Source organism: Pseudomonas sp. B1-22 (assembly GCF_050474425.1).
Taxonomy (GTDB): domain Bacteria; phylum Pseudomonadota; class Gammaproteobacteria; order Pseudomonadales; family Pseudomonadaceae; genus Pseudomonas.
Genome location: NZ_JBCHVH010000006.1, coordinates 279,999 through 391,983 on the forward strand (window position 1 = coordinate 279,999; position 111,985 = coordinate 391,983).

Consider the following 111,985-nt stretch of genomic DNA (forward strand, 5'->3'; position numbering starts at 1 on the left):
AGGATTAATCCATGGCGGAAAAAGCATTGAAGACCAGTGTCTTTACCTGGGAAGGCACTGATCGCAAGGGCGGGAAGATCAAGGGGGAGCTCTCGGGGACCAGCATGGCGCTGGTCAAGGCCCAGTTGCGCAAGCAAGGCATCAACCCCATCAAGGTGCGCAAGAAAGGGATGTCGCTGCTGAGCCAGGGCAAGAAGATCAAGCCCATGGACATCGCCCTGTTCACCCGGCAGATGGCAACCATGATGAGCTCAGGTGTACCGCTGCTGCAGTCCTTCGACATCATCGGGGAGGGTTTCGATAACCCGAACATGCGCAAGCTGGTGGAGGAGATAAAACAGGAAGTCGCCGCAGGTAACAGCCTGGCCAACTCCCTGCGCAAGAAGCCCCTGTACTTCGACGATCTGTACTGCAACCTGGTGGACGCCGGCGAACAAGCTGGTGCCCTGGAAACGCTGCTCGACCGCGTAGCGACCTACAAGGAAAAGACCGAGTCGCTCAAGGCCAAGATCAAGAAGGCCATGACCTACCCCATCGCGGTCATTATCGTCGCGGTCATCGTGTCGGCCATTCTGCTGATCAAGGTAGTGCCGCAGTTCCAATCCGTCTTCGCCAACTTCGGCGCGGAACTCCCAGCATTCACCCGCTTCGTCATTTCCATTTCGGAAATGCTGCAGCAATGGTGGTTCATCGTTCTGATCGCCATGTTCGCCAGCGCCTTTGCATTCAGAGAAGCCTACCGGCGCTCGGAGAAATTCCGGGACAGACTCGATCGCCTGGTGCTGAAACTGCCCATTGTCGGCGACATTCTCTACAAGTCATCGGTTGCGCGTTATGCCCGTACGCTCTCCACCACCTTCGCCGCGGGCGTTCCCCTGGTGGAGGCCCTGGACTCGGTATCCGGAGCGACCGGCAACGTGGTGTTCCGCAACGCGGTCAATAGGATCAAGCAGGATGTCTCCTCCGGTACGCAGCTGAACTTCTCTATGCGTACCACTGGCGTCTTCCCGAGCATGGCCATCCAGATGGCCGCCATCGGCGAGGAGTCCGGCTCGCTGGACGCCATGCTCGACAAGGTCGCCAGCTACTACGAGGAAGAAGTCGACAACGCCGTCGATAACCTCACCACCCTGATGGAACCGATGATCATGGCCGTTCTGGGTGTGCTGGTCGGCGGTCTGATCATCGCCATGTACCTGCCGATCTTCCAACTGGGCAACGTCGTATAAGCCACATGTCAGTCCTCAACTTCCTGGCCAGCACCCCGCTGGCCTTTGTTTTGTGCGCGCTCGTCCTCGGCCTTCTGATCGGCAGCTTCCTCAACGTGGTCATCCACCGCCTGCCGCGGATGATGCAGAGGGACTGGCAACGTGAGGCGCGCGAAGCACTGGAGCTGCCCACAGGCGAGCCGCAGCCCACCTACAACCTGATCCTGCCGAACTCCCAGTGCCCGCACTGCGGCCATGAGATCAAGGCCTGGGAAAACATTCCCGTGGTGAGCTTCCTGGCGTTGGGCGGCAAGTGCTCGTCCTGCAAGGCGCCGATCAGCAAGCGCTATCCACTGATCGAGCTGGCCTGTGGCGCGCTCTCGGCTTTCATCGCCTGGCACTACGGTTTCGGCTGGCAGGCCGGCGCCATGCTGCTGCTCAGCTGGGGGCTGCTGGCGATGAGCATGATCGACGTCGATCACCAGCTGCTGCCGGATGCGCTGGTGTTGCCGCTGCTCTGGCTCGGGCTGATCGTCAACCACTTCGGGCTGTTCACCAACCTGGGCGATGCGCTCTGGGGCGCGGTGTTCGGCTACCTGAGCCTGTGGTCGGTGTACTGGCTGTTCAAGCTACTTACCGGCAAGGAAGGCATGGGCTACGGTGACTTCAAGCTGCTGGCCATGCTCGGCGCCTGGGGTGGCTGGCAAGTACTGCCGCTGACCATCCTGTTGTCGTCCCTGGTGGGGGCTGTGCTGGGCGTCATCACCCTGCGCCTGCGCAAGGCCGAGACCAGTACGCCGATTCCCTTTGGCCCCTATCTGGCCATTGCCGGCTGGATTGCGCTGTTCTGGGGTGATCAAATAACCGCGACTTACCTGCAGTTCGCCGGTTTCCGTTAGCCCTCTCCCGCGCCGAGTCCGTTCGGCGCCCCTGACGGCCGCCGGGCCGGCTAGAAGGAGAACCATGAAACCCTGGATTCTGGGCCTGACCGGCGGTATCGGCAGCGGCAAGAGCGCCGCCGCCGAACACTTTGCCGCACAAGGCGTGCATATGGTGGACGCCGATCATGCCGCGCGCTGGGTGGTCGAACCGGGCCGCCCTGCCCTCGCCAAGATCGTCGACCGCTTCGGCGATGCGGTGTTGCTGCCGGACGGCCAACTCAATCGCGCAGCGCTGCGCGAGCGCATCTTCAAGTCGGAAGAGGAACGGCGCTGGCTGGAGCAACTGCTGCACCCGCTGATCGGCGAGGAAATCGCCGCGAACCTCGCGCGCGCCGAATCGCCGTACGCCATCCTGGTCTCGCCACTGCTGGTGGAGTCCGGGCAACACCGCATGACCCAGCGCGTGCTGGTGGTGGATACCCCGGAACACCTGCAGCTGGAACGCACCATGCGTCGGGACAAGGTGTCCGAAGAACAGGTCCGCGCGATCCTCAAGGCTCAGGCCGTACGCGAAGACCGACTCAAGTACGCGGACGACGTACTGCTCAACGATGGCGACCTCGCGCACCTGCACCAGCAGGTCGAGCGCCTGCATCAGTTCTATCTCGGCCTGCGTGGAGGACAACCATGAGCCAACCTATGACCGTGGAATGCCCCACTTGCGGCGCCCCCGTGGAGTGGAGCGCAAAAAGCGAATTCCGCCCCTTCTGCTCGCACCGCTGCAAGCTGATCGACCTCGGCGCCTGGGCCGCCGAAGAGCACGCCATCCCTGGCGATAACCTGGAAGACGAGCTGTTTTCCGGCGACCTGGAAAAGCCGCGCGGACACTGAAGCAGAAATAGAAACCGCCTTAATGGGCAGTTTTTTATGCTCGGTATCGCCATCCAGTGTAGGGGCGAGCTTGCTCGCGAACCGCCCAAGCGCGGGTATCGCCGGGAAAAGCGTTCGCGAGCAAGCTCGCTCCTACAGAAAAGAAAAGGCCCGCATCTGCGGGCCTTTTTCATTCAGGGTCGCATGAAGCTGTAGTCGCGCTCTTCATCCAGATTGTCAGCGAGGAAGTGCAACTCGTGCCCCAGGTCCTCCTCGGTGCGAACCTGGGCGTTGGCCCGCACCACCGCACTGAGCAGCGCACGCACCGTCAGTTGCGGGTCCTGTCCCGCCGCCTCAGCCTCGATCAGCAATTCCTGAAGACGCTGCTCTGCCCAGCTATGAATGCTCATCGGCAATCTCCTCGCGAATGGGGGCCAAGCTTCCCCGATCGTAGGACCGTTCCGAACTGACCTGGATCAACCGACGGAGGCGATGCGCCTGGCCGATGTTCGAACATCAGCGCGACTCATCGTCATCCTTCCAGGGCGCCTGCAGGTAGCGCGTGCGATTGAAGGTCTCCAGCCAGTCCGGATAGAACACCACCAGCCCGGTGACAATGGTGCCGTTGATGAAGGCTTCCGGGAACATGATCAGCCACAGGTAGCCGATGAAGTCCTCGATCCACGGCGGCATGGGGAAGAGGCCGTCCATCCATAGCAGCCCCAGGCCGAGCATCAGGCTGCACAGGGCCGCCAGCGCGGCGGGAAAGAACCCCGAGCAGAAGATGTAGACGAACAGGTTCCGTGGCTGCCGGCGCTCGACGAAGATGGCCGCAAGCTCGGTGATCAGCACCGGAATCAGCACCAGCAGGATGCCGTTGATGCCGATGGCGACCCAGTCCTGCCGGCCGATCACGCACAGGCCGATCTGCCCCACCAGCCCGACGATGATCGCCAGCGGCCAGTCCAGCAGCAGGGTCACGGCGGTCATGCCGATGAAGTGGAAGGACACCCCCGAAGCGAAATCCCGGCGCACCAGCCAGAGCAGGAACAGCCCGAGCATGGTGCCGAACACCAGGTGCTGGCGGCGGAAGTCGCTGATCAGCTCCAGCCAGGGTGCCCGCCAGGCGGCCCAGGCCACCATGGGCAGATAGACCGCCCAGCCCAGTTCCAGGGTCTCTTCGGACAGCAGCTGTGCGGCAATCACGGTGTACCGCGCTCCAGGGCCTGACGCAGCGCCTCGGCCTTATCGAAACGGCGGGTGTCGACCACCCTGCCCTGCTCCAGTTGCAGCCAGGTAACGCCCTCCGGCTGGGCGCCGAAGCGGTTGGCGATGCGCGCGTCGCGGTCGAGCAGCACGCGGTAGCTGTAGTCGCGCATGGCGGGCACGGCGAACATCGCCGAAATCGGCGCCGGCATGCGGCTGATGTCCGCGACGAACACCGCATGCCGGGCCTCGAGGTAGCCGGCGGGACGGCCTTCGAGTGCGGCCTTGACCAGCTTGCTGCCGGCCATGTCACGGGCGATCAGCACCACCCGCAGCTCGGCGTTGGCCGTGTAGGGCTTGTCGAACTGGTCCAGCAAGGTCCAGCCGCTTGCCAGTCCGGCGTCCTGCGCAAGCACCATGCCCGAGAGCAGCAGGAGCAGCAGTCCGCTCAGCAATCGTTTCACGCTCAACCTCCCACGGAATAAACCTGTAGATCCTCACGCCGCCCCCACCCGGACTGGGCCTCCCAGAATGCCAGAGCCTCGGGGGCATCGCGGAGCACGAAGACATGGGACTTGCCGATCCCCTCGCGCGCCAGCCGGGCCAGCGCCTCGTCGAGCAGCGCCCGCGCCAACCCTCGCCCACGGAAAGCCTCATCGACGACCAGATGCTGCAGATAGCCCCGGCGTCCGTCATGCCCGGCGAGCAGGCTGCCGATGACCTGGCCGCCATCCTCCAGTACCAGGCTCAGGCCGGGATTGCGCCGCAGGTAGGCGGTGAAAGGCTCGTAGTCGTCATCACGGCGCAACTGGATGCCTGGAGTGCGCTGCCACAGGGCGCGCAGGGCGGCGTGATCGTCGGGAACGGCAGTGCGCAGCAGCATCGCGACCTCGGTGTCAGGGCTCGCGACAGTCTACACCGCGCATCCCTTCCGCCGCCCTGTCGATTCAGCAACGCCCGGGCGTTGCGCAGCAACTATGCTGAAGGCATGAATGAGTCCGACTACCTGCGCCTGCTGACCCGCCAGGCGGAACAAGCCAACGACTTCCTCTCCAACGGCCGCAAGTGGGAGCGGGAATGCTGGGCCTGCCAGCGCCTGCTGCAGGCGCTGAAGGTTCCCTACCGCCAGGAAGACTTCATCGCGCCGGCGCAGCAGCCCCCGGACGTGCTGTTTCGCGATGCCAGCTTCGAGGTGTTCTTCGTGCTCGACCAGGGCCGCCGGCTCAACGAGGAATGGAAGGAGGAGCTACTGCGCCGGCGCATGGCCCAGAGCATCAACCAGCTGATCCGCCGCGAGCAGCGCCCGCGACGGATTCCCTGCGCGGACCTGCAGGCGCGCCTCGCGCCGACGCTGCGCAAGAAGGCGCACAACTACAGCGAACGCGGCATCGACCTGCGCGACCTGGACCTGCTCGCCTTCGTCAGCCTCAAGCGCGAGACGGCGGACTTCAACACCCCTTTTCCGCCCCCAACGGAATACCTGCGCCAGGGCTGGCGCTCGCTGTCCATCGTCGGCCCCACCTTCGCCCGCGTGCTGTTCGCCCACACCGATGCGCCGGACTTCCTGCGCGGCAGCCTCGGCCGCACCGTGCTGTTCGACATGGGCGTGGGCCTCTGAAGGCACGCCCACTCGCCCTTTGCACGTTGAGGGCCTGCCCGCGCCCTACTAGAATGCTCGGCATTACAAACGGAGGCCGCCCATGCCCAGTCGCTTGAGCCCCGAAGACCAGCAGAAGGTCGATCAGTACCTCAGCTCTCCCGTCCACCAGGTCGAACGCGCGCCGTTCAAACCCTGGCTGATGATGGGAGCCTTGCTCGCTGTGGTCATCGGCCTGGGCCTGCTGAGCCGCCTCCTGGCCTACCTTGCGTGAGCGCCGTGCCGCCACGGGCCGATACAGGATTCCTTAAGCTATGAGAATGCAACATGTCCCATCGTATCGTGATCGTCGGCGGCGGCGCCGGCGGGCTGGAGCTCGCGACCCGTCTCGGCCGCACCCTGGGTAAAAAGGGCAAGGCGCGCATTACGCTCGTCGACGCCAACCTCACCCACATCTGGAAACCCCTGCTGCACGAAGTCGCCGCCGGCTCGCTCAACTCTTCCGAGGATGAGCTGAACTACGTCGCCCAGGCGAAATGGAACCACTTCGAATTCCAGCTCGGCCGCCTTATTGGGCTGGACCGCGCCGGCAAGCGCATCCAGCTCGCCGCCACGCTCGACGAGCAAGGCGCGGAGCTGGTGCCGGCACGCAGCCTGGAGTACGACAGTCTGGTCCTGGCCATCGGCAGCACCACCAATGACTTCGGTACCCAGGGCGCCGCGGACCACTGCATCTTCCTGGATACCCGCGAGCAGGCCGAGCGCTTCCACAAGCTGCTGCTGACCCACTACCTGCGCGCCCACGCTGGGCAGGACAAGGATGACCAGATCAGCGTCGCCATCGTTGGCGCCGGGGCCACCGGGGTCGAGCTGTCGGCCGAGTTGCACCACGCCGCACAGGAGCTGGCGGCCTATGGTCTGACCGGTATCCAGCCGCAGAACATGCGCATCACCCTGATCGAAGCCGGCCCGCGTGTGCTGCCGGCGCTGCCCGAGCGCATCAGCCGCCCGGTGCACCAGACGCTGGAGAAACTCGGCGTGCGTGTGCTCACCGGCTCTGCCGTGCAGGAGGTGACAGCGGATGGTCTGCGCACCGCGATCGGCGAGTTCATTCCGGCGAGCCTGAAGGTCTGGGCGGCGGGTATTCGTGCGCCGAGCCTGCTCAAGGAAATCGACGGACTGGAGACCAACCGTATCAATCAGCTGGTAGTCCGCTCGACCCTGCAGACCACGCGCGACGACAACATCTTCGCCTTCGGCGACTGCGCCGCCTGCCCGATGGGCGATGGCAGCGAGCGCATGGTGCCGCCGCGCGCCCAGGCGGCGCACCAGCAGGCTTCGCTGCTGGCCAAGGGGCTGGTGGCGCGCCTGGAGGGCAAGCCGCTGCCGGAGTACCGCTACACCGACTACGGCTCGCTGATCTCGCTGTCGCGCTTCAGCGCGGTGGGCAACCTGATGGGTAACCTGATGGGCAGCGTGAAGCTGGAAGGCTGGCTGGCGCGGATGTTCTACGTGTCGCTGTACCGCATGCACCAGATGGCGTTGTACGGACCGTTCCGCACGGCGCTGCTGATGATCGCGGACCGCATCGGGCGCAGTACCGAGCCGCGCTTGAAGCTGCATTGATCGGATAGCGATCGCGGACGGAGTCCGCTCCTACGCGCGAGGCGAACACGGTGCCTCACCTGCAGGAGCGGATCTTATCCGCGAAATCCAACACCGATTTGCCCCGTTCCACCTGGGAACACCGATGGCCGTTCATACGGCCATCGCGGACAAGGTCCGCTCCTGTGGGATGGGTTGGCGTCATCCTGTAGGAGCGGGCCATGCCCGCGATTCGCGCGCATGGCGCGCTCCTACAAATGCAGCGGTGCCAGGACAAACACCGGGCACAAAAAAACCGCCCCGAAGGGCGGTTTTTTTCGTTGCAACCAGGCAGCCTTACAGCGCCGCCAGCATCGACTGGGCCGGGATGGCCTGGAAGTCGATGGACATCATCAGGCTCAGCACGCTGATCGCGATGATGGAGAAGGCGAACAGTTGGCGGGCCCAGCGGCGGTCGTCCTCGGCACTGAAGCCTTTCACCGCGATGAACAGCCACCATGCGCTGACGGCCAGCGCCACCACGAGGTAACCGTAGCCGGCGAAGCCGGTGACGGTCAGCAGCAAGGTCGCCAGGCCGAAAGCCAGCACGTAGTAGAGGATCTGCTTCTTGGTCGCTTCGATGCCCCGCTCCACCGGCAGCACGGGAATCCCGGCGGCGCGGTAGTCGTTCAGGCGGAAGATCGCGATGGCATAGCTGTGCGGCATCTGCCAGAGGCAGAAGATCAGCAGCAGCACCGCCGCGCCCATGTCGAACTGACCGCTGGCGGCGCAGTAGCCCACCACCGGCGGCATGGCTCCGGAGAGACTGCCGACCAGCGTGCCATAGACCGAGCTGCGCTTGAGCCAAAGGCTGTAGAGCACGACGTAGACGAAGAAGCCGAATGCGGCGAGCAGGGTCGCCTGCACGTTGGTCTTCCACGCCAGCAGGCCGAAGCCCGCCACGCCCAGCACCAGGCCATGGGCCAGGGCCGCCGTGAGCGAGATCTGCCCGGTCACGGTGACACGGCTGCGGGTACGCTCCATGAAGCGGTCGATGTCGCGGTCGATGCAGTTGTTGAACACACAACCACTGGCAACGACCAGAGACAGGCCGATCACGGTAGCCAGCAGCAGCATCGGGTCAACGCTGCCGCGGGCGGCGAGGAAGTATCCCCCCGCCACCGCGATCAGGTTGCCGAAGATGATGCCCGGCTTGGCGACCAGCAGATAACGCTTGAATTTCACGGCATCGGCCCTCAGGGCATCGGCATCATCAGGGTGTCTGCGGTGTAGATGATCCACAGCGACAGACCGACCACCAGCAGGATGATGATGGCGGTGAAGATGAATGCCATGACGTTCCAGCGGCCTTCGGAGCTGAAGTTCATGTGCAGGAAGCAGATCAGGTGCACGACGACTTGGACCAGACCCAGGATCACCATGGTCAGCAGGGTGGCGTGACGCGAGAAGCCACCGTCGATGACCATGTAGAACGGGATCGCGGTCAGGATCACCGAGAGCACGAAGCCGATGGCGTACGAACCCAGGCTGCCGTGACCGGCGCCATGGTTGTCGTGGCCGGCGCCGTGGGAGCCGTGATGATGTGCAGCAGCGGTCATTACAGAGCCCCCATCAGGTAGACGACGGTGAAGACGCAGATCCAGACGATGTCCAGGAAGTGCCAGAACAGGCTCAGGCACATCATGCGGGTGTTGTTCTGCGCGGTCAGGCCACGGGTGCCGATCTGCGCCATCAGCACCAGCATCCACAGCAGGCCTGCGGATACGTGCAGGCCGTGCATGCCGACCAGGGTGAAGAAGGACGACAGGAAGGCGCTGCGGCTCGGGCCGAAGCCTTCGACGATCAGGTGATGGAACTCATTGAGTTCCATACCGATGAACGCGGCGCCGCAGAGGAAGGTCACGCCCAGCCAGGCGATGGCCTTGCCCTTGGCGCCCTTGTGCGCGGCCAGCATGGCCAGGCCGTAGGTGCAGGAGGAGATCAGCAGGATCGCGGTTTCGACGGCCACGTAGGGCAGTTCGAAGATGTCCTTGCCGCTCGGGCCGCCGGCCGTGTGGTTGACCAGCACGGCGTAGGTGGCGAAGACGCTCGCGAACAGGATGCAGTCGGTCATCAGGTACAGCCAGAAGCCGAATACCGCCATGCCGCCGCTGTCGTGGGCGTGATCGTGGTCATGCGCCGCTTCGTGCGTATCGACCAGGTGTTGATTCAGTACTGCCGTAGACATCGCTTATACCTGCGCAGTGGCGAGTTTCTGGAAGTTGGCGTTTTCGATGCGCTCGATCTCATCCGGCTGGACGTAGTAGTCCAGGTCGGTGACGTAGCTGCGCACGATGACCGAGGCGATCATGCCGACGAAGCCGACACCCACCAGCCACCAGATGTGCCAGATGGCGGCGAAGCCGAAGATGAAGGCGAACAGCGCGATGGAGAAACCAGCGGCGGTGTTCTTCGGCATGTGGATCGGGGCATAGGCCGGCAGGCGGCGGTACGCGGTACCGGTCTGCTTCATGTCGTGGAACGCGTCGATGTCGTTCACGTGCGGCAGCTCGGCGAAGTTGTAGTACGGCGGCGGCGAGGAAGTGGACCACTCCAGGGTACGGCCGCCCCACGGGTCGCCGGTCACGTCGGCCAGGGCCTTGCGGTTCTTGATCGAGACGAACAGCTGGATCAGCTGGCAGGCGATGCCCAGGAAGATCAGCACGGCACCGAAGAACGCAACCACCAGGTACGGCTTCCACATCGGGTTGTCGTAGTGGTTCAGGCGACGGGTCATGCCCATGAAGCCGAGGATGTACAGCGGCATGAAGGCCATGTAGAAGCCGACCAGCCAGCACCAGAAGGAACGCTTGCCCCACTTCTCGTCCAGGGTGAAGCCGAAGGCTTTCGGGAACCAGAAGACAAAGCCGGCCAGGTAGCCGAACACCGCACCACCGATGATGGTGTTGTGGAAGTGAGCGATCAGGAACAGGCTGTTGTGCAGCAGGTAGTCAGCACCCGGAATGGCCAGCAGAACGCCGGTCATGCCACCGATGGTGAAGGTGACGATGAAGCCCAGGGTCCACAGGATCGGGGTGTTGAAGCGCAGGCGGCCACGGTAGATGGTGAACAGCCAGTTGAACAGCTTCACCCCGGTCGGGATGGAGATCAGCATGGTCGCAACGCCGAAGAAGCCGTTGACGTCGCCGCCCGAACCCATGGTGAAGAAGTGGTGCAGCCACACGGTGAAGCCGAGGAAGGTGATCGCGGCGCTCGCCCACACCATCGAGGTGTAGCCGAACATGCGCTTGCCGGCGAAGGTCGCGGTGACTTCGGAGAAGATACCGAAGGCCGGCAGGATCAGGATGTACACCTCAGGATGGCCCCAGGCCCAGAAGAGGTTGATGTACATCATGGCGTTGCCGCCCAGCTCGTTGGTGAAGAAGTGCATGTCGAAGTAACGGTCCAGCGACAGCAGGCCCAGGGCCGCGGTCAGGATCGGGAACGACGCAACGATCAGGATGTTGGCGAAGGTGCAGGTCCAGGTGAAGATCGGCATCTGCATCAGCTTCATGCCGGGGGTACGCATCTTGAACACGGTCACCAGGAAGTTGATACCCGTGAGCAAGGTACCCATACCCGATATCTGTAGCGCCCAGATGTAGTAGTCCACACCCACGCCCGGGCTGTAGGCCAGCTCGGACAGCGGCGGGTAGGCGACCCAGCCGGTACGGGCGAATTCGCCCAGGCCCAGCGAGACGTTCACCAGCATGGCGCTGACGACCAGCAGCCAGAAGCTCAGCGAGTTCAGGAAGGGGAACGCCACGTCGCGCGCGCCGATCTGCAGCGGCACGGCCAGGTTCATCAGGCCGGTCATGAAGGGCATGGCCATGAAGATGATCATGATCACGCCGTGGGCGGTGAAGATCTGGTCGTAGTGTTCCGGCGGCAGGTAGCCGTGGTTGGCGCCTTCAGCCAGCGCGAGCTGGCCGCGCATCATGATGGCGTCGGCGAAGCCGCGCAGCAGCATGACCAGGGCGACGATGATGTACATCACGCCGATCTTCTTGTGGTCGATGGACGTCAGCCACTCGGTCCACAGGTAGGTCCACTTGCGGTAGTAGGTGATCGCGCCGAACACGCCGAGGCCCAACAGGGCGACGACGGCCAGCGTGATGACGATGATCGGCTCGTGATACGGCACGGCCGACAGAGTCAGTTTCCCGAACATCTGTGCTTACTCCTGGCTCGGATTCATTTGCATGCCCGGCATGTTGCTCATGTCGTGGCCCGCCATGGCGGTCTCGTCATGGGCAGCGTCGCCGTGCTCGCCGTTGGCCTGCTCTTCTTTGAGCTTGTGGGCCTTGGCCATCTCGTGGCCGGCGTGTTCCCACTTGTTCAGCACGCTGGAGAACAGCTCGGGGCTGACGGTGGAGAAGTAGGTCGCGGGGACGTTTTCGGTCGGCTTCACCAGCTCCGGGTACTGATCCAGGTTGAGGGTCTGCGGCGAGGCCTTGACCTTCGCAACCCACTCCTGGAAGCCCTGCTCGGAGGTGGAGATGGCCTTGAACTTCATGCCCGAGAAGCCGCCGCCGCTGTAGTTCGCGGAGATGCCGTCGAACACGCCTTCTTCGTTGGCGATCAGGTGCAGCTTGGTCATCATTCCGGCCATGGAGTAGATCTGGCTACCCAGTTGCGGAATGAAGAAGGAGTTCATCACCGAATCCGAGGTGATCTGGAAGTTCACCGGGGTGTCTTTCGGGAAAGCGATTTCGTTGACGGTGGCGATACCCTGTTCCGGGTAGATGAACAGCCACTTCCAGTCCAGCGAGATGGCCTGGATGGTCACCGGCTTGACCTCGGAGTCCAGCGGACGATACGGGTCCAGCTTGTGGGTGCTCTCCCAGGTGATCCAGCCGAGCGCGGCGATGATCAGGCAGGGAACCAGCCATACCACCAGCTCGATCTTGGTCGAGTGGGACCAGTCCGGCATGTAGGTGGCCTTGGTGTTCGAAGCCCGGTATTTCCAGGCGAACGCGAAGGTCATCAGGATGACCGGCACCACCACGATCAGCATCAGCAGGGTTGCCGTGATGATCAGGGACTTCTCGTCGGCGCCGACCTGCCCTTTCGGGTCGAACAGCGCCATGTTGCAACCACCGAGCATCAGCATCGGCAGCCACGCAAGTCTCTTCAAAATTCCTGTGTACTGCTCTTTTTTCATCTTGCGGCCTTAGTGGATGAAAATCGCTTCACCGCCCATGAGCCTTCGCCACACACGCTCGACGACTCGTTACCCGCGACTTTTCCAAGCCGCCTGCCAGGGCTGTCATGGGTTCACGAACGCGGCCGCAAGGATTCCGGGCAAAGGGAAGTCGCCCGGTCTTCGCGATGCGAAACCGATTTCGTCAGCTGATTCGTTCCGTGATTATTCAGCGTGTGGTGTCTGGACTGGCGGCTCGTTAGAGCACGCGCGTCGCACACCGGATGCACGAGCGGATTGCCCGACTCGTCTTATGACAGGAGCCCACCGATGGCAGCCCCCTGTTGTTATGCCGCTGCACCGAAGGGTGAGCACTGGCCATGATCTACGTCAGTGCGACTCAGCGATTTGGGGGTAGGAAATGGACGGCGCGTATTACAAAGCATTTCAGAAATGCCTTTCAAGGCCCCGGCCTTTCATTTTTAACAAGATATTTTCTCAGTCTGAGAAACAGTCTCAGCCCGAATTGCTCAGAAAACGAACAATTCACCTGCATTGCGCAGGTGATTTTCGGCCTTTCAAGCCCTCACTCGCTCCTCCCATGAAAATGTGTCAGATCCATGAAGCATGCGACTTTCAGCGGCTCGACGAAGCCCTCGAAAAGACCGTTGAAGCGTCGGGCAAAACGCTTGCCATGATGCCGATCAAGAGTCTTTTCGAAACCCGGGAGCCCACCCTGCGCACGCTGCGACACATCGACGCATAGCAGCATTTGCAAGCGGTAAAGTGGTTCAAATCGTGACGGTCGTGCCAGGATCTGCAGGCAGAAACGGGGGCACTTCAAGCACTTGGACTACGGCGAAGAATGAGGGAGGATCAGGATTGTTGCGGGCAAAGAAAAAGCCCGCTGCCTCATTGAGGCCAGCGGGCTTTTTTGTGGCTCCCGAAGGTGCCAAATATGGTGGGTCGTGTAGGATTCGAACCTACGACCAATTGGTTAAAAGCCAACTGCTCTACCGACTGAGCTAACGACCCAAATTTTGGTCGGGGTAGAGAGATTCGAACTCCCGACATCCTGCTCCCAAAGCAGGCGCGCTACCGGACTGCGCTATACCCCGCTTGGAAGTTGGCTCCGCGACCTGGACTCGAACCAGGGACCCAATGATTAACAGTCATTTGCTCTACCGACTGAGCTATCGCGGAACGACGAGCCTTCCAATCTCCTCTACTGATCTTCCGGCTTCACCGGAATCCCGTATCAGAGGCGCGCCATTTTACGTATATCGAAACGGCTGTCAACACTCTGATCCAAAAAGTTTTTCTCTGCTTTGCATGGAGGCAGGCGCATTGCTATATCTGCATGAATAACAGGTGTGATCACCACGGGTGTAACGGGCCGGTCACGGACAGGAAGAGCATGAGCACCAAGGACACCCCTCCACCCTCGTCGATCGCCAATCGCGTCATCCAGCCGCGGTTCGGCGAGTTGATGCAAGCCTGTCGGCAAATGGCGATGAACCGCCTGGCCGAATTGCTCGGCAACGTCTTTTCCCAGATCGACGACACACTGTTCGAATGCGCCGAGAAGGCCGAGAACAATCAGGTCCAGGCTCTGTTCTTCGACGCCATGCGGCATATCCGCAAGGAGCGGCCGGCGCTGGAGCGCTTCTACCACCAGCGGATCGCACAGGGGCTGAGCGATTTCCTCGAAGGCAAGTTGCCGGCGGACAACCCCTATGACGAGCTGGACGCTGATCGGCTGACGCTGATCGAACACGATGAATATGAAGAGACCCTGCTCATCATCAATATGGTGAACCAGGTGAAGGCGCAGTGCGTTCAGCCTCTGTTCGCGCTGGGCCAGCGCCTGGCGCTGCTCAACAACGGCAGCAGGATCGGCGAGGACCGCAATCCCTTCGGTCCCCAGGCCATCGCCCGGGCCTACAGCGAGACACTGGCGCAGGCCGCCTTTCCCCTGCGCGTCAAAACCATCCTTTATGTGCTGTTCGATCAACAGGTGATGCAGCACCTGGCACCGCTCTACGATCAGCTCAACCAGCGCCTGATCGACGCCGGCATCCTGCCGAACCTCAAGTACCAGGCGCCCGAAAAGCCCCCCGCCCCGAAACCACGCCCCACCCCGCCCGAGCAGGGCGACGCGGCCCCCGACGGCGCCGCGCCCTTGCAGCCTCACCATTACAAGGCCAGCGACCTGCCGGAGCTCCCGCCCAGCGACCGCACCGCGTTGTTCGGCGGCCTTGCGGTCCTGCTGGCCGAGCTCCGCCGACGCGGCAACAAGGCAACGCTGTTCGGCAACAGCCACAGCATCGTCAGCTTCGGCCCTCCCACCGAGGCCGCCACCACGACCTACAGCGCCAGCGAGCTGCTCGAAGCGCTGAATCGTCTGCAGCGCGAGTCGGCCCAGGAACTGGCCCAGCGCATGCGCCAGCCACAGCCGGTGGACGCCCTGAAGGCTGATCTGCAGCGCGAGCTGGAGGCTGGCGCCGAACGTCCCGGTACGACCCGCCTGACCGATCAGGAAGCCGATGTCATCGACCTGGTGGGCATGGTCTTCGACTTCATCCTCGACGACGAAAACCTGCCCGACAGTTGCAAGACCACCCTCTCCCACCTGCACACGCCTTATCTGAAGGTCGCCCTGCAGGACAAGCAATTGTTTACCCAGCACCACCATCCGGCGCGCAAGCTGCTCAACGCCATGGCCCAGGCCGGGGTGATCTATGGCGGGGAAGATGAGGAGCGCAGCCTGCTGGCAAAGATGCACTGGGTCGTGGAGCGCGTGATCCAGGACTTCGTCGGCGACCTCGGCCTGTTCGATGCGCTGCTCGGCGAGTTCAATGAATTCGTTGCCAACCTGCGGCAGAAGGTGGAGCTGCGCGAACGCCGCGCCATGGAGGCGGCGCGCGGCCGCGACCGCCTGCTGGCTGCGCGCGAGCAGGCACTGGCAGCCATTGCCTCGATCACCGGGGGCCGCGACCTGCCGCCGCTGGTGCGCAACTTCCTCGAATTGAGCTGGTGCGACGCGCTGACCTTCATTTCACTGCGCGCTGGCGAACACAGCGACGAGTGGAAGCGCGCCTGCAAGGTGGGAGAGCAACTGGCCTGGAGCGTCACCCCGCTGGATGAGGCGGGGCGCGAGCATCTGCAGGCGCTGCGCCTGGGCATGCTGGACGAGCTGCGCAAGGGGCTGGAGCTGCTCGGTGGCTACCATGAGGATGGCATCCATCGCCTGCTGCAGGATCTGGTCGCCTGCCAGTACGCGATCCAGTCCCAGCAGCCGCAGGTCGCAGCGCAGTTCAAGCAGGATCTGCCGGAAAGCCCTCTGGGCGTCATGCTCGGCGCGGAAGTCCACAACCTCGACCGCAACGCCGGCGAGCCGCTGTCCGAGCGCGCGCGCGAATTGATCAAGGAACTGGCGCAGGTGGAGTTCGGCACCTGGTTCGAATTCAGCGATGTCACGCCGGTCCGCCGGCTCAAGCTGTCGTGGTTCAGCCCGACCACGCGCAACTATATGTTCGTCGATCACACCGGGCAGCGCGTCGCCGTCAAACCGTTAGTGCAGTTGGCGCGGGACATGGAGGCGGGCAAGGTTCGCCTGGCCCCGACGGATTACACCATTCCCCTGATGGATCGCGCGCTGAATACGGTCTACCGGGTCCTGCAACGCATCACCGGGCGCCCCCCGGCACAGAACTGAGGAGCACTCGATGAGCGAGCGTCGCCAGCACGACCGGCACCAGACCGGGCTGACCGTGGAGGTCTTCGACCGCCACTCCGGGCGCAGCCTCGGACGTCTCGCCGACCTGTCCAGCGAGGGTTTCATGCTCTGCGGCGTGGACGTACCGAACGTCGATTCGGTCTGGGCCTGCCGGCTGATCCCGCAGCCGCCGCTGGATGGGATCGGGGAGATCCAGCTGGGCGCCGACTGCCTGTGGAGCCGTGGCGGCAACGACGGGCAACTGGGCTGGGCGGGTTTCCACATCATCGACATCGCCGAGGACCAGGCCGAGGTGCTGGAGCGCCTGCTCAGCCTGCTGGCCGAGGCCCGCGAAAACCGCTGAGCCGACGCTGGAAGGTTCGCGAGCAAGCTCGCTCCTACAGGTCAGCCCCTACGCCCCGGTTTCAGGGAAGCGACAAGTCACCGTTCGTAGGAGCGAGCTTGCTCGCGAACAGCTCCTGAATACAGACATGAAAAAGCCCCGCAATGCGGGGCTTTTTCATGGACCTGTGGATCAGGAGAAGACGATCTCGTCGTTCTCCACCTTGGCGTGGATCTTCGCGCCCGGCAGGAACTTGCCCGCCAGGATCAGTTGCGCCAGCGGGTTCTCGATCCAGCGCTGGATCGCACGCTTGAGCGGGCGGGCACCATAGACCGGATCGAAGCCGACCGCGATCAGCTTGTCCATGGCCTCGTTGCTCAGCTCCAGGCTCAGCTCGCGCTCCGCCAGGCGCTTGCGCAGGCGGCCCATCTGGATCTGGGCGATGCCGGCGATCTGCTCGCGGGCCAGCGGTTCGAAGACCACCACTTCGTCGATCCGGTTGATGAACTCCGGCCGGAAGTGCGCATTGACGGCATCCATCACCGCCGCACGCTGGGCCTCACGGTCGCCGACCAGCTCCTGGATCTGCGCCGAACCGAGGTTCGAGGTCATCACGATCACGGTGTTGCGGAAGTCCACGGTGCGCCCGTGGCTGTCGGTCAGGCGGCCGTCTTCGAGCACCTGCAGCAGGACGTTGAAGACATCCGGGTGGGCTTTCTCCACCTCGTCCATCAGTACCACGGAGTACGGCTTGCGACGCACGGCCTCGGTCAGGTAGCCACCCTCTTCATAGCCGACGTAGCCCGGAGGCGCGCCGATCAGGCGAGCCACGGAGTGCTTCTCCATGAACTCGGACATGTCGATGCGCACCAGCGCTTCCTCGGTGTCGAAGAGGAACTCGGCCAGGGCCTTGCACAGCTCGGTCTTGCCCACCCCGGTCGGGCCGAGGAAGAGGAAGGAGCCGCTCGGGCGATTCGGGTCGGCGAGGCCCGCGCGGGAGCGGCGCACGGCGTTGGCCACGGCCACTACGGCTTCGTTCTGGCCAATGACGCGCTTGTGCAGCTCTTCTTCCATGCGCAGCAGCTTCTCGCGCTCGCCTTCGAGCATCTTGGACACCGGGATGCCAGTCCACTTGGACACGACCTCGGCGATTTCCTCGTCGGTCACCTTGTTGCGCAGCAACTGGTTCTCGGTCTTGCCGTGCTGGTCGACCATCTGCAGACTGCGTTCCAGGTCCGGAATGGTCTGGTACTGGATGCGCGCCATGGTTTCCAGGTCGCCCTTGCGCCGGGCCGCTTCCATTTCCTGCTTGGCCTGCTCGATCTTCTGCTGGATCTGCGCGGAGCCCTGGACTTCGGCTTTCTCCGATTTCCAGATTTCCTCCAGATCGGCGTACTCGCGTTCGAGCTTGGCGATGTCTTCTTCCAGCTTGGCGAGGCGCTTCTTGGTGGCCTCGTCGTCTTCCTTCTTCAGCGCTTCGCGCTCGATCTTCAGCTGGATCAGGCGGCGATCCAGACGATCAAGCTCCTCCGGCTTGGAGTCGATCTCCATGCGGATGCGGCTGGCGGCTTCGTCGATCAGGTCGATGGCCTTGTCCGGCAGCTGGCGGTCGGTGATGTAGCGGTGGCTGAGCTTGGCCGCGGCGATGATCGCGCCGTCGGTGATGGTGACACCGTGGTGCACCTCGTAGCGCTCTTTCAGGCCACGCAGGATGGCGATGGTGTCTTCCTCGCTCGGCTCGTCCACCAGCACCTTCTGGAAGCGGCGCTCCAGGGCGGCGTCCTTCTCGATGTACTGGCGGTATTCGTCCAGGGTGGTGGCACCCACGCAGTGCAGTTCGCCACGGGCCAGGGCCGGCTTGAGCATGTTGCCGGCATCCATGGCGCCCTCGGCCTTGCCGGCGCCAACCATGGTGTGCAGTTCGTCGATGAACAGGATGATCCGGCCTTCCTGCTTGGACAGTTCATTGAGGACGGCTTTCAGGCGCTCCTCGAACTCGCCGCGGAACTTGGCGCCGGCGATCAGCGCGCCCATGTCCAGCGCCAGCAGGCGCTTGTCCTTCAGGCCGTCGGGTACTTCGCCGTTGACGATACGCTGGGCCAGGCCCTCAACGATGGCGGTCTTGCCCACGCCGGGCTCGCCGATCAGCACGGGGTTGTTCTTGGTGCGGCGCTGCAGGACCTGGATGGTCCGGCGGATTTCGTCGTCACGGCCGATCACCGGGTCGAGCTTGCCGTCCTCGGCGCGCTTGGTCATGTCGACGGTGTACTTGTCCAGCGCCTGGCGCGACTCCTCGGCGTTCGGGTCATTGACCGCTTCGCCGCCGCGCAGGTTGGCCACGGCGTTTTCCAGGGCTTTCTTGGACACGCCCTGGCTGCCCAGCAGCTTGCCGAGCTTGGTGCTGTCGTCCATGGCGGCGAGCAGCACCAGTTCGCTGGAGATGAACTGGTCGCCCTTCTGCTGGGCCAGACGGTCGGCCTGGTTGAGCAGGCGCGCCAGGTCCTGCGACAGGTTCACGTCGCCAGTGGGGCTCTGGATTTTCGGCAGCGCGTCCATCTCTTTATTGAGAGCCGTACGCAGGGCCGGGATATCGAAGCCGACCTGCATCAGCAGGGGCTTGATCGAACCACCCTGCTGCTCCAGCAGGGCGGAGATCAGGTGCACCGGCTCGATGGCCGGGTGGTCATGTCCAACGGCCAGGGACTGGGCATCGGAGAGGGCAAGCTGGAGCTTGCTGGTCAAACGGTCGATTCGCATGGGGGTCGTCCTTCCTTCTCTATAGCGGGCCGGAGCGATGAGTGCCCCTGGTCACGACAAAGCCCGCCGGGATGCCAGATAGATAAGGACGATTTTGGCCGGTTCAAGCCATTTGGCCATGACACCCGTCAGATGATGCTGTCGAAATGAGCGTAGGAGCGGACTCTGTCCGCGATAGCCTCTGTCGCGAGGCGGACCTATCGCGGACGAAGTCCGCTCCTACGAATAAGGCGTCAGGCCAGCCAGACCAGGCTGGCCAGGCGGCCGGTGCGGGAGCTGCGGCGGTAGGAATAGAAGCGCTCGGTATCGGTGAAGGTGCACAGCCCGCCACCGTAGACCGCCGTCACGCCCTTGGCGGCGAGGCGGATGCGCGCCAGCTCATAGATGTCGGCCATGAACTTGCCGGCATTGGCGCTGGGTACAAACGCGCGCGCAGCCTCGGCGTGATCCGCCAGGAAGGCTTCGCGCACTTCCGGACCGACTTCGAAGGCCCGCGGGCCGATGGACGGGCCAAGCCAGACCAGCAGCTCGCCCGGTGCAACACCCATGGCGTCCACGGTTGCCTCCAGCACGCCACCGGCCAGCCCGCGCCAGCCGGCGTGGGCAGCGGCAACGCGGGTACCGGCGCGGTCGCAGAACAGGGCGGGCAGGCAGTCAGCCGTCATGATGGTGCAGGCGACGCCGGGCGTCTTGCTCCAGCTGGCGTCAGCGGTGGCGACGACGGACGGATCGGCTTCGACCACATCGATGCCATGTACCTGGCTCAGCCAGGCAGGCTGGCAACCCAGCTCGGCGGTCAGGCGCCGACGGTTCTCGGCGACCGCCGCCGGCTCGTCGCCAACATGGTCGCCCAGGTTGAAGCTGTCGAAAGGTTCCGCGCTGACGCCGCCAGCCCGCGTGGTCACGCAGGCGCGGACGTTCGCCGGCGCAGGCCAGTCGGGCGTCAGCCAGGGGTTCATACGAAGGACTCGTTATCCTGCCGCAGCAGGCTCAGCAGCCAGGTGAAGTCATCCGGCAACGGCGACTCCCACTTCATGCGCACGTTGGTGGCCGGGTGGTCCAGCTCCAGGAAGCGCGCATGCAGGGCCTGGCGCGGGAAGTCGCGCAGGGACTCGATCAGGGTCGGGCTGGCACCCGGCGGAATGCGGAAACGCCCGCCGTAGGTGGGGTCGCCCACCAGCGGATGGCCGATATGCGTCATATGCACGCGGATCTGGTGGGTTCGGCCGGTTTCCAGCTTCACCCGCACGTGCGTGTGGGCGCGGAAGCGATCGAGCACACGGTAATGGCTGACGGCGACCTTGCCGGCATCCACCACGGCCATCTTCTGCCGCTGTACACCGTGACGGCCGATCGGCGCATCGACGGTGCCGCCGGCGACGATCACGCCAGTAACGATGGCCTCGTAGATCCGACTGACGGTACGGGCCTGCAGCTGCGCGACCAGGTTGGTGTGGGCTTCGAGGGTCTTGGCCACCACCATCAGACCGGTGGTGTCCTTGTCCAGGCGGTGCACGATGCCTGCGCGCGGCACATTGGCCAGGTGCGGCACATGGTGCAGCAGCGCGTTGAGCAGGGTGCCGTCCTGATGGCCGGCGGCGGGGTGAACCACCAGGCCGGTCGGCTTGTCGATGACCAGGATGTGGTCATCTTCATAGACGATGTCCAGCTCGATGTCCTGGGCCTTCCACTCGCCCTGGGCTTCCAGCTCCACCTGAAGTTCCAGGCGCGAGCCGGCGTGAACGGTGTCACGCGGGCGCAGCACGCTGCCGTCGACGGTCAGGCGACCGTCCTTGATCCAGCCGGCCAGGCGCGAGCGGGAATGATCGGAGAAGAGCTGTGCGGCGACCTGGTCGAGACGCTGACCACCGAGGTCGAACGGCACTTCTGCCGCGAGTTGGATGATATCGGACATGGCGGGACACGAAGGGCGCGCGGCCTTTTGGTTCGGCTGCACGCTGTGGTTAAATACGGGGCCTTTGTCCCAGGGTAACCCCCTGGGGCGCCAATCATAACAGACGGTTGCGGCCGCGACAGCCGACCGTCCAGGGACGCAAGCCGCCATGCAAGTGAAACACCTGCTGCTGATCGCCACCCTCGCCTTCGTTACCGCCTGTTCTTCCAAGGGCGACAAGGTGGATGAGAACCTGAGCGAAAGCCAGCTGTACCAGCAGGCACAGCACGATCTTGACACCAAGAGCTACACCAACGCCGTATCCAAGCTGAAGGCGCTGGAGTCCCGCTATCCGTTCGGTCGCTATGCGGAACAGGCCCAGTTGGAACTGATCTACGCCAACTACAAGAACATGGAGCCTGAAGCGGCGCGTTCCGCCGCCGAGCGCTTCATCCGCCTGCACCCGCAGCATCCCAACGTCGATTACGCCTACTACCTCAAGGGCCTGGCCTCCTTCGACCAGGACCGTGGCCTGCTGGCGCGCTTCCTGCCGCTGGACATGACCAAGCGCGACCCGGGCGCTGCCCGTGACTCCTTCAACGAGTTCGCCCAGCTGGTCAGCCGCTTCCCGAACAGCCGTTACGCACCGGACGCCAAGGCGCGCATGATCTACCTGCGCAACCTGCTGGCCGCCTACGAAGTGCACGTCGGCCACTACTACCTCAAGCGCCAGGCCTATGTCGCCGCCGCCAACCGTGGCCGCTACGTGGTGGAAAACTTCCAGGAAACCCCGGCCGTCGGCGATGGCCTGGCGATCATGGTCGAGGCCTACCAGCGCCTGGGCATGAACGACCTGGCCGACACCAGCCTGGAAACCCTGAAGCTGAACTACCCGGACAACCCGAGCCTGAAGGACGGGCAGTTCGTTCCGCGTGAAGACGAGGCCGACAACCGCTCCTGGCTGGCCAAGGCGACCCTGGGCCTGATCGAGACCAACGACGCCCCGCCGCACATGGAAACCCAGGCGAGCAAGGACGTCATCAAGCAGTACGAAGACGCCGAGCAGCAGATTCCGGCGGAGCTCAAGCCGGAGAACCAGTCGGACGTGCAGGAAGAACAGCACGAGTCCGAAGGCAACGCTGGCGGCAGCGACCGCTCCTGGTTCAGCTACATGACCTTCGGCATCTTCGACTAAGTAACGCGGATGCGATGAACAAGGGAGGCTTCGGCCTCCCTTTTTCGTGGGTGATCGTCCGTCGGCGCGGACCACGTCTCTGTGCGCGACCGCACGCCTTGGATACACTGCGGCTCTCTATGGAATAAGGGAACGCCATGACCCGCCTGCTGTTCTGGATTCTACTGTTCGCACTCGGCTGGTGGCTGTGGCGCAAGGCCACCCGCCCTGCCCGCCCCAGCGCACCGGAACCCCGCGAGGAGCAGACCGTGCCCATGGTGCGCTGTGCCCAGTGCGGGGTGCACGTCCCGCGCGGCAATGCGCTGCAGGACGAGAGCAACTGGTACTGCAGCCGTGCTCATCTCGAGCAGGACCGTGCAGACCGTGGCCACTGAGGACATTTCGCTCACCGGGCAGGGACGGCGCGTCCTGCGCCTGTATCACCTGTACCGCCTGACCATCGGCCTGGTGCTGGTACTGCTGATTTCCAGCAACCTTGACGGTGAAATCCTCAAGCCCGCCCAGTCCGAGCTGTTCCACCTCGGCTGCTGGACCTACCTGGTGGTCAACATCCTGATCGCCGTCCTGATGCCAACGCCCCGGCAACTGCTGGCCCTGTTCATCCTGGCGGCCCTGGATGTACTGATGCTCAGCGGGCTGTTCTATGCCGCCGGCGGTATTCCCAGCGGCATCGGCACGCTGATGGTGGTCGCCGTCGCCATCGCCAACATCCTGCTGCGTGGCCGGATAGGCCTGCTGATCGCCGCCCTGGCGTCCATCGCCCTGATCTACCTGACGTTCTACCTGAGCCTCACTCAGACCATCGCCTTCAACCACTACGTACAGGCCGGCAGCCTGGGAGCCCTGTGCTTTGCCTCTGCGCTGCTGATCCAGGCACTGGCACGCCGCCAGCAGGTCATCGAAAACATCGCCGAGCAGCGCGCCACCACGGTGGCCAACCTCGAAGAGCTCAATGCCCTGATCCTCCAGCGCATGCGCACCGGCATCCTGGTGCTGGACGACCAGCAACGCGTGCTGCTGGCCAACCAGAGTGCCACCACCCTGCTCGGTGGTCAGGAACTGACCGGGCAGCCGCTGGCCGAGCACAGCCCGGCGCTGCTGAACAGCCTGCGGCTGTGGCAACAGAACCCCGCCCTGCGCCCGCCCAGCCTGCAGCCACACGACACCGCCCCCAGCGTGCAGCCCGCCTTCATTCCCCTGCACCGCGGCAGCGAACAGCACACCCTGATGTTCCTCGAAGACATCTCGCAGATCGCCCAGCAGGCGCAGCAGCTCAAGCTGGCCTCGCTCGGCCGCCTGACCGCCGGCATTGCCCACGAAATCCGCAATCCCCTGGGCGCCATCAGCCACGCCGCGCAACTGCTGCTGGAATCCGAAGAACTCGACCCGCCGGACCGGCGACTCACACAGATCATCCAGGATCAGTCGCGGCGGATGAACCTGGTGATCGAGAATGTGCTGCAGCTGTCCCGCCGGCGCCAGGCCGAACCGCAACTGCTCGACCTGAAAGACTGGCTGCACCGCTTCGCCGGCGAACAGCACGAAGGGCTGCGCAATGGCGAGCAACTGCATGTGGAAACGGGGCCCGGCACCGTGCAGACGCGCATGGACCCCCACCAGCTGACGCAGGTGCTGACCAACCTGGTCCAGAATGGGTTACGGTACAGCGCCAAGAAGAACGCAACCGGCCAGGTGTGGCTGCGCCTGTTCCGCGACAGCGAAACCGACCTGCCGACCCTGGAAGTCCTCGACGATGGCCAGGGCATCGCGCCCGAACAGCGGGGGAAGCTGTTCGAGCCGTTCTTCACCACCGAAAGCAAGGGCACAGGCCTCGGGCTGTACATTTCCCGGGAACTCTGTGAAAGCAACCAGGCGCGCCTGGACTATAAAACGCGTGACGAAGGCGGCAGTTGCTTCCGCATCACCTTCGCCCATCCACGCAAACAAAGCTAAGAACACGCAAAGAGCATGAGCCGTCAAAAAGCCCTGATCGTCGATGACGAACCCGATATCCGCGAGCTGCTGGAGATCACCCTCGGCCGCATGAAGCTGGATACCCGCAGCGCCCGCAACGTCAAGGAAGCTCGCGAGTTCCTGGCCCGCGAGCCGTTCGACTTCTGCCTCACCGACATGCGCCTGCCCGACGGCACCGGCCTGGACCTGGTGCACTACATCCAGCAGCGCCATCCGCAGACGCCGGTGGCAATGATCACCGCCTTCGGCAGCCTGGACACCGCGGTGCAGGCGCTCAAGGCCGGCGCCTTCGACTTCCTGACCAAGCCGGTCGACCTCGGGCGCCTGCGTGAACTGGTCGCCACGGCGCTGCGCCTGCGCTTCCCCGATGCGCAAGAGGCCCCGGTGGACAATCGCCTGCTGGGCGATTCGCCACCCATGCGGCAGATGCGCAACCAGATCGCCAAGCTGGCGCGCAGCCAGGCGCCGGTCTACATCAGTGGCGAATCCGGCAGCGGCAAGGAGCTGGTGGCGCGCCTGATTCATGAACAGGGTCCGCGCGCGAATATCGCCTTCGTTCCGGTGAACTGCGGGGCGATTCCCTCCGAGCTGATGGAAAGCGAGTTCTTCGGCCACAAGAAAGGCAGCTTCACCGGCGCCGTGGAAGACAAGCAGGGCCTGTTCCAGGCCGCCAACGGCGGCACCCTGTTCCTCGACGAAGTGGCCGACCTGCCGCTGCCCATGCAGGTCAAGCTGCTGCGCGCGATCCAGGAAAAGGCCGTGCGCGCCGTCGGCGGCCAACAGGAAAACGCGGTGGACGTGCGTATCCTCTGCGCGACCCACAAGGACCTCGCGGCGGAAGTTGCCGCCGGCCGCTTCCGCCAGGACCTCTACTACCGGCTGAATGTCATCGAGCTGCGCGTGCCACCGCTGCGCGAGCGCCGCGAGGACATTCCGCTGCTCACCGAACGCGTACTCCAGCGCCTGGCCGGCGATGCCGGTCTGCCCGTGGCAACCGTCAGCCCGGACGCCGTGGAGAAGCTCAAGAGCTATCGCTTCCCCGGCAACGTTCGCGAACTGGAGAACATGCTCGAGCGCGCCTACACGCTGTGCGAGAACGATGTGATCCAGCCGCACGACCTGCGCCTGGCCGAGACCAGCTCGGGCGGCGACAGTGGCGGACAGGCGAGTCTGGCGCAGATCGACAATCTCGAGGACTACCTTGAAGACATCGAGCGCAAGCTGATCATGCAGGCCCTCGAAGAAACCCGCTGGAACCGCACCGCGGCAGCGCAGCGCCTTGGCCTCACCTTCCGCTCGATGCGCTATCGGCTGAAGAAGCTGGGGATCGACTGAGAAAGACTCGTCGCAGGATCGCGGACGGAGTCCGCTCCTGCGAGAGCGACATCGTGCATTCCCCGTAGGAGCGGACTTTGTCCGCGGTTGGCGGGCGTGGCCCGCTCCTACGGATCAATCCAGCGTCGTTGCCACCAGGCGCCCTTCCGGTGCATAAGGCGCGGCTTCGATGATCGGCGGGCGCTGCTGCATCAGGTCCGCCAACAACTGGCAGGACGCCGGCGCCAGCACCAGGCCGTTGCGGTAATGCCCGGTGTTCAGCCACAGGCTGCGATGACCCGGCACCTCGCCAATGAACGGAATGCCTTGCGGCGAGCCCGGACGCAGGCCCGCCCAGTGCTTGATCGGCTCCTGCTCCGCCAGCGCCGGGAGCAGCTCCTCCGCCGATGCGCACAGGCTGGCCAGCGCTTCGGCGGACGGTGTCTTGTCGAAGCCCGCATGTTCCAGGGTACTACCTACCAGGATGTGGCCGTCGCGCCGGGGAATCGCATAGCGTCCCTCGGCCAGGACCATACTGGAGAGGAAATCAGGCGCGCAGCGGTACAGGATCATCTGTCCCTTCACCGGCTCGACCGGCAGCTCCAGCCCCAACTTCGCCAGCAGCTCGCCACTCCAGGCCCCCGCCGCCAGCACCACCGAATCCGCCGTGAAATCCCCCTGCACAGTGCGCACACCCTGTACCTGCTCCCCGGTCTGGAGGAAACCGGTCACCTCGACCTGCTCGCGTACGGAAACGTTGGGCATCCGCACCAGCGCTTCGCGCAGCGACCGGGCCAGGCGCGGATTGCGCACATTGGCGACGCCGGACATGTAGACCGCGCGATTGAAGCCCGGCCCCAGCGCGGGCACGGCGTCATGCACGGCGGCGATATCCACCTCCGACAGCGGACGTCCCTGGGCACGGGCCCAGGCCAGTGCTTCGTCCTGGTCGTCCAGATCCAGCCAGTACAGGCCGGTCACGTGCACTTCCGGGTCCACGCCGGTGTCCGCCAGAAGCCGCTGGCCAAGGCCCGGATAGAAGTCCTGCGACCAGTGCGCCAGATTGGCCACCGCCCGGCTGTAGCGCCAGGGATAGAGCGGCGAGACGATCCCGCCGCCGGCCCAGGAAGCCTCGCGCCCGGTTTCGCCGCGCTCCAGCAGGAGCACCTCGGCCCCGGCCTGCCCCAGGGTCCAGGCCGACAACAGGCCGACGACCCCGCCACCCACCACGATCACATCCGGCATACAACGCCCCACATCACTTACGGAAAACCAAAGGGAAATCGCCAGTCGCGCACTATACCGGGCAACGGGAATGACAGGGTGACGGGCGGCAACTACAGCCACGCCGGAAACGCCCTACAGCGGCATCAGCCTCATCGAACTGCTGGCGGCACTGGTATCGCCCTATCCCTATCAGCATCCGGGCTCGGGCGGCTACTTGACCAGCATCGCCTGCCGGTCACCACGACATCCGCCCAGTCCCCGGCAGTGTCGGCGTGCAGCAGAACCGCGCATTCCACGCCGAAGCCTCGCGACTTCGAAAAGAGCGCAATCGGTTACAAGATCATCATCGATCGTGCAGGCCGAATCCGAAACGAACGCGCCTCGAGCGGCACATTGTCCGTCCTGGGCTGTATATGAAGGGAGGTGAGACAGTTCTACAGGGAGGAGAAGAACGAGAAAGGGCGGCCCGCGAAGCAGGGCCGCCCTGTGACAGATGCATCAACGATCCACGTCGGTATTCCAGTACACCCGCTTGCGGGTTTCATCCGTTGTCGGCTTGATCTTGTTCGGATTCAGGCCCTGGCAGCCGATGCAGATGGTGATCACCTTGTCATCGGGATCCTTCACGACGATTGTGCTCAGGGTTGGGGCAATTGGCATGCCACCACCCGTGATCACTACTGAGCGATCCCGCTCACAGGACGAGCCATTGAACAGGCTCATCTGATAGCCCGTGGAGACACCGGGACGCGTGCACATCCCCACCTTCGCGCCGCCAGGCTGGAAGCTATTGAACAGCACGTCGCCACCGCCGATAACCGCCGGGTTCACGATCTGCTCTCCGCGCCCCGCCAGACTCATGTACCACCCGCGCTTGTCGCCCACCCCCGGGAGGACTCCCGGGGCAGTGCAGGCCGGCGCCGGGGTGGCATCGTTCATCAGACTGCCATCGAGGTTGACGGCCTGCGAGCTATCGTTCGCACTAGGGCTGCTGGGAGTGTCGAGGAACACATAGAAGCGATCATCCACGTCCTGCACATAGGGATAGTTGGTGATCAACGGGCGCTCGCGGTTACCTGATCCCAGGGCGACATAGACGCTGTTCTTGTAGGCTGCCACGGCCGGCGCATTGAGGAATCGCCGCCCGGCATTGTGGGTAAAGGCAATTTTCGGCATTGTCCAGGCAGCCTTGGCCAGGGGCGCCAGAGTGCTCGGGTCTACGAAGTTGAGCCGATACAGGTTGCCCGCGGCATCCGCGACATAGGCAAAGTCCGCATTGCCATCGAAATTGAGGTCAACGAGGCTGACGTCTGCAGGCACTGGGGCGTCGGTAGCGAAAAAGCCCAGTTTGTCGCCGGTAACGGCATCGAGCACATAAACGCCCTTGCCCTTTCCCGACGAGCAGTCAAAGGAAATCTGGTCAGGATCAAGGCAATTGTCATAACCCGCACCGAAGATCACGACCGAATTGCTCGGATTGGTCGTACCGCCCGCGTACCCCCTCAGCCTTGCCCCACGCGGTGTCGACCAGGTCTGGCCCATGTCGTCAAAACCAGTATCGCACCCTGCATCCGTGCATCCATGTCGCCACAGTAATGCCGGGGAGTCCGGGTTGGTCACGTTGAACGCATAGACCATGCGCCCTCCGCGCCTCATCGTCGGGTAGATATAGGCCAGATCGACCTGGTTGTTGCTGTTGTAATGGACAATCTGCCCCGCCGAGCCGTCAAAGAAATAGTCCTTCGGCGCCACCGGTGTGGTGCCGGTAGGCTGGTTCGGGAAGCTCACCAGCGGACTGTTGGCGTACAGGCGCTTGATCCTGCCGTAATGTTCGGGAGCGAGGAAAGTCCATTTCTCCGCGCCGTTCTCTGCACCCACCGCGCGGAACAGACCATCATTGCCGCCGTAATAGAGCACCGTACCGGTGGTGCCACCGTAGTTGATCGGCAGCGGTCGCGAGTGGATGACATCGCCGTGAATGCTGGGGCGGCTGATGGGGTTGGGAGCAGCGGGCAGGGTCTCCCCAACGCCGGCAATGCTCCCTTTCAGGTAGCCAAAGAGGGTGTCCTTGGTAACTGTGCTGTCCACATCGCTGGGGCCGAACATGCTTGATGTCATGGCAGTAAGAGCACCACTCGAAAGCGTCAATATGCTCCGATTGGCAATGGTACTTTTACGCGCAACCTGGGCCGCCCCGCCCTTCTCCACGAAATCACCATCGGGAATATCCGACCAGACGTTGATGGAGCTGAAGGCGGTATCGGTGCACTTGCTTCTGGGCGGCGGAGTAACGCCCAGGCCATTCCAGTAGCCTTGGGAGTCCGTACTCCAGTAACTTTGCGTACAGTCCTCGACAAAGCCCGTCGCCGTAGATACAGCCTTCCGGCCAACCGAATCGGCCAGATCGGGGACTCCGTTGAACAGGGCAATCTGATAACGCTTGAGATTGCCAAACCAGCGCGGCTTGGTTTGTTGATCAGGGCGGAACATACCGATGAAGACCTGGTTATCCTGCTGAGCGCGGTTGGTTGCGCTCAGCGGCAGGCTCACCGCAGCGAAGGTGGAACTGACCGACAGGATATCGGACAGCGCCGAGTTGAGTGAGCTGATCAGCTCCGCCTCACTGCGCGCGGCAAAGTAGTTGCCGCCACCTACGCCCTTGGAAGCACTCAGCATCAGCCCGGTATTGTCAGCGTTCTGCTGCGCATTGAAAACATCGATGGCATAGGTGATGACGGGCACCCGCTGAGTCACCAGGTCGCCGCTTTCATTCGGTGCCGTTACCGGCACACCGTAATTGAAGAGGAACTTGGTCCAGTCATCGAGGTTCCATGCAGCGCCGGAGGTGGAGTTTACGGTACCAGTGGGCGTGACGGTGGTACTGCCCGCCCGCTGCACGTCCAGATGGTATTTCTTGTTTGCGCAACTGTTGTCCTTCTTACCGGAGGGTGCAATACATGAACAGTTTTCCTGGCCGACACATAGCCCGGTACCGGTAGATTCAGCGGTCGTACACGCTGCTACCTCGGTATCGGCATAGCACTGCGCCGACTTGCCCAGTGTCTCCGGCGCGCCGGTCACCGTGGTAAACAGGGGAATGGGCAGCGCGGTCCCGGAGCCATCACCAGCCAGTTTGGCCGGGGTCGCATTCACCGCTTGGTAGAGCGCCCTCAGGGCAGCGCTGTTGGTGGCATTATCGGACGCGGGGCCGCTACTGTTGGGGTTGCTGATGAAAATAAGGAATGTCTTCGCGCACACGCTGTCGGCTGCCAGCGGCGAGCGGAATGTCGAGTAGGCCGAGGTATAACCGTTTGCGTCCGCCTTGGAGGCAACTGTACCTTGGCCGGCGAAGCTCTGCTGGAAGCCGCCCAGGTAGTTGTAGAGGTCGTAGATCAAGTTGCCGTATGAGGTATTCGAGTTGCGCTTCTCGTCCGTAGAGTTGATACCGTTATAGATTTCGTCCAGCTTGGTATTCAATGTGGCCTGGCTGGACGTGGTCAGCTTCTGTAGTGCAAAACGAACGAAAGCACCGTCCTGATTGGCGTTTCCGCCGGTCGTGAACTCCAGCAAGCCAACGTTCAGCTTGTCGGTCTGCCCGGCCAGAGCACTGCGAATCGCCCGGACCTCGGACTGCCCCTGCTGCTGGCCGCCAGGCCACTTCTGGCTCTGCCGGGCCCAGTTGGAGGTGTTGTCGAGAACGAAGATGACATTGGGCAGGCTGGAGTCGGTGGTACCTCCCCTGACGAAGATGTCGATGTCCTCGGCCTTCGCCCCCACGAACGGAAAAGCCAGGGCGAGGATATAAACCGTCACACGAAGCGTCTTCAGCCAGGTATTCATGTAATTTTCCTCAACTATTTCGGGCAGGCCGTTTCGGCATCGTCGCTGCTCGCGCGAATGGCCACGCCTTGCCGAGTGACCGTTACTGCTGACGTCAGGTTGTCCGTGGCGGTTGCGCGAAGCTCCCAGACGGAGTTGACGCAGAGGGAGTCTTCCCGGTCCTGAATGAAACATCCCGCATCCGCGGGCTTGGACACGTCCAGTTCGGAGTTCTTGATTGGCAGCACGATCACACAGGACGGACGATCCACGACCACGGTGATGTCATTGACGCCGTCACCATTGACGTCATAGCACTTGGTATTCGCGTTGACGCATGAGTTGGCGAAGATGTTGCCCGGATTCTTGGTGAACAGGCTGGTGCTGATGGCCTCTTCCAGTGTCGCACTGGCCGCATTCTCGGCCAGCTCCCGACTCTCCAGGTTCTGTACGACCTTCAGGTTGGTCTGGGCAAGGTTGAAGCCCGCAACCGCCAACAGCGTGACCAGCAGCAACATGATCAACGCCACCGCCAGCACGGCGCCCCGTTGCCGATGTACGCCCCGATTGAAGCGGCTCATGGCGCCTGCCTCCGTCCCGAAACATTGTTCAAATACACGGTGGTGGAGTAGACCTCCCGCTTGTAGCCCGTAGCCCCCGTCGGCACGCTGTAACTGCTCCCACCCAGTTGATAGGTACGCCCATCGACATAACCGGGAGTCTTCTCCAAATTTCGCGCCACCAGCCAGATGCGGATAGCCACCACATCGGGCCACTGAGTGGCTGTCGGAGTCGCCGTGAATAGATCGACAGCGCCATCTCGCGCGACAGGAGCCGTATCCAGGCCATACTCGAAATGCAACTGCTCGATACCCTCAACCAGTTGAGTCGCGCCAGAATAAGCACCGTTGCCCAACTCAACCCGACTCAGTACATCCGCCCCCGAGATGAAATACACCCGGCTGAGCAATCGGTAGATGGGAGCCGCGGTGGTGCAGTCGCGTTTCTTGGCTGTCAGATCGGTGGCCGCGGTCTTCACCAGCGGCACACCCGGGTTCTGCGTTGCACAGGCCGAAACCTGCAGGTGGAAATAGCCTTCTGCAAAGGCATCGCACCCGCTGCTGCCCGTCGCGCAAGTGCTTGCGCGGCGAATCGCCAGATAGTCACTACCGGACTTGGCTGTCGAAATGCAGGCTGGCGCCGTGCCTGTAACCGAACCGCCTTGTACGGGCACACCCAGGGAGTCATCGATGTCGGCCGTACTCAGAGGACAGAGAGGCGGCAATGTAGCCGGCACGTTCTGGGTCCCGGCCTCTCCCCAAAATCCTGCGTTACTGATCTCATCGCTCAGCAGCGTCAGCGCATAACGGCCGTTCTCAACCTGACGGCCGCTCTTTTCCATTTCGCTGCGAGTTCGGCTGTTGTTGGTGAAGATGACGGTGACGGCCAACAGGATCACCAGGCCCAGCGCCATGGCGATCATGACCTCGATCATCGAAAAGCCACGCTGCCCAGTGTTCGTGACAGGCATAGATCAAACTCCCAGGTATGCCAGCGTGACATCGATGTAGATCGCACGGCGCATACTGTCATCGCCGCCGAAGCTTCCCTTGCCGCAGGCATTGGCCGGGGAAACGGTGGGGGTTGTCCCCATCCAGGCTACCGAAACGCGAATAACTGCCTCAGCCTTGGCAGCTGTTTTTATTGTGGATATGCACCCGCGTGCACCGATCATGCTGCCGATCTGACGGCTGTCATCGGTAGTCACCGAGGCCCCCTTCAGTGCCTGGTTCCAGGCACACAGGTCCTTTCCAACTACGTCAGTAGCACTGCAACCGCCGTCACCGGTGGTATTTCCGACTCCGTACACGGCAGTGCTCACATAGCTCTCCGAGCGGGCCGCGGCTGGATTGCTGCGAATCCGGTTGGCCATGTCTTCGGCAAGCGTCAACGCCTGGGCACGCTGGTAGGCCTCGAACTGCGAATTGATCATGCGGCTTTGCAGGCCGGCGAGCCCCAACAGCCCTATCGCCAGCACCAGCATGGCGACCAGTACCTCGATAAGGGTGAAGCCACGCACTCCTGTCTTATGGAGTCTGTCCGCCATCATTTCAGCAACCTCCCTTGGCGGAAGTGGCACGACCATCAATTCCCAACGACACACAGCGAACCTTCCCGCTGTCCTGGCTGGCGGTGACCTCGAAGCTGACCACGGCGCCTGCGCTCAAGCGGCCGGAGGGGCGGAACGTCACCTGAGAAGCGGCGGAATCTATCTTCACGCCATCACCCAACGAGTTCTTGGCGAGTGGATTGTTGTCGTTGCCTGTGGCCGGATTCTGGATAAGCCATCCCTGTGCCCAGGTCTGCCCCGAGGCAGGGCGCAGCGTGATGACGACACCGCGCTTGATCGCCTCGACGCGCGCCAGTATCAGCGCCGACTGCAGATCGGTAGTCGCCGCTCGGACACGCTGGTCGGCGATGATCGATTTGAACGACGGGATACCGATGACCAGCAGAATGGAAAGGACGAGCAGGCTCACCATCAGTTCCACCAGGGTGAATCCCCGATGTTCCTGGCCGAGAGAATGGCTGCAAGCCCTCCCTGCCGGCGTCTGGCCACGACCCAGGCCCCTCACCAGACGCCCTTGGTCCATGTTTTGGTCCCCGCCTGATTGATCGAAAGGTCGCCGTCACCTGCCTGCATCGTGCCACTCTTGGGCGCGGCTTTAGCGGTAAAACTGGGGGGAAGTCCGCTGCCCACGGTTATCGTGATGGTGTAGTTAGCTGCAACCCTGCTGGGCTGGCTTGCCCCGAGGGTCGTATCGCTGTCGGCATAGGCGCGCGCGTCCATCAGATACTGTTGCTGGCGCTGGGCGATATCCATCAGGTACGCCTGGGCCTCACTGCGGTTCGCTCGGATCACGTATTGCTTGTACGAGGGATAGGCAACGGCCGCGAGAATGGCAACGATCGCCACCGTGATCATCAATTCGATCAAGGTAAAACCACTGTTCCTACGCACGGAATACGACTCCTAAATCCTTAACCGGCGTAGGAAAGATCACATCTAACAACACCCAAAATCCATGTACCAAGGACAATTGGTGCATTTATATGTGTGAATGGTTGCAGCTTTTTCTCCCTGACAACCACCTTTGTGAAGCAGATCACAAAATCAACCGCTAGCTACTAAAGGGTGTAGCCAGATCTTCAATCCCCAAAACCGATTGGATTGCCTCATGTACTGGTGCAGAGCAACCAGGTGACGGGTAACAACTACAGCCAACCCGGAAACGCCCTACAGCGGCATCAGCCACTACACCTGGTTGCGCCACACTGACCGTCAATACTTCCTGGCGGGAACCACAAACCAGGGATGGCTCATGTCCAAACACAACGGCTTCAGCCTCATCGAGCTGCTGGTGGCGCTGGCAGTCCTCGCCATCGCTCTTTCCCTGTCGGCCCCCGGCTTCGGTCGACTGCTCGACGAGCATCGCCTGCAGGTCGCCGCGCAGGAGCTGCAAGCAGCCCTGAATCAGACTCGAGCGACCGCCGTGCTGACCGGGCAACCGATCAGCATCGCGGCGCTCGACGGTGACTGGGCCCATGGCTGGATACTCTTCGTCGACAGCAACAACAACGGTATTCGCGAGCCCACCGAACAACTGCTGGCCACCCACACCGCCCTACCGAACATCACCGTCATCCCGGACAGCACCTCCCGCCGCTACGTCCACTACACGCCCGGCGGCTACAGCATTCAGCCCAGCGGCGCCTTCCACTCCGGGCACTTCGTGCTCTGTGCCAACACGCAGTCCGCCTCGCGGATCGTGATCAACAGGGCCGGACGGATTCGCCGGGAATCCAGCGAAACAGACCCACTCTGTCCTCGTTGACCCACGTCACAGGCGAGCCGCGACACCCGTCACATAGACGCCAATCGAATGACCGAACATCGCGCTATAGCGAACGGTCATCCGTCTAGATAGGACATTTCCTACGACAGACGGCAGCATTGCCGCGACTTAAAACGCGAGGAATGCGCCATGTCGCGCCCGATGCATTCGGCTGGCTTCACGCTGATCGAGTTGATGGTGACCATCGTTGTCCTCGCCATCCTCATCAGCGTCGCCGCACCGTCCTTCACCAGCACCCTGCGCGACAGCCAGGTCTCAACCACCAGCAGCGAGCTGCAGACCGCACTGCAACTGGCGCGCTCGGAAGCGGTGATGCGGCATAACCGGGTCACCGTCTGCCGGCGCAACGCGGCGGGCGACAATTGCGAGAGCGGCACCGACTGGAGCGTCGGCTGGCTGATCCGACAGAGCGGCGGCGATGTCATCAAGGTGTGGCAAGCGCCTTCCGATGTTGCTGTCGTCGGCCCGAATGCCGGCGTCACCTATCAGAGCAATGGCATGGTCGCTACCGCCACCAGTCTCTCGGTCACCCAGTCGAGCTGCAGCGGCAATCAGAAGCGCACGCTGTCCGTGGCACTGAGCGGACTGAGCAAGGTCGAGAAGGCGGACTGCGAATGACCTGCCGACGCACGCAGCAAGGCGCGACCCTGCTCGAAGTTCTGGTTGCGGTGGTGATCCTCTCCGTGGGTCTGCTGGGCATGGCCGGACTGCAAGCCACCAGCGTGCAAGCCAACCAGGGCGCCTACTATCGCTCCCAGGCCAGCATCCTCGCCAATGACATGGCCGACCGCATGCGCGCCAACCGTGACAGGGCGCTGGCCGGCGACTACGGCATGAGCGACTTCCCGACCTCGTCCACCAGCAATGGCGTGACCGGCAGCCGGGCGGAGAAGGACCAGGCCGAGTGGCTCAACCGGCTGGCCGAATCGCTGCCTGACGGCACCGGCAAGGTCGCGCTGAGCGGCGACATCTTCACCATTTCCGTGCGCTGGAACGACAACCGCGCCCGCATCAAAGGGGCCAGCGACACCAGCTCCGTCGCGGAAACCTTCGAGTACCGGACTCGTCTATGAAATTCGCTCGTCACTCATTGCAGGCGGGGCTGTCCCTGGTCGAACTGATGATCGCCATGGTGCTGGGGCTGTTGCTGATCGGCGGCGTGCTGCAGGTATTTCTATCCAGCAAGCAGACCTTCAACTCCAACACGGCCCTTTCCCGCGTGCAGGAAAACGGCCGCTTTGCCATGACCTTCCTCACTTACGACCTGCGCAACGCCGGTTACAAGGGCGAATGTGTCGGCGCGCTGAACAATCTCTCCGGTCTCACCGATGCGCGCTACACCCTGGACATGGCACTGCAAGGCTGGGAGAGCGGTCAGAGCCTGCCAAACTGGTTCTCCGGCACCCGCCGCAGTGGAACGGACGCCATCCTGGTCAAGCACGCGGCGGCAGCCAGCGGGGCGACGCCTTCAGCGGCCTCCTCCAGCGACAGCATCAACACGACGGCGGCGACCGGCATCGTCCAGGGCACCCTGCTGGTGCTGTCCGACCCCATCGGCTGCGACCTGTTCCGTAACCACTCGACGGCCAGCAGCTCCTCCGTCTCAGTGGATGGCGCGTCCTTCGGGCATACCTATCCCAGCACCTCGGACATCCTCAAGTTCGAAAGCACCCTCTACTTCATCAACAACAACCCGGCGGGCAATCCCTCTCTGTACCGCATTCGCTACAACAGCGGCTCGACCGCCGAGGAAGTGGCGGAGGGCATCCAGGACCTGCAGATCAAATACGCCGTCGGCAACCTGAACGGCGCCGTCGCCGGGGACTACGTGGACGCTTCGAGCATTGCGGACTGGGCGAAGGTGGTGTCGGCACAGATCACCCTCACGGCCGTCAGTACCGACAGCACCAACCCCATGACCCGCACCTTCACCTCGACCATCGGCCTCAGGAACCGCCTGCCATGAACATCAACGGGACGCCCCGGGCACAGCAGGGCGCGGTGCTGCTCATCGCACTGATCATGCTCCTGCTCCTCACCGTCATCGGCATCAGCAGCATGCGCAGCACCAGCCTGCAGGAGCGCATGGCCGGCAACCTGCGCGATGAAAGCCATGCGCTACAGGCCGCGGAAGCGGCGATGCGGCAGGGCGAAGCCGCGGTCAAGGCCAAGTCGGTGAGCCACTGGCAGGACTATGTCTCCAGCAGCGCCTGGGACGACGCCAGCGAGATCTCGGGGCTGGCCACCCCCAAGTACCGACTGACCACCCTGCCGGGCGTCACCATCGTGAGGGCGGGCTCGTCACTGGAAGCCGGCGCCCCCATCACCGTCGCCGTCGTGAGAGTGGAGGCGCAGGGGTTCGGCGCCGTGCAGAACGCCGACGGCAGCACCGCATCCACCTATCAGCTGAAGTCGATGTACATCAAGCGCTGACCAGCCTTTCGAGAATTCCTACATGCTCAAGAAACGTGCAACCCCGAGGAAGCTGGGAGTCTGGTGCTCGTCGTTCCTCAGCTTCAGCCTGATCCTCGTGCAGGCCATCGAAGTCCAGGCCGCGGTGTCCCAGACGCCCATGCTGCTGGGCAGCTCCAACGTGCCGGGCAGCCTGGCGCTGACGCCGTCGGTGGAGTGGCCCACCATCCTGTCCGTAGCAAACCTGGGTGCCTACAGCTCGGACATCAAGTACATCGGCTACTTCGATCCGGAAAAGTGCTATCGCTACACCTACGACAAGAGCAACAGCCTCTACGACTACACCGCGTACCGCGCGCTGAATAATGCCGATGCGCAGAAGATCACCGGCACCTATTTCTATCCCGTCGGCAAGGCCAGCGCCCGCAAATGCAACGTCGGTTCCTCGAAGAAGGAATGGAGCGGCAACTTCCTGAACTGGGCGGGCACCCCGACCATCGACCCCTTCCGCAGCGCCCTGACCGGCGGCAACCGGATTCAGGACACCGATAGCCTTACCGTGCTGCAGAAGGCCCGCCATTCCGGGCAGAGCAGCGCCGGCAACCGGATGATCAGCGAGCAGGGACTGTTGCCGAAGTCGGAAATCACCGGCGCAACACCGGCCTCCAGCGACTGGGGCGGGTTCTACGTCCGCCTCCAGGGACTCAACTACGACATGATGTTCGCCAATGCCACCGACGGACTCGGCGGGAGCGACGGCGGCACTGAAAGCACCAAGCGCTGGGTGGATTACGACGAAGGCAACAGCGCCCAGTGGGGATCCGGCGGGCTGGTGACTTCTTACGCCGTCGACAAGAAAACCACCAAGAGCATCTATCGCGTGCGCGTCCAGGTGCAGGTCTGCAACAACGCGATGCCGGAAAGCAACTGCAAGCGCTATGGCAGCAACTACAAGCCCGAAGGGCTCCTGCAGCAGTACGCCAACACCCTTCGCTACAGCGCCTTCAGCTACCTGAACGACTCCAACATGCTGCGCGACGGCGGTGTCCTGCGCGCCAACCAGAAGTACATCGGCCCGACGCTGGGCGAAGGCGGCGACGATAACCTGCAGAAGGAGTGGGATCCCGAGACCGGCATCTTCGCCAGCAATCCCAACCCGGCCGATGCCGAAGCCACCGGCGGCGGTGTCAGCCGCAGCGGCGTGATCAACTACATCAACAAGTTCGGCTCCATGACCGATGAGCTTCACAAGAGCCACGACCCGGTCAGCGAGCTCTACTACACCGCGATCCGCTACTTCAAGAAACAGGGCAACGTTCCCGAATACAGCAACATCACCTCCAACCTCTACACCATGGCCGATGGATTCCCCGTCGTCACCGCGTGGAACGACCCCATCACCTACGCCTGCCAGAAGAACGTCATCCTCGGGATCGGCGACGTTAACACTCACCGGGACAAGAACCTGCCGGGGAAAACTTCCGGAACCGATGAGCCAGGCAAACCGAACGCGGTCAGCAGCGATGGCACAGTCGATGTCGTCAAGGCCACTGCCATGGTCGGCGACCTCGAAAAGGTCGACCTCTACGAAAGCTCCGCAAGCTACAGCGGTCGCAACAACTCCGCCTACATCGCCGGCCTGGCCTACGACTCCCACACCAAGGACATACGCCCGAGCATGAGCGGCAAGCAGACCGTTACCACCTACTGGGTGGATGTCCGGGAAAACCAGAAACTCGAAGGCCGCGCCAAGAACCAGTATTGGCTCGCCGCCAAATACGGCGGCTTCAAGGTCCCCACCAATTTCGATCCCTACGGTTCGACCGCCAGACTGACCGACGACCTCTGGTGGACCAATGGTGAAACGCTGTCCACCGGCGACAAGCGCCCGGACAACTTCTTCGTCGCCAGCGACGCGGAAAAGATGGTCAGCAGCCTGAAGACCGCCTTCGCCCGGATCGTCCAGGAGGTCCGCAGTTCGACCACCTCGCTGGCGACCAACTCCACCCAACTGGATACCGGCAGCGCGATCTACCAGTCGCAGTACAACAGCGAACACTGGAGCGGCGACCTGCAGGCCAAGAGCGTCAACGGCAGCGGCGTGGTCGCGACCACACCCAGCTGGAGCGCCGCCACCAAACTGGATGCGCTCACCGACCTTTCGGCGCGCAAGATCTTCACCGCCAACACCCTCACGGGCCGGGCCAGCAACAGCTACTCCACCAGTACCCACGGCGTCGACTTCACCTGGGATGCCCTGGATGCCGACACCCGATTGGCGCTCAGGCGTACTGCCGATGCCGCCACCTCCGTCACCGAAGCGGAAGCCCAGAACCGTCTGGCATTCCTGCGCGGGGACCGCAGCCGCGAAGTCAGCACCAGCAACCCGACCAACCCTTACCGCGAGCGCGGCAGCCGGCTGGGCGACATCGTCAATTCCGACCCGCAATACGTCGCCAACCAGGACTTCGGCTACAACCTGCTGACCGGCAGCCAATGGGGCAACGCCGGCCCGGCCTACCTCACCTACCGCGCCAGCAGCAGCTACAAGAGCAAGAAACCGCTGGTGGTCCTGGGGGCGAACGACGGCATGCTCCACGGTTTCGACGGCACCCTGAGCAATGGCGGGGCCGAGCTCTTCGCCTACGTCCCGCGCGTCATCGCCGACAACCTCTATCAGCTGACGCAACCCGAATACAGCCACCGCTACTATGTGGACGGTTCTCCCGCCTTCTCCGACGTCTACATCGGTTCGAGCTGGAAGAGCATCGTCGTCGGCACTACCGGCGCAGGCGGCAGGAGCGTATTCGCGCTGGATGTCAGCGACCCGAGCAACATGACCAGCGGCAAGGTTCTGTGGGAGTTCACGGCGCCGGAAATGGGCAATCCCATGCAGCGCCCCGCCATCGTCGCGCTGGCCAACGGCAAGTTCGGCGTGATCGTCAGCAGCGGCTTCGTCAACAACGCGGTCAGCAGCGGCCAGGTATGGATTCTGGATGCCGCCGACGGTTCGGTGATCAGGAAATTCACCATCACCACCAGCGGAGGCCTGGCCGATCCGTTGGCCATCGATATCAACAATGATCGGGTCGCCGACCGCATCTACGTCGGCGATACCCTGGGCAATCTCTGGCGCCTGGATATCACCGGCACCGACCCGGGCAACTGGGCCGCGCCCGACTCGCTGAACGGCAGCGCGCTGTTCCAGGCACAGGATGGCGCCAACCGTGCTCAACCGATCACCGCGCCGCTGGCTGCTGCCTTGAACACCGACGGCAAGCCCATGGTGCTGTTCGGCACCGGCAGCTTCTACCAGACGACCGATACCGACCTGCAGCAGAATCCGCGCATCGAGTCCTTCTACGGCATCGTCGATTCCGGCGTTGCCGTTACCCGCAACAACCTGCTGGAGCAGACGATCCTCGGCCAGCAAACCATCGGTGACAACAAGCTTCGCGTGGTCAGCAATAACGCCATGACCACGGCGAAAAAAGGCTGGTACCTCGACCTGCTATGGAAACAGTCCCAGGGCGGCAGCGATACCCTGACCGGCGAACGCGTGGTATCCCGCCCGGTGTTGCGCGGCGGCAGCGTCACCTTCACCTCGCTGACACCCTCCGACGATCCCTGCACCGGTGGCGGCGTCAGCTGGATCATGGCGCTGGACGCCCTGGGCAATGGCCGTCTGGCGTACAACTACTTCGACGCCAACGGCGACGGCGTGATCGACGATCACGACTACTACACCGACAGCGAGGGCAACAGGATTCCTTACTCAGGCATCAGCGACTCGACCGACGGCGTCATCAAGACCCCGAGCTTCTTCAGCAAGGACGATGGCGACGACCTGATCTGCTACGTCGGCTCCAAGGGCGGAGAACCGCAATGCGCTCCGGTGCCGCCTGGAAACCGGACCTCGGGACGACTGTCCTGGCGCGAAGTGAATCGATAATGGAGAAAGCAGTGATGTTCCCAGCAGTACCCAAGGCCGACCGCCGGCAGCACAGCCGCGGCTTCACCCTGATCGAACTGATGGTGGTGTTGGCGATCGTCGCCATCATCGCCGCCGTGGCCTACCCGTCCTATCAGGAATACGTAAGGAAGGCCCGACGCGCGGATGCCCAGGCATCGCTCATGGAACTAGCGCAGTTCATGGAGCGCTACTACACCACCAACGGCCGCTACACCACCAGCGCGGACGCCGCCGTCACCCTCCCCTTCACCGAGTCCCCCAAGGATGGCGCTACCCAGTACTACAGCCTGGCGTTCTCCGGAACCCCGACGGCAACCACCTATGTGCTGAGCGCGACACCCAAGGGCGCGATGTCCGGCGACAGCTGCGGCACCCTGACGTTGAACAACGCAGGGGTAAAGGGCCAGGGCAGCGGCGCCACCCTGAGCCAGTGCTGGCGCCGCTGACGGACAGCCGCCCATGAAAAAGCCCGATCACAGGATCGGGCTTTTTGTCTCCGGGCTTATTTCTCCGGCCTTCTTCAGACCGCCTTCACCCGCAGTTCCTTGGGCATCGAGAAGGTGATGTTCTCCTCCCGGCCATCCAGTTCCACCTCGGGCTCCGCGCCCCAGTCGCGCAGTTGCTGGATCACACCGCGCACCAGGACTTCCGGTGCCGAAGCGCCGGCGGTGATACCGATGCGCTGCACGCCGTCGAACCATTCTTTCTTCAGGTCTTCGGCGCCGTCGATCAGGTAGCCCGGGGTGCCCATGCGCTCGGCCAGCTCGCGCAGGCGGTTGGAGTTGGAGCTGTTCGGGCTGCCCACCACCAGCACCAGGTCGCACTGGTCGGCCAGTTCCTTCACCGCGTCCTGGCGGTTCTGGGTGGCGTAGCAGATGTCGTTCTTGCGCGGCCCCTGGATGTGCGGGAACTTGGCGCGCAGGGCGTCGATCACCTTGGAGGTGTCGTCCATCGACAGGGTGGTCTGGGTGACGAAGTGCAATGCCTCAGGGTTGCGAACCTCCAGCGCAGCCACGTCGTCCTCGTCTTCCACCAGGTAGATGGCGCCGCCGTTGGAGTCGTCATACTGCCCCATGGTGCCTTCCACTTCCGGATGTCCTTCGTGGCCGATCAGGATGCATTCATGGCCGTCACGGCTGTAGCGCACCACTTCCATATGCACCTTGGTCACCAGCGGGCAGGTCGCATCGAAGACCTTCAGGCCACGGTTCTCGGCCTCCTTGCGCACGGCCTGGGAAACGCCGTGGGCGCTGAAGATGACGATGGTGTCGTCCGGCACCTGGTCGAGTTCCTCGACGAACACGGCGCCGCGGTTGCGCAGGTTTTCCACCACGAACTTGTTGTGCACCACTTCATGGCGCACGTAGATCGGCGGGCCGAACACGTCGAGGGCGCGGTTGACGATCTCGATCGCCCGGTCGACGCCGGCACAGAAGCCGCGGGGATTGGCGAGTTTGATTTGCATGGTGGCCTCGGGTGCTAAGCAAGCCGGCCCACGAGGGGCCGGCAGGAATTTTTCGCCGCGTGCGATGCTGCCCGTTTACAAGGGCCGCCCGCGCATTCAGGCAGGCTTGACGTCAATGATATCGACTTCGAAGGCCAGCGTTTTGCCGGCCAGCGGATGGTTGAAATCGATAGTGACCTGCTGTTCATCGAAGGCTTTGACGATGCCCGGCAGTTCGGTCTTGGCGGCGTCGTTGAAGATCACCAGCAGGCCCTCGGCCAGCTCCATATCCTGGAACTGGTCGCGCGGCATGACCTGCACGTTGGCCGGGTTCGGTTGGCCGAAGCCCAGCTCGGGCTCGATGGTCAGGGTGCGCTTGTCGCCGGCCTTCAGGCCGAACAGCGCCTGCTCGAAGCCCGGCAGCAGGTTGCCGTCGCCGACCTTGAAGGTGGCCGGCTGCTTGTCGAAGGTGCTGTCGACGACGTTGCCGTCTTCCAGCTTGAGGGCGAAATGCAGGGTAACCTGGGTATCCGCGCCGATACGCTGAACGGTTTCAGAAGACTCAGCCATGGGCGGTTTCTCCGGACTTCTTCGATTTGAACATGTCCAGCGCCAGCATGATGGCGCCGACGGTGATGGCGCTGTCGGCCAGGTTGAACGCCGGGAAATACCAGCGGTTCTGCCAGTGCACCAGGATGAAGTCGACCACGTGACCGAGCACGATGCGGTCGTACAGATTGCCCAGCGCACCGCCCAGCACCAGGGCCAGGGCGATGGCCAGCCAGGTCTCGCCACGCTTGAGGCGCTTGAGCCAGATCACCAGCACGGCGCTCACCACGATGGCGATCAGGGCGAACAGCCAGCGTTGCCAGCCCGAGCCGTCGGCCAGGAAGCTGAAGGCTGCGCCGGTGTTGTAGGCCAGGGTCCAGCTGAACAGATCGGGGATGACCACGATCTGCTGGTACATGGTCAGCTCAGCCTGGAAGAAGGCCTTGCTGATCTGGTCCAGGACTAGCACGACCACGGTGATCCACAGCCACGGCAGGCGGCCGAAGCGATCGGCGTTAGGCATAGTGACGCACCTCACCGGCGCCATCGATGTTCTCTACGCAGCGACCGCACAGTTCCGGGTGCGCAGCGTGGCTGCCGACGTCCGCGCGGAAGTGCCAGCAACGACCGCACTTGGCGTGGGCGGACTTGGCCACCTTCAGCTTCAGGCCCGGCAGTTCGCTCTCGACCGCATCAGCCGGTGCATCGGCCAGCGGCGCAACGGTGGCGGCGGAGGTGATCAGCACGAAGCGCAGCTCGTTGCCCAGCTTCTCCAGGCGCTTGGCCAGGGAGTCCTCGGCGTAGAGAGTGATCTCGGCCTGCAGGTTGCCGCCGATGGTCTTGGCGCTGCGCTGGTTCTCCAGCTCCTTGTTCACGGCAGCCTTGGCAGCCATGACTTCGTCCCAGTAGGCGCGGTCCAGTTCGGCGTCGGCCGGCAGTTCGGACAGGCCTTCGTACCAGGTGGTCAGCATCACCGACTCGGCGCGCTCGCCCGGCAGGAAGCTCCAGATTTCCTCGGCGGTGAAGGCCAGGATCGGGGCGATCCAGCGCACCAGGGCTTCGGCGATGTGGAACAGCGCGGTCTGGCAGGAACGGCGGGCGACGCTGTTTTCCTGGGTGGTGTACTGGCGGTCCTTGATGATGTCCAGGTAGAAGCCGCCCAGCTCCTGCACGCAGAAGTTGTGCACCTTGGAGTAGACGTTCCAGAAGCGGTAGTCGCGGTAGGCCTCTTCCAGTTCGCGCTGCAGCAGCAGGGCGCGGTCGATGGCCCAGCGGTCCAGTGCCAGCAGCTGGTCGTTGGGCAGCAGGTCCTTGGCCGGGTCGAAGCCGGACAGGTTGGAGAGCAGGAAGCGCGCGGTGTTGCGGATACGGCGATAGGCATCGGCGCTGCGCTGCAGGATGGTCTGGGAAACCGCCATCTCGCCCGAGTAGTCGGTGGCGGAAACCCACAGGCGCAGGATGTCGGCACCCAGGGTATCGGTGACCTGCTGCGGAGCGATCACGTTGCCCAGGGACTTGGACATCTTGCGGCCCGACTCGTCCACGGTGAAGCCGTGGGTCAGCAGCTGGCGGTAAGGCGCATGGCCGTCGATGGCGCAGCCGGTCAGCAGCGAGGAATGGAACCAGCCGCGGTGCTGGTCGGAGCCTTCCAGGTAGAGGTCGGCCGCCGGACCGCTGGCGTGGCCCAGCTCGGCGTGAGAGCCGCGCAGCACGTGCCAGTGGGTGGTACCGGAGTCGAACCAGACGTCCAGGGTGTCGTTGATCTTGTCGTACTGCGCGGCTTCATCGTCCAGCAGTTCGGTGGCGTCGAGCTTGAACCAGGCCTCGATGCCTTCCTTCTCGACGCGCTGGGCGACGGCTTCCATCAGCTCGACGGTGCGAGGATGCAGCTCGCCGGTGGCCTTGTGCAGGAAGAACGGGATCGGCACGCCCCAGTTGCGCTGACGCGAGATGCACCAGTCCGGACGGCCGGCGATCATGCCGTGCAGGCGCGCCTGGCCCCAGTTGGGCACGAAATCGGTTTCGGTGATGGCCTGCAGCGCGCGCTCGCGCAGGGGCGCACCGGTTTCCGGCTGCTTGTCCATGCCGACGAACCATTGCGCGGTAGCGCGGTAGATCAGCGGAGTCTTGTGGCGCCAGCAGTGCATGTAGCTGTGGCTGATGCTGGTGTGCTTGAGCAGCGCGCCGACTTCATCGAGCTTGGCGACGATGGCCGGGTTGGCCTTCCAGATGAACTGGCCGCCGAAGAACGGCAGGTCGGCCACGTACACGCCATTGCTCTGCACGGGGCTGAGGATGTCGTCGTTGCTCATGCCGTACTGCTTGCAGGTACGGAAGTCGTCCTCGCCGTAGGCCGGGGAGGAATGAACCACGCCGGTGCCGGCGCCCAGCTCGACGTACTCGGCCAGGTAGACCGGCGAGAAGCGCTCGTAGAACGGGTGGCGGAAGCGGATCAGGTCCAGCGTTTCACCTTGCGCGGTGGCGATGACCTGGCCTTCCAGGCCGTAGCGTGCGAGGCAGGACTCGACCAGTTCCTCGGCCAGCACCAGCAGGCGCTCGCCGGTGTCGACCAGCGCGTAGGTGAATTCGGGGTGGACGTTCAGCGCCTGGTTGGCCGGAATGGTCCACGGGGTGGTGGTCCAGATGACGATGGCAGCGGGCTTCGGCAGGCTGGCCAGGCCGAAGGCGGCGGCCAGCTTGTCAGCGTCTTCCACCGGGAAGGCGACGTCGATGGCGTCGGACTTCTTGTCGGCGTATTCAACCTCGGCTTCAGCCAGGGCCGAGCCGCAGTCGAAGCACCAGTTCACCGGCTTCAGGCCCTTGAACACGAAGCCCTGCTTGACCATTTCGGCCAGGGCGCGGATTTCACCGGCCTCGTTGGCGAACGCCATGGTCTTGTAGGGGTTGTCCCACTCGCCCAGCACGCCCAGGCGGATGAAGTCGGCCTTCTGCCCTTCGATCTGCTCGGCGGCGTATTCGCGGCACAGCTCGCGGGTCTTGTCCGCCGGCAGGTTCTTGCCGTGGGTGGTCTCGACCTTGTGCTCGATCGGCAGGCCGTGGCAGTCCCAGCCCGGCACATAGGGGGCGTCGTAGCCGGCCAGGGTCTTGGAGCGGACGATGATGTCCTTGAGGATCTTGTTGACCGCGTGACCGATGTGGATGCTGCCGTTGGCGTAGGGCGGGCCATCGTGCAGGATGAATTTCGGGCGACCTTCGCCAATCTTCCGCAGCTTCTGGTACAGGCCAATGTCGTTCCAGAGCTTCAGGGTCTGCGGCTCGCGCTGCGGCAGGCCGGCTTTCATCGGGAAGTCGGTTTCGGGAAGGTTCAGAGTGGCTTTGTAATCGGTCATCTCAGGGCCTGTTCAGGATCTTCAATCAAGCGGTTGGCCCAGCCAATAGGCCCGGGCGGCGGCGATGTCGGCGAGGATGGCCGCCTTGAGTGCCTCCAGCGAGGCAAAACGCTGCTCATCACGCAGCTTCTGGTGGAAAGTGATGTCCAGATGCTGGCCGTAAAGGTCACCAGCGAAATCCAGCAGATGCACTTCCAGGTGGGGCCGGCCATCGCCATTCACAGACGGCCGGGTGCCGATGTTGGCAACCCCGTTGCAGCGCTGGTCAGCCACCAGGGCGCTGACCAGGTAAACCCCATTGAGCGGCGCCTTGCGGCGCTTGAGCTGGATGTTCGCGGTGGGCGAACCCAGCGTACGGCCCAGCTTCTGCCCGTGCAGCACGCGGCCGCTCAGACTGTAGGGACGACCCAGCAGGCGCTCGACCATGTGCAGGTCGCCATCGGCCAGGTCCTTGCGAATGCGCGAGCTGCTCACGCGCATGCCGTCGACTTCCACGGTGGTCGCGGCTTCGACGGTGAAGCCCTGCTCCGCGCTGGCGTTGACCAGGAAGGCGAAGTCGCCGGAACGGTCACAGCCGAAGCGGAAATCGTCGCCCACTTCCAGATGACGGACCCGCAGGCCCTCCACCAGTACCTGGCGGACGAACTCGGCAGCCGACAGCTCGCGCAGGCGGCGGTTGAACGCCAGGCACAGGACGAAGTCGACGCCGTACTGGCGCAACAGCTCGAGCTTCTCACGCAGGCGGGTCAGGCGCACCGGAGCGGCATCGGGAGCGAAGTATTCGCGCGGCTGCGGCTCGAAGATCACCACGCAACTGGGTACGCCCAGCTCCAGCGAGCGCTCGCGCAGACGCCCCAGGATCGCCTGGTGGCCGAGATGGACGCCGTCGAAGTTACCGATGGTGGCGACACAGCCCCCGGACAGGGGCCGCAGGTTGTGAAGGCCTCGAAGCAGCTGCATAGCGCGCGTATTGCTCAGAAAGTGGTCGATTATACCCGCACCCGTCGCCGTGCGACAGGCAAAATGCCGCCGCCGCAAACGGATACCATGCTTTACCCGGCGAAGGTTACAGCACCGCGCGCCGGGAGAAGTCCCGCAAACGGAAGCCGAGGAGCGCCAGCATACCGAAATAGGCGACCACGCCGGCCACCACCAGCGCGCCCAGGCGCACCAGGCGAATCGGCATGCCGCCCTCGTCCCAGGCCGGCATGACGTACATCATGCCGATCAATACGGCGCACATCACCAGTACAGATACCACCAATTTGGCGATGAACTTGCCCCAGCCCGGCTGCGGATCGAACAGCTGGTGCTTGCGCAGCTGCCAGAACAGCAGGCCGGCGTTCAGGCACGCCGCCAGGCTGATCGCCAGAGCAAGTCCCGCGTGCTTGAGCGGGCCGATGAACACCAGGTTCATCAGCTGGGTGGAAACCAGGGTGAACAGCGCGATCTTCACCGGCGTCTTGATGTTCTGTCGCGCGTAGAAGCCCGGCGCCAGTACCTTCACCAGGATGATGCCGAGCAGGCCGACCGCGTAGGCGATCAGCGCGCGCTGGGTCATCAGGGCGTCGTGGGCGCTGAACTTGCCGTACTGGAACAGCGCGACGGTCAGGGGTTCGGAGATGACCGCCAGCGCCAGGGAGCACGGCAGCACCAGCAGGAAGCACAGGCGCAGGCCCCAATCCATCAACCGCGAATACTCGTGGCGATCGTCACTGGCGTAGGTCTTGGCCAGCGACGGTAGCAGGATGGTACCCAGCGCAACGCCGAGCACACCGGACGGCAGCTCCATCAGGCGGTCCGCGTAGTACATCCAGGACACCGAACCGGCGACCAGGAAGGAGGCGAAGATGGTGTTGATGATCAGCGAAATCTGGCTGACCGAGACGCCGAGGATCGCCGGGCCCATCTGCTTGAGCACGCGCCAGACGCCGGAATCGCGCAGGTTGATGCGCGGCAGCACGAGCATGCCGATCTTCTTCAGGTGCGGCAGCTGGTAGAGCAGTTGCGCCAGGCCACCGGCCAGCACCGCCCAGCCCAGCGCCATGATCGGCGGGTTGAAGTACGGCGTGAGGAACAGTGCAAAGAGGATCATGCTGACGTTCAGCAGGGTCGGCACGAAGGCCGGCACCGAGAAGCGGTTCCAGGTATTGAGGATCGCCCCCGCCAGGGACGCCAGCGAGATCAGCAGGATATAAGGAAAGGTCACTCGCAGCAGGGCGCTGGTCAGCTCGAACTTCTCCGGCGAATCGACGAAGCCGGGCGCCGTCACCCAGATCACCCAGGGCGCGGCGAGCATGCCCAGCGCGGTGACCAGCGCCAGGATCAGCGTCAGCAGGCCGGACACATAGGCGATGAAGGTGCGGGTCGCCTCCTCGCCCTGCTGGGTCTTGTACTCGGCCAGGATCGGCACGAAGGCCTGGGAGAACGCGCCCTCGGCAAAGATGCGGCGCAGCAGATTGGGCAGCTTGAAGGCGACGAAGAAGGCATCGGTGGCCATGCCGGCACCGAACATGCGCGCGACGATGGTGTCGCGCACGAAGCCGAGCACCCGCGAGATCATGGTCATCGAGCTGACCGCGGCCAGCGACTTGAGTAGGTTCATAGCGTCCAGAACTGGTAGAATGGCCGACCCTGCCGGGCTCGGCACTGGCCTGGAGCGAAAGCTCGGTCGCCAGGCGAAGCGCAGCAGTGTAGGGCCGCGGGGCGAATAAATCACCCCATCCGCTGGACAGCGTGCGCCCGTCGCACCACTCGTCGGAGGCCGCGCATACCCTTGACAAGGCCCTGATGCAACGGCATTATTCGCGGCCTTAATTTATTCGCAACATCCCAAGTTTTTTTCGAGGAGCTCGACGGTGGCCAACACACCTTCCGCCAAAAAACGCGCCAAACAGGCTGAGAAGCGTCGCAGCCACAACGCCAGCCTGCGTTCCATGGTTCGTACCTACATCAAGAACGTAGTCAAAGCAGTCGACGCCAAGGACCTGCCGAAGGCCCAGGCCGCTCTGGTTGCCGCCGTACCGGTCATCGACCGCATGGCCGACAAAGGCATCATCCACAAGAACAAGGCCGCTCGTCACAAGAGCCGCCTGAACGCCCACGTGAAGGCCCTGGCCACCGCGTAAGCGTTCCGTTCTTGAAAAACCGGCCCCAGGGCCGGTTTTTTATTGCCCGCGATTTTGCTCAGCGCACAGCCATCCGCAAGCTCACTTTTCCACAGGCAAAAAGAAAGGGCGGTTATCCGCCCTTTCCTTCTTACTTCTCAGGCCACGGCATGACTGGAATCGCCGTCACCGCATTCTGTGGGCTACCCTCGATCACCCGGTCGCTATAGACCAGATAGACCAGCGCGTTACGCTTCCTGTCGAAGAAGCGCACCACCTGCATGGTCTTGAACACCAGCGAGGTGCGCTGCTGGAACACCACCTCGCCATCCTTGAGCTCGCCGACGAAGCGAATCGGACCGACCTGGCGACAGGAGATCGACGCCTCGGCGCGATCCTCGGCCAATCCCAAGCCACCTTTCACACCACCGGTCTTGGCACGGGACAGATAGCAACTGACACCCTCCACCTTCGGATCGTCAAACGCCTCGACGACTATCTTGTCGTTCGGCCCGACCCACTTGAAGACCGTGGAGACTTCGCCAATCTCTTCGGCGCCCGCCAGCATCGGCAGCAGCATCAGCGCCGCCATCAATCCCTTGCGCATGGATTTCTCCTCAGACGAGCACCAGGTTGTCGCGATGGACCAGCTCCGGACCATCCACATAACCCAGCAGGCTCTCGATGGCATCGGTCGGCTGACCGATGATCTTCTGCGCCTCTAGGGCACTGTAGTTGGCCAGACCGCGCGCGATCTCACGCCCCTGCAGATCCACGCAAACCACCATCTCCCCGCGACGGAAGCTGCCCTGCACGGTTTTCACGCCCACCGGCAGCAGGCTCTTGTGATCATGGGCCACAGCCTTCACCGCACCATCGTCCAGCACCAGGGTGCCGCGCATCTGCAGATGACCGGCCAGCCACTGCTTGCGCGCCGCCTTGCGGCTCTGCTCGGGGGTCAGCAGGGTGCCCAGGCGCTCGCCGGCACGCAGGCGATCCAGCACACGCTCGATACGACCACCCACGATGACAGTGTGCGCACCGGAACGCGCCGCGAGGCGCGCCGCGCGCAGCTTGGTCTGCATGCCGCCACGACCGAGCGCACCACCCGTACCGCCAGCGACGGCATCCAGGGCAGGATCATCAGCGCGCGCTTCGAAGATCAGCTCGGCATCGGGATTGTGGCGCGGATCGGCGTCGAACATACCGTCGCGATCAGTGAGGATCACCAGCAGGTCGGCCTCGACCAGGTTGGCCACCAGCGCCGCCAGGGTGTCGTTGTCACCGAAGCGGATCTCGTCGGTAACCACGGTGTCGTTCTCGTTGATCACCGGGATCACGCCGAGGTCGACCAGCGTACGCAGGGTGTTGCGCGCGTTCAGGTAACGCTTGCGGTCCGAGAGGTCGTCATGGGTCAGCAGCACCTGGGCGGTCTGCAGGCTATGCACGCCAAAGCTGGACTCCCAGGCCTGCACCAGGCCCATCTGCCCCACCGCGGCGGCAGCCTGCAGCTCGTGCATGTCGCTAGGTCGGGAAACCCAACCCAGGCGACTCATACCCGCCGCAACGGCACCCGAGGACACCAGCACCAGCTCGACGCCTGCGCAATGCAGCGCGACCATCTGCTCGACCCACACCGCCATGGCATCGCGATCCAGACCACGACCGTCGGCGGTCAGCAACGCACTGCCAATCTTGACTACCCAGCGCTTGGCGCCAGTGACCTTCTCACGCATACCCTCAACCTTAGCAATCAGGCGGCTCATCCCCGCATCCACGGGAAACACTGGAGGACCCGGCCGCCTGAGCCGCCGGGCTACACGCTACATCCAGAAGACAGATACGCGCCGATCAGGGCACGTAGAAGATTTCCGGCCCATCGCCGTCGTCTTCGTCATCATCGAAATCATCGTCATCCAGATCATCGGCATTCTTCAGGCCGGCGCGACGCAGCGCACGGGCATCGTCCAGGGCCTGCAGACGGGCGCGCGCCTCGTCCTCGATACGCTGATCCAGGGCCGCCAGGGCTTCGCCATAGGCCGGCTCCTCCTCGATGCGCAGGGTGCGCTCGTCGAGGTACTTCATGATGTCCTGGCTCAGGGCCTCGGTGCCTTCGCGCTCCAGCGCGGAGATCACGTAGACCGGACCCTCCCAGCCCAGGCGCTCGACCACGGCCTGCTTGCGACGCTCCTGCTCCTCGGGCTCGAGGATCTGGTCCATCTTGTTCAGCACCAGCCAGCGATCACGCTCGGTCAGCGCCGGGCTGAATTTCTCCAGCTCGTTGACGATGGTTTCAGCAGCATCGGCCGGATCACTTTCGTCCAGCGGCGCCATGTCGACGATGTGCAACAGCAGGCGCGTACGCGCCAGGTGCTTGAGGAAGCGGATGCCCAGGCCGGCGCCTTCGGCGGCACCCTCGATCAGACCCGGGATATCAGCGACCACGAAGCTCTTGAAGCGACCAACGCTGACCACGCCCAGGTTCGGCACCAGGGTGGTGAAGGGATAGTCGGCGACCTTCGGCTTGGCGGCGGATACCGCGCGAATGAAGGTGCTCTTACCGGCGTTCGGCAGGCCGAGCAGACCAACGTCCGCCAGCACTTTCAGTTCCAGCTTGAGGTCGCGCGCCTCGCCGGGCTTGCCCGGAGTGGTCTGGCGCGGCGCACGGTTGGTACTGGACTTGAAGCGGGTGTTACCCAGACCGTGCCAGCCGCCCTGGGCAACCATGATGCGCTGACCGGCAGTGGTCAGGTCACCGATGATTTCCTGGGTGTTGGCATCGATGATGGTGGTACCGACCGGCACGGGCAGGACGAGATCGTCACCCTTGGCACCGGTGCAGTCCTTGCTGCCGCCGTTCTCGCCGCGCTGGGCGTCGAAACGGCGGGTATAGCGATAGTCCACCAGGGTATTCAGGTTCTCGTCGGCCTCGAGGAACACCGAGCCGCCGTCGCCACCGTCACCGCCGTTGGGACCGCCTTTCTCGATGAACTTCTCGCGGCGGAAGCTCATGAGACCGTTGCCGCCGTCACCGGCTTTCACGTGGATGGATACTTCGTCGACGAATTTCATTGCGAACGCCTCCCGCAGTACCTGCGGGTTGAAAATAAGAAAAGGAGCATAGGATACAGCCAAGTCAGCACAAACGCCCGAACCGGCAGCACCTCGCCTGGAAACGCCAGAAACAAAAAAGCCCCGTCGCGAGACAGGGCTTTTTCAGTGAGAGCTCGCTTAGGCAGCGACGACGCTTACATAGCGACGGCCGAAGGCGCCTTTCACTTCGAACTTGATCACGCCGTCGACTTTAGCGAACAGGGTGTGATCCTTGCCCATGCCAACGCCGTAACCAGCGTGGAACTGGGTGCCGCGCTGACGCACGATGATGTTGCCTGCTTTAACAGCCTGGCTGCCGAACAGCTTCACGCCAAGGCGTTTACTTTCGGAATCGCGGCCGTTGCGGGTACTACCGCCAGCTTTTTTGTGTGCCATGAGTCAATTCTCCTAAAAAAAGGAATTAGGCCTGGATGCCGGTGATCTTGATTTCAGTGAACCACTGGCGGTGGCCCTGACGCTTCATGTGGTGCTTGCGGCGGCGGAACTTGATGATGCGCACTTTGTCGTGACGACCGTGGGAAACCACTTCTGCGGTCACTTTCGCGCCTTCTACCACCGGCAGGCCGATCTTGACGTCATCGCCATTGGCAACCAGCAGAATGCGATCCAGGTTGATCGCTTCGCCGGTGGCGACGTCGAGTTTCTCGACCTTGAGGAATTCGCCTTCGGTGACTTTGTATTGCTTGCCACCAGTAACAATTACTGCGTACATCTGGATGTCTCCGTTAGACCTGCTCACCCGACGCTTTATAGAAAGAGGAATCGGTCGGCATGGCTGCATGGGGCCGGAAAGGACGCCCGTGCAATTGCGTAAGGCAGGGTATGCCAGGGAAGTTCGGGGCCGCGATTGTACGCAAAGCGGTGTTCCGGATCAAGCCTCACGGGGCCTTGCCTTGACAGCCCTACCCCCGGCACCTAGCATGCCGCGCAATCTACGAGGAGCGCTGTCTTTGATGCAACCCCAGGCTTTCTATCGCGTGGTGGCGGACGACTTCACCGCCGTCGACGGCATTATCCGCCGCCAGCTCACTTCCCGCGTTCCCCTGGTGGAAAAGATCGGCGACTACATCATCTCCGCCGGCGGCAAGCGCCTGCGCCCGCTGCTGGTGCTGCTTTCGGGCAAGGCCCTGGGCTATTCGGGCGATGACCTGAAGCTGCTGGCCGCCACCATCGAGTTCCTGCACACCTCCACCCTGCTGCACGACGACGTGGTCGATGCCTCCGGCCTGCGCCGTGGCCGCGCTACCGCGAACGCCCAGTGGGGCAACGCGCCGAGCGTGCTGGTGGGCGACTTCCTCTATGCCCGCTCCTTCGAAATGATGGTCGAGCTCGGCTCCATGCCGGTGATGCGCATCATTTCCCAGGCCACCCGCGTGATCGCCGAAGGCGAAGTACTGCAACTGTCCAAGGTCCGCGACGCCAGCACCACCGAAGAAACCTACATGGAAGTCATCCGCGGCAAGACCGCGATGCTCTTCGAAGCCTCCACCCACAGCGCCGCGGCGCTGGCCGAGGCGCCGGCGGAACAGGCCGAGGCGCTGCGCCTGTTCGGTGACGCCCTGGGCATCGCCTTCCAGCTGGTGGATGACCTGCTCGACTATCGCGGCGACGCCGCCAGCCTGGGCAAGAACGTCGGCGACGACCTCGCCGAAGGCAAGCCCACCCTGCCGCTGATCGCTACCATGCGCGACGGCACGCCGGAACAGGCCGCACTGGTGCGCAAGGCCATCCAGCAGGGCGGCAGCCAGGATCTGGAAGGCATCCGCGCTGCCGTCGAAGCCGCTGGCGCCCTGGACTACACCGCCAACCTGGCCCGTGAGTACGCCGCCCGCGCCGTCGATTGCCTCAAGGCGCTGCCGGATAACGAATACCGCGCCGCGCTGACCGAGCTGGCCGAGTTCGCCGTCGCCCGCACGCACTGATCGGCACTGTACGAAAAGCCCGCCCCGGCTCGCCGCGGCGGGCTTTTTATTGCTCGTCCGTTGACCGGAGGCAACGGATCATCGCCTGCGCAGGAAAATCTTCGATTGGGACTTGCTATTGAGATAATAAGAATTATTCTCAATAAAAGATTCGCACGGAGGAACTGCCATGACCTACATGATCGACGCCTGGCTGGATCGCCCGCATCCCTACCTGCGCATCCTGCATCGGGATACCGGGGAAGTCTGCGCGGTGCTGGAGGAAGATGCCCTGGAAGAATTGCGCGAACAGGGCGGCCTGGAACTCTCGGAGCTGTCCACCAGCGAACCGGGAGTGCTCAAGGAGCTGGTGCGCAACCTGTTCCTGTTCTGTTACGCCCGCGCGCTGCGCTGATGCCACTGGGCGGCGCCGGATGCGCCGTCGCTGCTCCGCTGCCCGGGAAGCGGATGCACAAAGGGGCGCCGGAGCGCCCCTTCTTCTCCTGCGCAGTCGCCAGGGACGGCGCTGCGCAGCGAACCTTCGGGTATCAGAGGATATCCAGCAGCTCGACGTCGAACACCAGCACGCTGTGCGGCGGGATACTGCCGACGGCCTGGCCACCGTAGGCCAGTTCGCTCGGCACATGCAGGCGCCATTTGCTGCCGGCATTCATCAGTTGCAGGGCCTCGACCCAGCCGGCGATCACGCCGCCCACCGGGAATTCAGCCGGCTGGCCGCGCTCGTAGGAGCTGTCGAACACGGTGCCGTCGACCAGGGTGCCGTGGTAATGGGTACGCACGGTGTCCTCACGGGACGGCTTGGCGCCCTCGCCTGCCACCAGCACTTCGTACTGCAGGCCGGACGGCAGGACGGTCACGCCTTCGCGCTTGGCGTTGTCGACCAGGTACTCGCGACCAACGGCGGCGGCGGCTTCGGCTTTCGCCTGGGCTTCGGCCTGCATGCGCTCGCGGATCACCTGGAAGCTGGCGGACAGGGCCTCGCCCGGCACGCGGCTTTCAGCGCCGGCGAAGGCGTCGGACAGACCGGCCAGGACGGCGTCGAGGGTCATGCCCGGAACCGGGTTCGAGCGCAGCTGGTCGCCCAGCTGACGGCCGATGCCGTAGCTGACGCGGGCTTCGTCGGTGGAAAGGTTGAGTTCGCTCATGGCGGCGCTCCGCTGGGGGTTCAAAAAAGGGCCGCCAGCCTAGCACAGATGATTCGCCGTCCCCACCGCCGCGGCTTAGTGCAGCGGGATGGGCACGCCGTCGCCGATATCACGCTCGTCCTGCATGCCGACCATCTCGTCATGCACCACCGCATGCACCAGCTGGAACGGCACCGTCGGCACGGCATGCAGCAACTCGCGGGCATGGGCAACGGAGCGCACGCTGAGCACATGCCCCATCACGTCCTGGATCGGATAGAAACGGCCACCCATCCGGGCTTCGAGTACATAGATATCGCCTTCCAGCGACACCAGGTTGATTTCGTCGATATCCCCGGCGAGGGAGCGGTTGGTCAGTTCCTCGAGGTTCATGGGGCACCTCCTGCACGTGGCGTCATGCAAAAGTCTTGTACAGCTGTCCGCCACCGCAAGCCGGAAACGCAGCCGCCCGTCCGTTTCACAACGGCCGGGCGGCTGGGAGGAGTCTTTCGGGATCAGTGGTCGTGGCGCGTGGCCTTGTCCAGATAGCCCATGGCGAAGGCCGAGAGAACGAAGGTGAGGTGGATGATCACGTACCACATCAGCTTGTTGTCTTCGATGTTGCGGGCGTCCATGAAGATGCGCAGCAGGTGGATCGAGGAGATCGCCACGATGGAGGCAGCCACCTTGTTCTTCAGCGAACTGGCGTCCATCTTGCCCAACCAGCTGAGCTTCTCCTTGCTCTCGTCGATGTCCAGCTGGGACACGAAGTTCTCGTAGCCGGAGAACATCACCATCACCAGCAGGCCGCCGACCAGCGCCATGTCGATCAACGACAGCAGCACCAGGATCAGGTCCGCCTCGGCAATCGTGAAGATGCTCGGCAGGATGTGGACGATTTCCTGGAAGAACTTGATGGTCAGGGCCAGCAGCGCCAGCGACAGGCCGATATAGATCGGCGCCAGCAGCCAACGGGCGGCGTACAGGGAGTTTTCGACGAAGCGTTCCATGGATCTCGCAGGGGTGTTAGGAAAAAGTCGAAGTATAGCGAAGGCAATTTCCGGGTCGCCCGGCAATTCTGTGGACAAATATGTCGGACGCCGCGGGATCGGCAGGCGGAAACCAGGCGCCATGAGCATCCGTTGCCTACGCGGCGTGCCGCATCAGGACTCCGGACGGAACTGATAATTCCCCAGATGACGGCTGCGCTCACCGTTCAGACGGCGCAACTCGGCTTGCAGGTGCAATTGCCAGATCGGCGGGTCGGAGGCTTCGATGTAGCCCTGCTGGGCCAGGCAATCGGAAATCGCCTCGAGCACGCCCTCGGCGACGAAGGGCCCGAAGAACGGGCCTTGCGCCTTGATGGCGGTGGGCTGGGCGCCGGACATGCCGGCCGCACACAGCAAGGTCCAGAGTCCATTCTCTCCGGCCAGCGGCCTGATCGCGCATTCGATTCGCGTGGTCAGCCCCAGACAGGGGCGGATAAGGCAGAGGTTACGCAGCATGGCGGCACCCTCGCGGTGATCCTGAGTTCGAGACTACACCCAGGTTCCGACACGCGAAAGCGCCGTTTTATCCACGCCGGCTGTGGATAAGCATGTGAACTGCGCGGGGGCAGCAGCGCGTGAGCGCCGCCCCGCGTGGTGCGGAGGCGGCTGGTCAGGTTCTGCTCAGTCGGCGTCCTTCTTCTTGCGCGCCCGCTCCTTCTCCACCGGTGCCTTGGCTGCCTTGGCCTTTGCCACGGCCTCCTTGACCGGCTTTTCCTTCTCGTCCTCCTCCATTCCCAGTTCGGAGATTTCCTTCAGACGCTCGACCACACGGGCATTCACACTGCCTTTCGGGAAGTTGCCTTTGGCGTCCGGCGCACCGGCCGGCTCGCCGACCAGCAGGCTCAGCGCCTCGTCGGCCTGGCGGACGGCGTAGATATTGAACTGGCCGTTGCGCACCGCCTGCAGCACGCGTTCGTCCAGCATCAGGGTGCTGACGTTGGAGCGCGGGATGATCACCCCCTGTTCACCGGTCAGGCCGCGGGCCTCGCAGAGACGGAAGAAGCCTTCGATCTTCTCGTTGACCCCGCCGACCGCCTGCACCTCGCCGAACTGGTTGATCGAGCCGGTGATGGCGAAGCACTGCCGCAGCGGCGTGCGCGACAGTGCGGAGATCAGCGTGCAGACCTCGCCCAGCGAGGCGCTGTCACCGTCCACGTAACCGTAGGACTGCTCCAGGGCGATGCTCGCGGAAATCTCCAGGGGGAACTCCTGGGCATAGCGGCTGCCAAGGTAGCCGGTGAGAATCATCACGCCCTTGGAGTGGATCGGCTGGCCGAGGCTCACCTCACGCTCGATGTCGACGATACCGCTGCCGCCCGGGTAGACGGTGGCGGAAATCCGCGCCGGCACGCCGAAGGCCGAGTCACCGACTTCCAGCACCGTCAGGCCGTTGCACTTGCCGACGGCGGCGCCTTCGGTATCGATCAGGATGATGCCGGCCAGCATGTCGTCGAGAATGCGTCCAGAGACCCGACCGGTACGGGTTTCCTTGGCTTTCAGGGCACGTTCGATGTGGCCCAGGTCGGTGACCTCCTCGTTCGCCAGCTGGCGGATGAAGTCCGCCTCGCTGACCAGCTGGAACAGATCGCTGATACGCGCCGACAGGCGACCCTGGTGCTCGGCCAGGCGCGCGCTGTAGGTCGCCAGGCGGGCAACGGCGGCGCTGGTCAGCGGCGCCAGGCCCTCTTCCGAGGTACGCGTCTTCAGCAATTGGGCGAACTGTTCGAGGCTGTCCTCGCCCAGCGGGATGTCCTCGTCAAAGTCCACCAGGACGCGGAACATCTCCTGGAAGTCCGGGTCCAGGTCCTGCAGCGTGTAATAGATCTGCCGCGAACCGATGATGATCACCTTGATGTTCAGCGGGATCACCTGGGGCGTCAGGCTCATGGCAGCCAGGCGGCCCAGCTCGGCGAGCGGCGACTCCATCTTCAGCTGACGCGAATGCAGCGCGCGCTTGAGCGCATCCCAGACGAAGGGCTCGCTGAGCAGCTTCTCCGCTTCCAGCACCAGGAAGCCGCCATTGGCGCGGTGCAGCGCCCCCGGACGCAACTGGCGGTAGCTGGTGTACAGCGCGCCCTGGTCGGAGGCGTACTCGATGCGACCGAACAGGTTGTCGTAGGTCGGATGCGATTCGAAGATCACCGGCGCGCCACTGGTGGAGTGGTGGCCGATCACCTGGTTGGGCGCGTACTGCTCTTCCAGGCTCTGCTTGCGTTGCGGGTCGGTGCGCTCGGCGTCGACCAGCTGGTCGACCACGGTCTTCAGCAGGTTGAGCTGCATGGCCTGCAGATAGGCGCTGACACCGGAGTTGTTGTTGTACTTCTCCACCAGAGGCGCCAGCAGCGGCTGTAGCGCCAGGGTGATGGTTTCCTCGTTGAGCTGGCGCAGCTGGTTGCTGGACTCGCGCTTCCACTGCGGCAGGCTGGCCAGCTCCTCGTTGAGGTGCTCTTCCAGGGTGGCGATGTCGGCGTGGAAGCGCTCGCGCTCGGCCTCCGGCAGCTGGGCGAACTCTGCCTCGTCCAGCGCCTTGCCTTCGCTCATCGGGGTGAAGGCGATGTTGGCGCTGTCGCGGTACAGCGCGACGTCCTTTTCCAGCGCCAGGCGCTCGACGGTGTCCAGGGCCTTGTCGTAGCGCTGGTTGAAGGCGCGGTCGATGGCGCTCTTCTTCTGCTGGTAGGCCGGGCTTTCGAACACCGAGGGGAAGGTGGAGAGCAGGTTGTCGATCAGATGATCGAGGTCGGCACCGAAGTCCGCCGCGCTGCCTGGTGGCAGTTCGATGGCGCGCGGCTCGCGGGATTCGTCGAAGTTGTTGACGTAGACCCAGTCCGCCGGCGTGGGCAGACGCTTGCCTTCGGCCTTCAGGTAGCGCTGCACGAACGAGAAGCGGCCGGTGCCCGGCTCGCCCATGACGAACACGTTGTACCCCGGACGCGGCATCGCCACGCCGAACTGCAAGGCCTCCACCGCGCGCTCCTGGCCGAGTACGCCGAGGAAGGGCTCCAGTTCGTCGGTGGTGGTGAAGGGGAATTGTTCGGGGGAGAAGGGACGGGTCAGTTCATCGGGCGCCAGGCGCAGGCCTGCAGCAACGGAATCGGGCATCGGAAGTCCTTGCTTCGAGCGGCGCAAGGCCGCGGAGAGTTGTCCGCATTCTCGCGCCGCCCGCGCGCCACTGGCAAGGCAGTATTGGTGACAGTTCAGCCCACTTCATCGGCGCAGCGCAGACAGTGCTCCGCCGCCGGCAGCGCTTGCAGGCGGCGCGCCTCGATCGGCTCTCCGCAGCGCGCGCAGAAGCCGTAGGTGCCGTCCGCCAGGCGCAGGCGCGCCAGCCCGACCAGGCGCATGCCCGCCTCCGCTTCCGCCAGCAGCGCGCGCAGGACATCGTCGTTCTGCCGCTGCTGGGCCTGCTCGGCGAAGTCCGGCGAATGGGTCCGGCCGAGATCGCGACGAATCGCCTCGGCACGCCGGGAATACTCCGCCGCCAGCTGATCCAGCCTCGGACGCGGATCGAAATCGGCCATGGCGACCTCCTCGAAAAGGGAACTCCTTCAAGTGTGGCCCGTTCCAAGCCAACCGCCGCTGATGCCGATCAATAACCTGCCGGCAGGCGGCAGGCAGCCGGAATGCGCCGCACAGGTTCGAACCGGTTTCCTTGACACCCAGGGTTCATTCCTAAAAGCTTCAGGCGGCGCTGTTTGCTGTCAGCGACACCTGCCCGTATTCGAGAAAAGAGAGAAAAACGATGAAAAGGATTCTGATCGGTACCCTCCTCGCCACCGCCTCCCTCAGTGCCCTGGCCGACGCTCCCGGTAGCGACGGTTGCGGCTGGGGCAACATGCTCTTCAAGGGCCAGCGCGGCACCGCTACCCACGTCCTGGCGGCCACCACCAACGGCACCAGCGGCAACAACACCTTCGGCATGACCACCGGCACCAACGGCTGCCACACCAATGGCGCCCTGACCTACGGCGGCAAGCCGATGATCGTGCTGAGCAGCATGATGGACGAGCTGTCCGAAGACATGGCCAAGGGTAACGGCGAAGCCCTGACCACCTATGCCGTAGTCCTGGGCGTTGCCCCGCAGGATCGCGCCCACTTCGCGCAAGTGACCCACGAACACTTCGCCCAGATCTTCGACAAGTCCAACGTCACCGCGGAAGACGTGTACGCCAATACCCAGGCTGTCCTGAAACAGGACGCCCAGCTGGCCAAGTACGCCGAACAGGCCTGACGGCCGCTCGCGAGCCCACCGCCACGGTGGGCTCACTCCCTCTCTTGCAGTAGTCCCCCGATGCCCAAACGCCTGTTGCCCTGGATGGCGCTGTGCGCCTGCACCTCACTGTTCGCCGCACCACAGATCGCCCCGCAGCGCTTGCAGGCCCTGGCCAGCGAACCCTACTGGCTCGCCCTGGGGCACTACGAACATGCCCGGCTGGGCGGCTGGCGCAGTTTCGTCGACGACCCGAAGTTCTTCCTCGCCGCCGATGGCGAGCAGCATCCGGACGCCGAACTGGCCGCCACCGTGAAGGCGCTCTACGCCCCGGCCAACCTGGGCGACAAACACGCCCAGTGCGTCTATCCCGCGCGCACCCGCTGGCTGCGCCAGCAGCTGCAACTCGACGATCTACCGCCCGTTGACTGCCAGGAGTACAAGACCTGGTACGCCGACATCAATCCGCACAGCGCGGTGCTGGTGTTCCCGGCGGCCTACCTGAACAGCCCGTCCTCGATGTTCGGCCACACCCTGCTGCGCATCGACCAGGCCGATGTCGACTCCGACAACACCGCCCTGCTGAGCTACGCGCTGAACTTCGGCGCCTACATAGAGGGCATGGACAACAGCATCCTCTACGCCTGGAAGGGCCTGATGGGTGGCTACCCCGGCCTGTTCGCGCTGGTGCCGTACCGCGAGAAGCTCTCCGAATACAGCCGGCTGGAGAACCGCGACCTCTGGGAATACCGCCTCAATCTAACGCCCGAAGAGACCGGACGGATGGTCGAGCACGTCTGGGAACTCAAGCAGGTCCGCTTCAAGTACTACTTCTTCGACGAGAACTGCTCGTTCCGCCTGCTGGAGCTGCTGGAAATCGCCCGCCCCGGCACCGAGCTCACCGACCAGTTCCCGCTTACCGCCATCCCCACCGACACCGTGCGCGCGGTGAAGAATGCCGGGATGATCGAGCGGATCGACTACCGCCCCTCCCGCGAGCGTGAACTGCTCGCTCGCGGCGCCCCGCTGAGCCACGACGAAAAGCTCCTGGCACGCCAGCTGGCAGACGACGACAGGCTGCTCGACAGCCCCGGATTCAAGGCCCTGCCCGCCGACCGGCAAGCGCTGGTACAGGACACCGCCTTCCGCCTGCTGCGCTACCGCGCCACCGGCCAGGAGCGGGACAACGCCACCGCCTCGCGCAGCTATGCCCTGCTCAAGGCGATCAACCAGAATCCGCCGCCGGCCCTGACCGTGGAGCGCCCCGGCCAGCCGGAAGACGGCCACGAGTCGCGCACCTGGCAACTCGGCGCCGGCAGCCGTGATGGCGAAGCCTTCGCCCAGTACGGCCTGCGCATGGCCTACCACGACCTCGCCGACAACCAGTACGGCTTCCCCCTCGGCGCACAGATCGAGCTCGGCCAGCTGAAGCTGCGTCAATACGAAGGCAACCGCTGGCAGTTGCAGCAACTGGACCTGGTCACCATTCGCTCGATGACGCCGCGCAACGAACTGCTGCAGCCGCTTTCCTGGCAGGTTTCCGGTGGCTGGGAGCGGGTGCTCGGCAAGCACAGCGACAACGACCACGACACCCTGGCCGGCCACCTCAATGGCGGCGCCGGCGGCAGCTGGAAACTCACCGATGACCTGCAGGCCTATGCACTGGGTACCGCACGCATCGAGAACAACCAGGACTTCGCCGCGACCATCGCCCCGGCGCTGGGCTTCGACACCGGCCTGCTGTGGAACAACCCGCTGGGCAACCTGACCGTCGAAGCCAAGGGCGACTACTTTCACAACGGCGAAGTGCGCCGCAACCTGAGCTTCGGCCAGCAGGTGGAGCTGGGCCGCAACCTCGGCCTGCGCCTGTCAGCCCAGCGCGAGTTCAGCCAACTGGCCACGCCGGTCAACGAAGTGATGCTGGAGCTGCGCTGGTACCACTACTGAGCCTGGAGGTTCCGGCGCACAATGGGGAGTCGCGTGAACGCCGGAACTCCTGATGAACAGCAAGACCTACCAGCTGCTGGAAGTTGCCAAAGGCAAGCCGATCAAGCTCTGGACCCAGGGCGTACCGGTGGAGGACGACGCTCGCCAGCAATTGATGAACACCGCGAAGATGCCCTTCATCTTCAAGCACCTGGCCGTGATGCCGGACGTGCACCTGGGCAAGGGCTCGACCATCGGCAGCGTGATCCCGACCAAGGGCGCCATCATCCCTGCCGCCGTGGGCGTGGATATCGGCTGCGGGATGATCGCGGCACGTACCTCGCTGATGGCCGCCGACCTGCCGGACAACCTGCACCGCCTGCGCACGGCCATCGAAAAGGCCGTGCCCCATGGCAAGACCTTCGGCCGCCGCGACCAGGGCGCCTGGGAGCATGTGCCGGATCACGCCGATGACGCATGGAGGGTGCTGGCCAGCCGCTTCAAGGCGATCACCGCCAAGTACCCCAAGCTGGAGAAAACCAATAACCGCCACCACCTGGGGACCCTCGGCACCGGCAACCATTTCATCGAAGTCTGCCTCGACGAGGCGGACCGCGTCTGGTTCATGCTGCACAGCGGGTCGCGCGGCGTGGGCAACGCCATCGGCAACCTGTTCATCGAACTGGCCCAGGCGGACATGCGCCAGCACATCGCCAACCTGCCGGACCGCGACCTGGCGTACTTCGAGGAGGGCAGCCGGCACTTCGACGACTATGTGGAAGCCGTGGGCTGGGCCCAGGATTTTGCCCGGCAGAACCGCGAGCTGATGATGCGCGCGGTGATCGCCGCGGCACGGCAGGTGATCCGCAAGCCGTTCGAGGCCAGCCTGGAAGCGGTGAACTGCCACCACAACTACGTGCAGAAGGAACGCCACTTCGGCGAAGAAGTGCTGGTGACGCGCAAGGGCGCGGTGTCCGCACAGAAGGGCCAGCTCGGCATCATTCCGGGGTCGATGGGCGCCAAGAGCTTCATCGTCCGCGGACTGGGCAACGAGGAGGCGTTCTGCTCGTGCAGCCACGGCGCCGGCCGGACCATGAGCCGGACGCGTGCGAAGAAGCTGTTCACCGTGGCGGACCAGGTGCGCGCCACCGCCCATGTCGAGTGCCGCAAGGACAAGGACGTGATCGATGAGATCCCGATGGCCTACAAGGACATCGACGCCGTGATGGCCGCCCAGCGCGATCTGGTGGAAGTGCTGCATACCCTGCGCCAGGTGGTGTGCGTGAAGGGGTGAGGCGGAAATCGTCGGACGAAAAGACGGCAATACATCGCGATCACACAGGCTTGACGCTTTCCTCACGCCCCACCACCTAGATTGCCAGCATGCCACCGGGTCGGTGGCATGCCTTTCTGTCCGGCGTGTGCGCCCGCCTTTCGGCACACGGGAGTTCCCATGGCGCCCCGCGCCATCTTCATCCTGCTTCTGCTCGCACCGCTGGCCGGCTGCGAGACCACCCACCAGACGCTCATCGCCCAGGGCTACCCGCCCGCCTACGCCGACGGCTTCGACGACGGTTGCGGCAGCGGGCGTCAGGCGGCGGGCGCCATCACCGGCGAGTTCCGCAAGAACGTGCCGCGCTACCTGGCGGACAAGCAGTACGCCCTGGGTTGGGGCGATGGTTTCCAGCAATGCCAGGGCCAGTACGTCAGCCAGGAGCGCCAGCGCTACGAGTCACAGCGGCAAAGCGATCGTGACCGCGAGTGGGAGCAGGAGAAGGACCGCGTGCTGGGACGTGCCCTGCGCGGCGAGTGAAGTGGCGCTATCGCAAACGCCGAACCGTAGGAGCGGACTCCGTCCGCGATGCTCTTTCGCTTAGGCTGTCGCGGACGAAGTCCGCTCCTTCGGGAGCAAGACATCCTGAAAAGAAAAACGGACCCATCGGGCCCGTTTTTTCATGCTGCCAGGGCGATCAGACCACGCCCTGGGCCAGCATGGCGTCGGCGACTTTCACGAAGCCGGCGATGTTGGCGCCCTTCACGTAGTTGATCCGGCCATTCTCTTCGCCGTAGGAGACGCAGGCATGGTGGATGTTCTGCATGATGCTGTGCAGACGCTGATCCACCTCACCAGCGGTCCACGCCAGGCGCATGGAGTTCTGGCTCATTTCCAGACCGCTGGTGGCCACGCCGCCGGCGTTGGATGCCTTGCCCGGCGCATAAAGGACGCCGGCCTCGATGAAGATATCCACAGCCTCCAGGGTCGACGGCATGTTGGCGCCTTCGGCCACGCAGATGCAGCCGTTGGCCAGCAGGGTGCGCGCATCGTTGGCGTCCAGCTCGTTCTGGGTGGCGCAGGGCAGCGCGATGTCGCAGGCGAGCGCCCACGGACGCTGGCCGGCCAGGAAGCGCAGGCCGGGACCGGTCATTTCGCTGAGGCGGCCGCGACGGACGTTCTTCAGCTCCATGACTTCTTCCCACTGTTCCAGGGTCAGCCCGGCTTCGGCGAACAGGGTGCCTTCGGAGTCGGACAGCGAGATCACCTTGCCGCCCAGTTCCATCACTTTCTGCGCTGCATACTGGGCGACGTTGCCGGAACCGGAGATCGCCACGCGCTGGCCGTCGAAACCGCTGTTGCGCGCCTTGAGCATTTCCTGGGCGAAGTACACGCAGCCGTAGCCGGTGGCTTCCGGACGGATCAGGCTGCCGCCGTAGGCCAGGCCCTTGCCGGTCAGTACCGAGGTGAACTCGTTGGACAGGCGCTTGTACTGGCCGAACAGGTAGCCGATCTCACGGGCGCCCACGCCGATGTCGCCGGCCGGCACGTCGAGGTCCGCGCCGACGTGGCGGAACAGTTCGCTCATGAACGACTGGCAGAAGCGCATGACTTCGGCATCGCTCTTGCCCTTGGGGTCGAAGTCCGAGCCGCCCTTGCCGCCGCCCATGGGCAACGAGGTCAGGGAGTTCTTGAATACCTGCTCGAAGGCCAGGAACTTGAGCACGCCCAGGTTCACCGACGGGTGGAAGCGCAGGCCGCCCTTGTATGGGCCGATGGCACTGCTCATCTGCACGCGGAAGCCACGGTTGACTCGTACGCGCCCGGCGTCATCGACCCACGGCACGCGGAACAGGATCGCGCGTTCGGGTTCGACGATGCGCTCGACGATGCCAGCCTGCAGGTAATGCGGGTTGGCTTCGAGGAACGGCCAGAGGGAGCGCAGCACCTCTTCCACCGCCTGGTGGAACTCGGGCTGATCAGGGTCGCGCCGCTTGAGGCGCTCGAGGAAGGAGTCAACGGATTGCGTCATGTCTACACCGGTACTTTTCTGGTTATGTGATGCTTTTTGCCGGCAGACTCTAACAAGCTGAAACGCACACAGATAGTGCAAGGTGACGCTTTTCTGAATCTTTTTGGTGCAAAAATATAAATTGCATCCTTGCCGGAATGGCAGAAAAACAGATTTTTGTATACAAAATCAATAGGGAATTACACCAATCCATTTCCATCAGGATGCCCCGATGATCCTCCGTCCCATCGCTGTCCTCGCCACGCTCGCCTGCTGCCTCGCCTTGCCAGCCCAGGCGGCCATGAAGCTGGACAACTTCACCCAGTCCGGGCCACTGCTGGTGGCCGACACCTTCGACAGCGAGACCCTCCACAAATCGGACTTCAACACCGATGACCTCAAGCGCATGACCCGGCAGCTCGAAGCGCAGCAGCGTACTCTGGAGGATCAGGCGCGGCTGATCGACAAGTTGGAGCGTCGCCTGGATGAGCAACAGCGCGCACTGGACGATCTCAAGCGCAGCCGTTGAAGCATCGGATGGGAAAACGCGGAAATGAAAACGGGGCCCGAAGGCCCCGTTCTCGTCAGGAAGCGGCTTACGCCAGCTTCTTGTAACGCACGCGGTGCGGCTGCGAGGCAGCGTCGCCCAGGCGTTTTTTACGATCGGCTTCGAACTCGGTGTAGTTGCCTTCGAAGAAGGTCACCTTACCGTCGTCCTCGTAGGAGAGGATGTGGGTGGCGATACGGTCCAGGAACCAGCGATCGTGGGAAATCACGATGGCGGCGCCGGGGAAGTCCAGCAGCGCTTCTTCCAGCGCACGCAGGGTTTCCACGTCGAGGTCGTTGGACGGTTCGTCGAGCAGCAGCACGTTGCCGCCCTGCTTCAGGGTCAGGGCCAGGTGCAGGCGGCCGCGCTCACCACCGGAGAGGTCCTTGACGAACTTCTGCTGGTCGCCGCCCTTGAAGTTGAAGCGGCCGACATAGCTGCGCGACGGGACTTCGTAGTTGCCGATCTTGATCTGCTCGAAGCCGTCGGAAACCTGCTCCCAGACGGTCTTGTTGCCTTCGAGGATCTCGCGGCTCTGGTCGACGCTGGCGATCTGCACGGTTTCGCCGATCTCGATGGTGCCCGAGTCCGGTTGTTCCTTGCCGGTCAGCATGCGGAACAGGGTGGATTTACCCGCACCGTTGCCGCCGATCACGCCGACGATGGCGCCCTTGGGAATGCTCAGCGACAGGTTGTCGATCAGCACGCGCTCGCCGTAGCCCTTGGTGACGTTGTGCAGCTCGATGACCTTGTCGCCCAGGCGCGGACCGGCCGGGATGTAGATCTCGTTGGTCTCGCTGCGCTTCTGGAATTCCTGCGATTGCAGTTCCTCGAAACGCTGCAGGCGGGCCTTGGACTTGGCCTGGCGGCCCTTGGCGCCCTGGCGCACCCATTCCAGCTCGGCCTTCATGGCCTTGGCGTGGGAGGCTTCCTGCTTGGCTTCCTGGGCCAGGCGGTTGGCCTTGGATTCCAGCCAGCCGGAGTAGTTGCCCTCGAACGGGATGCCGTGGCCACGGTCCAGTTCCAGGATCCAGCCGGCGACGTTGTCCAGGAAATAGCGGTCGTGGGTGATCGCGACTACAGTGCCCGGGAAGTCATGGAGGAAGTGTTCCAGCCAGGCGACGGAGTCGGCGTCCAGGTGGTTGGTCGGTTCGTCCAGCAGCAGCATGTCCGGGGCGGACAGCAGCAGGCGGCACAGGGCCACACGGCGCTTTTCACCACCGGAGAGGTGTTCGATCTTCGCGTCCCACGGCGGCAGGCGCAGGGCGTCGGCGGCGACTTCCAGCTGACGCTCCAGGTTGTGGCCGTCGGAAGCCTGGAGGATGGCTTCCAGCTTGGCCTGTTCGGCGGCCAGGGCGTCGAAGTCGGCGTCCGGCTCGGCGTAGGCGGCATAGACTTCGTCCAGGCGGGCCTGGGCCTGCTTGATCTGGCCTACGGCTTCTTCGACGATGTCACGCACGGTGGCCTGCGGATCGAGCTTGGGCTCCTGCGGCAGGTAACCGACGTTGATGCCGGGCATCGGGCGGGCTTCACCTTCGATCTCGGTGTCGACGCCAGCCATGATGCGCAGCAGGGTGGATTTACCCGCGCCGTTCAGGCCGAGCACGCCGATCTTGGCGCCGGGGAAGAACGACAGGGAGATGTCCTTGAGGATTTCACGCTTGGGCGGTACGACTTTACCGACCCGATGCATGGTGTAGACGTATTGAGCCATGGATACCTGACTTCTGGGATGAATAGTGATCGGAATGGGCCGGAACACACTGCCACAGGTTCCGGATCGCCGGCGCTGCTGGCCGGATACGGTGGAGCGCCTCCACCGGCGGGCGCGAAGGGCCGGTTCGGGGACTTCGCGCGAATCGTGGCGCGGGCGTTTCACCCGCGCGCGTGCGGCAAAGCTACCGGAATGGGCCGGGAAGGGCAAACGACGCTCGTCGGCCGTACTGGCACATCGCCGCACTTCCGGGCATCCTAACCATGCCGAATTCCGCCGTATCGCCGCCAGGTAACAGGTCCTTGTCTACAACTTCCCGTTCGTCCCCGGACTCCCTGGCCAAGACTGGCCGCGTGGCGAGCCGGACCGCCCTGTTGCTGCTGGTGTTGCTGATGCTCGGCCTGCTGGCCTGGCAGCTGCATCAGGAGTTCCGCAGCCAGGAGCGCTTCGAGCGCGAGCGGGTAGTGCTGCACGGCGAGCAGCTGGCCCAGCGCATCTCGCTGACCCTGGAGCTCAAGGCCATGGCCGCCCAGGCCCTGCTCCAGCAGCGCGACGACCGTGGTGACGTCGACGGCGAACCCGCCCTGATCAATGGCCTGCGCCGTATCTACCCCTCCTTCCACAGCCTCGTCCGCCTGGACAGCAACGGCCTGCCACGGCGCGACTCCGCCATCGGTTTCAAGGACGCGGCCTTCATCGTCGCCCTGCGCGAGCGCGGTGGCCAGCAGACCTACCACTACGCCTTCAGCGAAGAAAACGGCGGCGTCTTCTACATCTGGCTGCGCGCCACGGTGGAGGGCGAAGGCGACAGCATCATCCGCCTCGACGAACGCCTCGCCCGCCGAAGCTGGAGCGCGCAGCTGCGGCCGGACGCGCCGCCGTGGATCCTCGAAGACCAGGTACGGCAGAAGGTCCTCGGCCGCTCCAGTGGCTCCCGGCCGGGCCCGCTTGCCGCCGCCTCGCCGCTGGAACAGGCACAGAGTCTCGCCGGACTGCCGATCCAGAACACCGACTGGCAACTGCACCCGTTGTTCGATGCGCAGCGCGTGCGCACCACGCTGCTACCGCGACTGGTCGGGGAACTGGCGCTGCTGCTGTTGCTCGCGGGCGTCACCGGCGCCGCCCTGTTGCGCCTGCAGCGCGAGCAGCAGAACCTGCGCGCGCTGACCGCCGATTCCCAGCAACGCCTGCGCCAGGCCGCCCAGGCGCTGGGCGCCATCGACGAGCGGGTGGTGGTGACCCGCGCCGACGGCCGCCTGGCCTACCTCAATCCGCAGGCCGAGCAGCTGTTCGGCATCCAGGCCGAGCAGGCCGCCAACCATCACCTGCTGGAACTCCTGCCGGGGCTGGGCGCACAGCTCAACGGCGACAGCCCCTTACCCGACAGCGGCGGTACCGAGCTGGTCCGGGTCAACCACACCGGGCAGGCACGCCTGTTCGCGGTCAGCCGCCGCCCGCTGGACGATCATCCCCTCGCCCCGGAACTGCCGTGGACGCTGCGCGGCAACCTGCCCCACGGCGGTCAGGTCTGGGTGTTGCGCGACGTCACCGAGGAGCAGCAGGCGCTGCATATCCTCGAAGAGACACGGCGGCGCTACCAGGACATCTTCGACGGCGTCGGCGTCGCTCTCTGCGTGCTCGACCTGTCGGCGCTGCGGCAGCGTCTGGTGGACCTCAACCTGCGCCGGAAAAACGACCTGCAGGAGTGGATCGCCTCGCAACCCGATCGCCTGCCCGCGCTGCTGCGCGAAGTGCGCATCACCGAGATCAACAACGTCGCCAAGCGCCTGATGGGCGTCAGCACCACCGAACAGGCCTGGCAGATCCTCATCGGCAGCGCCGGCATGCGCCCGGACGGCGTGCGCAGCAAGGTGCTCGACGCGGTAATGGCCGGCCACGGCATGATCGAGCTGGAAGCCTGCATCCAGACGCGCCAGGGCGAGCAGCGCCACCTCTGGCTGCAATTGCGCGTGCCGGAGATGATCCAGGACTTCCACGCGGTCACCCTGAGCCTCTCAGACATCACTTCGCGCAAGCAGGTCGAACTGTCCCTGGTGGAGCGCGAGAAGTTCTGGTCCGACGCGGTACGCGCGGTGCCCGATACCCTGTACATCCACGACATCGCCGCGCGCCGGGTGATCTTCAGCAACCACAACCTCGGCTACCAGCTGGGCTACAACACCGACGAGCTGCGCCAGATGGGCGAGCGCTTCTGGGAAAAGGTCCTGCACCCGGACGATGTCGAATACTACTGGCGCATACGCAACCTGCAGCAGGTGGTGGGCGATGGCCTGCTGCTGGACAGCCAGTTGCGCTGGCGCCACCGCGACGGCAGCTGGCACTGGTTCGATATCCGCGAACAGGCCCTCACCCGCGATGCCGGCGGCCGCGTGGCACGCCTGATCGGTGTGGCCAAGGACATCACCGACACCGTCGAGGCGTACAACTCCCTGCGTGAGAGCGGCCGCCGCTACCGCATGCTGGCCGAAAGCATCAGCGACGTGATCGTCTCCACCGACGCCCAGGTCAAGCTCAACTACGTCAGCCCGTCGATCCAGCAGGTGTTCGGCTACAGCGCCGAATGGGTACTGCAGCACGGTTTCCAGCAGGTCGCCGCCAACCCGGCGCAACTGGAGCGGCTCAGCACGCTGCTGGATCGCCTGCACGACGCCATCGGCGAACCGACGCGCCTCGCCGAACTGCGCGAGAGCATCAAGCCGCAGCTGTTCACCCTCGACTGCATCCACGCCGACGGCCACAAGATTCCCGTGGAGCTGCGCATCGCCCTGATGTGGGACGACCACGGCGGCTTCGAGGGTCTGCTCGGCGTCGCCCGCGACATCAGCCAGCAGCGCCGCGCCGAGCGCGAGATGCGCATGGCGGCCACGGTATTCGAGCACTCCACGGCGGCGATCATCGTCACCGACCCGGTCGGCTACATCGTGCAGGTCAACGACTCCTTCACCCGCGTCACCGGCTATCGGGGCGAGGAAGTGCTGGACCAGCTGCCGCGGATGCTCACCGCCGACCGCCAGGAAGCCAACCAGCTCAAGCACGTGCTCGACAGCCTGCGCAAGAGCGGCAGCTGGGAAGGCGAGATACTGCAGAAGCGCAAGAACGGCGAGCTGTACCCATCCTGGGTCGGTATCACTGCCGTGCACGACGAGGAAGGCGATCTGGTCAGCTTCGTCTGCTTCTTCAGCGACATCAGCGAGCGCAAGGCCAGCGAGCGGCGCATCCACCGCCTGGCCTACTATGACGCCCTGACCCACCTGCCCAACCGCACGCTGTTCCAGGACCGCCTGCACACCGCGCTGCTGCAGGCCGAGCGGCACCAGCAGTGGGTGGTGCTGATGTTCCTCGACCTGGACCGCTTCAAGCCGATCAACGACTCCCTCGGCCACGCCGCCGGCGACCGCATGCTCAAGGAAGTGGCCGAGCGCCTAAGCCACTGCGTCAGCGACGACGACACCGTGGCGCGCATGGGCGGCGACGAGTTCACCCTGCTGCTGCCCGGCCAGGGCGACCGGGAACGGGCACTGCGGCAGGCGATCCAGGTGGCCGAGCAGATCCTCGCCAGCCTCGCCCGCCCCTTCACCCTCGAAGGCCGCGAGTTCTTCGTCACCGCCAGCATCGGCGTGGCGCTCTCGCCGCAGGACGGCGCCGAGCTCAGCCAGTTGATGAAGAACGCCGACACGGCGATGTACCACGCCAAGGAAATGGGCAAGAACAACTTCCAGTTCTACCAGGCCGAGATGAACGCCCGCGCCCTGGAGCGCCTGGAACTGGAAAGCGACCTGCGCCGCGCCATCGAGCAGGAAGAGTTCATCCTCCATTACCAGCCGCAGTTCACCGGCGACGGCCGCCGCCTGACCGGTGCCGAGGCGCTGCTGCGCTGGCAGCATCCCAAGCGCGGGCTGATACCGCCGACGGAGTTCGTTCCGGTGCTGGAGGAGCTCGGCCTGGTGGCCCAGGTCGGCGACTGGCTGCTGGAGCAGGCCTGCCTGCAACTTCGGGCCTGGCACCGCGACAAGGTGCGGGTGCCGAAGATCTCGGTGAACCTCTCCGCCCGGCAGTTCGCCGACGGCCAGTTGGGCGAGCGCATCGCCAGCATCCTCCGCGACACCGGCATTCCGCCGGCGTGCCTAGAGCTGGAGCTGACCGAGAGCATCCTGATGAGCGATGTGTCCCAGGCCATGCAGATCCTCCGCGGGTTGAAGCGCCTGGGCCTGGCGATTGCGGTGGACGACTTCGGCACCGGTTACTCCTCGCTCAACTACCTGAAGCAGTTCCCCATCGACGTGCTGAAGATCGACCGCAGCTTCGTCGACGGCCTGCCCCACGGCGAGCAGGACGCACAGATCGCCCGCGCCATCATCGCCATGGCCCACAGCCTGAACCTGATGGTGATCGCCGAGGGCGTGGAGAGCCATGAGCAGCTGGAATTCCTGCGCGAGCATGGCTGCGACGAAGTGCAGGGCTTCCTCTTCGGCCGCCCGGTGCCGCCCGAGCAGTTCGCGGCGCTGTTTGCCAGCAATGCCATCTTCCTGCTGGGCTGACCGCGCATCCGCGCGATGCCTGGCTATGCGTAGGAGCGGACTCCGTCCGCGATGTGCCACCGGCCGGATCGGAGTTGCCGGGAAGCAATCGCGGACGGAGTCCGCTCCTACGCCCGCCCTACCCTGAGTGCCAGAGCACGCTCAATTCCGCCGCGATCCGGGCCTTGAACCCCGCTTGTCAGCCACATGACCGCCTTTCATGTGCCAGTCCCGCCACCTTGGGTTAGAATGCGCGCCTTTCCCAGCACCCGATCCTTAAGAGGACCGCCATGTTCAGCCGTGATTTGACCCTCGCCCGCTACGATGCCGAACTCTTCGCCGCGATGGAGCAGGAAGCCCAGCGCCAGGAAGAGCACATCGAGCTCATCGCCTCCGAGAACTACACCAGCCCGGCGGTGATGGAAGCCCAGGGTTCGGTGCTGACCAACAAGTACGCCGAAGGCTACCCGGGCAAGCGCTACTACGGTGGTTGCGAGTACGTCGACGTCGTCGAGCAACTGGCCATCGACCGCGCCAAGCAGCTGTTCGGCGCCGACTACGCCAACGTCCAGCCGCACGCCGGCTCCCAGGCCAACTCCGCCGTCTACCTGGCCCTGCTCAACGCCGGTGACACCATCCTGGGCATGAGCCTGGCCCACGGCGGTCACCTGACCCACGGCGCCAGCGTTTCCTCCTCCGGCAAGCTGTACAACGCCATCCAGTACGGCATCGACGCCAACGGCCTGATCGACTACGACGAAGTCGAGCGCCTGGCCGTCGAGCACAAGCCGAAGATGATCGTCGCCGGCTTCTCCGCCTACTCCCAGGTGCTGGACTTCGCCCGCTTCCGCGCCATCGCCGACAAGGTCGGTGCCTACCTGTTCGTCGACATGGCCCACGTGGCCGGTCTGGTCGCCGCTGGCGTCTACCCGAACCCGGTTCCGTTCGCCGACGTGGTCACCACCACCACCCACAAGACCCTGCGCGGCCCGCGCGGCGGCCTGATCCTCGCTCGCAAGAACGAAGAGATCGAGAAGAAGCTGAACTCCGCCGTCTTCCCGGGTGCCCAGGGTGGCCCGCTGGAGCACGTGATCGCCGCCAAGGCCGTGTGCTTCAAGGAAGCCCTGCAGCCCGAGTTCAAGGCCTACCAGCAGCAGGTCCTGAAGAACGCCCAGACCATGGCCAGCGTGTTCATCGAGCGCGGCTTCGACGTGGTTTCCGGCGGTACCCAGAACCACCTGTTCCTGCTCTCCCTGATCAAGCAGGACATCACCGGTAAGGACGCCGACGCCGCCCTGGGCCGCGCCTTCATCACCGTGAACAAGAACAGCGTGCCGAACGACCCGCGTTCCCCGTTCGTCACCTCCGGCCTGCGCATCGGTACCCCGGCCGTCACCACCCGTGGCTTCAAGGAAGCCGAGTGCCGCGAGCTGGCCGGCTGGATCTGCGACATCCTGACCAACATGGGCGACGAGTCCGTAGTGGACAGCGTGCGCGAGAAGGTCAAGGCCATCTGCACCAAGTTCCCGGTATACGGCGCCTAAGCCCGAACCGCGAACCGCACGACGAAAAAGCCCGGCAGATGCCGGGCTTTTTCATGTCTGCCTTCCGCAGGGATCAGGCTGAACCTGTAGGAGCGAGCTTGCTCGCGAACGGATTCCAGCCAGGCTCCTGCGTTGTGCGGTTCGCGAGCAAGCTCGCTCCTACAAAAGCCGGAAAGCCGTCCTACCTTTATTACGGCTGCCCGCCTGACTGCTGCTCCGGTTGCACCGGGGTAGCGCGCAACTCATTCAGCCGCCGTACCAGCGTCTCGGCCTCCGCCTGGCTGGCGAAGCCCTTGAGCATCACCTGCCCATCCGTCACCACGCGCGTCACTTTTGGCAGCAAGCGCAGCTGTCCGTCGATGACCACCGCCAGGGCCTTGCCCTGCTCCTCCTGGGTCAGCTTCGCCAGGCGCTGGCTGGCGTCCGGGGTGAACAGCACGCGCACCGCCGGCTTGCCATCGGCCACGCTGGCCAGTTCGGCGCGCTGCACGTCCTGCTGGGTCAGCGCGGGATGGGTTGCCACCAGCACGGCCTTGCCTTGCGGGTCCGCCAGGGTGCGGGTGCTGGCCGTGGGCTGCTCGGCCAAGGCATGCACATCGAACGTATGTTGCGGCGCCGACGGCGGAGCACCGGCACAGGCGGCCAGCAGCGTGGTGAAAAGGAACGGTATCGAGCGTTTCATCGAATGCGAATCAGGCAGAAGGGCCCGTCGGGCCAGGGTCATAGAGAGTCAGACCACCTGCGTGGCACAAGTTGCACTCCCTTGGTCGGCACCCGCGACTATGCTGGATGACGAACGGATGCTGGCGGTCCGGTCAGAAATTCTCCGGCGCAGGACGAGCTGGTATCATGCGCGCCTTTTGCCGGTCACAAGAAAGGCGCAGGGCCCACCTGGGCATGCACCTTGCTTTTCCCGGCCAGAACGATAACGGCGCAAGAGCGTCACGGGGAGCCAAACATGCTGGAAAAGCTGTTCCAACTCAAGGCGCACAACACCAATGTGCGCACCGAGATCCTGGCGGGTATCACCACCTTCCTGACCATGGCCTACATCCTCTTCGTCAACCCGAGCATCCTCGGCGAGACGGGCATGGACAAGGGCGCGATCTTCGTCGCCACCTGCCTGGCGGCGGCCATCGGCTCTGCCATCATGGGCCTGATCGCCAACTACCCGATCGCCCTGGCGCCCGGCATGGGCCTGAACGCCTTCTTCACCTACACCGTGGTCCTGCACATGGGCCACACCTGGCAGGTGGCGCTCGGTGCGGTGTTCCTCTCCGCGTGCATGTTCTTCATCATTTCGATCTTCCGCATCCGCGAATGGATCATCAACAGCATCCCGCTGGCGCTGCGCTCGGCGATCGCCGCGGGCATCGGCCTGTTCCTCGCGCTGATCGCGCTGAAGGAATCGGGCATCGTCGTCGCCAACGCCGCCACCCTGGTGGGCATGGGTGACCTGGCCAAGCCCGAGCCGCTGCTGGCGATCCTCGGCTTCATCCTGATCGTCGCCCTGGAAGCCCGCCGCGTGACCGGTGCGGTGATGATCGGCATCCTGGTGGTGACCTTCATCGCCATTGCCCTGGGCGTCTCCAAGTTCGGCGGCGTGGTGTCGATGCCGCCGTCGCTGGCGCCGACCTTCCTGCAGCTGGACATCAAGGGCGCCCTGGACATCGGCCTGACCAGCGTGATCTTCGCCTTCCTCTTCGTCGACCTGTTCGACAACTCCGGCACCCTGATCGGCGTGGCCAAGCGCGCCGGCCTGATGGGCAAGGACGGACACATGCCGAAGATGGGCCGCGCCCTGATCGCCGACAGCACCGCCGCCATGTTCGGCTCGCTGCTGGGCACCTCCACCACCACCAGCTACATCGAATCGGCCGCGGGCGTTTCCGCCGGCGGCCGCACCGGCCTGACCGCCCTCGTGGTCGCCTTGCTGTTCCTGCTGGCGCTGTTCTTCGCCCCGCTGGCGGGTAACGTCCCGGCCTTCGCCACCGCACCGGCGCTGTTCTTCGTCGCCGTGCTGATGGCTTCCGGTCTTGCCGAGATCGACTGGGACGACCTGACCGTCGCCGCACCCGTGGTAGTCACCGCCCTGGCCATGCCGCTGACCTTCTCCATCGCCAACGGCATCGCCTTCGGCTTCATCACCTGGACCGCCTGCAAACTGCTGTCCGGCCGCTTCCGCGAGCTGAACCCGGCGCTGGTGATCCTGTCGGTTCTGTTTGTGATCAAGCTGGGCTGGTACAACGCCTGATTTTTCTTTCGCAGCATGGGTATCGCTGCGCTCCACCCATCCTACAAGTGGCACTGATGTAGGATGGCGTGGAGCGAAGCGATACCCATCAACTGCCGCCGACCCACACGAGTTACCCGCCCCATGAGCAGTCCGCGTTTCGATCCCTCCCAATACGACAGCCAACTGGCCGACAAGGCCGCGCGCCTGCGCGAGCTGCTGGCGCCCTTCGCCGCGCCGGAGCCGGAGGTGTTCGACTCGCCCCGCGAGCACTACCGCCTGCGCGCCGAGTTCCGCCTGTGGCGCGAGGGCGAAGCGCGCCACTACGCGATGTTCGAGCAGGGCGACAAGCACACGCCGATCCTGATCGAGCAGTTCCCCATCGCCAGCCAGCGCATCAACGAGCTGATGCCGCGCCTGAAGGCCGCCTGGGCCGAGCCGACCCTGGGCCACAAACTGTTCCAGGTGGAATTCCTCACCACCCTGGCGGGCGACGCGCTGATCACCCTCTGCTACCACCGCCCGGTGGACGCCGCCTGGCAAGCTGCCGCCGAGAAGCTGGCCGCCGAACTGGGCGTGAGCATCGTCGGCCGCTCGCGCGGCAAGCGTCTGGTCGTCGGCCGCGATTACGTGAATGAAGAACTGACCGTCGCCGGCCGCACCTTCCGCTACCGTCAGCCGGAGGGCGCCTTCACCCAGCCCAACGGCGAGGTCTGCCAGAAGATGCTCAACTGGGCCTACGAAGCCCTGGGCCAGCGCGAAGACGACCTGCTGGAGCTGTACTGCGGCAACGGCAACTTCACCCTGCCGCTGGCGACCCGCGCGCGCAGGGTGCTGGCCACCGAGATCAGCAAGACCTCGGTGAACGCCGCCCTGGCGAACCTGGCCGACAACGCTGTGGATAACGTCACCCTGGTGCGCCTCTCCGCCGAGGAGCTGACCCAGGCGCTGAATGACGTGCGACCGTTCCGCCGCCTGGCCGATGTCGACCTGAAGTCCTACGAGTTCGGCAGCGTCTTCGTCGACCCGCCGCGCGCCGGCATGGACCCGGACACCTGCGAGTTGACCCGGCGCTTCGACAACATCCTGTACATCTCCTGCAACCCGGAGACCCTGGCGCAGAACATCGCCCAGCTGCACGACACCCACCAGGTGAGCCGCTGCGCCCTGTTCGATCAGTTCCCCTACACGCACCACATGGAAGCCGGCGTGCTGCTGACCCGCCGCTGATCAGGCAACGCCCAACCAAGAGTTGGGCAGCGTCCTGCGTTCAACGGGCTAGGCTAAGGGCACAATAACCCGAGTACCGCCCATGCCCCGCCTGATCCTGCCCCTGCTGCTTCTCCTGCTGGCCGGCTGCGCCAGCGACCCCGCCACCGTCAGCGTGTCGCCGAACGCCGACGGCCACCAGAGCACCTTCTTCATCCAGGCCCTGGACGCGCCGGGGCAACGCGAGGATCTCGAAGACCGCTTCGACCTCGGCGTGCGCCGGGCGCTGGAGGCCAAGGGGTATCGCTACCAGGAAAGTTCGGGGGACCTGCGGGTGATCTACCTGTTCGGGCTGGACAACCAGGCCGGGATCGTCCAGCGCCCGGTGTCGACCTCGGCGGGGGTGATCACCCAGACGCAAATCACCGACTCCGCAGAGGCCCGGCTGGCCCTGCGGATTCTCGACGAAGCCTCAGGCGAGGTGCTGTTGCAGGCCCAGGGTGCACGCCAGTTGCACGATCCGTCCCTGACCCAACAGGTATTCGACGACGCCATCGCGCGGCTGCTGAAGGATTTCCCCGCGCACGCCGGACACTGAATATCAGCTGTAGTTGGACGGCGACTTGCGGACGAACTTGATGCTGTACTTGAAGTCGGCCTTGCGCGTGACGCTGATGGCGCGGCGGGTCACGGTGTCGATGGTGACGTTCCAGTAACCGGTGCTGGGCACCTTGATCTTCGCCGGGAAACGGTCGAACGCGCCGCCGTGGTAGGCATGGCGGCCGCCGTTCTTGAAGCTGCGGAAGTTGGCATCGGTCATCAGGCGGATGTTGCAGGTCATGGAGCACTCGATGACCACCAGATCGCCTTCGTTCAGGTGTTCACGTTGATGTACGAACTTCATCTTTGGCCCCGCACCGGTTCTTCCGCAAAATCAATACGATAGCACGACACGCGGGGTAACCCGGCATTCCGGGTGCGTTGGGCTGCCCCGCTCATCCGGACACCGTCCGTGTGGCAGGGAATTTCCGGGGCTCAGAGGCCCTCGAAGTCCGCACGGTGCTCTTCCGGCTCGTCAGGCTCCTTGCTGGACGACGTCGGCGGAGTCCGGTTGCGCGACTGCCGCTCCAGCCAGTAGAGGGCGAGGATCGCCAGCGCGGAAATCGCTCCGCGATAGACCACGCCGGCCAGCTGCGCGTCCACCTCCATGCCGCCTTCGGTCCAGGCGATCAGCAGGCGCGACAGGGTCAGGGTGAGCTGCACGAGGATCACCAGGATCAACGCCGGGCGCACCAGCAGGCGGCGGCGCAGGGCGAACACCAGGAACAGCGCGAGGGCGAACTGGTGCCCGCCGTAGAACACCCGGGCATCGCTCACAGAGGAAGGCTCCATCAGCAACATACCGCTGAGGTTGGCCATTTCGTAGGGGCGAATCCAATACAGCAGCCCCAGACCACCCCACACCAGGGCCTGTAGCAGCAGGACGAGACGGGCGAAGAGCATGCTCTTTCTCCTTGGCCGAATAGCCATTCCAGCGCGTCCGCAGCTGCGACCCAGCGCCGCGGATGCATGAGCGATCAGCTAGAGACCCCGGAAGACGCGGCAAGTTCGGGACCTCCGTCATATATAGATACAGCTGGCCGATGGGGCGGTCCAGCCTCCGGGGAGTATCCTCGGAGGCTTCCGGTCCTTGAGGTTTCCACCATGCGTACCCTGCTTCTGCTCACCGCCCTCGTCGCCGGCGCCGCCCAGGCCGCCGAGCCGCTGACCATCGACGTCCACCGCGATGCCAACTGCAGCTGCTGCAAGGACTGGATCAAGCACCTGGAGAGCAACGGCTTCACCGTCAACGACCATGTCGAGGCGGACATGAGTGCAGTGAAGACCAAGCTCGGCGTGCCTTACAACATGGGCTCGTGCCACACCGGGGTAATCGACGGCAAGTTCGTCGAGGGCCACGTGCCGGCCGCCGACGTGCTGAAGCTGCGCGAGCGCGCGGATCTGGTCGGCGCCGCCGCGCCGGGCATGCCGGTCGGCTCGCCGGGCATGGAAATGGGCGACCGCCATGACGCCTATCAGGTCGTGGGCCTGACCAAAACCGGCCAGCGTGAAGTGCTGGCGGACTATCCCGCGCACTGAGGCTCACCCGGGCCAAGGGACTCACAAACGAAAGGGGCGGCCAACTGGCCGCCCCTTTTGCATTACTCCGCCTTCGCCGGCAACAGGCCGTCGGCGCGGAACATCGCCTTGATGCCCCGCAGCGCCTGGCGCAGGCGGTCGCGGTTCTCGATCAGGGCGAAGCGCACGTGGTCATCGCCGTAGTCGCCGAAGCCGATGCCGGGCGACACCGAGACCTTGGCGTCCTTGAGCAGCTTCTTGGCGAACTCCAGCGAACCCAGGTGCGCATAGGCTTCGGGAATCTTCGCCCAGATGTACATGGAGGCCTTGGGGTTCTCCACCATCCAGCCGGCCTCGTGCAGGCCCTTCACCAGCACGTCGCGGCGCTTCTGGTACTGCTCGGCGATGTCGCGCACGCACTGCTGGTCGCCTTCCAGCGCGGCGATGGCCGCTACCTGCAGCGGGGTGAAGGTGCCGTAGTCGTGGTAGCTCTTGATCCGCGCCAGGGCCGAGACCAGCTCCGGGTTGCCGACCATGAAGCCGATGCGCCAGCCGGCCATGTTGTAGCTCTTGGACAAGGTGAAGAACTCCACCGCAATGTCCTTGGCGCCAGGCACCTGCATGATCGACGGGGCCTTCCAGCCGTCGAAGGTGATGTCCGCGTAGGCCAGGTCGTGCACCACCAGCACGTCGTAGCGCTTGGCGAGGTCGACCACGCGCTCGAAGAAGTCCAGCTCCACGCACTGCGCGGTGGGGTTGGAGGGGAAGCCGAGGATCATCATCTTCGGCTTGGGAATCGACTCGCGGATCGCCCGCTCCAGCTCGTTGAAGAAGTCGATCCCCGGCACCAGCGGTACCGAGCGCACCTGGGCGCCGGCGATCACCGCGCCGTAGATGTGGATCGGGTAACTGGGGTTGGGCACCAGAATCGTGTCGCCATGATCCAGGGTTGCCAGCATCAGGTGCGCCAGGCCTTCCTTGGAGCCGATGGTGACGATGGCCTCGGATTCCGGGTCGATCTGCACGTCGTAGCGGTCGCGGTACCAGTGCGAGATGGCGCGGCGCAGGCGCGGAATGCCACGGGACGTGGAATAGCCGTGGGTGTCTTCGCGCTGGGCGACCTGGCAGAGCTTCTCGACGATATGCGGCGGCGTGGCCCCGTCCGGGTTGCCCATGGACAGGTCGATGATGTCCTCGCCACGGCGGCGGGCGGCCATCTTCAGTTCGGCGGTGATGTTGAAAACGTAGGGGGGCAGGCGATCGATGCGCGCAAAGCGACGAGCTGAACGGGGTTCAGTCATGGTGTCCTCGGGTTAACGTAGGCGCCCGGAACCGTCCGAGCGACGCCGGCCACTGCGGTGGCCTGGAAAGCGTAGCGTGTGAGCTGCGCTTTCTTGTCGGCGAACATATAGCTCGCTAGGCTGGCTGTCGAGTTTTTCTTTGCGCCGCTCAAGGGCGGCATCTGGAGGCCCATGTCCACGCAACAGTATTGGCAGCTCGACGTCTTCGCCGACCAACCGCTCACCGGCAATGGCCTGGCGGTATTCCCCGACGCCCGGGGCATACCCGCCCAGACCCTGCAGGCGCTGACCCAGGAGCTGCGCCAGTTCGAGTCGATCTTCCTGTTCCCGTCCGCCTCGCTGGACACCTACTCGGCGCGCATCTTCACCGTCGACGAGGAACTGCCCTTCGCCGGCCACCCGGTGCTGGGCGCCGCCGCGCTGCTGCATCACCTGCACCAGCGCGGCGAGGAAGAACTCTGGACGCTGGAGCTGCCGGCCAAGGCCGTAAAGGTCGCCACCCGCCGTCGCGGCGCGGGCTTCCACGCCGAAATGAACCAGGGCGCCGCCGACTTCGGCACGGTGCTGGACGACGACGCGCGCCGCTGGTTCGCCGAGGCCTTCTCGCTGCCCCCCGCCGACCTCGCCGACTACCCCGCCGCCGTGGTCAGCACCGGCCTGCCGTACCTGCTGCTGCCGGTACGCGGCGAAGCCCTGGGCCGCGTGCGCCAGCGCACGGACCTCACGGCCGAGCTGGCAAAACTCAACGCCGCCTTCGTGTTCGTGCTGGATGTGGATAATCGCGAGGGCCGCACCTGGGACGGCGCCGGAATCATCGAGGACGTCGCCACCGGTAGCGCTGCCGGCCCCGTCGCCGCCTACCTGGTGGAGCTGGGCAAGGCGCGCCGTGGCGAGCCGTTCCAGCTGGCCCAGGGCCGCTTCGTCGGTCGCCCCAGCCGGCTCGACGTGCAGGTCGGCCAGGACGACGAGGTCCGCGTCGGCGGCGACGTCCAGTTGCTCGCCCGCGCCGAGCTGCTGCACCGCTTCGCCTGACGACCGGTCTGGCGGCCAGCCCCACCCGCGACGACACTGAACCCACCTGTTCGATGGAGATGCCGCCATGCTCTGGCGCAAAGGACGACGCAGCGACAACGTAGTGGATGCCCGCGATGGCTCTGATGATGGAGCAGGCGGCATGGGCGGTGGCGGCGGCATGCGCCTCGGCGGGCGGGGCCTGAGCCTGGGCGGCGTGGCCATTGTGGTGGTGGTCGGGCTGCTGATGGGCCAGGACCCGATGCAGATCCTCGGCTCGCTGCTCGGCCAGATGGACGTCTCGCAACAGGCGCCGAGCCGCCCGGCGCAGGGCAAGCCGGCCAACCCGAACGACCCGCAGGTGGAATTCGTCCGCGCGATCCTGGGCGACACCGAGGACACCTGGGGCGAAATCTTCGCCCGCAGCAACGCGCAGTACGAGCAGCCCAAGCTGATTCTGTTCAACGGCGGGGTGAATTCGGCGTGCGGCTTCGCCTCCTCGGCGGTCGGGCCCTTCTATTGCCCGGGCGATCACCGCGTGTATCTCGACCTCGGGTTCTTCCGCGAGATGGAGCAGAAGTTCTCCGCCGCCGGCGACTTCGCCCAGGCCTACGTGATCGCCCACGAAGTCGGCCACCACGTACAGAACCTGCTGGGCATTTCCGCCAAGATCAACGCCGCCCGCCAGCGCGGCGCGCGCATGGAGGGCGCCGATGGCCTGTCGGTACGCCAGGAACTGCAGGCCGACTGCTTCGCCGGGGTCTGGGCCAACCACGCCCAGCAGCGCCTGAACTGGCTGGAACCGGGCGACGTGGAGGAAGCGCTGAACGCCGCCAACGCCATCGGCGACGACCACCTGCAGCGCCAGGCGCGCGGCAGCGTGATGCCCGACTCCTTCACCCACGGCACCTCGGCGCAGCGTGTCCGCTGGTTCAAGCTGGGCTTCGAGAGCGGCTCGCCGGGCAAGTGCGATACGTTCAAGGCGCAGGCGCTGTAACGCGCCAGCCCGAATCGCCTTGTAGGAGCGAGCTTGCTCGCGAACAGAGTCCCGGGCACGTCGGTGTTGGGCGGTTCGCGAGCAAGCTCGCTCCTACAGAGACGCCCGCCCCGGCCCAGCTCGGAATACCCGGAACGGCGCATAATATCCAGCGCGCCCCTACGACAGCCCTCTCCCAAAGGGAGAGGGGACCGTTCGCTGCAGGATTGAACCGTCGCGTCAGCCGGTACGGACCGCCCCCTCTCCCTCCGGGAGAGGGTCGGGGTGAGGGAAAGCACAGGCACGTATATCGCCGACAGAAGACGGTTTCGCCTACAGGCTACGACTCAGCGTGTGCAGGAAGTACTCCGGGTCCACCGGCTTGAGCATCACTTCCAGCACGTTCAGCCCCATCGCCTCGATCAGGTCGAGGGTGTCGGCCTGGCCGGAAAGGACAATGATCGGCAGGAAGGTGCCGATGACGTTGAGCTCGCGGATCAGTTCCAGCCCCGTGCCCTTGCGCTCCATCGGCAGGTCGGTGATCAGCAGGTCGATGTCCGACTCGTCCCGGCGAATCCGGCGCAGCGCTTCGGTCGCATTGTGGGCGACCAGGCAATGGAAGTCGGCCGATTCGATCAGCTCGCGCAACCCCGCCAATACCTCGGGATCATCTTCAACCAGCAGCGCCACGGGCCGGCGCGGAGTCGGTGCGGTGACCTCCCGCAGTGCTTCCAGCTCTTCTTCGTCGAGAATGTCCTGGGGGCCCGTAACCATAGCCGCAACACCACCCATAGAGGCCTATCCGACCAGTATAGAAGCATCTTGCTATCACCCAGTCCGATCCAGAAGGGCGAATAAAAAAGGGCCGCCCGAAGGCGGCCCTGGAAAGACGCCAGCAAGGCCGGCGCGTGGGAATCAGCTCGCCTTGGCCAGCCCGGCCGCGCCCAGGCGCTCGGCGATCTCGCCGAGGATGCTCGGGTCGTCGATGGTGGACGGCGGCGCGTATTCCTCGCCATCGGCGATCTTGCGCAGCACGGCGCGGAGGATCTTGCCGGAGCGGGTCTTGGGCAGGCGCTTGACCACCACCGCGCGCTGGAAGCAGGCCAGTGCGCCGATACGCTCGCGCACCAGCGCCACCAGCTCGCGCTGCAGGGCGTCTTCGGCAATCTTCGCGTCGTCCTTGAGCACCACCAGGCCGAGCGGCACATGGCCCTTGAGGTTGTCCGCCACGGCCAGCACCGCGCACTCGGCCACTGCGTCGTGCAACGCCAGCAGCTCCTCCATCTCGCCGGTGGAGAGGCGGTGGCCGGAGACGTTAATCACGTCGTCGGTGCGGCCCATGATGTAGACGAAGCCCTCCTCGTCCACATAGCCGCCGTCACCGGTGTGGTAGTAGCCGGGATAGGTCTTCAGGTAGGCCTGCAGGTAGCGCGGATGATCGTTCCACAACGTCTGTGCGCAACCGGGCGGTAGCGGCAGGGCGATGACGATGGAGCCCTGCTCGTTCGGCCCCAGGACACGGCCTTCGTCGTCCACCACCTGCACGTGATAGCCAGGCACTGCGCGGTTGGTGGAGCCGGCGCGCAGGTCGTGTCCCTCAAGGCCGGTACAGGGCGCGGTCACCGGCCAGCCGGTCTCGGTCTGCCACCAGTGGTCGTGCACCGGCTTGCCGGTGAGCTCCTCCAGCCAGTGCTGGGTGCTGCTGTCGAGCTTCTCGCCAGCGAGGAACAGGTGCCGCAGCGAACTCAGGTCGTAGCGCTTGAGCAGTTCGCCATGGGGGTCTTCCTTGCGGATCGCACGGATAGCCGTGGGCGCGCAGAACAGGCTGTTGACCTTGTGCTCCTCGATCACTCGCCAGTAGCTGCCGGCATCCGGCGTGCGCACCGGCTTGCCCTCGTAGAACACCGTGGTGCAGCCGTTCATCAGCGGGCCGTAGACGATCAACGAGTGGCCGACCACCCAGCCGACGTCGGAGACGCCCCACCAGACATCCCCCGGCTGCAGGCCGAAGATGGTCGGCAGTGCATAGTGCAGCGCCACCGCGTGGCCACCGTTGTCGCGCACGATGCCCTTGGGTTTCCCGGTGGTGCCGGAGGTGTACATGATGTACAGCGGGTCGCCGCTGGCCAGCTCCACCGGGTCCGCCGGCTGGGCGTGGGCCAGGGTTTCGCGCCAGTCCAGATCGCGCCCGGCATACAGCTCGGCCATCGCCTGCGGACGCTGCAATACCAGCACGTGGGCCGGCTGGTGCAGCGCCAGTTCCAGGGCCTTGTCCACCAGCGGCTTGTATTCGATGACCCGGTCGAACTCCAGCCCGCAGGACGCGGTGAGCACCAGCTTGGGCTTGGCGTCGTCGATGCGCAGCGCCAGCTCGTAGGGGGCGAAGCCGCCGAACACCACCGAGTGCACGGCGCCGATGCGCGCGCAGGCGAGCATCGCCATCGCGGCCTGCGGCACCATCGGCATGTAGATGATCACCCCGTCGCCCCGCTCCACGCCCAGCGCGCGCAGGGCGCCGGCCAGGCGGGCGACTTCGTCGCGCAGTTCCAGGTAGGTGAAACGCTGCTGGGTGTTGGTGACGGGGGAGTCGTAGATCAGCGCGGTCTGCTCGCCGCGACCGAGTTCGATCTGGCGGTCGAGCGCGAGGTAGCTGGAGTTCAGGCGGCCATCGGCGAACCAGCGGTGACTGCCGTCGGGCAGGGATTGCAGGATGTCCTGCGGGGCGCGGTACCAGGCCACGCGGCGGGCCTGCTCGGCCCAGAATTCGGACGGCTCCGCGATGGAGCGGTCGTAGCACTGCCGGTAGTTCATCATCTGAGCCTCTTATTTGTTGTTATCGAGGTCGAACAACGAGTATGGCCGGGGTTCGCTCCCCCACCATCAACCTTTGGTCGTATGCCGGCGCCTCTCAGGCAGCAGCCGGCTTTTATTGCGGGAGAGACGGCAGAACACTCCACACCCGAGCAAAGCTATCACCGGCACACAGCGCCGATGATCGACTAAATTGTGCTCTTGCTGGATTAAATTGCTGAGCGAGCTACCCGTATGTCGAGAACCTCGGATTGGCCCCTTCCCGCCGACAGCCTGCGCCTGGTGCTGCCGCCAGCGCTGCTGCACAAGCTCGCCACGCACCCGCTCAGCCATGACCTGTACCCCAGCTCCCTGGGCCACTACCGCCGCGCCCGCGACCACCAGATGAGCCGCGAGCAGCATGACGATCACCTGCTGATCTACTGCAGCGAAGGCCAGGGCGAGCTCGACGCCCGGGGGCAGGCTCATGCGGTCGGCTGTGGCGACCTGATCTGGCTGCCGCCCGGCATGGCCCACGCCTACCATGCCGATACGGCCAATCCCTGGACTATCCACTGGGTGCACCTGCGCGGCGACGGCGCCGACTGGCTGCGCCACGCGGCCGGCTACGGGGACTCTCCCGTGCGCCACTGGGGCCTGCAGCACGCCCTGGTCAGCGGCTTCGCCCAACTGCTGGAAGCACGCCGGAGCGGCTACCGATTCCAGCCCTTCCTCCTCGCCGCCAGCCGCCTGCGCGCCCTGCTCTGCCAGCTGCCGCTGCTGCACCCCGTACGCGATGCCGGGCTCGACCTGGACGGCCTGCACGCCTACATGCGCGACAACCTGCACCAGCGCCTGGAGCTGCCGCAGCTGGCAGCCTTCTGCAACCTCTCCAAGTTCCACTTCGTCAACCGCTACCGGGCGCTCACCGGACGCACGCCGATCCAGCACTTCCTGCACCTGAAGATCGAGTACGCCTGCCAACTGCTGGACAGCAGCGCCTGCGGCATTGCACAGGTCAGCCAGGCCGTGGGGTATGACGACAGCTATTACTTTTCAAGACTTTTCAGCAAGGTCATGGGGCTCTCGCCCAGTGCCTATCGCAGGCGCCTGAGCCAGGGCCACGGCGGCGCGTGAAGGGGGGAGCGGCCGGCTGTCGGCGACCTTGTGTCGCATCTTTTACCGATCGGTGACGGGTCTACACTGAGAATCCCTTCCAAGACCGTTCAGGGGTGCCCATCATGCACATCCTCGTTCGCCCGTCGTCCGCCAACAAGAATCAGCCTTGGGAAGTCTGCCTGGATCAGCAGGCCGTCGGCTTCCGAAGCGAGCGGGAAGCTCGCTCCTTCGTCGAGACCCTGGAAGCCCGGTTGCGGGCACCGCACCACTTGCCCGAGATGCGCCAACGCGCCGCGGGCTGACGCCACTCAGGCGGCGCGACTGCTGATCTGTCCGCTGGACCAGCCCAGCAGCGCGGCAGCCAGACCGCAGGCGGTGATCACCAGCGCCATCGGCAGGGCCGAACCGTCGTGCAGCGCGCCGACCAATGCCGAAGCGCCCGCCGCCACGGTGAACTGCAGACTCCCCATCAGGGCCGACGCGCTTCCGGCGTGGCGACCCTGGCTGGCCATGGCACAGGCCCCGGTGTTGGGCAGCAGGAAGCCCAGGCAGGCAATGGCGCCGAACAGCGGGATCAGCAGCGGCCACAACTGTGCCGGCTTGGCCAGGGTGACCGCCAGCAGTATGGCGCCGCAGGCGAAGTACACCCATACCGCCCTGCGCAGCCAGAAACCCGGCCCGCGATAGCGCAGCAGCCGCGCATTCACCTGCGCCGTCAGGATGAAGCCCGCCGCGTTACTGCCGAAGATCCAGCCGTAATGTTCCGCCGGCACGCCATAGAGCTGGATGAACACGAAGGGTGAGCCGGCGATGTAGGAGAACATCCCGGCGACGGCAAAGCCGCCGGTCATTGCATAGGTCAGGAAGGAGCGGTCGGCGAACAGCGCCAGGTACTGCCGCCCGGCCCCCCGCAAGGGCGCGCGCGGACCGGCCGGAATGGTTTCCGGCAGCCACAGCGCGATGGCCGCGCCGGCCAGGGCGCTAAACAGCATCAGGCTATAGAAGATCGACTGCCAGCCGGAGAGCTTCAGCAGCAGCCCGCCGCCCAGCGGCGCGAGGATCGGCGCCAACCCCATCACCAGCATCAGTTGCGAGAAGGCCTTGGCGGCGGCAATCGGGTCGCACAGGTCGCGCACCACCGCCCGCGAAATCACCATGCCTGCGCAGCCTCCCAGCGCCTGGATGAAGCGCGCCGCGATCAGCCATTCCAGGTCCGGCGCGAAGGCGCAGGCCAGCGACGCCAGGGTAAAGATGCCCACCCCCACCAGCAGCGGGATGCGCCGCCCGATGCGATCGGCCAACGGGCCATAGAGCAGTTGGCCAATGGCGAGGCCCGCGAAATACGCCGACAGGCTCAGCTGGATGTGCTCGACGTCGGTGTCGAAGGCATGCGCCAGCGCCGGGAAGCTGGGCAAATAGAAGTCGATGGCCATCGGCCCGAAGGCACTCAGGGCGCCAAGGATCAGCAGGATTCGGAGATTCATGAGGTCACCTGGACACACACCGGCGGTGGCGGCTCAGGCGCCAGGGCGGACGGCGTGTAAGGTTCTGCCGCGAAAGCGCTGCGCGACGAAGCCTTGCATTGTGACAAGGGCCGGGAAATTAGCAAGCTCACTAATCAATTCCCGAAAAGGTGGTAGGACGGACCGGCAGGCTGCCGGTCCGTCCTGGCTTCAGGCCTTGTGAGCCTCGCCCTCTACGGGCTTGTCCTTCTTCTTGCGGCTGGAAAGCTTGTCGGAGAACGACTCCACCAGCATGTAGAACATCGGGATGAGGAAGGTCGCCAGCAGGGTCGCGGCGAGCATGCCGCCGATCACCCCGGTGCCGATCGAGTGACGGCTGGCCGAGCCCGCGCCGGTACTGATCGCCAACGGTACGCAACCCAGGATGAAAGCCAGCGAGGTCATCACGATCGGGCGGAAGCGCAGCTTGGCCGCTTCCAGCGCCGCTTCGACCGGCCCCATGCCCTGCTCTTCACGGCAGAGCACGGCGAACTCGATGATCAGGATGGCGTTCTTCGCCGCCAGGCCGATCAGCGTCACCAGGCCCACCTGGAAGTACACGTCGTTGTCGATGCCGCGCAGCCAGATGGCGAGGATGGCGCCGAATACCGCGAAGGGCACCGCCGTGACCACCGCCAGCGGCAGCGACCAGCGCTCGTACTGCGCCGCCAGGATGAGGAACACCAGGATCAGGCCGAAGATGAACGCCTGGCCACCCGAGCCCTGAGCCTCCAGTTCCTGATAGGCCGAGCCGATCCAGGTCAGCATGTAGTCCTGGCCGAGGGTCTGGTCCGCCACCTCCTGCATAGCCGCCAGCGCCTGGCCGGAGCTGTAGCCCGGTGCCGGGCCGCCGAGCAGCTTGGCCGCGGGGAACACGTTGAAGCGCGAGAAGGTATCCGGAGCCAGGATGCGCTTGACCTGTACCAGCGTCGCCAGCGGGATCAGGTCGCCGGTGACGGAACGCACATAGACCTGTTTGAGATCCTCCGGCTTGCGGCGGAAGTCCGACTCGGACTGCAGGTTCACCTTCCAGGTACGGCCGAACAGGCTGAAGTCGTTGACGTAGTAGGCGCCGAAGGTCGACTGCATGGCGGTGAACACATCGTCGATGGCTACGCCGAAGGCACGTGCCTTGGTGCGATCCAGGTCGATGTAGTACTGCGGCACGTCGGCGTTGAAGGTGGTGGTCACGCCGGCCAGTTCGGGACGCTTGGCCGCCGCGGCCATGAACTTCTGCACGGTTGCCTGAAGCTGCTCCGGGGTGCCGCCGCTGCGGTCCTGGATGTAGGCCTCGAAGCCGCCGGTGGTGGACATGCCGGTGATCGGCGGCGGGTTGAACGACAGGGTCACACCGTCCTGCTCACGCGCGCCCATGCCCATGAAGGTGCGCGTCAGGTTGCGCGCATCCAGCGACGGTTCCTGGCGCTCCTTCCAGTCCTTCAGGGTCACGAAGGACACACCCGCGCTGGTGACGTTGGTGTTGGTCAGGATGTTCAGGCCGGAGAAGGTCACCACGTCCTTGACCGCCGGATGCTTCTGCAGCTGCTCGGAGACCGCGCTGGTCAGCTCCTCGGTGCGCTTGAGCGAAGAGGCCGGCGGCAGGATATAGGCGTTGAGCACATAGCCCTGGTCCTCGTCAGGTACCAGCGAGCCGGGTACCCGCTCGAACAGCACCACCATCAGCGCGATCATCCCGCCGACCAGCAGCAGGCCGATGGACGCGCGCTTGAGGAAGAACTGCACGCCCGCGCCATAGCCTTCGGTGGCCTTGTCGAACATGCGGTTGAACCAGCGGAACGGCGCCGCGGGCTCCTTGTGCTCGGGCTTGAGGATCAGTGCGCAGAGTGCGGGTGACAAGGTCAGCGCGACGATGCCGGAGATCACCACGGACACCGCAATGGTGATCGCGAACTGCTGGTACATCTGCCCGGCGAGGCCGCCGAGGAAGCCAACCGGCACGAACACCGCGCAGAGCACCAGGACGATGGCGACGATCGGACCCGTCACCTCCTCCATGGCCTTGATCGCGGCCTCCCGTGGGCCGAGCTTCTCCGTTCGCATCACCCGTTCGACGTTCTCCAGCACCACGATGGCATCGTCCACCACGATGCCGATTGCCAGCACCAGGCCGAACAGGGTCAACAGGTTGATGGAGAAGCCCAGCAGGTACATGCCGGCGAAGGTGCCGACCAACGACACCGGGATCGCCAGTACCGGGATCAGGGTGGCGCGAATGTTCTGCAGGAACAGGTAGACCACCAGCATCACCAGCACCAGGGCCTCGAAGAAGGTATGCACCACCTCCTCGATGGACACCTTCACGAACACCGTGGTGTCGTAGGGGATGGTGTAGACAATGCCCTGCGGGAAGCGCTTGGACAGCCGGTCCATGGTGCTGCGCACGGCCTCGGCGGTGTCCAGGGCGTTGGCGCCGGGTTGCAGGTACACACCGAAGGCCGCGTTCTGCTGGCCGTTCAGGGTGGTCATCATCGAGTAGTCCTGTGCCCCCAGTTCGACCCGGGCGACATCCTTGAGCAGCAGGCTGGCGCCGGTGCTGTCGGTGCGCAGGATGATGCTTTCGAACTGCTTCGGATCGGAGAATCGACCCTGGGTGCTCACCGTGTAGGTGAAGTCCTGCGGGGTGTGCAGAGGTTCCTTGCCGAAGTTGCCGGCGGCGAACTGCGAGTTCTGCTCCTGGATGGCGTTGACCACGTCGGTCGGCGTCAGGTTGTACTGCGCCAGCTTGTCCGGGCGCAGCCAGATGCGCATGGAGTAATCCTTGGCACCGAACTGGGTGACGTCGCCCACGCCGGGCAGGCGCTTGAGCTCGTCGATCACGTTGATCAGCGCGTAGTTACTGATCTGTACCGGGTCGACCGAGTTGTCCGGCGAATACAGGATCACCAACTGCAGGATGTCCGAAGACTTCTTCTGCACCTTCACGCCCTGCCGGCGCACTTCCTGCGGCAGCTTGGCCAGCGCCGCCTGCACCTTGTTGTTGACGTTGATGGTCGCCTGGTCGGGGTCGGTGCCGACCTGGAAGTACACGGTGAGGGTCATGGCACCGCTGCTGTCGGAGGTGGACAGCTGGTAGATCATGCCTTCGACGCCGTTGATTTCCTGTTCCAGCGGGGCGGCGACGGTTTCCGCGATCACCTGGGAGCTGGCGCCCGGATAGTTGGTGGTCACCGACACCTGCGGCGGCAGGATCTCCGGGTACTGGGCAATCGGCAGGGCATGCATGGCCGCCATCCCGCCCAGCAGGAAGATGATGGAGATGACCATGGCGAAGATCGGACGATCGATGAAGAAGCGCGAAATCACGATGGGCGCTCCTTAGGACTGGGTCTGGGCGGTATTGGCCGCAGGCTGCTGCGCGCCACCTTCTACCGGCTTGACCGGCTGATCGGGACGAACCTTGATCAGGCCATCCACGATGACCTTGTCGCCGGCATCCACCCCGGCCTCGATGACCCAGCGGCCGTTCACCGTCTGCGACGTGGTGACCTGGCGCACGCGGGCGATGCCGTCCTTGTCCACGACGTAGACGAAGGTACCGCGCGGGCCCTGGGCCAGCGCACGCTCAGGCAGCGTGACGGCGTTCTTGCGGGTGATGCCCTTGACCAGAACGCGGACGAACTGGCCGGGAATCAGCTGATTCTTCGGGTTGGGCACCACGGCGCGGGCATTGACCGTGCCGGTGCCGGTGTTGACGAAGCTGTCGGTGAAGTCGACCACTCCGTCGATGTCGTACTGGCTACCGTCGCCGAAGTGCAGCTCGGCGCTCAGCTTGCCGTCCGCCGGCAAGCTCAGCCGGCCGCTCTGCACGCCATCGCGCAGGCGCGCGGCCTCGGTATCGGGGTAGGCGAAGTTGACGTATACCGGGTCGAGCTGGGTGAGCTTGGTGAGCAGGCTGGAGCCCGGATCGGCGGCGGCCACCAGGCTGCCTTCGGAACGCACTTCCTTACTCGCCATGCCGGAGATCGGCGCGGTCACGGTGGTGTAGTTGAGGTCGATCTGCTTGGCCTGCACGTTGGCGCGGGCGGCTTCGACGTCGGCCTTGGCCTGTTCGAAGTTGGAGATGTAGCGGTCCAGTTCGCTTTCGCTGGCGAAGCCTTTCTTCTGCAGTTCACGGATACGGCGCAGATCGCGGTCGGTCTGGCGGTAGCGCGCCTGGGCCTGTGCCAGCGCGCCCTGGGCCTGGCCCAGCGCGGCCTGGTAAGGACGCGGATCGATGCGGAACAGCACCTGTCCTTCCTTCACCGGGCGGCCTTCTTCATAGGTGCGGCGTTGCAGGATGCCGCTGACCTGGGCGCGAACCTCGACCTCCCGGTAGCCGGCGGTGCGGGCGGCGTACTCCAGGGTCACGGGTACGACGGTGGCCTTGGCGACTTCAACCGTCACCGGCGGCGGAGGGGGTGCAGCGGCAGCAGGTTTGTCCTCAGCCTGAAGCGCCGTAGCGAATAAGGCAGGTAAGCCGAATACAGCAATTGCAAAGGGCAAACGGCGGACGAACTGCATGTAACCTCTCCATGGAAAGTCAGAAAAAGCGGGACGGTAGGAATATTGACTGAGAGGAGTTCACTTGCGCCAGTGCCGGATACGGACTGTTCGTACTTTAAAATCAGTAAACTGCCAACTAAGTAGTGATCCTAGCCTGTATACCAGTAAGCGCCATGAGAAGAACTAAAGAAGATTCGGAAAAGACCCGGCAGACAATTCTCGACTCCGCCGAGCAGCTTTTTCTGGCCAAGGGCGTCTCCAATACGAGCCTGGAAGAGATCGCCAGAAGTGCCGGCGTAACCCGTGGCGCGGTGTATTGGCACTTCCAGAACAAGGCTCATCTATTCAACGACCTGCTCAACCAGGTACGCCTACCGCCCGAACAACTGGCGCAGCGTCTCTCCGGCTGCGACGGGCACGACCCGATCCAGTCGCTGTTCGAATTGAGCGTGGAAGTCATCGAGAACCTGGCGCGTCACCCGCAACGCCGGCGCATTCTCACCATCCTGTTGCAGCGCTGCGAGTTCACTGACGAACTGCGCGACGCGGAAGAACGCCACAACCATTTCGTCCGTCAGTTCATCGAACTCTGCGAGCAACTGTTCACCCGCGAGAGCTGCCGCAGCCGGCTGATGCCGGGGGTGACGCCGCAGATCGCATCGCGCGCGGTGCATGCGATGATTTTCGGCCTGCTCAGCGACTGGCTGCGCGACCCGGAGCTGTTCGACGCGGAACGGGAAACCCGCTTCCTGTTCGATGCGCTGTTCAGGGGGCTGGTGCGCGACTGGAGCGCGCCCCAGGCCTGACGGATGGGCCGGCGCAATGCCGGCCCGGAAGGATGAAGGACTCAGAGCCTGTTTACGATCTTGCGGCCGGCGCGCAGCAGATCGTCAACAGGCTCTCAGGCCGCTTCGGCCTCGTAGCCCTCCTCGCGGATCGCCGCGAGAATCACCGAGTCGTCCAGGCGGCTGGCGACGCGCACTTCGCCCTGGCCCAGGTCGACCTGGACTTCCGCGGCAGCATCCAGCGCCTGTACCGCCTGGGTGATGGCCCGTACGCAGTGACCGCAGCTCATGCCTTTGACTTGGAAGGTATGCATGGGAAATCTCCTGTCGTGTGTTGATGAGTTGGATGCAGTCTCGACCTTCCCCTCGTGGCAAGGTCAAGCCTCGGCGCAATTTGCTCCAACACGCTTGTCCTGCGTCAGGCTCTCAGCCAAGCTGCCCGGATGATCCCCTCCCGGAGAACGCCCATGTGCCGTTCCCTTCTCCTGGCCTTCGCCCTCCTGCTCAGTGCCGTGGCACAGGCCGACGGCATGCCCGATACCGCGGCTGCCCCGCAGCCCCCCGCGCAGCCGACGCCCCCCTCCGCCGCGCCCAGTGCCTGGCCGATACCCGACGCCCAGCCGGTGGCCTACGCCGTACTGATCGTCAGCCGCGAACGCCTGGACACCGGCACCGCCTGCGACATCGACCTCTATGTGCAGGACCAGAAGGTCTCGCGCCTGCAGCCCGAAGGCGAGGTCGCCCTCAACCTGCCGCCGGGCGAAACCTCCCTGCGCATCGAAACCGCCAACTCCGGCCTCTGCCACGGCGGCATCGAGCCCCTGCGCGCGCAGTCGGTGGTGCTGCGTGCCGGCGAGGTGCGCAAGTTCCGCATCGCCAACAGCGAGAGCGGCCTGTACCTGATGCCGGTTTCCAGCGGCAGTTGAGCGCGATGGCTTGACCTGCGACAAGGGACCGCGGCGCAGGGGTTGACCTTGCCCTTGTGTCAAGGTTGATCCTGTTGGGGAACCTCAGGGAGAGCCCCATGAACAGCGCAACCCCAATCGAACTCGACCTTCCCGTCTCCGGGATGACCTGCGCCAGCTGCGCCGGCCGCGTGGAACGCGCTCTGCGCAAGGTGCCCGGCGTACAGCACGCCAGCGTCAACCTCGCCAGCGAACAGGCGCGCATCCAGCTGGACGGCCCATCCAGCGGCGACACCTTGCCCGCCCTGGTCGCCGCAGTCGAACAGGCCGGTTATGCCGTGCCCGCGCACAGCCTGGAGCTGGCCATCGACGGCATGACCTGCGCCAGCTGCGTCGGCCGTGTCGAACGCGCCCTGCGCAAGGTGCCCGGCGTGCGCACGGTGAGCGTGAACCTCGCCAGCGAACGCGCCCATCTCGACCTGCTCGGTGCGGTGGACATCGCCGACCTGGTCGCTGCCGTCGACAAGGCCGGCTACAAGGCCCGCCCGATCGAATCCGAGCAGCCCGGCGTCGACCCGCAGGTCGCACGCCTGGCCCGCGAGCGCTGGTGGCTGGCCGCATCCATCGCCCTGTCGCTGCCGCTGGTGCTGCCCATGATCGGCGACGGGTTCGGCCTGCACTGGATGCTGCCGGCCTGGGTGCAGTTCCTGCTCGCCACCCCGGTGCAATTCCTCATCGGCGCGCGCTTCTACGTTTCCGCCTTCAAGGCCGTGCGCGCCGGCAGCGGCAACATGGACCTGCTGGTCGCCCTCGGCACCAGCGCCGGCTACGGCCTGAGCCTGTACCTCTGGTACGCCGCCGCGCCAGGACAGATGCCGCACCTGTACTTCGAAGCCAGCGCCGTGGTGATCACTCTGATCCTGCTCGGCAAGTACCTGGAAAGCCGCGCCAAGCGCCAGACTGCCGCTGCCATCCGGGCGCTGGAAGCCTTGCGACCGGAACGCGCCACCCGTGTCCGCGACGGCGTGGAAGAGGATGTCGCCATCGTCGAACTGCGCCTGGGCGACGAAGTGCTGGTACGCCCCGGCGAACGCTTCCCGGTGGACGGCGAAGTGCTCGACGGCCAGAGCCATGCCGACGAAGCCCTGATCACCGGCGAGAGTGTGCCGGTGGCCAAGGGCGTGGGCGATGCCGTCACCGGCGGCGCCATCAATGGCGAAGGCGTGCTGCGGGTGAAAACCACCGCGCTGGGCGGCGAGACCGTGCTGGCGCGGATCATCCGCCTGGTGGAAGACGCCCAGGCGGCCAAGGCGCCGATCCAGAAGCTGGTGGACAAGGTCAGCAACGTATTCGTCCCGGTAGTGATCGGCATCGCGCTGATCACCCTGGTCGGCTGGCTGCTCGCTGGTGCCGGCTGGGAACACGCGCTGATCAACGCCGTGGCGGTGCTGGTCATCGCCTGTCCGTGCGCCCTGGGCCTGGCTACTCCCACCGCGATCATGGCCGGCACCGGCGTGGCAGCCAAACACGGCATCCTGATCAAGGACGCCGAGGCGCTGGAAGTCGCTCATGGGGTGACCGCCGTGGCCTTCGACAAGACCGGCACCCTCACCTCCGGCCAGCCACGCATCACCAATCTCGCCGCCAGCGACGAGGCCCAGGCACTCGCCCTGGCCGGCGCCCTGCAGCGCGGCAGCGAACACCCGTTGGCCAAGGCCGTGCTCGACGCCTGCGCCGAGCGCGGGCTGGCTCCTACCGCCGCCGACGCCACCCAGGCCCTGGCCGGGCGCGGCATCCAGGGCCGCGTGGACGGTCGCCTGCTGGCCCTGGGTAACCGTCGCTTGCTGGACGAACTGCAACTGCCACCCGGCGAACTGGCAGACTCCGCCAAGCACTGGGAAGCCGAAGGCCGCACCCTGTCCTGGCTGATCGAGCGCGAGCCGCAAGCCCGCGTGGTCGCCCTGTTCGCCTTCGGCGACAGCCTCAAGGACGGCGCCAGGCCCGCCATTGACGCCCTGCGCGAACGCGGCATCGCCAGCCACCTGATCACCGGCGACAACCGTGGCAGCGCCAAGGTCGTGGCCGATGCCCTTGGCCTGGACGACGTGCACGCCGAAGTGCTGCCCGGCGACAAGGCCGCCGTGGTCGGCGCGCTGCGCCAGGAAGGGAAAGTCGTGGCCATGGTCGGCGACGGCATCAACGACGCCCCAGCACTCGCCGCGGCCGACGTGGGCATCGCCATGGGCGGCGGCACCGACGTGGCCATGCACGCCGCCGGCATCACCCTGATGCGCGGCGACCCGAGGCTGGTCCCGGCGGCGCTGGACATCTCCCGGCGCACCTACGCGAAGATCCGCCAGAACCTGTTCTGGGCCTTCATCTATAACCTGGTGGGCATCCCGCTGGCCGCCTTCGGCCTGCTCAACCCCATGGTCGCCGGCGCGGCGATGGCCGCCTCCAGCGTCAGCGTGGTGAGCAACGCCCTGCTGCTCAAGCGTTGGAAGCCCCAGGACCACCAGTAAGACTCACGCCCCGCGCCAGCGGGGCGTTCGCTCAAGAGGAATCGGCATGAACATCGGCGAAGCGGCGAAGAAGAGCGGCCTGACCGCGAAGATGATCCGCTACTACGAATCCACCGGCCTGCTCGCCCCCGCCGGCCGCAGCGCCAGCGGCTATCGGCACTACAGCGAACAGGACCTGCACACCCTGGCCTTCATCCGCCGCTCGCGGGACTTCGGCTTCTCCCTGGAGGAAGTCGGCCAGTTGCTCGCCCTCTGGCAGGACCGCCAGCGTGCCAGCGCCGACGTGAAGGCCCTGGCCGCCCGGCATATCGAGGAGCTCAACCGCAAGATCGCCGAACTCAGCAGCCTGCGCGACACCCTGCAGGAGCTGAGCGACCACTGCCAGGGCGACCACCGGCCGGACTGCCCGATTCTCAAGGACCTGGAGTCGGGGAACTGCTGTCATTGAGGACTATTCGGGCGTTGTTCGGCGCCGTCTCCGACATCTGGCTCGCGGCATGGATTGGTAGCATAATCTGATACCAACAACCGGAGCACAGGATGAATGCCCGGCAACGCAGGACGCTGGAGCTGATTTTCTCCCTCCCCGTCCCGGCTTCACTGGAGTGGTTGCGCATCGAGTCACTGCTGATTGCCCTCGGCGCGCAAGTAATCGAAGGCAATGGCTCCCGGGTGCGTTTCGAGTTGAGGGGTGTTATCGCCACCTTCCACCGTCCGCACCCGGCCAAGGAAGCCAAGCCCTACCAGGTGCGCGATGCCCGCGCCTTGCTCGAACAGGCAGGAATCCACCCATGACCCCCATGAAATACCAAGGCTACGCCGCCCGCATCGAGTACAGCGATGACGACGGGCTGTTCATCGGCCATGTCGCCGGCATCCGCGATGTGATCGGCTTCCATGGGGAGTCGGTCAGCGAATTGCGCGAAGCGTTCGAAGAAGCGGTGGACGATTACCTGGCCACCTGCGAAAAGCTCGGCCGCGAGCCGCAACGCCCCTTCTCCGGCAAGCTCAGCCTGCGCCTCGATCCGCAACTGCATGCGCAGGTGGCGATCAAGGCGGAGCTGAGCAACCAGAGCATCAACCAGTGGGTGGTGGACCGCCTCGGCGAGGCGGTCTGACGCCGTATGCTCTTCGTAGGAGCGAGCTTGCTCGCGAACAGCCTTGCCCCCTGAGTCAGCCGATGTTCGCGAGCAAGCTCGCTCCTACAGATATCGCTTCAGCCTTGTGCGCTAGCCACCGCGCGGCGGCGCCAGATCGACGCCGGCAGGACGGTCACAGCCAGGCCGACGAAGACCAGCACGCAGGCCATCCAGTCCTGAGTAGTCAGCTCCTCACCGAGGAACAACCAGCCCGACAGCAGCCCTGACACCGGCACGGCGAGGGCGAACGGCGTGACCTGGCTGGCCGGGTAGCGGCGCAGCAGGAAGCTCCACAGGCCGAAGCCGACGGTGGTGGCGAGGAAGGCGATGTAGAGCAGCGCCCCCGCGCCGGTCCAGTTGATGTTCAGCACGGCGTGGCCGATCGCCTCGGGGCCTTCGAAGATCCACGACAGCACCAGCAACGGCAGCGGCGGGATCAGGCTGACCCAACTGATCAGGCGCAGCATGTCGCTGGCGCCGGAGCGCTTGGTGGCGATGTTGGAGAAGGCCCAGGCCAGCGCCGCGGCGATCACCAGCAGGAAGGCCACCAGACTGTCGCCCAGCGGGCGCTCCAGGCCGATCAGCAGCAGCCCGCCGGCGGCGAGCGCCAGGCCCAGCAGTGCACGTGCGGTCGGGCGCTCGCCGAGGAAGGCGGCGGCGATCAGCACGGTGAAGAACACCTGGCTCTGCAGCACCAGCGACGACAGGCCCGCCGGCATTCCCAGGTGCATGCCGACGAACAGCAGGCCGAACTTCACGACGCCCAGCAGCAGGCCGATCTGCACGATGCGCCAGAACGGTGCCGGCAGCGGGCCGCGCAGGAAGATCAGCGGCAACGCCGCCAGGGCGAAGCGCAGGGCGCAGAACAACAGCGGCGGGAAGTCGTGCAGGCCGACCTTGATCACAACGAAGTTGATACCCCAGATGAGGGTGACCAGCAGGGCGAGCAGGATATGGCGCAGGGGCATGGCGAGAAGCTCGGAGTGGGATGAGGCAACGCTACCAGCCCGGACACGCGCTGTATGGATACAGTTGCTGCCGTACAGTTGCGTAGGGCGTACAACCGTTCGCGGTTGTACGCCGATGCACCTCGCTTTATCGCCGGCTCCAGGGCTGAGTCCGGAGCGCCCTGAAGCCACGAGCAACCGGCGTATAACGTCGAACGTTATACGCCCTACGTCGCGACGAGAGGGTCGGGGCTTTTGATCTCGTAGGAGCGGAGCTTCTCCGCGAACATCGGCGCGCCCGGAAGGCTTCGCGGATAAGAGCTAGGCGCCCCCATCGCTCCTACAAGAGCCTCCCCGCCCAATCGTAGGAGCGGGCCATGCCCGCGAATCGCGCCCATGGGGCGCTCCTACAAGTGTTCCACCTGCAGGTTGGGCCAGCGCGCCAGCCAATTCTTGGCGGCGAGGCGCTCGCGGTAGATTTCGGGCTTTGCGCGAAAGCGTTCGGTCGGCCGAACGCGCAGCTCCAGCAGATCGTCGATACCCAGCGGCGCCAGCAATTCCAGGCGCTCGTCCTGCAAACGCAGCGCCACCGCCGTGCACACTTCCGGCCAGTGGCGCATCGCCTCGCCGCAGTCTGGGTAGGGAGCATCGCCGTTGCGCAGGTGCATACGGGCCTGGTTGCGCACCGACCAGGGAACATCCGGGCAGGCATCCCACAGCCGGCGTTCCCACTCAAGGTCCGCCTCCGGGACTATGCAATCGGCAGCGAAGTACAGGACGTCCACATCGCTCAGCGGCGTGCTTTCAGCGTGCCCATGCAGCGCGTCCCACACCGCGTTGCGCACGACCCCCGCGGCGACCCAGGCGCCCGCGGGACCGAAGTCCCGCACGGCGCGCAGCAAGCGCATGCGCTCGGGCTGCGCGGCGATCAGGGCAAGGAGCTCGGATTCTCCGCGCAGGGCGGTCAAGCCTGCTCCCATGGCGGGGGTGGCGGCTCGTCGCGGGTTTGCGGCGCGTCCTGGGCGGCACGGCCGGCCTCGCGGCGCGCCTGCTCGCGCAGGGCGTCGGCGATCTCGCGCAGGACCGAGTCGACGTCCGCCTCGTCCTCGGGATCGTCGAAATGGCCGGTCAGCGGGGTGTCCGGCAGCAGCTTCCCTTCTTCGTAAAGCGCCCACATTTCCTTGGCGTAGTGGGTGTACTTGAGTTCCGGGGCGAAGCGGCCGAAATAGGCGGCCATGTTGCCCACGTCACGCTCCAGCATGCGGAAGGCGTGGTTGTTGCCGGCAGCGTCCACCGCCTGCGGCAGGTCGATGATCACCGGGCCGTCCGGTCCCACCAGCACGTTGAACTCGGACAGGTCGCCGTGCACCAGCCCGGCGCAGAGCATCATCACGATCTGGCGGATGAGGAAGGCGTGGAACTCCCGCGCCACCTCGGGCTCCATCTCCACGTCGTTCAGACGTGGCGCGGCGTCGCCGTCCTCGTCGGCGATCATCTCCATCAACAGCACGCCGTCGAGGAAATCGTAGGGTTTGGGCACCCGAACGCCGGCACTGGCCAGGCGGAACAGCGCGGCGACCTCGGCGTTCTGCCAGGCGTCCTCCTGTTCCTTGCGGCCGTACTTGGAACCCTTGGCCATGGCGCGCGCCTGGCGGCTGTTGCGCACCTTGCGGCCTTCCTGATACTCGGCGGCCTGGCGGAAGCTGCGCTTGTTGGCTTCCTTGTAGACCTTGGCGCAGCGCAGCTCGTCGCCGCAGCGCACCACATAGACCGCTGCTTCCTTGCCGCTCATCAGCGGTCGCAATACTTCGTCGATCAGTCCGTCTTCGATCAGCGGCTCAATGCGTTTCGGGGTCTTCATCGGGCTTCCTGGCATACCTCTCTACGGGCGCTGCGCACCTTATACGGCAATCCCCGTCGGCCGCCCAGCGCGATCAGGGGGCGGGCGGGGTCAGTTCAATGTTTTCGATCACCGCATCCTCCAGGCGCAGCAACTCCAGCCCCAGGGCCTCGTCGCTGTCGGCATAGCGCAGGGCGATGCTGGCGAAGCCTTCGGCGGCCTCGCTGAAGGCCTCCACCATGCGCGGGTCGAACTGGCTGCCGGCGCCGGCCCTGATCCGCGCCGCCGCTTCGTCCGGCCCCAGCGAGGCGCGGTAGGCGTGGCGGCTGGTCATCTCGTCATAGCAGTCGATCAATGTCAGCATCCGCGCGGCCATCGGGATGCTCTCGCCGGCCAGGCCTTCCGGATAACCGCGGCCATCCCAGCGTTCGTGATGGCTGTGGGCGATCTCCTTGGCATAGCGCAGGAAATCGGCCGGATAGCCGAGCTTGCGCTCCGCCGCCGCCAGCGCGTCGCGGCCGACCGTGGTATGGCTCTGCATGATCTGCTGGTCGGCCTCATCGAGCTGGCCGGGGTGGTGCAGGATACGGTCGGGCACCGCCACCTTGCCGATGTCGTGCAATTGCGCCGAGCGCGACAGCAGTTCGATGTTCTCCACCGAGAGTTCGCTGGAGAACTCGTTGCGCAGCGCCAGCGTGCTGCCCAGCAGGCGCATGTAGTGTTCGATGCGCACCAGGTGCTGGCTGTGGGCGTTGTCGCGCAGGTCGCAGAGGGTCGCCATGGCTTCCAGCGTGGCATCCTGGATGGCCTGCAGCTCGCGGGCGCGGCGGCGCACCTCCAGCTCCAGGTACTCGCTCTTGTCGCGCAGGAAGTCGGCGTTGGCCTTGAGGTTGAGGTGCGCGCGGATGCGCGCCAGGGTCACCGGCGGGCTGATCGGCTTGGTGATGTAGTCCACCGCGCCCAGGTCCAGGCCCTTCTGCTCGTCCGAGGCGTTGACCATGCCGGTGAGGAAGATCACCGGGATGTCGCGCGTGGCGGGGTCGGCCTTGAGCTGCCGGCAGACCTCGTAGCCGTCCATCTCCGGCATCATGATGTCGAGCAGCACCAGGTCCGGGCGCGGATCGCTCTGCATCAGGCGCAGCGCCTTGGCGCCGCTGCCGGCGACACGCACCTGATAGCGGTCCATGAGCAGCTCGCTCATCAGCATCAGATTGTCCGGCTGGTCATCCACCACCAGGATCAGTTCCTGTTCCGGCCGGTCGAGCATGCTATCCATTGCGTTCCCCTTATTGATCAGACTGCCACGCGGCGCCAGATCGGACCTTTCATCCGCGCCGGCGTTCAGATCCTGATATCGCGATCCCGGGCGAGATTCACCAGGTTTTCCAGGGCGCGCTCGAACTCGAAGCGCCTGACGTTCGTCGCGATGCCCTCGTACCCCTCATTGAAGACGCTGCGCAGCAGGCTTGCACGCTCGCCCAGCAAACGCCCGGCGCGCGGGTCATCGGCGGCCAGCAATTGCGCCAGGCGCCGGCACACGCGCTCGACCTCCACGCCCTCGGTGGGCGCGACCGGTGCGTGCGACACCTCCGCGGCCGCAGGCTCGGGCGGCGGTAGCGCGGCCTGGCTGATGCTGTCCAGGTTCAACTCCTGCGCATCGTCCACCCGCCCCATCGGCAGGCGGCACCAGAACAGGCTGCCCTTCCCCGCCTCGCTTTCCACTCCGACGCTGCCGCCCATCGCCTCGGCCAGCCGCTTGCAGATCGCCAATCCCAGGCCGGAGCCGCCGTAGCGCCGGGTGATCGAGCTGTCGGCCTGGCGGAACGATTCGAACAGGCGCTCCTGCTGAGCCGGGGAGATGCCGATGCCGGTGTCGCGCAGGCCGAAGTACAGCTGCAGGCTGTCCTCGTCGTCCTGCTCCAGTTCGACGATCAGCGCCACTTCGCCACGCTCGGTGAACTTCAGCGCGTTGTTGGCGTAGTTCATCAGGATCTGCCGCAGGCGCAGCGAATCGCCCACCACCTTGGCCGGCACCCGCGGATCGATCTCGCAGCGCACCGCAAGGCCCTTGCTCGCCGCGCGGATGCTGAGCAGGTCGAACAGCTCGCCGAGCATGCGTTCCAGGTCGAAATCGATGTGCTCGAACTCCAGCTTCCCGGCCTCCACACGCGACAGGTCGAGGATGTCGCTGATCAGCTCCAGCAGGTACTGGCCCGAGCCCTGGATCTTGCCCAGATAATCCAGCTGCTGCTGGTCCAGGGTCGTCTCCTGCAGCAGGTGCGCCAGGCCGATGATGATGTTCAATGGCGTGCGGATTTCATGGCTCATGTTGGCGAGGAAGTCGCTCTTGAGCTGCGCGGCCTCCTCGGCGAGGTCGCGGGCCTGGGCCAGCGCCACCTCGGTGGACTTGCGCGCGGTGACGTCGCGACTCACGCCCACCAGCCCCAGGACGCGCCCCTGGTCATCCTGGAAGGCGCTGCGCAGGGTATCGAACAGCACCTGTCGGCCGTCCGGGTAGATCACCCAGCCTTCGCTGGCATAGGGTTCCCTGCCGGCCAGCGCCTGGTGATCGCGCTCGTGCCGGCTGGCGCTGGCATTGCGACTGAACAGCTGGCGGTCGCTGCGCCCGACGATCTCGTCCGGCTGGCGGCCGAGACAATCGGCGAACGCCTGGTTGACCCCCAGGTAGCGGCCCTGGGTGTCCTTGAACCAGATCGGATCGGGAATCGCGTTGATCAGCGCCGCCAATGTACTGCGCTGGCGGCGCTCCTCGGCTTCGGCGCGGGCGCGCTCGGCGACCTGGATCGACAGGCGCCGGTTCCACACCAGGACGAAGGTCAGCAGCGCGAGCACGCCCACCACCCAGGGCCAGGCGATCTGCAGCAGGTGCATCCAGTCGAACATGCCCAGCGTCGGCAGCCAGCGGGCCTGGATATCCTCCTGTTCGGTACTCGAGATGCTGCCCAGGGCACGGTCGAGCAGCGGCACCAGCGGGTCCAGCTCCTTGCGCACGGCAAAGCGCACCTGGCTGTTGCCCAGGCCGCTGTCGCCACGCACCTCCAGGTTGGTCAGGTTCAACTGCTCGACCAGGTAAGTGGAGGTGATCAGGTTGCCCACATAGGCATCGGCCTTGCCGGTGGAAACCGCCTTCAGGGCGCCGTTGGAGTCGTCGCTGATCACGAAGACGATGCCGGGCACGGCCTTCTCCAGCAACTCCTGCACGGCGTAGCCCTGCTCCACCGCCACCCGCCGTCCGGACAGGTCGTCGAGCGTGCGGATGGTGCTGTCGCGGCGGGCGAAGATCAGGCTGCTGGTCAACAGGTACGGCTGGGTGAAGCTCAGGAAGCGCTTGCGCTCCTCGGTCATCGCCACCGACGGCACCATATCCACTTCACCGGCGTGCACGGCGGCCAGCACGTCCTCCCAGGTGTTGTAGATGACAGGCCGGACCTTCATGCCCAGGCGCTCGGAGATCAGTTGCAGGTAATCGGCGCTGATGCCGTGGAACTGGTCGAACTCGTCGATCACTTCGAATGGCGGCCAGCCGGCACGGAACAGTCCGACGCGGATCGGTTCGTGGGCACTGATGAAGGCCCGTTCCTGATCGTTCAGCGCCAGGCTCTCGGCATGCGCCGGAGCGTACAACGTGACGAGCAGCAGGCAGCAGAAGCAGAATCGAAGCAAGGCAAGGTTCTCTGAAGGCGGACACCGGCAAGCGTAGTCCGCAGTTTGAAAACGCGATGCGGATTGCCCGCACACGGCGCGGGACAGACAATTTCCCCAACGCCGAATTCCATGGAGACTCGCCATGATGAGCATCGACCTGAATCCCGAGCGCTGCTGGCAGGCCGTCTGCGAGCGGGATGCGCGCTTCGAGGGGCGCTTCGTCTTCAGCGTGCGCTCCACCGGCGTCTACTGCCGCCCCAACTGCCCGGCCCGCCGCCCTTCGCGCGGCAACGTGGCCTTTCATGAAGACCCGGCCGCCGCCGAGGCCGCCGGCTTCCGCCCGTGCAAGCGCTGCTCGCCCAACGGCCCGAGCCCCCGCGAACAACTGGACGCACTGGTCGCCGCAGCCTGTGAGCTGCTCGACCGCGCGGAAAAACCGCCGACCCTCGACGAGCTGGCCGGCCGCATCGGCCTTTCCGCCTCGCACCTGGCCCGCGCCTTCAAGGCCCGCACCGGCCTGACCCCGCGTGCCTGGGCCGAGTCCCGGCGCGAACAGCGCCTGGCTGCCGCCCTGCCGCAGGCGCGTTCCGTGCTGGATGCCGCCCTCGAGGCCGGCTACTCCGGCACCCGAGCCCTCTACGAAAGCGCCACCCCACTGACCCCGGCACAGCGCCGGCAGAAGGGCGCCGGTGAGCGTCTGCGCTATGTCATCGCGCCCTGCCCGCTGGGCCAGATGCTGCTGGCGGCCACCGACAAGGGCGTCTGCGCCCTGCTGTTCGCCGATGATGCCGCCGAGCTGGAGCAGCAGCTGGCCGAACGCTTCGGCGCCGCCGAGCGCGTGCGCGACGACGCGGGGCTGGGCGACTGGCTGCAGCAGGTTCTGGCGCAGTTGGCCGAGCCCGAGCAGGCCGCCCACCTGCCGCTGGACCTGCACGGCAGCGCCTTCCAGCTGCGCGTCTGGCGCGCCCTCACGCGCATCCCCAGTGGCGAGACGCGGCGCTACGGCGAGCTGGCGGAACAGCTCGGTAGCCATCCGCGCGCCATCGCCCGCGCCTGCGCCAGCAACAGCATCGGCCTGCTGGTGCCCTGCCACCGGGTGGTCGGCAGCGCCGGCGAAGGCGGCTACCGCTGGGGGCTGCCGCGCAAGCGCGAGCTGCTGCGCCGCGAAGGGCTGGCCGCCGCACAGGTCAGCGACCAGGACTGAGGTCCGATCCCATGGAACCGCCGCCCCGCTCCGGCGGTTCCGGCACCTGGCGCGCCTCTCCAGGAGGAGCTCTCGCGCCACTCGTTCGGATTTCCGAACGCGAATTGGCCGAATATCCGGATTACCGAACAGCGCGCCACGCACCAGCCTCGGCCATTAATAAAAATATCCTTTATATTCAGTCAGTTAAAAACAAATACAGAAGTTGGCACAGAGCCTGCTCCTGTCCATCCGAGCATGCGGCATGGCTACCCCATCGCCAGTCGCAGGACTGAATAACAAACACAACCAGTCGAGGTAGATTCCATGCGTTTCGCACCCCGTGCGTTGGGCGTCGCCATTGTCGCGGCCCTGCTCGCCACTCCCGTCGTCGCTGAAGAGCTCACCGGCACCCTGAAGAAGATCAAGGACTCCGGCACCGTCGTCCTCGGCCACCGTGACGCCTCCATCCCCTTCTCCTACCTCGCCACCGATCCGCGCCAGCCGGTTGGCTACTCCCACGACCTGCAACTGAAGGTCGTCGACGCCCTGAAGAAAGAGCTGAACATGCCCGATCTGAAGGTGCGCTATAACCTGGTCACCTCCCAGACCCGTATCCCGCTGGTGCAGAACGGCACCGTGGACATCGAGTGCGGCTCCACCACCAACAACCTGGAGCGCCAGAAGCAGGTCGACTTCTCCGTCGGCATCTTCGAAGTGGGCACCCGCCTGCTGACCAAGACCACCTCGGGCGTCAACGACTTCTCCGACCTGAACGGCAAGAACGTGGTGACCACCGCCGGCACCACCTCCGAGCGCCTGCTCAAGCAGATGAACGCCGAGAAGAAGATGGGCATGAACATCATCTCGGCCAAGGACCACGGCGAGTCCTTCCTGATGCTCGAATCCGGCCGCGCCGTGGCCTTCATGATGGACGACGCGCTGCTCTACGGCGAAATGGCCAAGGCCAAGAACCCGGCCGACTGGCACGTGGTCGGCAAGCCGCAGTCCTACGAGATCTACGCGTGCATGGTTCGCAAGGGCGACGCGCCGTTCAAGCAGGTGGTCGACAAGGCCATCGCCGACACCTTCGCCTCGGGTGAAGTGAACAAGATCTACGACCAGTGGTTCATGAAGCCGATTCCGCCGAAGAACCTGAACCTCAACTTCCCGATGAGTGATGAGCTCAAGAAGCTGATCGCCAATCCGACCGACAAGTCTGCCGAGCAGATGTAACGGTCGCGCGCCGTTCCGCCCACAAGGCAGAACTGTGCGGGGGACCGGGAGCGCACGCCACGCGCTCCCGAGCCCACTCCTCCTGATGACGATGCCGGAACATCCGCTACCCGCGGGTGGCGGGACGCTGCATGCCCGCTTCCGGCTTCGAACACCGTGAAATGTCTTACCCGAGGGGAAACCCGTCATGGATTACAACTGGGACTGGGGCGTGTTCTTCAAGTCCACCGGGATCGGCGATGAGCGCTACCTGGACTGGTACATCACCGGTCTGGGCTGGACCATCGCCGTCTCGCTCGCGGCCTGGGTCATCGCCCTGGCGCTCGGCTCGCTGCTGGGGGTGATGCGCACCCTGCCCAACCGCTGGCTGTCGGGCATCGCCACGGCCTACGTGGAGCTGTTCCGCAACGTGCCGCTGCTGGTGCAGCTGTTCATCTGGTACTTCCTGGTGCCGGACTATCTGCCGCAGCCGATCCAGGACTGGTTCAAGCTGGGCATCGCCCCGGAAACCTCGGCCTTCATCAGCGTCGTCGTGTGCCTGGGCCTGTTCACCGCGGCGCGGGTCTGCGAACAGGTGCGCACCGGCATCCAGGCGCTGCCCAAGGGCCAGCTCGCCGCCGCCAGCGCCATGGGCTTCCGCCTGCCGGCGATCTACCACCACGTGCTGCTGCCGCAGGCCTTCCGGATCATCATTCCGCCGCTCACCTCCGAGTTCCTCAACGTCTTCAAGAACTCCTCGGTGGCCTCGCTGATCGGCCTCATGGAGCTGCTCGCGCAGACCAAGCAGACCGCCGAGTTCAGCGCCAACCTGTTCGAGGCCTTCACCCTGGCCACGCTGATCTACTTCACCCTGAACATGAGCCTGATGCTGTCCATGCGCATGGTCGAGAAGAAGGTCGCGGTACCAGGCCTGATTTCCGTGGGAGGTAAATGATGGACTTCAGTCAGATCGTCCCCGCCCTCCCCGGCCTGTGGGAAGGCATGCTCACCACCTTCCAGCTGATGATCCTGGGCGTGCTCGGCGGCGTGGTGCTGGGCACACTCCTCGCGCTGATGCGCCTGTCCAACAGCAAGCTGCTGTCGAACATCGCCGGCTTCTACGTGAACTACTTCCGCTCGATCCCGCTGCTGCTGGTGATCACTTGGTTCTACTTCGCGGTGCCCTTCATCCTGCGCTGGATCACCGGCCAGGACACTCCGGTGGGCGCGTTCACCTCCTGCCTGGTGGCCTTCATGATGTTCGAGGCGGCCTACTACTGCGAGATCGTCCGCGCCGGCATCCAGGCCATCCCGAAGGGCCAGATCGGCGCGTCCTACGCCCTGGGCATGACCTACGGCCAGGCCATGCGGCTGATCATCCTGCCCCAGGCGTTCCGCAAGATGACGCCGCTGCTGCTGCAGCAGAGCATCATCCTGTTCCAGGACACGTCGCTCGTGTACTCGGTGGGCCTGATGGACTTCCTCAACGCCGCCCGCTCCCGTGGCGACATCATCGGCCAGCCCCATGAGTTCCTGATCTTCGCCGGTCTCGTCTACTTCGTCATCAGCTTCGCCGCGTCCTTCGGCGTGAAGCGCCTGCAGAAAAGGTTAACCGTATGATCTCCATCGATAACGTCAGCAAGTGGTATGGCGACTTCCAGGTTCTCACCGACTGCAACACCCAGGTCGCCAAGGGCGAAGTGGTGGTGGTCTGCGGTCCGTCCGGCTCGGGCAAGTCGACCCTGATCAAGTGCGTCAACGCGCTGGAGCCCTTCCAGAAGGGCGACATCACCGTCGACGGCACCTCCATCGCCAATCCGAAGACCGACCTGCCGAAACTGCGCTCGCGCGTCGGCATGGTGTTCCAGCACTTCGAGCTGTTCCCGCACCTGTCGATCACCGAGAACCTGACCATCGCCCAGCGCAAGGTCCTGGGCCGGAGCAAGGAAGAGGCGATGGACAAGGGCATGAAGCTGCTCGACCGCGTCGGCCTCAAGGCCCATGCGCACAAGCACCCCGGCCAGCTCTCCGGCGGCCAGCAGCAGCGCGTGGCCATCGCCCGCGCGCTGGCCATGGACCCGATCGTGATGCTGTTCGACGAACCGACCTCGGCGCTCGACCCGGAGATGGTCAACGAGGTGCTCGACGTGATGGTCCAGCTCGCCCAGGAAGGCATGACCATGATGTGCGTGACCCACGAGATGGGCTTTGCGCGCAAGGTCGCCGACCGGGTGATCTTCATGGACCGCGGACAGATCGTCGAAGACTGCCCGAAGGAGGAATTCTTCGGCGACCTGAAGAACCGCGCCGAACGCACCCAGCAGTTCCTGGCCAAGATCCTGCCGCACTGATAGCCCCGGTACGCCCCCAGAGGGGCGTACCAACCTCACCTGAAACACAACAATAAATAAGGAAGGTCCATGCGTCTGATCCACTTCACGAAACTGCCCCTGGGCGTCGCGATCCTCGCCGCCAGCTCCTCGGTCTTCGCCGCCACCCTCGACGGCGGCGCGGTAGCCGCGCCGGACCAGTACGGCGCCAAGGTCGCCGCCGAGATCCTGAAGAAGGGCGGCAACGCCGTCGACGCCGCGGTCGCCACCGCCTTCACCCTCGCGGTCACCTACCCCGAAGCCGGCAACATCGGCGGCGGCGGCTTCATGACCTTGTACATCGACGGCAAGCCGTACTTCCTCGACTACCGCGAGATCGCGCCCAAGGCCGCGACCAAGACCATGTACCTGAACGACAAGGGCGAGGTGATCGAGAACCTCAGCCTGGTGGGCACCAAGGCCGCCGGCGTGCCGGGTACCGTGATGGGCCTGTGGGAAGCCCACAAGCGCTTCGGCAAACTGAAGTGGAGCGAGCTGCTGACCCCGGCCATCGGCTACGCCAAGACCGGCTTCAAGGTCGCCGACCAGCAATACCAGTACCGCCAGGACGCCATCGCGCTGTTCAACGGCAAGACCAACTTCGGTGACTACTTCGGCACCATGAAGCCGGGCCAGACCTTCAAGCAGCCGGAACTGGCCAAGACCCTGGAGCGCATCGCCGACAAGGGCCCGGACGACTTCTACAAGGGCGAGACCGCCAAGCTGCTGGTCGCCCAGATGAAGCACGACGGCGGCCTGATCACCCAGGAAGACCTCTCCGGCTACGAAGCCAAGTGGCGCGAGCCGATGCGCATCGACTGGCAGGGCAACACCCTGTACACCGCGCCGCTGCCGAGCTCCGGCGGCATCGCCCTGGCCCAGCTGATCGGCATCAAGGAACAGCGCGCCGCCGACTTCAAGGGCGTGGAACTGAACTCCGCCAAGTACATCCACCTGCTTGCCGAGATCGAGAAACGCGTGTTCGCCGACCGCGCCGACTACCTGGGCGACCCGGACTTCTCCAAGGTGCCGGTGGCCCAGCTGACCGACCCGGCCTACATCGCCAAGCGCGCCACCGAGGTCAACCCGAACGCCATCTCGCCCACCGAGAAGGTCCGTCCGGGCCTGGAACCACACCAGACCACGCACTTCTCCATCGTCGACAAGGACGGCAACGCCGTCAGCAACACCTACACCCTGAACTGGGACTTCGGCAGCGGCGTGGTGGTCAAGGGCGCCGGCTTCCTGCTCAACGACGAAATGGATGACTTCAGCGCCAAGCCGGGCGTGGCCAACGCCTTCGGCGTGGTCGGCAGCGATGCCAACGCCATCGAACCGGGCAAGCGCATGCTCTCCTCCATGAGCCCGAGCATCGTCACCCGCGACGGCAAGGTCAGCCTGGTGCTGGGTACCCCCGGCGGCTCGCGGATCTTCACCTCGATCTTCCAGGTGCTGAACAACGTCTACGACTACCACCTGCCTCTGGAGAAGGCCGTTGCCGCGCAGCGCGTGCATCACCAACTGCTGCCGAAAGACACTATCTACTACGACGCCTACGCACCGCTCACCGGCAAGGTCGCCGACGAGCTGAAGGCCATGGGTTACAAGCTGGAAGACCAGGGCTGGAACATGGGTGACATCCAGGCCATCCGCGTCGACGGCAAGGCCCTGGAAACCGCCTCCGATCCGCGCGGCCGCGGCATCGGCATGGTCGTAAAACCCTAAGCCTGCGAGAGCGCAGCATGTGGTATCCGAGCCAGTCCATCGCCGTGCCCCGGCGCTGGGCTGGCTCGGCCCGGACGACTGTGATGCAATGCCCTCCCAGCCCATTGCCACCGCCGCTCACCGTGAAGCCACGCCTGCTGCGCAACCTCCTCTTGCCTCTCCTGCTGCTCCTGCTCACCCTGGGCTTCGGCTACGGCGGCTACCTGATCAGCGACGGCGCCGGCACCCGCGCCCTGATCGGCAGCGGCGAACGCCAGCTGGAACTGCACGCCCGTGGCGTGGAGAGCGAGATGAGCCGGTACTCCTACCTGCCCAGCGTGCTGGAGCTGGAAAAGAACGTCACCCGCCTGTTGCTCGACCCCACGCCCTACAACCGCAACCTGGTCAACGCCTACCTCGAAGGCCTGAACCGCCGC

105 protein-coding genes and 3 tRNA genes (2 of these 108 only partly in view) are annotated in these 111,985 nt (G+C 64.8%); 52 read left to right on the top strand and 56 right to left on the bottom strand.

Annotation, left to right across the window (positions count from 1 at the left end; translation table 11 throughout):
• From pilB to yacG, 5 genes are all read left to right on the top strand, one after another.
• Positions 1-8 carry the final stretch of a type IV-A pilus assembly ATPase PilB gene (gene pilB, locus ACQ5BL_RS23265; RefSeq protein WP_430293291.1) on the top strand. Its footprint begins 1,696 nt before the window's first position, so only the last 8 of its 1,704 coding nucleotides appear in the window; its start codon lies off the left edge, out of view; it ends in the stop codon at positions 6-8.
• 3 nt (positions 9-11) lie between these two features.
• Positions 12-1,229, top strand: a complete 1,218-nt coding sequence (locus ACQ5BL_RS23270; protein ID WP_243805333.1) for a type II secretion system F family protein — start codon at positions 12-14, stop codon at positions 1,227-1,229.
• Between the two features lie 5 nt (positions 1,230-1,234).
• On the top strand, positions 1,235-2,107 hold the full coding sequence (locus ACQ5BL_RS23275) for a prepilin peptidase (protein ID WP_430293292.1): 873 nt from the start codon (positions 1,235-1,237) through the stop codon (positions 2,105-2,107).
• A 64-nt stretch (positions 2,108-2,171) separates the two neighbouring features.
• Positions 2,172-2,780 carry a dephospho-CoA kinase gene (coaE, locus tag ACQ5BL_RS23280; RefSeq protein ID WP_430293293.1) on the top strand — a complete coding sequence of 203 codons (609 nt, stop codon included), beginning with the start codon at positions 2,172-2,174 and terminating at the stop codon, positions 2,778-2,780.
• Positions 2,777-2,980 carry a DNA gyrase inhibitor YacG gene (gene yacG / locus ACQ5BL_RS23285; protein WP_015475735.1) on the top strand — a complete coding sequence of 68 codons (204 nt, stop codon included), beginning with the start codon at positions 2,777-2,779 and terminating at the stop codon, positions 2,978-2,980. The genes coaE and yacG overlap by 4 nt, the downstream gene beginning before the upstream one ends.
• A gap of 173 nt (positions 2,981-3,153) precedes the next feature.
• On the opposite strand, the gene ACQ5BL_RS23290 is transcribed toward yacG, so the two are convergent.
• The 4 genes from ACQ5BL_RS23290 to ACQ5BL_RS23305 form a co-directional block, all read right to left on the bottom strand.
• Positions 3,154-3,369 carry a hypothetical protein gene (locus ACQ5BL_RS23290; protein ID WP_243805330.1) on the bottom strand — a complete coding sequence of 72 codons (216 nt, stop codon included), beginning with the start codon at positions 3,367-3,369 and terminating at the stop codon, positions 3,154-3,156.
• Between the two features lie 106 nt (positions 3,370-3,475).
• On the bottom strand, positions 3,476-4,165 hold the full coding sequence (locus ACQ5BL_RS23295; RefSeq protein ID WP_207883470.1) for an energy-coupling factor ABC transporter permease: 690 nt from the start codon (positions 4,163-4,165) through the stop codon (positions 3,476-3,478).
• Positions 4,162-4,629, bottom strand: coding sequence for an FAD/FMN-containing dehydrogenase (locus tag ACQ5BL_RS23300; protein WP_430293294.1), 468 nt, complete (start codon positions 4,627-4,629; stop codon positions 4,162-4,164). The genes ACQ5BL_RS23295 and ACQ5BL_RS23300 overlap by 4 nt, the downstream gene beginning before the upstream one ends.
• 2 nt (positions 4,630-4,631) lie before the next feature.
• Positions 4,632-5,048: a GNAT family N-acetyltransferase gene (locus ACQ5BL_RS23305; RefSeq protein WP_430293295.1), complete on the bottom strand. Its 417-nt coding sequence runs from the start codon at positions 5,046-5,048 to the stop codon at positions 4,632-4,634.
• 105 nt (positions 5,049-5,153) lie between these two features.
• Here ACQ5BL_RS23305 and ACQ5BL_RS23310 point away from each other — a divergent pair, with 105 nt between their 5' ends.
• From ACQ5BL_RS23310 to ACQ5BL_RS23320, 3 genes are all read left to right on the top strand, one after another.
• A complete protein-coding gene (locus ACQ5BL_RS23310; RefSeq protein WP_207883463.1) occupies positions 5,154-5,783 on the top strand; it encodes a DUF1780 domain-containing protein in 630 nt (209 codons plus the stop codon).
• An 82-nt stretch (positions 5,784-5,865) separates the two neighbouring features.
• Positions 5,866-6,036: a DUF3094 domain-containing protein gene (locus ACQ5BL_RS23315; RefSeq protein WP_152220482.1), complete on the top strand. Its 171-nt coding sequence runs from the start codon at positions 5,866-5,868 to the stop codon at positions 6,034-6,036.
• Positions 6,037-6,089: 53 nt separating this feature from the next.
• Positions 6,090-7,388 carry an NAD(P)/FAD-dependent oxidoreductase gene (locus tag ACQ5BL_RS23320; protein WP_430293296.1) on the top strand — a complete coding sequence of 433 codons (1,299 nt, stop codon included), beginning with the start codon at positions 6,090-6,092 and terminating at the stop codon, positions 7,386-7,388.
• 315 nt (positions 7,389-7,703) lie between these two features.
• On the opposite strand, the gene cyoE is transcribed toward ACQ5BL_RS23320, so the two are convergent.
• The 8 genes from cyoE to ACQ5BL_RS23360 all read right to left on the bottom strand — a co-directional run bounded on the left by cyoE (position 7,704) and on the right by ACQ5BL_RS23360 (position 13,752).
• The gene (cyoE, locus tag ACQ5BL_RS23325) at positions 7,704-8,591 is read right to left on the bottom strand and encodes a heme o synthase (protein WP_243805325.1); all 888 of its coding nucleotides are present in this window, start codon (positions 8,589-8,591) and stop codon (positions 7,704-7,706) included.
• Between the two features lie 11 nt (positions 8,592-8,602).
• Entirely contained in the window at positions 8,603-8,965 is a 363-nt protein-coding gene (gene cyoD / locus ACQ5BL_RS23330) for a cytochrome o ubiquinol oxidase subunit IV (protein WP_243805324.1), read from the bottom strand.
• Positions 8,965-9,594, bottom strand: a complete 630-nt coding sequence (gene cyoC, locus ACQ5BL_RS23335) for a cytochrome o ubiquinol oxidase subunit III (protein WP_243805323.1) — start codon at positions 9,592-9,594, stop codon at positions 8,965-8,967. Before cyoC ends, cyoD begins: the two co-directional genes overlap by 1 nt.
• Positions 9,595-9,597: 3 nt before the next feature.
• A complete protein-coding gene (gene cyoB / locus ACQ5BL_RS23340; RefSeq protein ID WP_243805322.1) occupies positions 9,598-11,577 on the bottom strand; it encodes a cytochrome o ubiquinol oxidase subunit I in 1,980 nt (659 codons plus the stop codon).
• Positions 11,578-11,583: 6 nt separating this feature from the next.
• The gene (gene cyoA, locus ACQ5BL_RS23345; protein WP_243805321.1) at positions 11,584-12,570 is read right to left on the bottom strand and encodes a ubiquinol oxidase subunit II; all 987 of its coding nucleotides are present in this window, start codon (positions 12,568-12,570) and stop codon (positions 11,584-11,586) included.
• A gap of 938 nt (positions 12,571-13,508) precedes the next feature.
• A tRNA-Lys gene (locus ACQ5BL_RS23350) sits at positions 13,509-13,584 on the bottom strand.
• A gap of 6 nt (positions 13,585-13,590) precedes the next feature.
• Positions 13,591-13,667: transfer RNA gene (locus ACQ5BL_RS23355), tRNA-Pro, on the bottom strand.
• A 9-nt stretch (positions 13,668-13,676) separates the two neighbouring features.
• A tRNA-Asn gene (locus ACQ5BL_RS23360) sits at positions 13,677-13,752 on the bottom strand.
• A gap of 214 nt (positions 13,753-13,966) precedes the next feature.
• Between ACQ5BL_RS23360 and ACQ5BL_RS23365 the strand changes: the two genes are divergently transcribed.
• Together ACQ5BL_RS23365 and ACQ5BL_RS23370 are read left to right on the top strand one after the other, a co-directional pair.
• Positions 13,967-16,267, top strand: coding sequence for a DUF1631 domain-containing protein (locus ACQ5BL_RS23365; protein WP_243805320.1), 2,301 nt, complete (start codon positions 13,967-13,969; stop codon positions 16,265-16,267).
• A gap of 10 nt (positions 16,268-16,277) precedes the next feature.
• Positions 16,278-16,631: a PilZ domain-containing protein gene (locus ACQ5BL_RS23370; RefSeq protein WP_243805319.1), complete on the top strand. Its 354-nt coding sequence runs from the start codon at positions 16,278-16,280 to the stop codon at positions 16,629-16,631.
• A gap of 171 nt (positions 16,632-16,802) precedes the next feature.
• Here ACQ5BL_RS23370 and clpB read toward each other — a convergent pair whose 3' ends face one another.
• The 3 genes from clpB to rluD all read right to left on the bottom strand — a co-directional run bounded on the left by clpB (position 16,803) and on the right by rluD (position 21,282).
• On the bottom strand, positions 16,803-19,367 hold the full coding sequence (clpB, locus tag ACQ5BL_RS23375; protein WP_243805318.1) for an ATP-dependent chaperone ClpB: 2,565 nt from the start codon (positions 19,365-19,367) through the stop codon (positions 16,803-16,805).
• Positions 19,368-19,600: 233 nt separating this feature from the next.
• Positions 19,601-20,326: a peptidoglycan editing factor PgeF gene (pgeF, locus tag ACQ5BL_RS23380; RefSeq protein WP_243805317.1), complete on the bottom strand. Its 726-nt coding sequence runs from the start codon at positions 20,324-20,326 to the stop codon at positions 19,601-19,603.
• Positions 20,323-21,282, bottom strand: a complete 960-nt coding sequence (gene rluD / locus ACQ5BL_RS23385) for a 23S rRNA pseudouridine(1911/1915/1917) synthase RluD (protein WP_243805316.1) — start codon at positions 21,280-21,282, stop codon at positions 20,323-20,325. Before rluD ends, pgeF begins: the two co-directional genes overlap by 4 nt.
• Before the next feature lie 148 nt (positions 21,283-21,430).
• Between rluD and ACQ5BL_RS23390 the strand changes: the two genes are divergently transcribed.
• The 4 genes from ACQ5BL_RS23390 (at position 21,431) to ACQ5BL_RS23405 (ending at position 25,765) form a co-directional block, all read left to right on the top strand.
• A complete protein-coding gene (locus tag ACQ5BL_RS23390; protein ID WP_243805315.1) occupies positions 21,431-22,456 on the top strand; it encodes an outer membrane protein assembly factor BamD in 1,026 nt (341 codons plus the stop codon).
• A 137-nt stretch (positions 22,457-22,593) separates the two neighbouring features.
• Positions 22,594-22,830 carry a PP0621 family protein gene (locus tag ACQ5BL_RS23395; protein WP_243805314.1) on the top strand — a complete coding sequence of 79 codons (237 nt, stop codon included), beginning with the start codon at positions 22,594-22,596 and terminating at the stop codon, positions 22,828-22,830.
• The gene (locus ACQ5BL_RS23400) at positions 22,820-24,409 is read left to right on the top strand and encodes a sensor histidine kinase (RefSeq protein ID WP_243805313.1); all 1,590 of its coding nucleotides are present in this window, start codon (positions 22,820-22,822) and stop codon (positions 24,407-24,409) included. The genes ACQ5BL_RS23395 and ACQ5BL_RS23400 overlap by 11 nt, the downstream gene beginning before the upstream one ends.
• Positions 24,410-24,424: 15 nt before the next feature.
• Positions 24,425-25,765, top strand: a complete 1,341-nt coding sequence (locus tag ACQ5BL_RS23405) for a sigma-54-dependent transcriptional regulator (protein ID WP_207887877.1) — start codon at positions 24,425-24,427, stop codon at positions 25,763-25,765.
• Positions 25,766-25,879: 114 nt separating this feature from the next.
• Here the strand turns inward: ACQ5BL_RS23405 and thiO are convergent, their stop codons facing one another.
• The 7 genes from thiO to ACQ5BL_RS23440 form a co-directional block, all read right to left on the bottom strand.
• Complete coding sequence (gene thiO, locus ACQ5BL_RS23410; RefSeq protein WP_243805312.1) at positions 25,880-26,989, bottom strand: glycine oxidase ThiO; 1,110 nt, start codon at positions 26,987-26,989, stop codon at positions 25,880-25,882.
• Between the two features lie 480 nt (positions 26,990-27,469).
• Positions 27,470-30,811 (bottom strand): pilus assembly protein, encoded by a 3,342-nt coding sequence (locus ACQ5BL_RS23415; protein WP_243805311.1) that lies wholly within the window; start codon positions 30,809-30,811, stop codon positions 27,470-27,472.
• A gap of 14 nt (positions 30,812-30,825) precedes the next feature.
• On the bottom strand, positions 30,826-31,371 hold the full coding sequence (locus ACQ5BL_RS23420; protein WP_207887501.1) for a hypothetical protein: 546 nt from the start codon (positions 31,369-31,371) through the stop codon (positions 30,826-30,828).
• A complete protein-coding gene (locus tag ACQ5BL_RS23425; protein ID WP_243805310.1) occupies positions 31,368-32,321 on the bottom strand; it encodes a PilW family protein in 954 nt (317 codons plus the stop codon). The genes ACQ5BL_RS23420 and ACQ5BL_RS23425 overlap by 4 nt, the downstream gene beginning before the upstream one ends.
• 3 nt (positions 32,322-32,324) lie before the next feature.
• A complete protein-coding gene (gene pilV / locus ACQ5BL_RS23430) occupies positions 32,325-32,870 on the bottom strand; it encodes a type IV pilus modification protein PilV (RefSeq protein ID WP_243805309.1) in 546 nt (181 codons plus the stop codon).
• A gap of 31 nt (positions 32,871-32,901) precedes the next feature.
• Positions 32,902-33,444: a GspH/FimT family pseudopilin gene (locus tag ACQ5BL_RS23435; RefSeq protein WP_279577217.1), complete on the bottom strand. Its 543-nt coding sequence runs from the start codon at positions 33,442-33,444 to the stop codon at positions 32,902-32,904.
• On the bottom strand, positions 33,423-33,812 hold the full coding sequence (locus ACQ5BL_RS23440; RefSeq protein ID WP_347881010.1) for a type IV pilin protein: 390 nt from the start codon (positions 33,810-33,812) through the stop codon (positions 33,423-33,425). Before ACQ5BL_RS23440 ends, ACQ5BL_RS23435 begins: the two co-directional genes overlap by 22 nt.
• A gap of 361 nt (positions 33,813-34,173) precedes the next feature.
• On the opposite strand from ACQ5BL_RS23440, the gene ACQ5BL_RS23445 reads away from it, so the two are divergent.
• The 7 genes from ACQ5BL_RS23445 (at position 34,174) to ACQ5BL_RS23475 (ending at position 41,538) form a co-directional block, all read left to right on the top strand.
• On the top strand, positions 34,174-34,686 hold the full coding sequence (locus tag ACQ5BL_RS23445) for a GspH/FimT family pseudopilin (protein ID WP_243805308.1): 513 nt from the start codon (positions 34,174-34,176) through the stop codon (positions 34,684-34,686).
• 150 nt (positions 34,687-34,836) lie between these two features.
• Positions 34,837-35,325 (top strand): GspH/FimT family pseudopilin, encoded by a 489-nt coding sequence (locus ACQ5BL_RS23450; RefSeq protein ID WP_243805307.1) that lies wholly within the window; start codon positions 34,837-34,839, stop codon positions 35,323-35,325.
• Positions 35,322-35,780: a type IV pilus modification protein PilV gene (gene pilV, locus ACQ5BL_RS23455; protein WP_243805306.1), complete on the top strand. Its 459-nt coding sequence runs from the start codon at positions 35,322-35,324 to the stop codon at positions 35,778-35,780. Before ACQ5BL_RS23450 ends, pilV (ACQ5BL_RS23455) begins: the two co-directional genes overlap by 4 nt.
• Entirely contained in the window at positions 35,777-36,673 is an 897-nt protein-coding gene (locus ACQ5BL_RS23460) for a PilW family protein (protein ID WP_243805305.1), read from the top strand. The genes pilV (ACQ5BL_RS23455) and ACQ5BL_RS23460 overlap by 4 nt, the downstream gene beginning before the upstream one ends.
• A complete protein-coding gene (locus tag ACQ5BL_RS23465; protein WP_243805304.1) occupies positions 36,670-37,140 on the top strand; it encodes a pilus assembly PilX family protein in 471 nt (156 codons plus the stop codon). The genes ACQ5BL_RS23460 and ACQ5BL_RS23465 overlap by 4 nt, the downstream gene beginning before the upstream one ends.
• Positions 37,141-37,162: 22 nt before the next feature.
• Entirely contained in the window at positions 37,163-41,071 is a 3,909-nt protein-coding gene (locus ACQ5BL_RS23470) for a pilus assembly protein (RefSeq protein WP_243805303.1), read from the top strand.
• 14 nt (positions 41,072-41,085) lie between these two features.
• Positions 41,086-41,538, top strand: coding sequence for a type IV pilin protein (locus ACQ5BL_RS23475; protein WP_207887865.1), 453 nt, complete (start codon positions 41,086-41,088; stop codon positions 41,536-41,538).
• 74 nt (positions 41,539-41,612) lie between these two features.
• On the opposite strand, the gene ispH is transcribed toward ACQ5BL_RS23475, so the two are convergent.
• The 6 genes from ispH to murJ all read right to left on the bottom strand — a co-directional run bounded on the left by ispH (position 41,613) and on the right by murJ (position 49,040).
• The gene (gene ispH / locus ACQ5BL_RS23480; RefSeq protein ID WP_243805302.1) at positions 41,613-42,557 is read right to left on the bottom strand and encodes a 4-hydroxy-3-methylbut-2-enyl diphosphate reductase; all 945 of its coding nucleotides are present in this window, start codon (positions 42,555-42,557) and stop codon (positions 41,613-41,615) included.
• Positions 42,558-42,653: 96 nt separating this feature from the next.
• A complete protein-coding gene (gene fkpB / locus ACQ5BL_RS23485; RefSeq protein WP_243805301.1) occupies positions 42,654-43,106 on the bottom strand; it encodes an FKBP-type peptidyl-prolyl cis-trans isomerase in 453 nt (150 codons plus the stop codon).
• Positions 43,099-43,608 (bottom strand): signal peptidase II, encoded by a 510-nt coding sequence (gene lspA / locus ACQ5BL_RS23490; protein WP_243805300.1) that lies wholly within the window; start codon positions 43,606-43,608, stop codon positions 43,099-43,101. Before lspA ends, fkpB begins: the two co-directional genes overlap by 8 nt.
• Positions 43,601-46,435 (bottom strand): isoleucine--tRNA ligase, encoded by a 2,835-nt coding sequence (gene ileS / locus ACQ5BL_RS23495; protein WP_243805299.1) that lies wholly within the window; start codon positions 46,433-46,435, stop codon positions 43,601-43,603. Before ileS ends, lspA begins: the two co-directional genes overlap by 8 nt.
• 21 nt (positions 46,436-46,456) lie before the next feature.
• The gene (gene ribF, locus ACQ5BL_RS23500) at positions 46,457-47,395 is read right to left on the bottom strand and encodes a bifunctional riboflavin kinase/FAD synthetase (protein ID WP_243805298.1); all 939 of its coding nucleotides are present in this window, start codon (positions 47,393-47,395) and stop codon (positions 46,457-46,459) included.
• A 106-nt stretch (positions 47,396-47,501) separates the two neighbouring features.
• Positions 47,502-49,040 (bottom strand): murein biosynthesis integral membrane protein MurJ, encoded by a 1,539-nt coding sequence (gene murJ, locus ACQ5BL_RS23505; protein ID WP_243805297.1) that lies wholly within the window; start codon positions 49,038-49,040, stop codon positions 47,502-47,504.
• Between the two features lie 253 nt (positions 49,041-49,293).
• On the opposite strand from murJ, the gene rpsT reads away from it, so the two are divergent.
• Positions 49,294-49,563: a 30S ribosomal protein S20 gene (rpsT, locus tag ACQ5BL_RS23510; RefSeq protein WP_009617555.1), complete on the top strand. Its 270-nt coding sequence runs from the start codon at positions 49,294-49,296 to the stop codon at positions 49,561-49,563.
• Positions 49,564-49,693: 130 nt separating this feature from the next.
• On the opposite strand, the gene ACQ5BL_RS23515 is transcribed toward rpsT, so the two are convergent.
• From ACQ5BL_RS23515 to rplU, 5 genes are all read right to left on the bottom strand, one after another.
• Positions 49,694-50,149, bottom strand: a complete 456-nt coding sequence (locus ACQ5BL_RS23515; RefSeq protein WP_243805296.1) for a CreA family protein — start codon at positions 50,147-50,149, stop codon at positions 49,694-49,696.
• A gap of 10 nt (positions 50,150-50,159) precedes the next feature.
• Positions 50,160-51,278 (bottom strand): glutamate 5-kinase, encoded by a 1,119-nt coding sequence (gene proB, locus ACQ5BL_RS23520; RefSeq protein ID WP_207887849.1) that lies wholly within the window; start codon positions 51,276-51,278, stop codon positions 50,160-50,162.
• Positions 51,279-51,393: 115 nt separating this feature from the next.
• Positions 51,394-52,614, bottom strand: coding sequence for an Obg family GTPase CgtA (gene cgtA / locus ACQ5BL_RS23525; RefSeq protein ID WP_243805295.1), 1,221 nt, complete (start codon positions 52,612-52,614; stop codon positions 51,394-51,396).
• 159 nt (positions 52,615-52,773) lie between these two features.
• On the bottom strand, positions 52,774-53,031 hold the full coding sequence (rpmA, locus tag ACQ5BL_RS23530) for a 50S ribosomal protein L27 (protein WP_017521622.1): 258 nt from the start codon (positions 53,029-53,031) through the stop codon (positions 52,774-52,776).
• Positions 53,032-53,056: 25 nt separating this feature from the next.
• A complete protein-coding gene (rplU, locus tag ACQ5BL_RS23535; RefSeq protein ID WP_015475683.1) occupies positions 53,057-53,368 on the bottom strand; it encodes a 50S ribosomal protein L21 in 312 nt (103 codons plus the stop codon).
• Between the two features lie 241 nt (positions 53,369-53,609).
• Here rplU and ACQ5BL_RS23540 point away from each other — a divergent pair, with 241 nt between their 5' ends.
• Together ACQ5BL_RS23540 and ACQ5BL_RS23545 are read left to right on the top strand one after the other, a co-directional pair.
• Positions 53,610-54,578, top strand: coding sequence for a polyprenyl synthetase family protein (locus ACQ5BL_RS23540; RefSeq protein WP_207887844.1), 969 nt, complete (start codon positions 53,610-53,612; stop codon positions 54,576-54,578).
• 169 nt (positions 54,579-54,747) lie between these two features.
• Positions 54,748-54,972 carry a PA4570 family protein gene (locus ACQ5BL_RS23545; RefSeq protein ID WP_207887842.1) on the top strand — a complete coding sequence of 75 codons (225 nt, stop codon included), beginning with the start codon at positions 54,748-54,750 and terminating at the stop codon, positions 54,970-54,972.
• A gap of 133 nt (positions 54,973-55,105) precedes the next feature.
• Here ACQ5BL_RS23545 and ACQ5BL_RS23550 read toward each other — a convergent pair whose 3' ends face one another.
• The 6 genes from ACQ5BL_RS23550 to ACQ5BL_RS23575 form a co-directional block, all read right to left on the bottom strand.
• Positions 55,106-55,723 (bottom strand): FKBP-type peptidyl-prolyl cis-trans isomerase, encoded by a 618-nt coding sequence (locus ACQ5BL_RS23550; protein WP_207887840.1) that lies wholly within the window; start codon positions 55,721-55,723, stop codon positions 55,106-55,108.
• A 75-nt stretch (positions 55,724-55,798) separates the two neighbouring features.
• The gene (locus tag ACQ5BL_RS23555) at positions 55,799-56,095 is read right to left on the bottom strand and encodes a DUF6482 family protein (protein WP_243805294.1); all 297 of its coding nucleotides are present in this window, start codon (positions 56,093-56,095) and stop codon (positions 55,799-55,801) included.
• Positions 56,096-56,217: 122 nt separating this feature from the next.
• Positions 56,218-56,712, bottom strand: a complete 495-nt coding sequence (locus tag ACQ5BL_RS23560; protein WP_243805293.1) for a TIGR00645 family protein — start codon at positions 56,710-56,712, stop codon at positions 56,218-56,220.
• A 153-nt stretch (positions 56,713-56,865) separates the two neighbouring features.
• The gene (locus ACQ5BL_RS23565; protein WP_243805292.1) at positions 56,866-57,207 is read right to left on the bottom strand and encodes a hypothetical protein; all 342 of its coding nucleotides are present in this window, start codon (positions 57,205-57,207) and stop codon (positions 56,866-56,868) included.
• A gap of 165 nt (positions 57,208-57,372) precedes the next feature.
• Entirely contained in the window at positions 57,373-59,850 is a 2,478-nt protein-coding gene (locus ACQ5BL_RS23570) for a Lon protease family protein (RefSeq protein ID WP_207887832.1), read from the bottom strand.
• Between the two features lie 95 nt (positions 59,851-59,945).
• The gene (locus ACQ5BL_RS23575; RefSeq protein WP_243805291.1) at positions 59,946-60,269 is read right to left on the bottom strand and encodes a TraR/DksA family transcriptional regulator; all 324 of its coding nucleotides are present in this window, start codon (positions 60,267-60,269) and stop codon (positions 59,946-59,948) included.
• A gap of 221 nt (positions 60,270-60,490) precedes the next feature.
• On the opposite strand from ACQ5BL_RS23575, the gene ACQ5BL_RS23580 reads away from it, so the two are divergent.
• From ACQ5BL_RS23580 to ACQ5BL_RS23595, 4 genes are all read left to right on the top strand, one after another.
• The gene (locus tag ACQ5BL_RS23580) at positions 60,491-60,979 is read left to right on the top strand and encodes a DUF3015 domain-containing protein (RefSeq protein ID WP_207887828.1); all 489 of its coding nucleotides are present in this window, start codon (positions 60,491-60,493) and stop codon (positions 60,977-60,979) included.
• 60 nt (positions 60,980-61,039) lie between these two features.
• The gene (locus tag ACQ5BL_RS23585) at positions 61,040-62,905 is read left to right on the top strand and encodes a DUF4105 domain-containing protein (RefSeq protein WP_243805290.1); all 1,866 of its coding nucleotides are present in this window, start codon (positions 61,040-61,042) and stop codon (positions 62,903-62,905) included.
• A 52-nt stretch (positions 62,906-62,957) separates the two neighbouring features.
• Positions 62,958-64,178, top strand: a complete 1,221-nt coding sequence (locus ACQ5BL_RS23590; protein WP_243805289.1) for an RtcB family protein — start codon at positions 62,958-62,960, stop codon at positions 64,176-64,178.
• Between the two features lie 159 nt (positions 64,179-64,337).
• Positions 64,338-64,697, top strand: coding sequence for a hypothetical protein (locus ACQ5BL_RS23595; protein ID WP_243805288.1), 360 nt, complete (start codon positions 64,338-64,340; stop codon positions 64,695-64,697).
• 157 nt (positions 64,698-64,854) lie between these two features.
• Here ACQ5BL_RS23595 and gdhA read toward each other — a convergent pair whose 3' ends face one another.
• Complete coding sequence (gene gdhA / locus ACQ5BL_RS23600; protein WP_207887821.1) at positions 64,855-66,189, bottom strand: NADP-specific glutamate dehydrogenase; 1,335 nt, start codon at positions 66,187-66,189, stop codon at positions 64,855-64,857.
• Positions 66,190-66,400: 211 nt separating this feature from the next.
• Here gdhA and ACQ5BL_RS23605 point away from each other — a divergent pair, with 211 nt between their 5' ends.
• The gene (locus ACQ5BL_RS23605) at positions 66,401-66,697 is read left to right on the top strand and encodes a hypothetical protein (RefSeq protein ID WP_243434849.1); all 297 of its coding nucleotides are present in this window, start codon (positions 66,401-66,403) and stop codon (positions 66,695-66,697) included.
• Positions 66,698-66,764: 67 nt separating this feature from the next.
• Here the strand turns inward: ACQ5BL_RS23605 and ettA are convergent, their stop codons facing one another.
• Positions 66,765-68,429, bottom strand: coding sequence for an energy-dependent translational throttle protein EttA (ettA, locus tag ACQ5BL_RS23610; RefSeq protein WP_207887819.1), 1,665 nt, complete (start codon positions 68,427-68,429; stop codon positions 66,765-66,767).
• Positions 68,430-68,692: 263 nt separating this feature from the next.
• On the opposite strand from ettA, the gene ACQ5BL_RS23615 reads away from it, so the two are divergent.
• On the top strand, positions 68,693-72,988 hold the full coding sequence (locus ACQ5BL_RS23615) for an EAL domain-containing protein (protein ID WP_430293297.1): 4,296 nt from the start codon (positions 68,693-68,695) through the stop codon (positions 72,986-72,988).
• Between the two features lie 269 nt (positions 72,989-73,257).
• On the top strand, positions 73,258-74,511 hold the full coding sequence (glyA, locus tag ACQ5BL_RS23620; protein WP_207887817.1) for a serine hydroxymethyltransferase: 1,254 nt from the start codon (positions 73,258-73,260) through the stop codon (positions 74,509-74,511).
• A gap of 190 nt (positions 74,512-74,701) precedes the next feature.
• Here the strand turns inward: glyA and ACQ5BL_RS23625 are convergent, their stop codons facing one another.
• Positions 74,702-75,193, bottom strand: coding sequence for a SecDF P1 head subdomain-containing protein (locus ACQ5BL_RS23625; protein ID WP_243805287.1), 492 nt, complete (start codon positions 75,191-75,193; stop codon positions 74,702-74,704).
• Positions 75,194-75,469: 276 nt separating this feature from the next.
• Here ACQ5BL_RS23625 and ACQ5BL_RS23630 point away from each other — a divergent pair, with 276 nt between their 5' ends.
• From ACQ5BL_RS23630 to ACQ5BL_RS23640, 3 genes are all read left to right on the top strand, one after another.
• Positions 75,470-76,765 carry an NCS2 family permease gene (locus ACQ5BL_RS23630; RefSeq protein WP_207887813.1) on the top strand — a complete coding sequence of 432 codons (1,296 nt, stop codon included), beginning with the start codon at positions 75,470-75,472 and terminating at the stop codon, positions 76,763-76,765.
• A 123-nt stretch (positions 76,766-76,888) separates the two neighbouring features.
• Complete coding sequence (gene trmA / locus ACQ5BL_RS23635; RefSeq protein WP_243805286.1) at positions 76,889-77,974, top strand: tRNA (uridine(54)-C5)-methyltransferase TrmA; 1,086 nt, start codon at positions 76,889-76,891, stop codon at positions 77,972-77,974.
• Positions 77,975-78,056: 82 nt separating this feature from the next.
• Positions 78,057-78,551, top strand: a complete 495-nt coding sequence (locus ACQ5BL_RS23640) for a DUF4136 domain-containing protein (protein ID WP_430293298.1) — start codon at positions 78,057-78,059, stop codon at positions 78,549-78,551.
• A 3-nt stretch (positions 78,552-78,554) separates the two neighbouring features.
• Here the strand turns inward: ACQ5BL_RS23640 and ACQ5BL_RS23645 are convergent, their stop codons facing one another.
• Together ACQ5BL_RS23645 and ACQ5BL_RS23650 are read right to left on the bottom strand one after the other, a co-directional pair.
• Complete coding sequence (locus ACQ5BL_RS23645) at positions 78,555-78,857, bottom strand: DUF1883 domain-containing protein (protein WP_152220377.1); 303 nt, start codon at positions 78,855-78,857, stop codon at positions 78,555-78,557.
• Between the two features lie 131 nt (positions 78,858-78,988).
• Positions 78,989-79,456: a DUF4345 family protein gene (locus tag ACQ5BL_RS23650; protein ID WP_207887807.1), complete on the bottom strand. Its 468-nt coding sequence runs from the start codon at positions 79,454-79,456 to the stop codon at positions 78,989-78,991.
• Between the two features lie 201 nt (positions 79,457-79,657).
• On the opposite strand from ACQ5BL_RS23650, the gene ACQ5BL_RS23655 reads away from it, so the two are divergent.
• Entirely contained in the window at positions 79,658-80,092 is a 435-nt protein-coding gene (locus ACQ5BL_RS23655) for a DUF411 domain-containing protein (RefSeq protein ID WP_243805284.1), read from the top strand.
• Positions 80,093-80,154: 62 nt separating this feature from the next.
• On the opposite strand, the gene alaC is transcribed toward ACQ5BL_RS23655, so the two are convergent.
• Positions 80,155-81,372 (bottom strand): alanine transaminase, encoded by a 1,218-nt coding sequence (alaC, locus tag ACQ5BL_RS23660; protein ID WP_243805283.1) that lies wholly within the window; start codon positions 81,370-81,372, stop codon positions 80,155-80,157.
• 171 nt (positions 81,373-81,543) lie between these two features.
• Between alaC and ACQ5BL_RS23665 the strand changes: the two genes are divergently transcribed.
• Together ACQ5BL_RS23665 and ypfJ are read left to right on the top strand one after the other, a co-directional pair.
• A complete protein-coding gene (locus ACQ5BL_RS23665; RefSeq protein ID WP_243805282.1) occupies positions 81,544-82,404 on the top strand; it encodes a PhzF family phenazine biosynthesis protein in 861 nt (286 codons plus the stop codon).
• A gap of 67 nt (positions 82,405-82,471) precedes the next feature.
• Complete coding sequence (gene ypfJ / locus ACQ5BL_RS23670) at positions 82,472-83,380, top strand: KPN_02809 family neutral zinc metallopeptidase (protein ID WP_243805281.1); 909 nt, start codon at positions 82,472-82,474, stop codon at positions 83,378-83,380.
• A gap of 312 nt (positions 83,381-83,692) precedes the next feature.
• On the opposite strand, the gene ACQ5BL_RS23675 is transcribed toward ypfJ, so the two are convergent.
• The gene (locus ACQ5BL_RS23675) at positions 83,693-84,133 is read right to left on the bottom strand and encodes a response regulator (RefSeq protein WP_243805280.1); all 441 of its coding nucleotides are present in this window, start codon (positions 84,131-84,133) and stop codon (positions 83,693-83,695) included.
• Positions 84,134-84,274: 141 nt separating this feature from the next.
• A complete protein-coding gene (locus ACQ5BL_RS23680) occupies positions 84,275-86,170 on the bottom strand; it encodes a propionyl-CoA synthetase (RefSeq protein WP_243805590.1) in 1,896 nt (631 codons plus the stop codon).
• A 234-nt stretch (positions 86,171-86,404) separates the two neighbouring features.
• On the opposite strand from ACQ5BL_RS23680, the gene ACQ5BL_RS23685 reads away from it, so the two are divergent.
• Both ACQ5BL_RS23685 and ACQ5BL_RS23690 read left to right on the top strand, forming a co-directional pair.
• Complete coding sequence (locus ACQ5BL_RS23685) at positions 86,405-87,286, top strand: AraC family transcriptional regulator (protein ID WP_207887791.1); 882 nt, start codon at positions 86,405-86,407, stop codon at positions 87,284-87,286.
• Between the two features lie 104 nt (positions 87,287-87,390).
• Positions 87,391-87,570 (top strand): hypothetical protein, encoded by a 180-nt coding sequence (locus ACQ5BL_RS23690; protein ID WP_207887789.1) that lies wholly within the window; start codon positions 87,391-87,393, stop codon positions 87,568-87,570.
• Positions 87,571-87,576: 6 nt separating this feature from the next.
• Here ACQ5BL_RS23690 and ACQ5BL_RS23695 read toward each other — a convergent pair whose 3' ends face one another.
• The 3 genes from ACQ5BL_RS23695 to ACQ5BL_RS23705 form a co-directional block, all read right to left on the bottom strand.
• The gene (locus tag ACQ5BL_RS23695; RefSeq protein ID WP_243805279.1) at positions 87,577-88,752 is read right to left on the bottom strand and encodes a multidrug effflux MFS transporter; all 1,176 of its coding nucleotides are present in this window, start codon (positions 88,750-88,752) and stop codon (positions 87,577-87,579) included.
• 189 nt (positions 88,753-88,941) lie between these two features.
• Positions 88,942-92,094 (bottom strand): efflux RND transporter permease subunit, encoded by a 3,153-nt coding sequence (locus ACQ5BL_RS23700; RefSeq protein ID WP_347881009.1) that lies wholly within the window; start codon positions 92,092-92,094, stop codon positions 88,942-88,944.
• Positions 92,095-92,106: 12 nt separating this feature from the next.
• Entirely contained in the window at positions 92,107-93,291 is a 1,185-nt protein-coding gene (locus ACQ5BL_RS23705) for an efflux RND transporter periplasmic adaptor subunit (RefSeq protein ID WP_243805278.1), read from the bottom strand.
• Between the two features lie 155 nt (positions 93,292-93,446).
• Here ACQ5BL_RS23705 and ACQ5BL_RS23710 point away from each other — a divergent pair, with 155 nt between their 5' ends.
• Complete coding sequence (locus ACQ5BL_RS23710; protein ID WP_207887783.1) at positions 93,447-94,079, top strand: TetR family transcriptional regulator; 633 nt, start codon at positions 93,447-93,449, stop codon at positions 94,077-94,079.
• Positions 94,080-94,174: 95 nt separating this feature from the next.
• Here ACQ5BL_RS23710 and ACQ5BL_RS23715 read toward each other — a convergent pair whose 3' ends face one another.
• Positions 94,175-94,372: a heavy-metal-associated domain-containing protein gene (locus tag ACQ5BL_RS23715; RefSeq protein WP_243805277.1), complete on the bottom strand. Its 198-nt coding sequence runs from the start codon at positions 94,370-94,372 to the stop codon at positions 94,175-94,177.
• Positions 94,373-94,525: 153 nt separating this feature from the next.
• Between ACQ5BL_RS23715 and ACQ5BL_RS23720 the strand changes: the two genes are divergently transcribed.
• From ACQ5BL_RS23720 to ACQ5BL_RS23740, 5 genes are all read left to right on the top strand, one after another.
• Positions 94,526-94,984, top strand: coding sequence for a hypothetical protein (locus tag ACQ5BL_RS23720; RefSeq protein WP_243805276.1), 459 nt, complete (start codon positions 94,526-94,528; stop codon positions 94,982-94,984).
• A gap of 98 nt (positions 94,985-95,082) precedes the next feature.
• Positions 95,083-97,485, top strand: coding sequence for a heavy metal translocating P-type ATPase (locus ACQ5BL_RS23725; RefSeq protein WP_243805275.1), 2,403 nt, complete (start codon positions 95,083-95,085; stop codon positions 97,483-97,485).
• Positions 97,486-97,531: 46 nt separating this feature from the next.
• The gene (cueR, locus tag ACQ5BL_RS23730; protein ID WP_243805274.1) at positions 97,532-97,933 is read left to right on the top strand and encodes a Cu(I)-responsive transcriptional regulator; all 402 of its coding nucleotides are present in this window, start codon (positions 97,532-97,534) and stop codon (positions 97,931-97,933) included.
• Between the two features lie 92 nt (positions 97,934-98,025).
• Entirely contained in the window at positions 98,026-98,280 is a 255-nt protein-coding gene (locus ACQ5BL_RS23735; RefSeq protein ID WP_207884503.1) for a type II toxin-antitoxin system HicA family toxin, read from the top strand.
• Positions 98,277-98,603, top strand: a complete 327-nt coding sequence (locus ACQ5BL_RS23740) for a type II toxin-antitoxin system HicB family antitoxin (RefSeq protein ID WP_207884504.1) — start codon at positions 98,277-98,279, stop codon at positions 98,601-98,603. Before ACQ5BL_RS23735 ends, ACQ5BL_RS23740 begins: the two co-directional genes overlap by 4 nt.
• A 98-nt stretch (positions 98,604-98,701) precedes the next feature.
• Here the strand turns inward: ACQ5BL_RS23740 and ACQ5BL_RS23745 are convergent, their stop codons facing one another.
• The 5 genes from ACQ5BL_RS23745 to ACQ5BL_RS23765 all read right to left on the bottom strand — a co-directional run bounded on the left by ACQ5BL_RS23745 (position 98,702) and on the right by ACQ5BL_RS23765 (position 105,095).
• Positions 98,702-99,592: an EamA family transporter gene (locus ACQ5BL_RS23745; RefSeq protein ID WP_243805273.1), complete on the bottom strand. Its 891-nt coding sequence runs from the start codon at positions 99,590-99,592 to the stop codon at positions 98,702-98,704.
• Between the two features lie 386 nt (positions 99,593-99,978).
• A complete protein-coding gene (locus ACQ5BL_RS23750; protein ID WP_243805588.1) occupies positions 99,979-100,530 on the bottom strand; it encodes a nucleotidyltransferase family protein in 552 nt (183 codons plus the stop codon).
• A gap of 5 nt (positions 100,531-100,535) precedes the next feature.
• The gene (locus ACQ5BL_RS23755; RefSeq protein ID WP_243805272.1) at positions 100,536-101,432 is read right to left on the bottom strand and encodes a PA4780 family RIO1-like protein kinase; all 897 of its coding nucleotides are present in this window, start codon (positions 101,430-101,432) and stop codon (positions 100,536-100,538) included.
• Between the two features lie 73 nt (positions 101,433-101,505).
• Positions 101,506-102,687, bottom strand: a complete 1,182-nt coding sequence (locus ACQ5BL_RS23760) for a response regulator (protein WP_243805271.1) — start codon at positions 102,685-102,687, stop codon at positions 101,506-101,508.
• Between the two features lie 65 nt (positions 102,688-102,752).
• Positions 102,753-105,095 (bottom strand): ATP-binding protein, encoded by a 2,343-nt coding sequence (locus tag ACQ5BL_RS23765; RefSeq protein ID WP_243805270.1) that lies wholly within the window; start codon positions 105,093-105,095, stop codon positions 102,753-102,755.
• 124 nt (positions 105,096-105,219) lie between these two features.
• Between ACQ5BL_RS23765 and ada the strand changes: the two genes are divergently transcribed.
• The 7 genes from ada to ACQ5BL_RS23800 form a co-directional block, all read left to right on the top strand.
• Positions 105,220-106,281: a bifunctional DNA-binding transcriptional regulator/O6-methylguanine-DNA methyltransferase Ada gene (ada, locus tag ACQ5BL_RS23770; protein ID WP_243805269.1), complete on the top strand. Its 1,062-nt coding sequence runs from the start codon at positions 105,220-105,222 to the stop codon at positions 106,279-106,281.
• Positions 106,282-106,587: 306 nt separating this feature from the next.
• Positions 106,588-107,496, top strand: a complete 909-nt coding sequence (locus ACQ5BL_RS23775; RefSeq protein ID WP_243805268.1) for a glutamate/aspartate ABC transporter substrate-binding protein — start codon at positions 106,588-106,590, stop codon at positions 107,494-107,496.
• A 187-nt stretch (positions 107,497-107,683) separates the two neighbouring features.
• Positions 107,684-108,430: an amino acid ABC transporter permease gene (locus ACQ5BL_RS23780; protein ID WP_243805267.1), complete on the top strand. Its 747-nt coding sequence runs from the start codon at positions 107,684-107,686 to the stop codon at positions 108,428-108,430.
• Positions 108,427-109,095 (top strand): amino acid ABC transporter permease, encoded by a 669-nt coding sequence (locus ACQ5BL_RS23785; RefSeq protein ID WP_207884512.1) that lies wholly within the window; start codon positions 108,427-108,429, stop codon positions 109,093-109,095. Before ACQ5BL_RS23780 ends, ACQ5BL_RS23785 begins: the two co-directional genes overlap by 4 nt.
• The gene (locus ACQ5BL_RS23790; protein ID WP_207884513.1) at positions 109,092-109,826 is read left to right on the top strand and encodes an amino acid ABC transporter ATP-binding protein; all 735 of its coding nucleotides are present in this window, start codon (positions 109,092-109,094) and stop codon (positions 109,824-109,826) included. Before ACQ5BL_RS23785 ends, ACQ5BL_RS23790 begins: the two co-directional genes overlap by 4 nt.
• Before the next feature lie 69 nt (positions 109,827-109,895).
• A complete protein-coding gene (gene ggt / locus ACQ5BL_RS23795) occupies positions 109,896-111,569 on the top strand; it encodes a gamma-glutamyltransferase (RefSeq protein WP_243805266.1) in 1,674 nt (557 codons plus the stop codon).
• A gap of 83 nt (positions 111,570-111,652) precedes the next feature.
• Positions 111,653-111,985, top strand: partial view of a sensor histidine kinase gene (locus tag ACQ5BL_RS23800; protein WP_243805265.1) — the beginning only. 1,557 nt of this gene lie beyond the right edge of the window; 333 of the gene's 1,890 nt are visible here — the first part of the coding sequence; its start codon is at positions 111,653-111,655; its stop codon lies off the right edge, out of view.

Coding starts and splice junctions, on each gene's coding strand:
- ACQ5BL_RS23270 (WP_243805333.1), top strand. CDS start 12: ATGGCGGAAAAAGCATTGAAGACCAGTGTCTTTACCTGGGAAGGCACT.
- ACQ5BL_RS23275 (WP_430293292.1), top strand. CDS start 1,235: ATGTCAGTCCTCAACTTCCTGGCCAGCACCCCGCTGGCCTTTGTTTTG.
- coaE (WP_430293293.1), top strand. CDS start 2,172: ATGAAACCCTGGATTCTGGGCCTGACCGGCGGTATCGGCAGCGGCAAG.
- yacG (WP_015475735.1), top strand. CDS start 2,777: ATGAGCCAACCTATGACCGTGGAATGCCCCACTTGCGGCGCCCCCGTG.
- ACQ5BL_RS23290 (WP_243805330.1), bottom strand. CDS start 3,369: ATGAGCATTCATAGCTGGGCAGAGCAGCGTCTTCAGGAATTGCTGATC.
- ACQ5BL_RS23305 (WP_430293295.1), bottom strand. CDS start 5,048: ATGCTGCTGCGCACTGCCGTTCCCGACGATCACGCCGCCCTGCGCGCC.
- ACQ5BL_RS23310 (WP_207883463.1), top strand. CDS start 5,154: ATGAATGAGTCCGACTACCTGCGCCTGCTGACCCGCCAGGCGGAACAA.
- ACQ5BL_RS23315 (WP_152220482.1), top strand. CDS start 5,866: ATGCCCAGTCGCTTGAGCCCCGAAGACCAGCAGAAGGTCGATCAGTAC.
- ACQ5BL_RS23320 (WP_430293296.1), top strand. CDS start 6,090: ATGTCCCATCGTATCGTGATCGTCGGCGGCGGCGCCGGCGGGCTGGAG.
- cyoD (WP_243805324.1), bottom strand. CDS start 8,965: ATGACCGCTGCTGCACATCATCACGGCTCCCACGGCGCCGGCCACGAC.
- cyoC (WP_243805323.1), bottom strand. CDS start 9,594: ATGTCTACGGCAGTACTGAATCAACACCTGGTCGATACGCACGAAGCG.
- cyoB (WP_243805322.1), bottom strand. CDS start 11,577: ATGTTCGGGAAACTGACTCTGTCGGCCGTGCCGTATCACGAGCCGATC.
- cyoA (WP_243805321.1), bottom strand. CDS start 12,570: ATGAAAAAAGAGCAGTACACAGGAATTTTGAAGAGACTTGCGTGGCTG.
- ACQ5BL_RS23365 (WP_243805320.1), top strand. CDS start 13,967: ATGAGCACCAAGGACACCCCTCCACCCTCGTCGATCGCCAATCGCGTC.
- ACQ5BL_RS23370 (WP_243805319.1), top strand. CDS start 16,278: ATGAGCGAGCGTCGCCAGCACGACCGGCACCAGACCGGGCTGACCGTG.
- clpB (WP_243805318.1), bottom strand. CDS start 19,367: ATGCGAATCGACCGTTTGACCAGCAAGCTCCAGCTTGCCCTCTCCGAT.
- pgeF (WP_243805317.1), bottom strand. CDS start 20,326: ATGAACCCCTGGCTGACGCCCGACTGGCCTGCGCCGGCGAACGTCCGC.
- rluD (WP_243805316.1), bottom strand. CDS start 21,282: ATGTCCGATATCATCCAACTCGCGGCAGAAGTGCCGTTCGACCTCGGT.
- ACQ5BL_RS23390 (WP_243805315.1), top strand. CDS start 21,431: ATGCAAGTGAAACACCTGCTGCTGATCGCCACCCTCGCCTTCGTTACC.
- ACQ5BL_RS23395 (WP_243805314.1), top strand. CDS start 22,594: ATGACCCGCCTGCTGTTCTGGATTCTACTGTTCGCACTCGGCTGGTGG.
- ACQ5BL_RS23405 (WP_207887877.1), top strand. CDS start 24,425: ATGAGCCGTCAAAAAGCCCTGATCGTCGATGACGAACCCGATATCCGC.
- thiO (WP_243805312.1), bottom strand. CDS start 26,989: ATGCCGGATGTGATCGTGGTGGGTGGCGGGGTCGTCGGCCTGTTGTCG.
- ACQ5BL_RS23415 (WP_243805311.1), bottom strand. CDS start 30,811: ATGAATACCTGGCTGAAGACGCTTCGTGTGACGGTTTATATCCTCGCC.
- ACQ5BL_RS23420 (WP_207887501.1), bottom strand. CDS start 31,371: ATGAGCCGCTTCAATCGGGGCGTACATCGGCAACGGGGCGCCGTGCTG.
- ACQ5BL_RS23425 (WP_243805310.1), bottom strand. CDS start 32,321: ATGCCTGTCACGAACACTGGGCAGCGTGGCTTTTCGATGATCGAGGTC.
- ACQ5BL_RS23435 (WP_279577217.1), bottom strand. CDS start 33,444: ATGGACCAAGGGCGTCTGGTGAGGGGCCTGGGTCGTGGCCAGACGCCG.
- ACQ5BL_RS23445 (WP_243805308.1), top strand. CDS start 34,174: ATGTCCAAACACAACGGCTTCAGCCTCATCGAGCTGCTGGTGGCGCTG.
- ACQ5BL_RS23450 (WP_243805307.1), top strand. CDS start 34,837: ATGTCGCGCCCGATGCATTCGGCTGGCTTCACGCTGATCGAGTTGATG.
- pilV (WP_243805306.1), top strand. CDS start 35,322: ATGACCTGCCGACGCACGCAGCAAGGCGCGACCCTGCTCGAAGTTCTG.
- ACQ5BL_RS23460 (WP_243805305.1), top strand. CDS start 35,777: ATGAAATTCGCTCGTCACTCATTGCAGGCGGGGCTGTCCCTGGTCGAA.
- ACQ5BL_RS23465 (WP_243805304.1), top strand. CDS start 36,670: ATGAACATCAACGGGACGCCCCGGGCACAGCAGGGCGCGGTGCTGCTC.
- ACQ5BL_RS23470 (WP_243805303.1), top strand. CDS start 37,163: ATGCTCAAGAAACGTGCAACCCCGAGGAAGCTGGGAGTCTGGTGCTCG.
- ACQ5BL_RS23475 (WP_207887865.1), top strand. CDS start 41,086: ATGTTCCCAGCAGTACCCAAGGCCGACCGCCGGCAGCACAGCCGCGGC.
- ispH (WP_243805302.1), bottom strand. CDS start 42,557: ATGCAAATCAAACTCGCCAATCCCCGCGGCTTCTGTGCCGGCGTCGAC.
- fkpB (WP_243805301.1), bottom strand. CDS start 43,106: ATGGCTGAGTCTTCTGAAACCGTTCAGCGTATCGGCGCGGATACCCAG.
- lspA (WP_243805300.1), bottom strand. CDS start 43,608: ATGCCTAACGCCGATCGCTTCGGCCGCCTGCCGTGGCTGTGGATCACC.
- ileS (WP_243805299.1), bottom strand. CDS start 46,435: ATGACCGATTACAAAGCCACTCTGAACCTTCCCGAAACCGACTTCCCG.
- ribF (WP_243805298.1), bottom strand. CDS start 47,395: ATGCAGCTGCTTCGAGGCCTTCACAACCTGCGGCCCCTGTCCGGGGGC.
- murJ (WP_243805297.1), bottom strand. CDS start 49,040: ATGAACCTACTCAAGTCGCTGGCCGCGGTCAGCTCGATGACCATGATC.
- ACQ5BL_RS23515 (WP_243805296.1), bottom strand. CDS start 50,149: ATGCGCAAGGGATTGATGGCGGCGCTGATGCTGCTGCCGATGCTGGCG.
- proB (WP_207887849.1), bottom strand. CDS start 51,278: ATGCGTGAGAAGGTCACTGGCGCCAAGCGCTGGGTAGTCAAGATTGGC.
- cgtA (WP_243805295.1), bottom strand. CDS start 52,614: ATGAAATTCGTCGACGAAGTATCCATCCACGTGAAAGCCGGTGACGGC.
- rpmA (WP_017521622.1), bottom strand. CDS start 53,031: ATGGCACACAAAAAAGCTGGCGGTAGTACCCGCAACGGCCGCGATTCC.
- rplU (WP_015475683.1), bottom strand. CDS start 53,368: ATGTACGCAGTAATTGTTACTGGTGGCAAGCAATACAAAGTCACCGAA.
- ACQ5BL_RS23540 (WP_207887844.1), top strand. CDS start 53,610: ATGCAACCCCAGGCTTTCTATCGCGTGGTGGCGGACGACTTCACCGCC.
- ACQ5BL_RS23545 (WP_207887842.1), top strand. CDS start 54,748: ATGACCTACATGATCGACGCCTGGCTGGATCGCCCGCATCCCTACCTG.
- ACQ5BL_RS23550 (WP_207887840.1), bottom strand. CDS start 55,723: ATGAGCGAACTCAACCTTTCCACCGACGAAGCCCGCGTCAGCTACGGC.
- ACQ5BL_RS23555 (WP_243805294.1), bottom strand. CDS start 56,095: ATGAACCTCGAGGAACTGACCAACCGCTCCCTCGCCGGGGATATCGAC.
- ACQ5BL_RS23560 (WP_243805293.1), bottom strand. CDS start 56,712: ATGGAACGCTTCGTCGAAAACTCCCTGTACGCCGCCCGTTGGCTGCTG.
- ACQ5BL_RS23565 (WP_243805292.1), bottom strand. CDS start 57,207: ATGCTGCGTAACCTCTGCCTTATCCGCCCCTGTCTGGGGCTGACCACG.
- ACQ5BL_RS23570 (WP_207887832.1), bottom strand. CDS start 59,850: ATGCCCGATTCCGTTGCTGCAGGCCTGCGCCTGGCGCCCGATGAACTG.
- ACQ5BL_RS23575 (WP_243805291.1), bottom strand. CDS start 60,269: ATGGCCGATTTCGATCCGCGTCCGAGGCTGGATCAGCTGGCGGCGGAG.
- ACQ5BL_RS23580 (WP_207887828.1), top strand. CDS start 60,491: ATGAAAAGGATTCTGATCGGTACCCTCCTCGCCACCGCCTCCCTCAGT.
- ACQ5BL_RS23585 (WP_243805290.1), top strand. CDS start 61,040: ATGCCCAAACGCCTGTTGCCCTGGATGGCGCTGTGCGCCTGCACCTCA.
- ACQ5BL_RS23590 (WP_243805289.1), top strand. CDS start 62,958: ATGAACAGCAAGACCTACCAGCTGCTGGAAGTTGCCAAAGGCAAGCCG.
- ACQ5BL_RS23595 (WP_243805288.1), top strand. CDS start 64,338: ATGGCGCCCCGCGCCATCTTCATCCTGCTTCTGCTCGCACCGCTGGCC.
- gdhA (WP_207887821.1), bottom strand. CDS start 66,189: ATGACGCAATCCGTTGACTCCTTCCTCGAGCGCCTCAAGCGGCGCGAC.
- ACQ5BL_RS23605 (WP_243434849.1), top strand. CDS start 66,401: ATGATCCTCCGTCCCATCGCTGTCCTCGCCACGCTCGCCTGCTGCCTC.
- ettA (WP_207887819.1), bottom strand. CDS start 68,429: ATGGCTCAATACGTCTACACCATGCATCGGGTCGGTAAAGTCGTACCG.
- ACQ5BL_RS23615 (WP_430293297.1), top strand. CDS start 68,693: ATGCCGAATTCCGCCGTATCGCCGCCAGGTAACAGGTCCTTGTCTACA.
- glyA (WP_207887817.1), top strand. CDS start 73,258: ATGTTCAGCCGTGATTTGACCCTCGCCCGCTACGATGCCGAACTCTTC.
- ACQ5BL_RS23625 (WP_243805287.1), bottom strand. CDS start 75,193: ATGAAACGCTCGATACCGTTCCTTTTCACCACGCTGCTGGCCGCCTGT.
- ACQ5BL_RS23630 (WP_207887813.1), top strand. CDS start 75,470: ATGCTGGAAAAGCTGTTCCAACTCAAGGCGCACAACACCAATGTGCGC.
- trmA (WP_243805286.1), top strand. CDS start 76,889: ATGAGCAGTCCGCGTTTCGATCCCTCCCAATACGACAGCCAACTGGCC.
- ACQ5BL_RS23640 (WP_430293298.1), top strand. CDS start 78,057: ATGCCCCGCCTGATCCTGCCCCTGCTGCTTCTCCTGCTGGCCGGCTGC.
- ACQ5BL_RS23645 (WP_152220377.1), bottom strand. CDS start 78,857: ATGAAGTTCGTACATCAACGTGAACACCTGAACGAAGGCGATCTGGTG.
- ACQ5BL_RS23650 (WP_207887807.1), bottom strand. CDS start 79,456: ATGCTCTTCGCCCGTCTCGTCCTGCTGCTACAGGCCCTGGTGTGGGGT.
- ACQ5BL_RS23655 (WP_243805284.1), top strand. CDS start 79,658: ATGCGTACCCTGCTTCTGCTCACCGCCCTCGTCGCCGGCGCCGCCCAG.
- alaC (WP_243805283.1), bottom strand. CDS start 81,372: ATGACTGAACCCCGTTCAGCTCGTCGCTTTGCGCGCATCGATCGCCTG.
- ACQ5BL_RS23665 (WP_243805282.1), top strand. CDS start 81,544: ATGTCCACGCAACAGTATTGGCAGCTCGACGTCTTCGCCGACCAACCG.
- ypfJ (WP_243805281.1), top strand. CDS start 82,472: ATGCTCTGGCGCAAAGGACGACGCAGCGACAACGTAGTGGATGCCCGC.
- ACQ5BL_RS23675 (WP_243805280.1), bottom strand. CDS start 84,133: ATGGTTACGGGCCCCCAGGACATTCTCGACGAAGAAGAGCTGGAAGCA.
- ACQ5BL_RS23680 (WP_243805590.1), bottom strand. CDS start 86,170: ATGAACTACCGGCAGTGCTACGACCGCTCCATCGCGGAGCCGTCCGAA.
- ACQ5BL_RS23685 (WP_207887791.1), top strand. CDS start 86,405: ATGTCGAGAACCTCGGATTGGCCCCTTCCCGCCGACAGCCTGCGCCTG.
- ACQ5BL_RS23690 (WP_207887789.1), top strand. CDS start 87,391: ATGCACATCCTCGTTCGCCCGTCGTCCGCCAACAAGAATCAGCCTTGG.
- ACQ5BL_RS23695 (WP_243805279.1), bottom strand. CDS start 88,752: ATGAATCTCCGAATCCTGCTGATCCTTGGCGCCCTGAGTGCCTTCGGG.
- ACQ5BL_RS23705 (WP_243805278.1), bottom strand. CDS start 93,291: ATGCAGTTCGTCCGCCGTTTGCCCTTTGCAATTGCTGTATTCGGCTTA.
- ACQ5BL_RS23710 (WP_207887783.1), top strand. CDS start 93,447: ATGAGAAGAACTAAAGAAGATTCGGAAAAGACCCGGCAGACAATTCTC.
- ACQ5BL_RS23715 (WP_243805277.1), bottom strand. CDS start 94,372: ATGCATACCTTCCAAGTCAAAGGCATGAGCTGCGGTCACTGCGTACGG.
- ACQ5BL_RS23720 (WP_243805276.1), top strand. CDS start 94,526: ATGTGCCGTTCCCTTCTCCTGGCCTTCGCCCTCCTGCTCAGTGCCGTG.
- ACQ5BL_RS23725 (WP_243805275.1), top strand. CDS start 95,083: ATGAACAGCGCAACCCCAATCGAACTCGACCTTCCCGTCTCCGGGATG.
- cueR (WP_243805274.1), top strand. CDS start 97,532: ATGAACATCGGCGAAGCGGCGAAGAAGAGCGGCCTGACCGCGAAGATG.
- ACQ5BL_RS23735 (WP_207884503.1), top strand. CDS start 98,026: ATGAATGCCCGGCAACGCAGGACGCTGGAGCTGATTTTCTCCCTCCCC.
- ACQ5BL_RS23740 (WP_207884504.1), top strand. CDS start 98,277: ATGACCCCCATGAAATACCAAGGCTACGCCGCCCGCATCGAGTACAGC.
- ACQ5BL_RS23745 (WP_243805273.1), bottom strand. CDS start 99,592: ATGCCCCTGCGCCATATCCTGCTCGCCCTGCTGGTCACCCTCATCTGG.
- ACQ5BL_RS23755 (WP_243805272.1), bottom strand. CDS start 101,432: ATGAAGACCCCGAAACGCATTGAGCCGCTGATCGAAGACGGACTGATC.
- ACQ5BL_RS23760 (WP_243805271.1), bottom strand. CDS start 102,687: ATGGATAGCATGCTCGACCGGCCGGAACAGGAACTGATCCTGGTGGTG.
- ada (WP_243805269.1), top strand. CDS start 105,220: ATGATGAGCATCGACCTGAATCCCGAGCGCTGCTGGCAGGCCGTCTGC.
- ACQ5BL_RS23775 (WP_243805268.1), top strand. CDS start 106,588: ATGCGTTTCGCACCCCGTGCGTTGGGCGTCGCCATTGTCGCGGCCCTG.
- ACQ5BL_RS23780 (WP_243805267.1), top strand. CDS start 107,684: ATGGATTACAACTGGGACTGGGGCGTGTTCTTCAAGTCCACCGGGATC.
- ACQ5BL_RS23785 (WP_207884512.1), top strand. CDS start 108,427: ATGATGGACTTCAGTCAGATCGTCCCCGCCCTCCCCGGCCTGTGGGAA.
- ACQ5BL_RS23790 (WP_207884513.1), top strand. CDS start 109,092: ATGATCTCCATCGATAACGTCAGCAAGTGGTATGGCGACTTCCAGGTT.
- ggt (WP_243805266.1), top strand. CDS start 109,896: ATGCGTCTGATCCACTTCACGAAACTGCCCCTGGGCGTCGCGATCCTC.